The organism is Pseudomonas sp. GD03875 (assembly GCF_029840585.1).
In the GTDB taxonomy this organism is placed as follows: Bacteria; Pseudomonadota; Gammaproteobacteria; order Pseudomonadales; family Pseudomonadaceae; genus Aquipseudomonas; species Aquipseudomonas paralcaligenes.
Window position 1 is genome coordinate 55,160 of sequence record NZ_JAOCCV010000011.1, and the last position, 98,231, is coordinate 153,390.

The window sequence follows — 98,231 nt, forward strand, 5'->3', positions numbered from 1 at the left end:
CAACGGCAGCCTGGGCGTGCTGGTCAAGGTCACGCCGAACTGACCACGCCCCGCGCGGCTGGCGCCCGCTAGCCGCCGTGGACGGTAACCCGGTTACGGCCGCCGTGCTTGGAGTGGTAGAGCGCGCGGTCGGCCCATTCGATCAGCTGCTGGTGATCCTGGCTGGCCTGCCCCAGGTCGGCCACACCCAGGCTGATGGTGAAGCGGATTTCCTGGCCGTCGGCGTCCACCACCAGCGCCTCCACCAGTTGCCGCAGGCGCTCGGCGAACAGCCTGGCGCCGACCTTGTCGACGTCGGGCAGCAGCACCACGAACTCCTCGCCGCCGTAGCGCCCGGCGATGTCGGTCTCGCGGATCGCCTCGCGCACCACCTCGGCGACGAACTGGATGACCTTGTCGCCGGCCGGGTGGCCGTAGGTGTCGTTGATCCGCTTGAAGTGGTCGATGTCGAAGATCACCAGCGCCGCCATGCTGCCGTAGCGACGATGGCGCGAGTACTCCCGGCGCAGCTCCTCTTCCCAGTGGCCGCGGTTGTTCAGGCCGGTCAACCGGTCGGTGCGCGCCAGGTGCTTGAGCTGCTGGTTGGCCGACTGCAGCTGGTGCTTGTTCACCGCCACGTCGGTGACGTCGTAGATGATCAGGCAGACATGCTCGATGCGGCTGTTGGTGGCCTGCAGCGGCAGGATGGTGGTGTTCTGGTACATGAAGTCTTCCTGCCCGGTGATCGGCTGGTAGTTCTTGAACCGCACCAGATAGGGCCGCTGCTCCCAGATGGTGAACGCCGGCGTGCCCAGGGTGGCAACGCTGTCCACCTTGTGGCGGAACCACTCCTGCTCCACCTCCGGGAACAGGTCGAAGAAGGACTTCTGCAGCACCTCTTCCGGCGGACGGCCGGAGCGGTTCTCCATGAAGCCGTTCCATACCTCGATACGGAACTGGCGGTCCAGCACCACCACGCCGACATCGATGCTCTGCACGATGGTCAGCAGCCAGTGGAATTCGTTGAGATCGACGGTCTCGGCCATGGATCAACCCATCATGTAGGCGAGTTTCTTGGTCAGCAGCGGCACCGAGTCCTCGGTGAACAACAGCATCAGATCGAAGTGGATATCGTGGCCTTCGATGCTGTAGCTGAACTCCACCGCCAGCGTCTTGCGCCAGCGCTGCTGGTTGAGGCGGATCAGTTCGTCGATCGGCGCGTGCTGGCCGAGAATCTGCGGGTGGCCCTGGGAGAAACGGATGTTGATCTGCTCGGCGATGCCGCTGAGGCAGGCACCGATCAGCACGCTGCCCATGTCCAGCAGCATCTCCATGGACGACGCCTCGACGGCCTCGCGGTGTAGCAGGCGGGCCATGTGCTCCACTTCCGAGTCGTGGAAGATCAACAGCGCCTCGCCGGCGATGCCCCCGCCGATATAACCCTGGCAGACGGCGGTCAGGCGCTCGTCGCTCTGGGCATCGGCCAGGGCCATGTGCAGCTCGCCGACCTCGAGGATGTTGACGTTGGGCAGCGGCAATTGCACGAACACCCCCAGCACCCGCGCCAGCAACGCGGCGGCACGCCCCATGGCGACGTTGATCACCTCGCGGAAGGCATCGCGGAAATTGACCTCGGGCTCGCTCGCCGCCGGCGCGGGCGCCGACGTCGGCTCAGCCGTCGCGACCTCGTCGAACAGCCCCAGGCGCTGCAGGGTCTCGCGCACCAGCGCGGGGTCGGCCGGCTTCTTCAGGAAGGCCAGCGCACCCAGCTCGGTCACCCGCCGTATCGCTTCTTCCTGCACATCGCCCGACACCACGATGACCCGGCACTCCAGCCCCTCGTCCCGCAAGGCGGTGAGCACGCCGTAGCCATCCAGCACCGGCATGGTCAGGTCGAGCAGGAGCAGATCGATGCCTCCCTGGCGAATCCGCTCCATGGCCTCCTGGCCATGGGCAGCCTGACAGACATCCACCGGCCACTCGGGCGGCAGCGCTCGCAGCAGCTGCTTGCGCGCCATGGCGGAGTCGTCGCAGACCAGCAGTGAAAGGGTTGTCATCGGCACTAGCCTCGAAGCACGCGGGCCCGAACGACGGGCAGGCAGGCAAACTCCATAAGGAAGCACTTTTCATCGGCAAAAGCCATATCAATATGCCACCATCCAGCTCGGGAATCGCCATTTGCGACAACGAGCACGCTTGCGACCCCAATCATGTCGGAAAAGCTCCCCGGCATCCTGCACCTGGCGCGTTACATCACCAATAAAAAAGGCGCCCTGGGGCGCCTTTTCATAAATAGCCGAGCAATCAGTAGTACGCATTCTCGCGATTGCTGTGGTCGGTCACGTCGCGCACGCCCTTGAGTTCGGGGATGCGCTCCATCAGCGTCTTCTCGATGCCCTCCTTCAGCGTGTAGTCGGCCTGGCCGCAACCCTGACAGCCGCCGCCGAAACGCAGCACGGCGATGCCTTCCTCGACCACGTCGACCAGGCTCACCTGGCCGCCGTGGCTGGCCAGGCCCGGGTTGATCTCGGTCTGCAGGTAGTAGTTGATCCGCTCGGTGACCGGGCTGTCCTCGTTGACCATCGGCACCTTGGCATTCGGCGCCTTGATGGTCAGCTGGCCGCCCATGCGGTCGGTGGCGTAGTCGACCACGGCGTCTTCCAGGAAGGGCTCGCTGACGGCGTCGATCCAGGCAGTGAACTCCTTCAGCGCCAGGGCGGTGTCTTCCGGTTTCTGCTCGCCCGGCTTGCAGTAGGCGATGCAGGTTTCCGCGTAGGGCGTGCCGGGCTGGGTGATGAAGACGCGGATGCCGATGCCGGTGGTGCTCTGCTTCGTCAGCAGATCGGCCAGGTAATCGTGGGCGGCGTCGGTAATGGTGATGGCGCTCATGGCAACTCCTCGCAAAACGTCGGGCCAGTGTACGCCATCGGCCCTCGGGGATAAAGTCCTAGTATTTTAGTAGGAATAATTCCCAGCATCAGGAAAACCTCCCCCGGTCGATGGTTTCGCCATCCGTCCGGCACGCCACAGTCGCTCGGCAAGGCTGGTAAAGTAGCGCGCTTTTTTGCCCACCCACCGACGAATCGGAGTTCCGGATGTATCGTTTCGCACGCGGCCTGACGCTGGCCGCCACCCTGCTGGCCGGCAGTCAGGCACTGGCCGCCGACCTGCTGCAATGGCAGGACAACAGCCTGACCTACCTCAACGGCATCGACTTCAGGATCGATCCGCCCAGGCAACAGACCGTGACCTTCGAGCACGCCAGCGGCTGGAGCTTCGGCGACCTGTTCATCTTCGTGGACGGCATCAAGTACAACACCGAGGCCACCAACGGCGCCGGCGACGGCCATACCTTCTATGGCGAGATCAGCCCGCGCCTGTCGTTCGGCAAGATCAGCGGCGCCGATCTCTCCTTCGGTCCGATCAAGGATGTGCTGCTGGCCGCCACCTACGAGTTCGGCGAGGACGACGTCGACGCCTACCTGCTCGGCCCGGCCATCGACCTGGACATTCCCGGCTTCGACTTCTTCCAACTCAACACCTACTACCGCGAACCCGATGGCAAGCGCGACGGCAGCGGCGTGTGGCAGATCACCCCGGCCTGGAGCTACACCATCCCGGTCGGCAACTCCGACCTGGTGATCGACGGCTTCATGGACTGGGTCGTGGACAACGACGACAGCTACCACGCCAACCTGCACTTCAACCCGCAGGTCAAGTACGACCTGGCCAAGGCCATGGGCTGGGGCAAGCGCTTCTACGTCGGCGTCGAGTACGACTACTGGAGCGACAAGTACGGTATCGACGACGACAGCTACCTGGGCGACGAGATCCTCGGCGGCACCGACCAGAGCGCGATCAGCCTGCTGCTGAAGGGACATTTCTGATGACGCTCCGGGGCGGTGCCCGCCGCCCCGCGATCTCCCCTCGCCTTGCCCTGGATCAGTTCCCGCCATCCGCCCAGCGGCTAACCTGAAGCAAATAACGGGGAGGACGCGCACATGGACCAATACCACATCATGCTGGCGCTGCTGATCGTCGGCTTCCTGCTGCTGGGATTCGGCTTCAACTACCGCGAACACGAATGGGGCGTGCGCCTGATGAGCGCCGGCATCGTGGTGACCCTCGCCCCGATCGCCTTCCGCCTTTACCTGGCGCTGCAGGTGCCGGGCTGAACCGCCTTCCGGCGCGTCGGGATTGTCGGAAGCCATGCGCTGAAAGATAATGTTTCTCACTTAAAGTGAGAGCATCCGCATGACGTCCTCCCCCTGCGCCGCGCCCGCGCTCCGCCAGCAGGTGCTGCACCGCCTGTTCGGCGACCACCATGGCTGGCTGCTCGGCCGCCTGCAGGCACGCCTGGGCTGCCGCCACGACGCGGCGGACATGGCGGCGGAGACCTTCGTCCAGATCGTCGCCCTGCCTGACCCACAGGCCATCCGCGAACCGCGCGCGCTGCTCACCACCATCGCCAAACGGCTGATCTACGCCAGCTGGCGCCGCCGCGACCTGGAGCGCGCCTACCTCGAGGCCCTGGCCCTGCAACCGGAAGCGCTGGAGCCGTCGCCGGAGGAACGTGCACTGGCGATGGAGACCCTGCTGGCCGTCGACGCCCTGCTCGACGGCCTGTCGCCCAGGGCCCGCGCCGCCTTCTTCTACAGCCAGCTGGACGGCATGAAGTACGCCGACATCGCCGCCCTGCTCGGCGTCTCCACCATCCGTGTGCGCCAGTACGTGGCCAAGGGCCTGAAGCTCTGCTGCCAGGAGCTGCTGACGTCATGAGCCGGGCCATCGAACAGGCCATCGAATGGACCGCCTGCCTGCGCTCCGGCCAGGTCGAGGCGCACGAGCGGCGCGCCTTCGACGCCTGGCTGGCGGCCGACCCGAGCCACGCCCAGGCCTGGGCCGCCGTGCAGCACCACCTCGGCATCGCCCTCGGCCCGCTGGCCGATGGCAACCCGGCGGTCCGCCGCGCCCTGCAGGTTTCCGGCAGCCGCCGCGCCCTCCTGCGCGGCGCCCTGGCCCTGGCCGGCATCGGCATCGGCGCTCATCTGCTCGGCCGACCCGGCATGCCGCTGGAACTGGGCGCCGACCTGCGCAGCGGCACCGGCGAACGCCTGAACAGCGTCCTGGCCGATGGCAGCCAGCTGCAACTGGACGCCTGCAGCGCCGTCGACCTGGCTTTCGACGCCACGGCGCGCAACCTCACCCTGCGCAGCGGCAAGCTGATCGTCGGCGTCCACCCGGATGCCCGTCCGTTCCGCGTGCATACTCCGTGCGGCAGCGTCAGCGCCATGAGCGGCCGCTTCATGGTCGCCCTGCACGACGACCGGGTGCATGCCTGGGCACTCGACACCAGCGCACGAATCGAGACCCGCGACGGCACGCGCCTGACCCTCCAGGGCGGCCAGGGCGCGCGCTTCGACGCCACGCGGATCGAGCCGCTGCCCGCCAGCCGCAGCGGCGAAAGCAGCTGGTCCGGCGGCTGGCTGAGCGTCGACGACTGGAGCCTGGCCGAGGTGATCGACGCGCTGCGCCCCTATCGCCACGGCGTGCTGCGGGTGACCCCGGAAGCCGCCGGCCTGCGGGTCTCCGGCCTGTTCCCGCTGGACGACAGCGACCGCGCCCTGGCGGCGCTGGAGCAGGCCATGCCGCTGCGCATCGACCACTACCTGGGCTGGTGGACCCGCATCGAACTGCGCAGCTGAACCCCGCGAAAAAAATTTCTCGGCCCCTATATCGCTTTCGCGCGCTCGTCGCACATAGGTCCTGACAACCGCTCGACGAAGCGGACCGACACGACCCATGGAGCCCACATGTCCCATCGCCCCGCGTTCCCCCTCGCCCCGCTGTGCCTGGCACTGCTGTTCGGCCTGCCGGCCGCCGCCCAGGCCGCCTCGCCCGCCGACCTCAGCCTGACCGTCCAGGACTTCGACCTGCCGGCGGCGCCCCTGGCGCGAACCCTCGACAGCATCGCCCGCCAGAGCGGCCGCCCGATCGTCTATTCCCCGGCGCTGACCAGCGGTCTGGAGGCCCCAGCGATACGCGGCCGGATGAGCGCCGAGCAGGCCCTGCGCGAAGCCCTGCGAGGCAGCGGCCTGGCCCTGCGTGTGACCGGCGACGGCACCCTGACCCTGGAGGCGCTCTCCGGCGAGGCCATGACCCTGGGCGAAGTGCATATCAGCGGCACCACCCGGGAATCCGCCTTCGGCCCGGTCGACGGCTACGTGGCCACCCGTAGCGCCAGCGGCAGCAAGACCGACAGCGCGCTGATCGAGATCCCGCAGACCATCAACGTGGTGACCCGCGACCAGGTCCAGGCCCAGGGTGCGCAGAACATCGTCGAGGCGGTGCGCTACACCCCCGGCGTGGTCGCCTCGTTCGGCGACAGCGACAGCCGCAACGACGTCCTGCAGAGCCGCGGCTACTACCTGCGCTACAACCTCAACGGCTCGCGCCTGCCCTACGGCGCCTACAGCGCGGCGATGCTGCGCATCGAACCCTACGGCCTGGAGCGGATCGAGACGATCAAGGGCCCGGCCTCGGTGCTCTACGGCCAGAGCACGCCGGGCGGGCTCGCCAACCTGGTGAGCAAGCAGCCGACCTTCGAACCGCTGCGCGAGGTGCAGCTGCAGACCGGCAGCAACGACCGCGCCCAGGGCGGCCTGGACCTGAGTGGCCCGCTGGACGAGGGCGGCACCCTCGCCTACCGCCTCACCGGCCTGATCCGGGACACCGGCGGCGACGTCGACTACGGCTACGACAAGCGCACCTTCGTCGCCCCCGCCCTGACCTGGCAGCCGAACGAGGACACCCGGCTGACCTTCCTCAGCCATTACCAGGAGGACGACACCCTCTCCGACTATGTACCGTTGCCGGCCGGCGCCAGCCTGCACTCCGGGCCGAACGGCCGGTTGCCGCGCGACCGCTACCTGGGCGAGCCGCGCTTCGACGGCTACGAGCGCATCCAGTCCTCCCTCGGCTACCTGTTCGAACACCGCATCGACGACGTCTGGTCCCTGCGCCAGACCCTGCAGTCCAACCACGTCGAGGTCGACACCTTCGCCAGCCCGGGCTACCTGCTGAGCGCGGACGGCCGCCAGCTGAGCCGGGTCGCCACCCATGGCGAAGGCGAGGCGCGCAGCCTGACGGTCGACACCACCGTCCAGGCCGACTTCGCCACCGGCCGCGTCGGCCACACGGTGCTGATCGGCCTCGACTACCTGGACCTGACCGACGCCTACCGCTTCGCCTCGGCACCCTACTCGACGCCGCTGGATGTCTACGCGCCACGCTACGGCCAGGCGGTGCCCACCCTGATACCGCGCATCGACTACGACCAGCACCGCGAGCAGACCGGCCTCTACCTGCAGGACCAGATCCGCCTGGAGCGCTGGGTGCTCACCCTTGGCGCCCGCCAGGACTGGGTCTCCACCCGCACAGAGACCGGCCTGGCCGCACGCACCCAGGCCAGCCAGCGCGAGGACAAGCCGACCGGCCGCATCGGCCTCGCCTACCTGTTCGACAATGGCCTGGCGCCCTACGCCAGCTACTCCACCTCGTTCGAGCCGCTCGACGGCACCGACTTCTCCGGCCAGCCGTTCAAGCCGATGACCGGCGAGCAGTACGAGGTGGGCCTGAAGTACCAGCCGCCGGGCGGCGAGAGCTTCGTCACCCTTTCGGCCTTCCAGCTGACCCAGGAGAACGTCACCACCCCCGACCCGGACCCGAGCCACGTCGGCTTCAGCGTGCAGACCGGCGAGAGCCGCGTACGCGGCCTGGAGCTGGAGGCCAAGGCCAGCCTGCAGCGGCGCCTGGACCTACTGGCCTCCTACGCCTACATGGATTCCGAGGTGACCCGCGCCAACGCCGCGGCAGGCGGCAGCAGCCTCGAAGGCAACGAGATACCCCAGGTGCCGGCGCACCAGGCGTCCCTGTGGCTCGACTACCGCCTGGACGAGGGTCCGCTGCGGGGCGCCGGGGCCGGCTTCGGCGCGCGCTACATGAGCAAGGTCTACGGCGATGCCGCCAATACCCTGGAGATGCCCGGCCGCACCCTGTTCGACGCCACCCTGCACTACGACCTCGGCCAGGCCGCCAGCGAACTGGACGGCGCCGAGCTGCGCCTGAGCGCCAACAACCTGCTGGACAAGCGCTACGTGGGCTTCTGCCAGAACGCCCTGCAGTGCTACTACGGCCAGGGCCGTACCCTGCTGGCCACGCTCAGCTACCGCTGGTGAGGGGTCGCGCCGGCGCCCGGGGGGCGCCGGCTGCTGGAGGCGCTGGTGAGTGGGCGCTATTTCCAGCGCTCGGCGGCCGCCTGGTCGCTGGCGCGCCCTTCCACCCAGCGCTCGCCCTCCGGCGTGTCTTCCTTCTTCCAGAACGGCGCGCGGGTCTTCAGGTAATCCATGATGAAGGCACAGGCGTCGAACGCCGCCTGGCGATGGGCACTGGCGGTACCGACGAAGACGATGGGCTCGCCCGGCTCCAGCCGGCCGACCCGGTGCAGCACCTCCACCCGCAGCAGCGGCCAGCGCCCCTCGGCCTCGGTGACGATGCCGGCCAGGGCCTTCTCGGTCATGCCCGGGTAGTGTTCGAGGAACATGCCGCGCACGTCCTGGCCGTCGTTGTAGTCGCGCACGTGGCCGACGAAGGTGACCACCGCGCCGATGCCCAGATTGGCGGCGTGCAATGCATTGAGCTCGACGCCCGGATCGAAGGGCTCGACCTGTACCCGGACGCCCACCCTAGCCTCCCGTGACCGTGGGGAAGAAGGCCACCTCGTCGCCATCGGCCAGCTCTGTATCCAGGCTGCACAGCTCCTGGTTGCGCGCGCACATCAGGTTCTGCTCGCCCAGCACCTGCCACACGCCGCCGCGGCTAAGCAGGTGCTCGCGCAGCTGTGCCAGGCTGCCCAGAGCGGCACGCTGCAACTGCTCACCGTCGATGCCCAGCACCTCCCGGTAGCGGGCGAAGTACTGCACGCGGATCATGTCAGGGTCCCCACCTCATGGTAGTCTCGCGGATAGTCGCCGCTCTTGCCACCGGACTTCTCCAGCAGGCGCACGGCCTCGATGACGATGCCGCGGTCCACCGCCTTGCACATGTCGTAGAGGGTCAGCGCGGCGATGCTGGCGGCGGTCAGCGCTTCCATCTCCACCCCGGTCTGCCCGGCCAGTTTGCAGCGCGCCTGGATGCGCACGCAGTCGAGGCCCTCGGCCTCCAGCTCGACCTTGATGCTGGTCAGCAGCAGCGGGTGGCACAGGGGGATCAGCTCATGGGTCCGCTTCGCCGCCTGGATGCCGGCGATGCGCGCCACAGCAAACACGTCGCCCTTGGGATGGCTGCCGTCGGCGATCATCGCCAGGGTGGCAGGCAGCATGCGTACGCGGGCCTCGGCCAGCGCCTCGCGGGCGGTCACCGCCTTGTCGGTGACGTCCACCATGTTGGCGCGGCCTTGGGAGTCGAGATGGGTCAGCATGGAGAAGTCCTGCGTCATGGCGAAGGACTCCAGTGTCCAGCCGCGAGCCGCAAGCTGCAAGTCGCCCCTTGCCGCTCGCGGCTTGCCTGCGGCTACATGTTGGCTTCGGCGTACTCGGCCAGCACCGAGCGCGGCACTCCCTGCAGCGTCACGTGCACGCCATGGGGGAAGTTCTTGAAGCGCTCGGTAAGGTAGGTCAGGCCAGAGCTGGTGGCCGACAGGTAGGGCGTGTCGATCTGCGCCAGGTTGCCCAGGCAGATCACCTTCGAACCGCTGCCGGCGCGGGTGATGATGGTCTTCATCTGGTGCGGGGTGAGGTTCTGGCACTCGTCGATCAGGATCAGGCTCTGCTGGAAGCTGCGCCCGCGGATGTAGTTGAGCGATTTGAACTGCAGCGGCACCTTCTGCAGGATGTAGTCGACGCTGCCATGGGTGCTCTCGTCGTCCATGTGCAGCGCTTCCAGGTTGTCGGTAATGGCGCCCAGCCAGGGCTCCATCTTCTCCGCCTCGGTGCCGGGCAGGAAGCCGATGTCCTCGTCCAGCCCCTGCACGCTGCGGGTGGCGATGATGCGCCGGTAGCGCTTGCTGACCATGGTCTGCTCGATGGCCGCGGCCAGCGCCAGGATGGTCTTGCCGGAACCGGCCGCGCCGGACAGGTTGACCAGGTGGATGTCCGGGTCGAGCAGCGCGTACAGCGCCAGCGCCTGGTACAGGTCACGTGGGCGCAGCCCCCAGGCCTCCTGGTGCAGCAGCGGCTCCTGGTGCAGATCGAGGATGGTCAGGCTGCGGCCGTCGATGCCCTTGACCCAGCCGACGAAGCCCTGCTCGTCGACGATGAACTCGTTGATATGCACCGCCGGCAGGTTGTCGGTGAGCTGCACCTCGTGCCAGGTGCGGCCATGCCCCTGGCGCGTCTCGACCTTGCTCACGCGGTCCCAGAAGGAGCCGGAGAGGTTGTGGTAGCCGCGCGACAGCAGGTTGACGTCGTCCACCAGCTGGTCGGTGTGGTAGTCCTCGGCGGAGATGCCGCAGGCGCGCGCCTTCAGGCGCATGTTGATGTCCTTGGTCACCAGCACCACGGGCGAGCCGCTGCGCCGGCTCTGCAGCTCCACCAGCTGATTGATGATCTTGTTGTCGTTGAGGTGCTCGGGCAGCCAGGTGATCGGCTCCGCGCGCTTGCTCATGAGAATCGACAGGGTGCCCTTGGGCTCGTTCTTGCCACGGCGGATCGGCACGCCCTGCTCCACTTCCTCGGGGCTGGCCTCACCCAGGGTCTGGTCGATCAGGCGAATGGCCTGGCGGCATTCGGCGGCGACCGTGTGCTTGCCGGTCTTGAGCTTGTCCAGCTCCTCCAGCACGGTCATGGGGATGGCGACGTGGTGTTCCTGGAAATTCAGCAGCGCGTTGGGATCGTGGATCAGGACGTTGGTGTCGAGGACGTAGAGGGTGGGCTGGGTGGAGCGGGTGCGTCCGTGATCATCCATACTCGGTCACCTTATCGAGGGGCCTGGACGGCGAAGCCTCTACAGCGCTGCGCCGCGGAGGACCGCCCACCTCCCGAACGGAACGGGATGACTCAGCAAAGGTGATGGCCGAGGCCCGCCACCTGTGCTGCAGGGTTCGGCGGTCTGCTTTTTTAATACCCCAATCCGGATTACAGAAAAAAGAACTTTTTCTTCATCGAAACGCTTTTTTAACTGCTCGACGAATAGCGCTTGGCGCAAGGCGGACCCGCCGTTACAGTCGGAAGTCCTGCCTCACCCGCCACCGCTTCGCTTCCTCCCCGTAACGCACCGCCAGCCCTGGCCGCCGCTGTTCTCCGCGCCGTCGTCGCCCGTGCTACCTCACACATCTTGCAAAAACGCCCTTGCCGGCCGGCGCCAGCGAGCCGGTAAAGTGTCGCGGATAACCATAACGACACATCCCGCCTGCACCGTGCGCCGCAAACCGATGATGAGGAAATCGACATGACCCCACGCTATACCCCGGCCCAGATCACCCTGCACTGGCTCAGCGCCGTACTGGTGCTGCTGATCATCGCGCTGCCCTACGGCAGCCCCCTGTTCGAGCCGCTGCTCGGCGGCGGTGCCGGCGTGTTCACCCTGCACAAGTCCCTCGGCCTGCTGGTGCTGGTGCTCACCGTGCTGCGCCTGGCGGTGCGCGCCCGCTCCGGCGCGCCGGAGCTGCTGGCCAGCGAGCCGCCGCTGCAACGCTTCGCCGCCAAGGCCGGCCACGCCGTGCTCTACCTCCTGCTGCTGCTCATGCCGCTGACCGGCCTGCTGTTCGGCAAGCGCCCGGTGAATCTGTTCTGGCTGGTGGAGATCGGCCCGCTGCCGCTGTCCGACGCGGTACGCGGCGCGGCCAAGACCTTCCACGTCACCGCCCAGTATCTGCTGTTCCTGCTGATCCTCGGCCACGCCGGCATGGCGCTGTGGCACCACCATGTGCGCCGCGACGGCGTGCTGCGCGCCATGCTGCCGGCCCGCGACTAAGAACCTGTTTACGATCCTTCCGAACCTGGCCTGCCGCTCGGTTTTTCTCCGAAGCGTGGGGCTACAAAGCCCGTCATAGCGGCGTAGGCCGGTATCCAGTTGCCCGCACCGAATCGCCTGTCGGTTTTCTGGACCCCGGCCTGCGCCGGGGTGACGGATTGGCAAATAAGGTTTCAGTAAAAAGCGTGCTGCTCAAAAGATCGTAAACAGGTTCCAGGTTCTGTACGAAAAGTCGTCGAGCGAAGGTCAGGCAAGGGCTAGGCGCCCCCACAAAAACAGGCGAAGAACGGACTGGGCTCGCACGCGAGTTTACGTGCTGTAAATGAGCATTCTGAGACGCCGCGTCCCGGCCTGTTTTTAACGCAGCATCACCGAGCGCAGGCACTTTTCGTACAGAACCTAAGAACCGATAGGCAAATCCCTCGGCACCGATAGCTGGAGCCGGGGGAGCCATCCGCCTAGAATCGCCCCACGCTTTCCGGAGACGATTCGATGTTGCTGGTGATTTCCCCCGCCAAGACCCTGGACTACGACACCCCGCCCGCCACCGCGCGCTTCACCCAGCCGCAGTTCCTCGACCACGCCCAGGAGCTGATCGGCCAGTTGCGCGAGATGAGCCCCGCGCAGATCGGCGAACTGATGCACCTGTCCGACAAGCTGGCCGCGCTCAACGTGGCGCGCTACGGCAGCTGGCACCCGGACTTCACCCCGGACAACGCCAAGCAGGCGCTGCTGGCCTTCAAGGGCGACGTCTACACCGGCCTGAACGCCGAGGACTTCAGCGAGGCCGACTTCGACTTCGCCCAGGCGCATCTGCGCATGCTCTCCGGCCTGTACGGCGTGCTGCGCCCGCTGGACCTGATGCAGCCGTACCGCCTGGAGATGGGCACCAAGCTGGCCAACGCCCGCGGCAACAACCTCTACGACTTCTGGGGCGAGCGCATCAGCGGCTGGCTCGACGAGGCGCTGGCCGAACAGGGCGACGACGTGCTGCTCAACCTGGCCTCCAACGAGTACTTCAGCGCGGTCAAGCGCAAGGCGCTGAAGGCGCGGGTCATCGACACCGAGTTCAAGGACCTGAAGAACGGCCAGTACAAGATCATCAGCTTCTACGCCAAGAAGGCCCGTGGCCTGATGGCCCGCTACGTGATCAAGGAGCGCATCCGCGATCCCGAGCGGCTCAAGGATTTCGACTACCAAGGCTACCGCTACAGCGCCGAGCAGTCCGGGCCGGACAGCCTGGTGTTCCTGCGCGACCATCCGCAGGACTGACCACCGCGCAACTTGGCCTGCCGGGACAATCGCCAAGGCGTCCGGCGCGTGTAGGATGCGGGCAGCCCATCGAGCGGCGCACAAGGAGAACCCATGAGTCGTCCAGTCGTTCTGATCACCGGTTGTTCCAGCGGCATCGGCCGCGCCCTGGCGGATGCCTTCAAGGCCGCCGGCCACGAGGTCTGGGCCTGCGCCCGCAAACCCCAGGACCTGGCCGCCCTGGAAGCCGCCGGCTTCGTGGCGGTGGAACTGGACGTCAACGATGCCGAGGCCGTGCAGCGCGCCGCCGACCGCCTGCAGGCGGAAGCGGGTCGCCTCGACATCCTGGTCAACAACGCCGGCTACGGCGCCATGGGGCCGCTGCTCGACGGCGGCGCCAAGGGCATGCGCCAGCAGTTCGAGACCAACGTGTTCAGCCTGGTGGAACTGACCCGCGCCTGCTTCCCGCTGCTACGTGCCAGCCGCGGCCTGGTGGTCAACATCGGCAGCATCTCCAGCGTGCTGATCACGCCGTTCGCCGGCGCCTACTGCGCGTCCAAGGCCGCCGTCCACGCGTTTTCCGGCGCCCTGCGCCTGGAGCTGGCGCCGTTCGGCATCCAGGTGATGGAAGTCCAGCCCGGGGCCATCCAGTCCAGCTTCGGCGCCAACGCCAGCCACAGCGCCGAACAGCTGGTCAACGAGCAGTCCCCCTGGTGGCCGGTGCGCGAAGGCATCCTCGCCCGCGCCAACGCCTCCCAGGACAAGCCGACCCCGGCCAGCGAGTTCGCCGCCATCCTGCTGCACGCGGTGCGCAAGCCGCAGCGCCCCGCCCTGCTGCGCATCGGCAACGGTAGCCGCAGCCTGCCGCTGATGGTGCGCCTGCTGCCGCGCCGGCTGCTCGACCGCGTGCTGAGCAAGCGTTTCGGCCTCGATGTCCAGCTCTGAGCAACGCCGCTTCCCGCTCTACCAGTACGTGCTGGGCGCCGTGGCGGCGGCGTTCCTGCTCAACGTGCTGCTGCGCGCGGGCCTGAAGATCGGCGGCCTGCCCGCGACCGTGCTGGCCGCCGTGCTGGTGGCCTTCGCCCTGCGTTGGTGCTTCGTCCGCCTGGAGCGGCACCGGCCGGACATCCGCGAGCGCTGGGCCCTGGTCGCGCTGTACGCGGCCGTGCTCGGCCTGATCTACCTGGTCATCTTCGGCCTGATGTGGCTGAAGGACGAGCCGGGCAACATGGGCCAGCTGCTGTTCTTCTTCCACTACCTCTGCTATCCGGCGGCCCTGGCGCTGATCCTGCACCTGGGGCGGCGGGCCGGCTGAGCCCATGCGCCTGCTCGACCCGCGCCACGCGCCCGATGCCACGCTGCCCTGCGAGCTGCGCGATCATCCCGAATGGCACCAGGGCCGCGAGCGCTACTGCCTCTGGTCGATCCCGGTGGAGTGCCCGCGGGTCCTGGCCCGGCTCGACACCGCGCGGGTGCTGCTCGGCGACTGGCTGCATCCGCCGGACCTGCGCCAGGCCCATATCACCCTGTTCGTGTGCGGCTTTCCCTGCGCCGAGCCAGGGCATGACGACGACATCGCGACGACGCGGCTCGACGACCAGCGCGGCGCCCTCGAAGCGCTGCGGATGGCACCCTTCGAGCTGAGCATCGGCGGCCTGGACAGCTTCGCCAGCGCGGCCTTCCTGGCGGTCGGGGAAGACGCGAGGCTGGATCATCTTCGCCAGGCATTGGGGCGACTCGCGACCGAGGTGCGCCAGGCGCCCTACGTGCCGCACCTGACCGTCGGTCTGTACCGCGTGGCCGCCAGCACGGCCGAATGGCGCCACCGCGCCGCGGCCCTGGGCGGCTGCCCGCCACTCGCCCTGCCGGTGCGCGAACTGCAGCTGGTCAGCTACGCCGCCGCCGAACCCCAGGGCCCGCTGCGCATCGAGGCGCGGGTCGCGCTAGCATAGGCACGCCCCCGCCAGGACGACTCCCCCATGCTGCACACCCTCGCCGTCGGCAACTACCGCTCCATCAACAACCTGGTGATGCCGCTCGGCCGGCTCAACCTGATCACCGGCGCCAACGGCAGCGGCAAGTCCAACCTGTACAAGGCCCTGCGCCTGCTGGCCGAGACGGCGCAGGGTGGCGTGGTCAACGCCCTGGCCCGGGAAGGCGGACTGGACTCGACCCTGTGGGCCGGCCCGGAGAAGATCAGCCGGCGCATGCGCAGCGGCGAGATACCCATCCAGGGCGGCCCCCGGCGCGAATCGGTGCGCTTGCGCCTGGGCTTCGCCGGCGAGGACTTCGGCTACGCCGTCAGCTTCGGCCTGCCCGAATCCAGGTCGGGCGAAGACCGATTCACCCCCAGCGCCTTCGCTCTGGACCCCGAGATCAAGCGCGAGTGCATCTGGGCCGGCCCCTGCTACCGCCCCGCCTCCCTGCTGGTGGACCGCGAAGGCGCCATGGTGCGCCAGCGCGAGGGCCGCGGCTGGCAGGTGCTGGCCCAGCACCTGCCGAACTACGACAGCCTGTTCGACCAGATCGGCAACGACCCGGGCTGCCCCGAGGTCTTCCAGCTGCGCGAGCACATCCGCCGCTGGCGCTTCTACGACCACTTCCGCACCGACGCCGGGGCGCCGGCGCGCCAGCCGCAACTGGGCACCCGCACGCTGGTGCTGCACCACGACGGCCGGGACCTGGCGGCGGCCCTGCAGACCATCCGCGAGATCGGCGACCGGGAGGCCCTGGACCACGCGGTGCAGGACGCCTTCCCGGGGTCGGACCTGCGTGTCGACTTCCAGACCGGCGGCCACTTCACCCTGGCCTTCCATCAGGAAGGACTGCTGCGCCCGCTGTCCGCCGCCGAGCTGTCCGACGGCACCCTGCGCTACCTGCTGCTGATAGCCGCCCTGCTCACGCCCAGGCCGCCGTCGCTGATGGTGCTCAACGAACCCGAGACCAGCCTGCACCCGGACCTGCTGCCGGCGCTGGGCCGGCTGATCATCGAGGCCTCACGACACACCCAGGTATGGGTGGTGTCCCACGCCAGTCGGCTGATCGCTGCGCTGGAACAGCACCCGAGTGCAACGCCATCGTCCTCGACAAGGACCTGGGCCAGACCGTCATCCAGGGCCAGGGCATGCTCGACGAGCCGCCGTGGCACTGGCCGGACTGATCCGTTGCGCGCAGCGATTTCCCCGGGACCGCCAGGTGCGCGCGGCGCACCCTACGTGCTCGTTTGTGCAGCCTGCGCCACCGGCCTGGGCTGACGGAACACCAGCACGTTGCCGACCATCACCAGGCCGAGTCCGAGCAGCGCGGGCAGGGTCCACTGGTAGCCTTCGACGAACACCGAGATGTTCAGCGCCACCACCGGGAACAGCACGGTGCAGTAGGCCGCACGCTCCGGCCCCATGCGCCCGACCAGGGTCAGGTAGGCGGTGAAGCCGATCACCGAGCCGGGAATCGCCAGGTACAGCAGCGAGCCGATGTAGCGGGTATTCACCTCGAAGGCGAAGGGCACACCGCTCGCCAGGCAGTAGCCGAGCAGCAGCAGCGCGCCATACAGCATGCCCCAGGCGTTGGTGGTCAGCGGCCGGAACCCGGCCTGCTGCTGCAGGCTGGACAGCATGTTGCCCGCGGAGAAACACAGGGTGCCGAGCAGGGCCAGGCCCAGCCCGATCAGGGTCTCGCGGCTCGCCTCGTGGCCGGCGAGTTCCGGCCAGAACAGCAGGCCCAGGCCGAGCAGCCCCAGCGCGCCGCCGACCAGCACGTTGGCGGCGATGCGCCGGCCCATGAAGACGCGGGCGTTGAGCGCGTTCCACAGGGTGGCGGTGGAGAAGATCACCGCCACCAAGCCGCTCGGAATCCACTGGCTGGCGGTGTAGAAGCACATGAAGTTGAGGCAGAACAGGCACAGGCCCTGGGCCAGGCACAGCAGCTGGCCGCGCCGGTCCAGCCGCTGCAGGCGGCGGCTAAGCAGGAGGATGGCGAACAGCACGATGGCCGCCAGGGCGAACCGGTAGGCGATGGACAGCGGGATGGCCACCTCGCCCAGTTGCAGCTTGAGGGCGATCCAGGTGGTGCCCCAGATCAGGACGGTGAGCAGGTACAGCGACAGGTTCATGGCAGGCTCCTTGATCCGCACAGTCTCGCGTCCGGCCGCAGGATCGCGCTTGCACGAAATTGCGCTTATCCGTCACCCGCCGCTGGCGCCGGTGCCCCGGCGGAGTAGGATGACAGGCATCCCCCACCGCCCGATGTCCGCGCCATGGCCGTCCTCGAACAGAACCTGGTCTTCCAGTCGCTCAGCAGCTCGCCCAACGCGCGCCTGCTGCGTGGCGCGGAACTGGGCGACGACCTGGCGGCGGCGCAGTGGACCAACCATCACGACGCCCGCGACTACCAGGGACCGAGCCACCACACCCTGTCCTGCTACCTGGCCGGGGGCACCGGCACCTTCCGCCGCGAGCGCCCCGGCGACAAGGGCTCGCCGGACAAGCTGTGCGTGCTGCCGGCCGGCCACGAGTCGTCCTGGGTGATCAACGGCGACATCCAGCTCGCCCACCTCTACGTCAGCCCGCAGCGCTTCGCCGCCAGCGCCGTCGCCCTGCTGGACCGCGAGCCGCGCGAGCTGCAGCTGAACGAGATCACCTTCCTCGACGACCCACGCCTGGCCGGCCAGTTTCACCAACTGGTGGGCCTGGACTGGAACGAGCCGGGCGAGCGCCTGCTGGCCGGCACGCTGGCCCACGAGATGATCAGCCACGTGCTGCTGACCCAGGTCGGGCGGCGCCAGGGCCTGCGCCTGAAGGGTGGTCTGGCACCGCACCTGCGCAGGCGCCTGGCGGACTACATCGAACAGCACCTGGGCGAGTCGCTGGGCCTGGAGGAACTGGCCCGGATGGCGTCCCTCTCGGAATATCACTTCGCCCGCATGTTCCGTCACAGCTTCGGCCTGCCGCCCCACCGCTACGTGCTGCAGCGCCGCCTGCTGCGGGCGCGGGAGCTGCTGCACCACGGCGACCTGCCCCTGGGCGAGATCGCCCTGGCCTGCGGCTTCGCCAGCGCCAGCCACTTCAGCAACCGCTTCCGCCAGGCCTTCGGCGCCGCGCCCGGCCTGCTGCGCAGCCAGCGCTGACGACCGCTCACCCGCGAAACGCCCTCTCCCCGCCCGATGGCCATTCCTCGGCCACGCGATTGCCGCGCCCGCTCGCCGTCGATATGATGAGAAGAATTATTATTTAATATGCTCTCGTATTCGGGCAGTCGGGGGAAACGCGGGTGTCGACCGGGGAAGCCGCCTCGCAGCAGTCGCTGCACAGTCTCTACAGCGATCATCACGGCTGGCTCAATGGCTGGCTGGGCCGTCGCCTGCATTGCCCACAGAATGCCGCCGACCTGGCCCAGGACACCTTCCTGCGCGTCCTCGCCGGGCGCGAGCTGCCCAGCCTGCGCGAACCACGGGCCTTCCTCACCACCGTCGCCAAGCGCGTGCTGGCCAACCACTTCCGCCGCCAGGACATCGAGCGCGCCTACCTCGAAAGCCTCGCCGCCGTGCCCGAGGAAACCGCTCCCTCGGCCGAAACGCGGGCAATCATCCTGGAGACCCTGCTCGAACTGGATCGCCTGCTCGATGGCCTGCCGCCACTGGCGCGCCGGACCTTCCTGCTGGTCCAACTGGACGGCCTGACCTACCCCGAAGTGGCCGAGCAGCTCGGCATCTCCCTCTCCAGCGTCAAGCGCTACATGGCCAGGGCCGCGCTGCAGTGCTATTTCGCACCGGAGGCCTGAGCGGATGAAACAGGCCCCCATCGACCCGGCCGTCGCCGAGCAGGCCGTGCAATGGCTGGTGGAGCTGCAGGCCGGCGCCAGCGAGCGGCGCCGCCAGGCGTGGCGCGACTGGCGCGCGGCCGCCGGCGAGCACGAACGGGCCTGGCAGCGCATCGAACAGCTCAACGACCGCCTCAGCGCGCTGCCGCCACGGCTCGGCCGCCAGGCGCTGGAGGCGCAGCCCTCGCCCCAGCGGCGCACCGCCCTGAAGGCCCTGCTGGTGCTGAGCGCGGTCGGCGCCACCGGCTGGGGCCTGCAGCGCCAGCCCTGGCAACCCTACCTGGCCGACCGCAGGACCGCCGTGGGCGAGCGCCTGGACCTGGCGCTGGACGACGGTTCGCAACTGCTCATCAACACCGACAGCGCGGTGAACATCCGCTTCGACGCCCGGCAGCGGCTGATCGAACTGCGGCGCGGCGAGATCCTCGTGCACAATCGCGCCGACCTGCCGCCCCTGCGCATCGCCACGCCCCAGGGGCTGGTGCTCGCCGAGCGCGGCAGCCTGGGCGTGCGCCTGGACGGCTCCAGCTGCGCGCTCAGCCTGTACGAAGGCAATGCGCTGGTGCGCCCGCTGGACGGCACCAGCCAGCGCCTCGGCGGCGGCCAGCGCCTGCGCTTCGACAGCCACGCCAGCACCGTGCCGGACGGTCTCGACCCCAACGCCAGCGCCTGGACCCGCGGCATGCTGGTCGCCAGCGGCATGCGCCTGGCCGACTTCCTCGCCGAGCTGAACCGCTACCGCCATGGCCGCCTGGGCTGCGACCCGGCCATCGCCGACCTGCGCCTGTCGGGCAGCTACCCGCTGGACGACAGCGAGCGAATCCTCGACCTGCTGCCCGCCGCCCTGCCGGTGCGCGTGCACCGCTTCACCCGCTACTGGGTCAGCGTGCAGCCGCGCGCCTGAGCCGCGCGAAACTTTTTTCCGCCGACCTGAACCTTTTTCCGCCGCTCGCGTGACAAGGGCTAGAACCTCCTCCACTTCACCTTGCACGAGAAGTCCATGCGTCCACTCCGTCTCGCCCCGTTCGCCCGCGCGCCGCTCGGCCGCGCCCTGCAGCCCCTGATCCTCGGCCTGGGCCTCGCCGCCGGCCTGGCGCCGGCCCTGCCCGCCGTAGCCGCCAGCCAGCAGGAAAGCCGCCAGTCGTTCCAGATTCCCGCCGGCGACCTGGAAAGCGCGCTCAACCAGTTCGGCGAACAGGCCGGCGTGCTGCTTTCGTTCAGCACCGACCTGACCTCCGGCCGCACCACCCGCGGCCTGAACGGCGAATACGGCGTCGCCGACGGCCTCGCCGCGCTGCTGGAAGGCAGCGGCCTGCGCGCCGTTTCCGGCGGCAGCGGCTACACCCTGCAACTGGCCGGCGTGGGCCTGGAGATAGACCGCCAGGTGGTGATCGGCTCGCGCGCGCCGACCAGCATCAGCGAGCTGCCCGGCACCGTGTGGGTCATCGGCAGCGCCCAGCTGCAGGAGCAGACCAAGGCCGGCGTGCCGCTCAAGGAAGCCCTGGGCCAGTTGATCCCCGGCCTCGACATCGGCCCGCAGGGGCGCACCAACTACGGCCAGAACCTGCGCGGACGCAGCGCCCTGGTGATGATCGACGGCGTGTCGCTGAACAGCTCCCGCGGCATCAGCCGCCAGTTCGACTCCATCGACCCGTTCAACATCGAGCGCATCGAAGTGCTCTCCGGCGCCAGCGCGGTATATGGCGGCGGCGCCACCGGCGGCATCATCAACATCGTCACCAAGAAGGGCGAATCCGGCCCGGCCCATTTCTCCAGCGAGGTGGGCGTGCGCAGCGGCCTGCGCCAGAGCGACGACGTGGACTGGCGCGTGGCGCAGTCGATCGGCGGCGGCAGCGAGACCGTCAACGGCCGCCTGGCCGTGGCCTACCAACGCAACGGCGCGGCCTACGACGGCAACGGCGACCAGGTGCTGCTGGACATCACCCAAACCGACCTGCAGTACAACCGCTCCGTCGACATCATGGGCAGCCTGGATATCCTGCTGCCCAACCAGCACAGCCTGAGCCTGGGCATGCAGTGGTACGACTCCGGCTACGACGGCGACAAGGGCCTGTTCCTCGGCGACAACTTCCAGGCCCTGACCGGCGCCAGCGATTTCGACATCCGCGACGGCGCCAGCTACGACCTCGAACCGCGCACCGAGCGCCAGCAGTACAACGCCACCTACCACATCCCCGAGGTGCTCGGTCACGACGTCTACCTGCAGGGCTACTACCGCAGCGAGAAGATGGCCTTCCAGCCCTTCCCCTCCGTGCGCTTCACCGGCACCGGCGCGGTCAACCCGCTGCAGTCCTACTACTCCGCCTCGCAACAGGACACCGACTACTACGGCCTCAAGGCCGTGCTGGTGAAGGAGTGGGAGCGGGTCAGCCTGAACTACGGCGTCGACCTGGAGTGGGAGAACTTCGACTCCAGCCAGAGCATGTTCGACCTGGGCCAGGCGGCCTCCAGCGGCGGCCTGGTCGCCGACCGCTACGCCCGCGTCGGCCGCTACCCGGGCATCGACACCGACAGCCAGTCCGCCTTCGCCCAGCTCAGCTGGAAGATCACCGACGACCTGACCCTGTCCGGCGGCTGGCGCCGCCAGGAGATCACCACCGACGTCGGCGACTTCGTCGCCGCGACCCAGCAGATCTCCATCAGCAAGGGCATCGGCAGCAGCGCCGACGCGATCCCCGGCGGCGAGAAGGAATACGACGTCGACCTCTACAACCTCGGCCTGGTCTACAAGCTGAACAAGGCGCAGCAGGTGTGGGCCAACTACTCCGAGGGCTTCGAGCTGCCCGACCCGGCCAAGTACTACGGCCAGGGCAGCTACACCCTGGTCGGCAGCCACTGGCGCCTGAACCAGGGCGTCAACGTCGAGGACTCGGCCCTGGACGGGATCAAGACCAAGCAGGTCGAGTTCGGCTGGCGCCACTATGCGGACGGCCTGGACGCCCAGTTGGCCGCCTTCTACGCCTGGTCGGACAAGAGCATCACCTACAACCGCACCAGCCTGCTGGTCGAGCAGCTGGACGACAAGAAGCGCAACTACGGACTGGAAGGCCAGTTCAGCTACTGGTTGGGCGAGCAGTGGCAGGTCGGCGCCAGCGCCCTGGCCATCCGTTCGCAGCAGAAGAGCGACGAGCGCTGGGTGAAGCAGGACGTCACCGCCGGCAGCCCCTCCAAGGCCACCGCCTTCGTCGGCTGGCAGGACGGCGTCACCAGCCTGCGCCTGCAGGCCGTGCGCACCTTCAACCTGAGCGACGAGAACGACCAGAAGATCGACGGCTACGCCACCTTCGACGTGCTGGGCAGCCACGCCCTGCCGGTGGGCACCCTGAACTTCGGCATCCAGAACCTGCTGGACAAGGACTACACCTCGGTCTGGGGCCAGCGCGCCCAGGTGTTCTACGGCGCCCTCGCGCCGGTGGAGATGTTCGACTACAAGGGCCGTGGCCGCACCTACAGCCTGAGCTATACCCTCGACTTCTGATCGGGGGGAGGTACGAAAAAGCCGGCGCATGCGCCGGCTTTTTCATGGCTACGTGTCCTGCTCTTGTGGGAGCGGCCTTGGCCGCGAAATTCGCGGATAAATCCGCTCCCACAAGGTGTGCAACAACTAACGGGGACATAGCCTTTTTTATGGGCGACTTCCTGAAGCGCCATCGCGTAGGGTGCGCCATGCGCACCGGGGTCCTGTGCGGGCCTTCCGGTGCGCGCGGCGCACCCTACGTGAACATCAAGTCCATTCGCGAGCAAAGCTCGCTCCTACAGGGGTGAGGCACGGACAGGGCGTAGCTCGTCGATCAGAACATCAGACCCACGCCGCCGGCCAGCGGCAGGCCGAGCGCCAGCGGCAGCAGCCAGCGCTCGCGCCAGGCCAGCAGGGCCGCCACCAGCAGGCCTGCGAGCATCACCAGGCACAGCCAGAGCACGGCGCCGATGTCGCCGCCACGCGCGTTCCAGCACAGCGCCAGGGCGAGCCCCAGGCCGAGTGCGGCGAACGCGCGCAGGCCGCGCTGGCGGGCCGGGCCGGGGGCGCCGCCCAGCAGCGCCTTGTGGTGACGGGACATGGCCAGGCACAGGGCGGCCATGGCCAGGTAACTCAGGGCGAAGGCGAGCAGCAACATCAGGCAGCCTCCTCGACCAGGGCGCGGCGAGCGCGAGGCGCCGGGGCCGCCTGCGGCCGGGAGAAGCGCCAGGCGTACAGGGCGCTGAGCAGCCCCGCCACGATCAGGAACAGGTCGACGCCGGCCAGGCCCCAGTCGCCGAGGGCGAGGGTCGACAGCAGGTGGCCATGCTCGGTGGTCAGCCCGTTGAGCAGCGGCAGCCCCAGGGCCAGCACGGCGCCCAGCGCCAGTTGCAGGCTGAGCAGGCGGCGCGGCTGGCTGTGCTGCAGCAGCGCCCAGACGGCCAGCAGCAGCCAGGCGCCGACGAACACCCAGGCCTCGGCCGAGGCGCGCTCGGCCAGCTCCGCGGGGATCAGGCGGTTGCCCCACAACAGCGCCAGGCTGGCCAGCGGCAGGCCGCCGAACACCGCGCCGTTGAGCGCGCGCACCACGCCGATCCCGGCACCGCCACGGGCCTCGCGCTTGGTCACCCAGACCCGCACCCCGCCGATCAGCATGGCGCAGCCCGCCAGCCCCAGCAGCAGGTACAGGCCGCGCACCAGGCTACCGCCGAACTGCACCATGTGCAGGCCGGCCAGCCAGGTATAGGTCGCGTAGCCGGCGGGCGGCCGCTGTTCGTGCAGCAGCTCGCCGCTGGCGGCGTCGTAGGTCAGCCCGGACAGCGGACGGCCGATCCGCGACTCGCGGCTCAGCTCGCTGATCTCCACCACGGCCGAGGCGTCGCCCGGGTGGTGCACGCTGATCCAGCCCGCCTCGCCGCCGCCCCAGTGCTGGCGCGAGCGCTCGACCAGGGCGTCGAGGGACATCGGTGGCGGCGCCGGCTGGTGCGCTTCCTCCCGGTGGTAGGCGCCGGTCACCTCGGTGAAGAAGTGCTCGATGTCGCCCTTGTAGGCCACCAGCAGGCCGGCCGGCATGAAGTTGGAGACGAAGATCAGCACCCCGGTGTAGGCCAGCACCAGATGGAACGGAAAGCCCACCACGCCGAACAGGTTGTGGGCGTCCAGCCAGGCGCGCTGGCCGTTGGCCTTCGGGCGCAGGGTGAAGAAGTCCTTGAAGATGCGGCGGTGGATGATCACCCCCGACACCAGTGCGACCAGCATGAACATCCCGGCCAGGCCGACGATGTACACCCCGGGCATGCCCGCGTGCAGGGTGTAGTGCAGGCGGAAGAAGAAGTCGCCGCCGACGGTTTCCGGCAGCGGCTCGCCACCGCCGGGGGCGAAGGTCAGGTTGCCGCGCTGGTCCGAGCCGTCGACTTCCCAGCCCAGGCGCCAGTAGGGCTCGCGCTCGCTCGGGCCGTGCATCCAGAAGGCGTGCAGCTCGTCCTTGACGTTGCGTTGCAGCCAGTCGCGCACCTGGTCGGGGCTCATGGTCGCCGCCGCTTCCTGGTGCAGGGCGGGACGCATCCAGCGATCCAGCTCCTTGTCGAAGCAGGCGATGGTGCCGGTCAGGATGATCACGTAGAGCAGCCAGCTGGGCAGCAGCCCGCCCCAGGTGTGCAGGCCGGCCATGGATTGACGTAGGCTCATGGGCGCACCCTCAGTTCGCCGGGCAGGAACGCCGCCAGGCACAGCACGATGGCCAGCCCGGCCAGCCACAGCCAGGCGCGGGTCGCGCTGCGCACGGCAAACGTGTAGATCGCGGCGGCCGTCCACACGGCGAAGCTGAGCATGCCGGCAAAGGCCACGCGGTCCGGCCGCGCCAGCGGCAGGTAGACGGAGAAGAAGGCGGCGAAGCCATAGGCCAGCGCGTAGCCGCCGATCAGGGCGGCGAGGATGCGCGAGGCGATGCTCCAGCGCGAAAGGGAGGGTGATCTGCTCACGTTGGACTCGACTGCTGAGCGCCTGTCGGCCCCGGAATGCGGCCGCTCAGAACAGGATGCGTATAGTAATGAGAAATGCTTGCACGGCAAATCGCACCCGTCGCCAGGCCAGAGGCCGGGGCCGCGAGCCCCGGCCCTTCGCGTCACCAGCCGTAGCTGGCGCTCGCGGTCACGGTGCGCCCGTAGCCGTAGGAACAGCCCACCTCGGAGCACGAGGCGTCGTATTCCTTGTCCAGCAGGTTGCTGGCGTTGAGCGCCAGGCGCACGCCGCTCAGGCTGTAGTGCACGCTGGCGTCGAGCAGGGTGTAGGCCTGCGACTCGACGCTGGCGATGGGTTCGAGCGCCGGGTTCAGGGCGCGCGCGGCGTTGACCCCGGTGTAGCGGCTGGCGCCGGTGTAGCGCACGCCCAGGCCGCCGCCCAGCCCCTTCAGCACGCCGCTGGGCTGGGTGTAGTCGAGCCAGGCGCCGGCCGATTCCTTCGGCGTGTACGGCAGGCGGATGTCCTTCTCCCAGGCGTTGGGCGTCGAGGTGATGAAGGCGTCGGTGTAGCTGTAGAACATCCGCAGGTCGAGGCCCTCGGCCAGGCTGGCCAGCGCCTCCAGTTCGACGCCGCGGGCGTTCACCTCGCCCACCTGGCGCCGCACGGCGGGGGCGGACTGGTTGCGGTTGTCGCTGAGCACGTAGTCTTCCTTGGTCAGGTCGAACAGCGCCAGGCTGACGAAGCTGCGCGCGCCTTCCGGCTGGAACTTCACGCCGATCTCGTACTGCCGGCCCTGCTCCGGGTCGAACGGCTTGCCGGTCAGGCCGTCGGTCCCGCTGACCGGGTTGAACGACTCGCTGTAGCTGGCATAGGGCGCCAGGCCGTTGTCGAACACGTAGACCACGCCCAGGCGGCCGGTGAAGGCTTCGTCGCTGGCCCTGGAGCCGGCCTTGATGCGGTCGTCGATAGCGCTCTTCGACCAGTCGTAGCGGCCGCCCAGCAGCACGCGCCAGTGGTCGTCCAGGGCGATCTGGTCCTGCAGGTACACGCCGGTCTGCCGCGTCACCACCTGACGGTCGCCGGTGCGGGTCAGCGCCGGGACCGGCTTGCCGTAGACCGGCTCGAGGATGTCCAGCGTCGGCGCGCCGCCGTTGAAGGTCAGCTCGTCGGAGTCGGTGCGGCGCCAGTCCAGGCCCATCAGCAGCGTGTGCTCGATGGCGCCGGTAGCGAATACCGCCTGGGCCTGGTTGTCCATGACCCAGCCGCTCATGTCCTCGTCCCAGGCCGAGCTGCTGCGGAACAGGGTGCGCCCGTCGAACGGGTTGATGGCGAAGGTACCGATGTTGCTGTAGGCCAGGTCCGAGGCGTCGTAGCGCAGGTTCTGGCGCAGGGTCCAGACCTCGTTCAGGCGGTGGGTCAGCTCGTAGCCCAGCGAGTAGTAGGTCCGCTCGAAGCGGTTGAAACCCGGCTCGCCCTCGAAGAAGTCCCGGTCGGTGTCGTACGGCAGGTTCAGGCTGTCGCGCAGGTAGGGCGACAGGTGGAAGCTGAAGCCGAACCGACCCTTGTCCTTCTGGTACAGGCCGAGCAGGGTCAGGTCGGTGGCGTCGCCGATGTTCCAGGTCAGGCTGGGCGCGATCATCTGCCGCTGCATGCCGGTCTTGTCGACCTGCGCGTTGCTGTCGTTGCCGAGCAGCGCCACCCGGTAGCGCAGGTCGTTCTGCGCATCGAGCGCCCCGGAGAAATCGCCCGCCAGCTCGCCCAGCTGGTCGGAGCCGGCCCGCAGGCGCACTTCGTTGTGCGCGGTCTCGCCGGGGCGCTTGCTCACCAGGTTGACCAGCCCGCCGGGCTCCGCCTGGCCGAAGATCACCGAGGCGGGGCCGCGCAGCACCTCGACCCGCTCCAGAGCCCAGGCGTCCGGGCGCGGCAGGCCGTAGAGGCTGCTCGACTGCTTCATGCCGTCGCGGAAGATCTGGTTCTTCGAGTCGAAGCCGCGGATGCTGACCCAGTCATAGCGGGTGTCGTAGCCATAGGGCACCGCCACGCTCGGCGTGTAGCGCAGCGCCTCTTCCACGGTGGTCACGGCGCGCGCATCCATCTCCGCCCGGCTCACCACCGAGATCGACTGCGGCGTCTCCAGGATCGAGGTATCGGCCTTGGTCGCGCTGCCGGAACGGGTGGCGACATAGCCGCGGACCGGCCCCCTGGCGTACTCGCCGTAGCGCCCACTGATGGTCTGGCTCTGCAGTTCCAGGCTGCCGTCCCGGGCCTGGGGCGCCGGTTCCAGGCGATAGCCGCCCGCGCCGCTATCGACCGCCCGCAGGCCCGTGCCGGCCAGCAGCACACCGAACCCCTGGTCGACCTCGTAGTGACCACTCAGCCCCTGGCTCTGCCGGCCGGCGGTCAGCGCCGGGTCGAAGCTGAGCAGCACGCCGGCCTGGCGGGCGAAGGTGTTGAGCGCCTCGTCGAGCGCGCCGGCGGCGATGCTGTAGCGGTGCCCGTCGGCCAGCGCCGGCAGGCTCAACGGCACCGCCAGCAGCGGCAGGCTCAGGCCGAACAGGGCGGCCCGCACGGCGGCGGTCAGGGAACGGGGGGTACGGCAGGACATGGCGGCTCCTCGGATGGCAATGAACGACTGCAAAGGAGGCCGAGCGATGAAGAAAAACCTACAAGGAAATTCGAGAATTATTTTCAGGCCGCCATCAGGCTGACCCAGTAGCGGGTGCGATAGACCACCCGCACCGGCAACGTCTGCCCGATGGCCGTCAGCGCCCGGTCCGTGTCGTCCAGCGGGAACACCCCGGAAATTCGCAGCCCGACCACCGCCGGATCGCAGCGCAGCACGCCGGGGCGCTGGCGCTCCAGTTCGGCGACAACGGCGTCCAGGCGCATTTCCCGCGCCACCAGCACACCGTCGATCCAGCGGCTGCGATCCTCGTCCGCGCGCTCGCCGGCCTGCACCGCCGAGGGGTCGAAGCGCGCCTGGGTGCCCGCCTGCAGCACCCGCGCCACGCCCTGCCGTGGGGTCACCTCCACCGCGCCGGCGTACACCGCCACCTGGCAGCTGGTGCCCTGGTCATGGACCCGGAAGCGCGTGCCCAGCGCCCGCAGGGTGCCTTGCCGGGTGTCCACCAGGAACGGCCGCTGGCGCTCGTCCGCCGCGGTCTCCAGCAGAATCTCGCCCTGATACAGGCGGATCAGCCGGTGCGCGGGGCCATAGTCGATATCCACTGCGCTGCCGGCATTGAGGTGCAGACGGCCGCCGTCGGGCAGCAGCAGCGAGCGGCGCTCCCCGGTGCCGGTACGCAGGTTGGCGAACAGCGGCTGCACCACCTCGCCGCGCACCGCCAGCGCGCCGGCGCCGCCCACCGCGATCAACAGGCCCAGCGCCTTGAGTGCGCGCCGGCGCAGCGGATCGTGGCCGGGCTCGTCCAGCGCCGCATGGCCCAGGACCGCCGGCAGCCTGGCGAAGCGCTCGCCCAGGCCATCCAGGCGCTGCCAGGCCAGCTCATGGTCGGCGTGCCGGCTGCGCCAGTCGAGGCAGGCGCTGATCTCCTCGTCGGCGCAGGTGCCGGAGGCCAGGCGCACGCGCCAGGCGATGGCCTGCTCGACCACCGCGGCGTCCAGCCGGCTCATGGGTAGAGCGCCTGGTAGCAGTGGGCGAAGGCCTTGCCCATGTACTGCTGGATCGAGCTGACCGACAGGCCCAGGCGCTCGGCGATCTGCGGGTAGGTCAGGCCGTCGAGCTGCGACAGCAGGAAGGTCTCGCGGACTCGCGGCTTGAGCCCGTCCAGCAGGCGGTCGACCTCCACCAGGGTCTCCAGCACCAGGGCCCGCGCCTCGGCCGAGGGCACCTCGGGCTCCGGCATGCCGGCCAGGGAATCCAGGTAGATGCGCTCCAGCCGGGCGCGGCGGTAGTGGTCGACCACCAGGCCACGGGCGATGGTGGCGAGGAACGCCCGGGGCTCACGCGGCTCAACCAGCTCACGCTGCCCGAGCAGGCGGACGAAGGTGTCCTGGGCCAGGTCGGCGGCGTTCTGCGGGCAATCCAGGCGCAGGCGCAGCCAACCGAGCAGCCAGCTGTGGTGGCCGTGGTAGAGCGTCGCGACCAGATGGGGAGAAGGGGAATCGCTCGACACGGATAGCGACCTGATGAGAACGACGGAAAATCTCAAATGCGAATATATTGCAGATGGAAAAGCCTGTCACTCCAAAAGCGGTCGGTCGCTTGCGTCGGCTCACCCCTCTTCCGGGTCCCGGACGGCGCGGGCGGGCACCTGCACCGACGGGAAGCGCGACGAGGCGAAGCGCACCACCAGGATCGCCATCGCCAGCAGCAGGATCGCGCCGGAAACGTACACCACGCCCAGGCCCGGCCCGTTGTGGTGCGACACGTCGGAGATCAGCAGGCGGGTCAGCGCGGTGATCGCCACGTAGATCAGGAAGCGCACCGGCATGTGATTGGTCTTGAAGTAGATGCCGACCATGGCACCCAGCTCCAGGTAGATGAACAGCAGGAGGATGTCGTCGACCGTGACATGCCCCTTGTCCAGCATGCCGAGGAAGGTCACCACCGACGCCCAGGCGGTGATGCCGCCGATGCCGAACAGCGCCATGTAGTGGAAGGCCTCCACCAGCAGGTTGCCGAACGACTGGGCCAGGGCATGCATACCGCCCCGTAGGGCATCGACTCGCTTGAAATCCACCATCTCACTCCTTCGACAGAACAGGCCCATGCTGGACCACTCGCATGACAACGGCTATGCAGGATGAAGGCCAGCCGGCATGGCGGCAATCCTTCCTTGGGAGCGGTGCCGCTTGCGTCGGCATGGGCCGATGGAATACTGTATATCCATACATATCAATCACATGATACGGGAATGAGGTGATGAATGGCCGTCGAAGTGGTGTACCGCAGCAGTCGCGATCCGGAGCGCCTGTTCATGGATAAGGCCGAAGCCGATCGTTACGACAAGATGCTGGAGCTGGCCGAGGCTCTGTCCGAAGCCCTGCACAAGGCGGTGCCCTCGCTCAGCGAGGAACAGGTGGAGGAGCTGGGCATCTTCATGGCGAAGAACCGCGACACCTTCGCCAAGGCCTTCAAGAACCAGCCGGACGCCCTCGCCGAACTGGACGCCGCCACCGACGACGACGCCTGACGCGCCGTTCGTTCAAGCCGCCCACCGGGCGGCGACCGATGCTGGGCGCTCCTTCCCCTGCCGGAGAGCGCCATGCGTCCCCTGCTTCACATCCTCTATGCCCCGCTGTTCTGTTTCGGCCTGATCGGCCTGGCCACCTGGCTGGTCGGCTATCGCCAGCTGTCGCCGCTGTGGCTGCTGCCCCTGCTGCTCGCCGCCATCCTCGTTTCCCAAGTCGCCGAACGCCTGCTGCCCTACCAGCGCAGCTGGAACGAACCCCATGGCGACGGCCCGGGCGACCTGCTGCACGCGCTGGTGAACGAGTCGCTGAACCTGGCCAGCCTCGCCGCCGTTCCACTGCTCGCCGGGTGGCTGCCATCGCCAGCGCTGTGGCCGACGCACTGGCCGCTGTGGCTGCAGCTGCCCCTGGCCATCGCCTGCGCCGACCTCGGCATCACCCTGATGCACTGGCTCAGCCACCGCAACGCCCTGCTCTGGCGCCTGCACGCGGTGCACCACAGCGCGCCGCGCCTGTACGGCTTCAACGGGTTGATGAAGCATCCGCTGCACCAGCTGCTGGAGGCCGGCGCCGGCGTGCTGCCGCTGATCCTGCTCGGCCTGCCGCTCGACGTCGCCGCCCTGCTGGCCTTCGCCATCGCCGTGCAGCTGTTGCTGCAGCACAGCAACGTCGACATGCGCATCGGCCCGCTGCGCCACCTGTTCGCCTGGGCGCCGCTGCACCGCTTCCACCACATCCGCTACGGCCGTGCCGGCGACGTCAACTTCGCGCTGTTCTTCAGCGTCTGGGATCGCCTGCTGGGCACCGCCTTCCACCGCGCGGGCTATCGGCTGAGCGACGCCGACCTGGGCATCGGCGACCGCCCGGACTACCCGCGCGGCTACCTGGCGCAACTGGTCGAGCCCTTCCGCCGCCCCGTATCCAGCGCCTCGGTCCCGGAGACGCCGGAGGCGCTGCGCTCAATCCAGCAGCCGTAGCCGCAGGTGGCGCAGGCTGCGGTCGGCGCGGATGCCGAACAGCTCGCGCACGGTGCGCGACAGGTGCGCCGAGTCGGCGAAGCCGGCGGCGTGGGCCGCCTCGGTGAGCGTGGCGCCGCGCAGCGCCAGGACCAGCGCCAGGCGCAGGCGGCGCCAGCGCACCAGGCGCCGCACGGACAGGCCGACCTGATCGGCGAACAGCCGCTCCAGCTGGCTGAGCGACAGGCACACGCGCTGCGCCAGGTCGCGGGCGCTGACCCGCTCGACCAGCTGCTCGTCCACCGCGTCCAGGGCCTGGCGCACGCGCGCATCCAGCGGCGCGCGCGGCAGCTGGCGAACGCGCTCGGCCAGGGCCACCATCTCGGCGGGCGCGGTTTCGGCCAGCACCTGCAACTGCTCGACGGAAAAGGCCAGCGGCTCGGCATACAGGGCCAGCAGCGGCTGGCCGGCCAGCTCGAAGGCATGGGCGCGCTGCGAAGGCACCAGCAGCGCGTGCCCGCTGCACGCTCGCCCCTCGACGGACAGCTGCAGCGGCTCGCCGGTCGCCAGCAGCAACTGGTGCGCATAGTGGGCGTGGGGTCGGGCGCTGCCGCTGACCCCGGCCAGCAGGCAATGATCGCGGCCGAGCCAGAGCGCGCCCTGCCAGTGTTCTTCGTGCATGCGGAGCCTCGTCGGGGTTGCACGGGCCACCCTACGGAATCCCCCGCGCCCGCGCCAGGGATGGAGATTGACCGATCGGCCAGGACGGGAGTAGTGTCGCCCCATCCCTAGACGGATGTTCTCCATGAAACCAGTCGCGCACATTCCTTCCGGCCTCGTCGTTCCCCACGACGAGCATCCGTGCGCGCCACCACCTGTCGCTCCGCGGGCCGGCACTCCGCCGCCACCCCGCGCCTGACCGTCCGCCCGCGCGGCCGGTCACCCGACTTCCACGGTTCCGTCCTCTCTGCGCCCGCGTCGGCGACGGAGCCTGTTGCCCTTTCCGACAGGTGATTCTTCATGCGTTTCGACAAGACCTTCTGGGGCGCCTGCGCCTCCACCACGCTGTTCGTCCTGCTCTGGGGTAGCGGCGCGATCTTCGCCCGCCTGGGCCTGGACCACGCCTCGGCCTTCGCCTTCCTGACCCTGCGCTTCGTCCTCGCCCTCGGCGTCCTGCTGCTGGTCGGCGCGCTCGCCCGCATCTGGCTGCCGGCGCGCGGCCAGCGCCTGCGTACGGCCGGCACTGGCCTGCTGATGATCGGCGGCTATTCCATCTGCTACCTGCTGGCTCTGGACCAGGGCATCACCCCCGGCGTGCTGGCCACCGTGCTCGGCGTACAGCCGATCCTCACCCTGATGCTGCTGGAGCGGCGCTTCGCCGCCCTGCGCCTGGCCGGCCTGGCGCTGGCCCTGCTCGGCCTGGTGCTGGTGGTGTGGCAGAGCATCGGCCTGGCGCGCTTCTCCGTCGCCGGCACCGGCTACGCCCTGGGCGCGCTGCTGTGCATGACCCTCGGCGCCATCGCCCAGAAGGGCCTGAGCCAGTCGCCGCTGCAGGCGCTGCCGCTGCAGTACGGGGTCAGCCTGCTGGCCTGCGCCCTGCTGCTGCCCTTCCAGCGCTTCGAGGTGGACTGGTCGCTCGACTTCCTGGTCCCGCTGCTGTGGCTGGGCATCGTCATCTCGGTGGTGGCCCAGCTGCTGCTGTACCGGCTGATCCGCGCCGGCAACCTGGTCAACGTCACCAGCCTGTTCTACCTGGTGCCGGGGGTGACGGCGGCGATGGACTACCTGTTCCTCGGCAACGCCATGAGCGGCCTGAGCCTGGCCGGCATGGGCGCCATCCTGCTCGGCCTGGTGCTGGTGTTCCGGCGCTAGCCACACGGGGCCCGGATGGCCTCCGGGCTATGGCTCCGGTGCCTCCAGCGCCTGCACCAGGGCCTTGAGGAAGCGCGCCGCCTCGCCGCCGGTGGCGGCGCGGTGGTCGAAGGTCAGCGACAGCGGCAGCACCGGATGCACCGCCGGTTTGCCCTCCCAGGCCACCACCTCGTCGCGGATGCCGCCGGCGCCGATGATCGCCACCTGCGGCGGCACCACCACCGGGTTGGCGTAGCGGCCGAACAGGGTGCCGAAGTTGGACAGGGTGAGGGTCGCGCCCATCATCTCCTGCGGCGGGATGGAGCGCGCCTTCACGTCCGCGCGCAGGCGCGCCATGCCTTCCTTGAGGTCGTCCGCGCCGCGCTCGCCGACGTTGCGCAGCACCGGCACGAACAGGCCGTCCGGCGTGTCCACGGCGATGCCCAGGTCGAGCCTGTCGTGACGGCGGATGGACGGGCCGCGGCCGTCGAACCAGCTGTTCAGCACCGGCTCCACCGTGCAGGCGTGGGCGATGGCCTTGGCCAGACGGATCAGCGGGTCGCGGGCCTCCGTCCAGCGGTGCAGGTCGGCGTCGCCGTAGATGGTCACCGGCACCACCTCGGCGTGCGACCTGGCCATGTTGATCGCCATGCTCCGGCGTACCCCGCGCAGGCGCTCACCGCCGAAGCGGTCGCGCTCGCCCTGGGCCGCCGTCTCCACGTCGGCGGCGGTGATCAGGCCATCGGCGCCGGAACCGGCGAGCCCGGCCAGGTCCACGCCCAGCCTGCGCGCCAGCTGGCGCACCGCCGGCGTGGCGCGCGGCGCCAGGTGCTCGCGAGTGGACGGCGCGGCGCCGACGAAGAAGCTGTCCTCCTGCGCCCCACCGTGGCCGCCCTCCAGGCGACCGACCACCGTACCGGCGTCATCCTCGCCCTCGTAGGCCAGCAACGGTTCGCCGACATGAAGGATGTCGCCCTCGCCGCCGAAGGTCTTGCTCACCACGCCGTCGTAGGGCGCGGGAATGTCGACGATGGCCTTGGCCGTCTCCACCGAGACCAGCAGCTGGTCGGTCTTCACCGTGTCGCCGGCCTTGACGTGCCACTCGACGATCTCGGCTTCCTGCAACCCCTCGCCCAGGTCGGGCAGCTTGAAGTATTTCATCGTGCCTCCTCAATTCTCCCCTCTCCCCCTGGGAGAGGGGCCGGGGGGTGAGGGTTTTTCAGGCCACTCGGAGCCACCTATTGCCCCCTCACCCCAACCCTCTCCCGGAGGGAGAGCGAGTCGGTGTGTGCCCCTCGCAGTCACCTACGCGTAGTTCAGCGTGGCCTCGCAGGCGGCGAGGATGTCCTCGACGCCGGGCATGTACAGCTGCTCCAGGCGGTACAGCGGCGGCGGGATGTCCGGCGCGGTCACCCGCTGGATCGGCGCCTGCAGGTCGAGCAGCGCGCGCTCGTAGAGGCTGGCGGCGATCTCCGCGCCGACGCCGCAGGACTTCGGCGCCTCGTGGACGATCACGCAGCGCCCGGTCTTGCGCACCGAGGCCTCCAGGGTGTCGAGGTCCAGCGGCTTGACGCAGGCCACGTCGATCACCTCGGCGGACACCCCCTGCTCCGCCAGGCGCTCGGCCGCCTGCAGCGTCTCGTGCACGCTGGCGCCCCAGCTGATGAGGGTGATGTCGCCGCCCTCGCGCAGGGTGAAGCAGCAGTCCAGGGGCAGGCGCCTGCCGTCGTCCGCCAGTGGCTGCGGGTTCATCCGGTACAGCCGGGTGGGTTCGAGGAACACCACCGGGTCGGGATCGTCGATGGCCGCCAGCAGCAGGCCGTAGGCCCGCGCCGGCGACGAGGGGATCACCACGCGCAGGCCGGGAACGTGGGCGAACAGCGCCTCGGTGCTCTCGCTGTGGTGCTCGGGCGCGCGGATGCCGGCGCCCATCGGGCTGCGCAGCACCATCGGGCAGCCCAGGCGCCCGCGGGTGCGGGTGCGCATCCGCGCGGCGTGGGCCAGCAGGTGCTCCATGGCGGCGAAGACGAAGCCGAGGAACTGGATCTCCATCACCGGCTTCAGCCCCTGCGAAGCCATGCCCACCGACAGCCCGGCGATCATGGTCTCGGCCAACGGTGTGTCGATCACCCGCTTGAAGCCGAAGGCCTCGCGCAGGCCGAGGGTGGCGCGGAACACGCCGCCGTTGACGCCCACGTCCTCGCCGAGCACCACCACGTCGCCGTCCTCGCGCATCGCCCGGTGCAGGGCCAGGTTGACCGCCTCCAGCAGGGCGTACTTCTTCGTCTCATTCATGGCCCTGCCCTCCCGCGCGACGGGCCGCGCGCTCCAGCAGCATCTCGCGCTGCTCCGCCAGGGCCGTCGGCCAGCGGGCATAGACATGGTCGATGATCGATTCCACGGGCTGCTGGCCGGCGCTCTCGAAAGCCTCCACCGAGCGCTGCACCCGGGCCTGGCATTCGCCGATCAGGGCCTGTTCGCGCTGCTCGTCCCAGTGACCCTGGCCGGCCAGGTAGGCTTGCAGGCGCTTGATCGGTTCCTCGTCCCAGGCCTTCTTCACTTCCTCCGCGCTGCGGTAGCGGGTGGCGTCGTCGGCGGTGGTGTGGTCGCCCAGGCGGTAGCTGATGCACTCGATCAGCACCGGCCCCTTGCCCTGGCGGGTGCGCTCCAGAGCGGCGGCCACGCGATCGTAGACGGCCAGCACGTCGTTGCCGTCCACCTGCTCGCCGGGGAAGCCGGCGCCCAGCGCCTTCTGCGCCAGGCTCGGCGCGCCGCTCTGGATGCGCCGGGGCGTGGAGATGGCCCACTGGTTGTTGTTGATCACGAAGAGCACCGGCAGCTGCCAGGTGCCGGCGACGTTGAGCGCCTCGAGAAAGTCGCCCTTGCTGGTGGCGCCATCGCCGCAGGTGGTCACCGCCACCCGGTGCTCGCCGCGTATGCGGAACGCGGTGGCCACGCCGCAAGCGTGCAGCGCCTGGGTGGCGATGGGCACGCAGAGCGGGAAGTCCTGCGCCGCGGCCGGGTCGGCATAGGCGCTACCGCGCTCGTCGCCGCCCCAGTACAGGAGGATTTCCTCCATCCGCACGCCACGCATCAGTTGCACGGCGGTGTCGCGGTAATAGGGCACCAGCACGTCATCGGCCCGCATCAGGCTGCCGATGGCGACGCCGATGGCCTCCTGGCCGAGGGTCGGCGCGTAGGTGCCGATGCGCCCGGTGCGCTGCAGAGCCACGGCCTTTTGGTCGAACAGCCGGGTCAGCACCATCTGCCGGTACAGGCGCGTGAGCAGGTCAGGATCGCCGGCCCAGGCGGGCAGTTCGGCGCAGGGGCGGCCGTCGGCCGCCAGGTAGCGGGTGAAAGGCAGGTCCAGCTTGGTCATCGCATGCCTCCTCATGGGTGTGCAGGCGTCACCCGCCACTCGTGGCGGCGGATGGTCTTCGACCGGGCCTCCGGGTAGGAGGCTCAGCCGCCGTACAGCAGGCGCTCGGCCAGCGCGTCGGCGACCCGCGCCGGGGAGCGCTTGTCGGCCTGGGCGTGGGCGTAGATCTCGGTCAGGCGCCGGCCGATCTTCGTCAGGTGCGCAGTGATGGCCGGCAGCTCTTCCCCACGATGCTTGAGCGCGACATAGATCAGGCCGCCGGAATTGATCACGTAGTCGGGCGCGTAGAGGATGCCGCGCGCTTCGAGCACATCGGCGATCTCGTCCTCGGCCAGCTGGTTGTTGGCCGCGCCAGCCACCGCGGCGCAGTGCAGCTCGCGCACCGTCCGTGCGTTCAGCACGCCGCCCAGACCACAGGGGGCGAAGATGTCGCAGGGCGTGGAGAACAGCTCCTCGCTGCTCACCGGCCGGGCGCCGAACTGCTCCACCGCCAGCTGCACGCGGCCGGGGTCGAGGTCGCTGACGAACAGCAGCGCGCCGGCGGCGGCCAGCTGCTCGGCCAGGGCATAGCCGACATGGCCGAGCCCCTGCACCGCGATGCGCAGCCCCTGCAGGTCGTCGCTGCCGAGACGGGCCAGCGCGGTGGCGCGGATGCCGGCGTACACGCCCATGGCCGTGTGTGGCGAGGGGTCGCCTGCCTCGGTGGTGCTGGTGACATGGCGGGTCTGCTGGGCGACGCAGTCCATGTCGGCGCTGGAGGTGCCGCTGTCCACAGCGGTGATGTAGCGCCCGCCCAGCGACTCGATTACCCGGCCGAAGGCCTCGAACAGCATGCCGCGGTTGTCGACATGGGGCGGCCGGATGATCACCGCCTTGCCGCCGCCCTGCTCCAGCCCGGCCAGGGCGGCCTTGTAGCTCATGCCCCGGGCCAGGAGCACGGCATCGCGGACCGCGCTATCGTCGTCGGGATAGGCCAGGTAGCGGCAGCCACCCAGGGCCGCGCCCAGGCGGGTGCTGTGGATGGCGATGATGACCCGCAGGCCGGTGGCAGGATCATGGGCAATATGCAGCGCTTCGAGCCTGGCGCTTTCCATCATGGCGAACATGGCGGACTTCCTCGCTGGCTTTACGGGCCAGTATAGGCCGGCCACCGAGGGAAGCTGGGCCGGCCGGTTATAAGCCGGCGCGAGGAGATAACGCGATTGAAGCAGGAGGCGACGCGCGCGCCTCAGATCCTGTTCAAAGGCTCGCGAGCTGGAAAAACAAGGCGAAAGTGGCTGAGGAAGCGGCGTTTACCAGAGGTAAATGAGCACCCCGAGGTCACTTTCAACGCCGTGTTTCCGACACGCAACAGACTCTCAGGAGACCGCCCGGCCCTGCACCTTCCACCAGTGGCAGAACTCGTCCAGCGCGGTCCATACCGAGACCTGGGGATCGTAGTCCAGGTACTGCCGGGCGCGACCGATGTCGAGGGTGAAGTCGCGCGCCATCAGCGCCACGCCGAGGCGCAGCAGCGCCGGCTCCGGTCGCCCCGGCAGCAGCTTGCAGACCGTCTCGTTGACCGTCGCCGCGGCATAGGCCAGGCCGAACGGCATGTGCCGGGTCACCGGCGGCAGGTCGAAGCGGCGCAGCACAAAGTTGACCACGTCCCAGGGCGGCACCGGCGTCCCGTTGCTGATGTTGTACACCTTGCCCAGCGCCGGCCCGGCCGCCAGCAGGCTGCTGAACAGGGCATCGTTGAGGTTCTGCATGCTGGTGAAGTCGACCTTGTTCAGGCCGTTGCCGATGACCAGCAGGCGGCCCTTGCGGTGCATCTCGATCAGGCGCGGGAAGATGCTGGTGTCGCCGGCGCCGGTGACCATGCGCGGGCGCAGGGCGATCACCTCCAGGCCGAACTCCTGGGCCTCCATCACCTTCTGCTCGGCCAGGTACTTGGTGGCGCCGTAGTGGTCGACGAACTTCTTCGGCACCTGTTCTTCCCGCAGCCCCACATGGGCCTTGCCGTCGAAGTAGACCGAGGGCGAGGACAGGTGCACCAGGCGCCTCACCTTCTGCCCCAGGCAGCCCTCGATGACGTTCTGGGTCAGCACCACGTTGCCCTGGTGGAAGTGCTCGCGGGTGCCCCAGGCGCCGACCGCGCCGGCGCAGTGCACCACCATCTCCACGTCGCGGCAGAGCTTGTGCGCCAGGTCCGGGTCAGCCAGGTCACCCTGGACGAACTCGGCGCCGCGCTTGGTCAGGTGCGCCACCGCCTCCGGCCGGCGCCCGTTGACCCGCACGCCGAGGCCCTGCTCCAACGCGAAACGGGCGAACCGCCCACCGATGAACCCGCTCGCCCCCGTCACCAGAATCTTCATCTGCACGCACCTTGTTTTTAGTTATGCCACCGACTCTAGCAGCCGCTGCCCGCCCCCGGGGTTGCCCTGGCGGCCAGAACAGCGACCTTGCAGACCTAGACCAGCCAGGCCCCGACGCCACGTTCGAGATGAGCGGTGATCCGGCTGAGCAGCTCGCCGCCGTTGCGCCAGTGGTGCCAGAACAACGGCACGTCCAGCGGGCGCTCCGGCAGCAGTTCGACCAGCTCGCCACTGGCCAGCTGCTGGCGCACCTGCAACTCCGGCACCATGCCCCAGCCGAGCCCCGCGCAGGTCAGGCGCACGAAACCCTCTGACGAGGGGCAGAGATGGTGGGCGAAGCCGCCACTCACGCCCAGCCCGGCGAGGAAGCGGTGCTGCAGGCGGTCGTCGGCGCCGAACACGATGGAAGGGACCCGCGCCAGGGCCTCGCCGGTGATGCCGTCGGCAAAGTGGCGGGCGAGGAATGCCGGGCTGGCCAGCGCGCGGTAGCGCATCGCCCCCAGCGGCAGCGCCCGGGCGCCGGCCACCGGCCGCTCGGCGCCGCACACGCAGCCCGCCACTTCGCCGGCGCGCATGCGCTTGAGGCCGACGTCCTGGTCGTCCACCACGTGATCCAGCAGCAGGCGCTGCCCGGCGACGAAATCGCCCATCAGCGGCGCCCACCAGGTCGCCAGGCTGTCGGCGTTGAGCGCGATGCGCAGGCGCTCCGGCGTGCCGCCTTCGTCCAGCGCCGGCACCTGGCCCTGCAGGTCGCGCTCCAGCAGGCGCACCTGTTGCACATGGTTGAGCAGGCGCCGGCCGATCTCGGTCGGCCCCGGCGGCGTGGCCCGCAGCAGCACCGGCTGGCCGACCCGCGCCTCGAGCAGCTTGATCCGCTGCGACACGGCGGATTGCGAGAGGCCCAGCAACTGGGCCGCGCGCTCGAAGCCGCCCTGCTCCACCACGGCGGCCAGGGCCGCCAGCAGCTTGTAGTCAAACATAAGAATCCCTAATGAGAGATCAGCATGATTTGTTTTTCTTATACAGGCGAGCGCACCAGACTGACCAGCATCGCAACCGCAACAAGGACTCCGCCATGACCGGCGAAACCAACCTCGGCACCCTCCTCTCCAGCCTCTCGCCACGCCTCAACCCCGGCCGCTTCGTGTTCTGCAGCGTGGCGCAACCGAGTACGGTGCAGGTAGCCGCCGCCATCGGCAGCTTCCGCGAGACCGAAGGCACCACCCTGATTCTCGCCCGCGAGGAAGCCGAACGCCTGGGCCTGGCCTACGACTACCTGGCCGCCTGGATCACTCTGGAAGTGCATTCCTCGCTCGCCGCCGTCGGCCTCACCGCCGCTTTCGCCAAGGTCCTGGCCGGCGAAGGCATCAGCTGCAACGTGATCGCCGGCTACCATCACGATCACCTGTTCGTTGCCGAGGCCGACGCCGAGCGGGCGCTGGCGGCGCTGCAGCAACTGGCCGCGGAGCAACACTGACATGTGGCAAAGCTATCTCAACGGCATGCTGGTGGCCGCCGGCCTGATCGTCGCCATCGGTGCGCAGAACGCCTTCGTCCTGGCCCAGAGCCTGCGCCGCGAGCACCACCTGCCGGTGGCCGCGCTGTGCGTGCTGTGCGACGCCGTGCTGGTCGCCGCCGGGGTGTTCGGCCTGGCCGCCGTGCTGGCGAAGAACCCGACGCTGCTCGCCGTGGCGCGCTGGGGCGGCGCCGCCTTCCTGCTCTGGCTCGGCATCCAGGCGCTGCGCCGCGCGTTCAACCCGCAGGCGCTGCAGCAGCGGGACAGCGGCCCGCGCTCGCGACGCGCCGTGCTCCTGGCGGCGCTGGCCGTCACCCTGCTCAATCCCCACGTGTACCTGGACACCGTGCTGCTGATCGGCTCCCTCGGCGCCCAGCAACCGGTGCCCGGCGCCTACGCCCTGGGCGCGGCCAGCGCCTCGCTGATCTGGTTCTTCACCCTGGCCCTGGGCGCCGCCTGGCTCGCCCCCTGGCTGGCGCGCCCGGCGACCTGGCGCCTACTCGACCTGATGGTGGCGGCCATGATGTTCGCCGTGGCCTGGCAACTGGTGTTCCACGCACCGACGACATGACCGCGAGGGCGGCGCGGCGCTATGCTGCGGCGCTCGACCCTGACCGCCGGGAGCGGCCCGTGGACACGACCGTATTCGCCGTGGTGATCGCAGCCGCGGCGCTGCACGCGGGCTGGAACGCCCTGCTCAAGATCGGACTGGACCGTTACCTCACCGCCTCGCTGATCCAGATCGGCGCCGGCTGCATCGCCCTGCCGGCGCTGCCGTTCTTCGGCGTGCCGGTGGCCGGCGCCTGGCCCTGGATCGCCCTCTCCGCGCTGCTGCACATCGGCTACAACATCTACCTCACGCGTGCCTACCAGCATGGCGACCTGTCCCAGGTCTACCCCATCGCTCGCGGCAGCTCGCCGCTGCTGGTCGCCCTGCTGGCACTGCTGGCCGGCGATGCGCTGCTGCCGGGGCAATGGGCGGCCCTGCTGGTGCTGGTCGCCGGCATCTGGTTGATGGCCTGGCACGGAGGCCACCCCGGCGCCCGGCTCAACGCCAGTCTGTTGTTGAATGCCCTGGCCACGGCGGCCTGCATCGCCGGCTACACCCTGTCCGATGCCCTCGGCGCGCGCACCAACTGCGACGCCATCGCCTATGCGCTGTGGCTGTTCGTGGTCAACGGCCTGGTGGCGACCCTGGTCATCGCCCTGCGCCGTGGGCCGCGCATCTTCCTGCAGCTCGGGCCACACTGGCGCGGCGGCCTGGCCGGCGGCGGCATGTCCATGCTGGCCTACACCCTGGTGATCTGGGCCACCACCCAGGCGCCCGTGGCGATGGTCTCGGCGCTGCGCGAGACCAGCGTGCTGTTCGCCCTGCTGATCGGCTGGCTGTTCCTCAAGGAGTCCATGCCGCCGCTGCGACTGGTCGCCTGCGGCGTGATCGCGCTCGGCGTGGTGCTGCTGAAACTGGCCTAGCCCGTTCGCCAACAGTGCGAGTGACGGCCCCGCCGAAACCTCATCGACCTGCACTTAACGCCCCGCGCCCGGTCCCAACAGAAGGCCGGCGAAGCCCGTCGCCATCGGCTTTCCCACACAGTTGCTGCGTGGATATGGCCTGGGGCGGGTGCTATGATCCCGGCCTCGCGGCACATTAAAGAGTACAAACTCGTCGCCGCCCGTATTAAGGCCGCCCCGTGAACGGCCACGTGCGCATCGCACATATCCGACCGCTGATGAAGGAGATGACCATGGCTTTCGAATTGCCGCCGCTGCCGTATGAGAAGAACGCCCTCGAGCCGCACCTGTCCGCCGAGACCCTGGAATACCACCACGACAAGCACCACAACACCTACGTCGTGAACCTGAACAACCTGGTTCCGGGCACCGAGTTCGAAGGCAAGAGCCTGGAAGAGATCATCAAGACCTCCTCGGGCGGCGTGTTCAACAACGCCGCGCAGGTGTGGAACCACACCTTCTACTGGAACTGCCTGAGCCCGAACGGCGGTGGTCAACCGACCGGCGCCCTGGCCGACGCCATCAACGCCGCCTTCGGTTCCTTCGACAAGTTCAAGGAAGAGTTCAGCAAGGTCTCCATCGGCACCTTCGGCTCCGGCTGGGGCTGGCTGGTGAAGAAGGCCGACGGCTCCCTGGCCCTGGCCAGCACCATCGGCGCGGGCAACCCGCTGACCAACGGCGACACCCCACTGCTGACCTGCGACGTATGGGAGCACGCCTACTACATCGACTACCGCAACCTGCGTCCGAAGTACGTCGAGGCGTTCTGGAACCTGGTGAACTGGGACTTCGTGGCGAAGAACTTCGCCGCCTGAGTCATCGTCACCGTTCGCGAAGGAGCCCGGCCACCCAGCCGGGCTTTTTCGTTTTTGCACGCCGCGCGCCACCACCACGGGCCTGTCGGCCCCGCCCTGCCCCACGCCGTCGCGGCCACATAACGTTAAACCCCAAAAAATATGGGTTTATGACGTAATGGCCCTTTGACGGCTCCCACTCATTTGCCAATACTCACAACGGTCACAAGCCTCCGGCGGCGAACAAGGAATACGCATTTGAAGCTGGAACTGAAAAAAAGCCTGTCGCTGAAACTGCTGCGTGTGGTCCTGCTATCGGCGCTGGTGGTCGGCGTCGTGCTGAGTCTCGGGCAGATCGTCTTCGACATCCACAAGACCCGCCAGGCAGTGGCCAGCGATGCCCAGCGCATCCTCGGCATGTTCCGCGATCCGTCCACCCAGGCCGTGTACAGCCTCGACCGCGAGATGGGCATGCAGGTCATCGAAGGCCTGTTCCAGCACGAGGCGGTGCGCTACGCCGCCATCGGCCATCCGAACGAACCGATGCTCGCCGAACGCTCGCGCGAGCTAACCCCCTCCTCCATCCGCTGGATCACCGACCCCATCCTCGGCCAGGAGCAGACCTTCACCACCCAGCTGGTCGGCAGGAGTCCCTACGCCGAGTACTACGGCGACCTGACCATCACCCTGGACACCGCCTCGTACGGCGAGAACTTCATCACCACCTCGGTGATCATCTTCGTCTCCGGCGTGCTGCGCGCCCTGGCCATGGCCCTGGTGCTGTACATGGTCTACCACTGGCTGCTGACCAAGCCGCTGTCGAAGATCATCGAGCACCTCACCAACATCAACCCGGACCGCCCCAGCGAGCACAAGCTGCCGATGCTGCGCGGCAACGAGAAGAACGAGCTGGGGCTGTGGATCAGCACCGCCAACCAGCTGCTGGAATCCATCGAGCGCAACACCCACCTGCGTCGCGAGGCCGAGAACAGCCTGCTGCGCATGTCGCAGTACGACTTCCTCACTGGCCTGCCCAACCGCCAGCAGCTGCAACAGCAACTCGACCAGATCCTCGACGACGCCGGCCGCCTGCAGCGCCGCGTCGCGGTGCTGTGCGTCGGCCTCGACGACTTCAAGGGCATCAACGAGCAGTTCAGCTATCAGACCGGCGACCAGTTGCTGCTGGCGCTGTCCGACCGCCTGCGCAGCCACAGCGGCCGCCTCGGCGCCCTGGCCCGCCTCGGCGGCGACCAGTTCGCCCTGGTCCAGGCCGATATCGAGCAGCCCTACGAGGCGGCGGAACTGGCGCAGAGCATCCTCGACAGCCTGGAGACGCCCTTCGCCCTGGAACAGCAGGAAGTGCGCCTGCGCGCCACCATCGGCATCACCCTGTTCCCGGAAGACGGCGACAGCACCGAGAAGCTGCTGCAGAAAGCCGAACAGACCATGACCCTGGCCAAGAGCCGCTCGCGCAACCGCTACCAGTTCTACATCGCCAGCGTCGACAGCGAGATGCGCCGCCGCCGCGAGCTGGAAAAGGAACTGCGCGAGGCGCTCAACCGCAACGAGATGCACCTGGTGTTCCAGCCCCAGGTCGACTACCGCAACCACCGGGTGGTGGGCGTGGAGGCGCTGATCCGCTGGCAGCACCCGCAGCACGGCTTCGTACCGCCGGACCTGTTCATCCCGCTGGCGGAACAGAACGGCACCATCATCGCCATCGGCGAATGGGTGCTGGACCAGGCCTGCAGCCAGCTGCGCGAGTGGCACGACCAGGGCTTCAGCGACCTGCGCATGGCGGTCAACCTGTCCACCGTGCAGCTGCACCACGCCGAACTGCCGCGCATGGTCAGCAACCTGCTGCAGGTCTACCGCCTGCCGCCACGCAGCCTGGAACTGGAGGTCACCGAGACCGGCCTGATGGAAGACATCAGTACCGCCGCGCAGAACCTGCTCAGCCTGCGCCGCGCCGGCGCGCTGATCGCCATCGACGACTTCGGTACCGGCTACTCCTCGCTGAGCTACCTGAAGAGCCTGCCGCTGGACAAGATCAAGATCGACAAGAGCTTCGTGCAGGACCTGCTCGACGACGAGGACGACGCCACCATCGTCCGCGCCATCATCCAGCTGGGCAAGAGCCTGGGCATGCAGGTGATCGCCGAGGGCGTGGAGACCGCCGAACAGGAGGCCTACATCATTGCCCAGGGCTGCAACGAGGGTCAGGGCTATCTCTACAGCAAGCCGCTGCCGTCCCGCGAACTCACCCTCTACCTCAAGCAGGCCCGCCGCCTGAGCAACGCCGGCAATCCCGCCACGCTCTGAGGCGTGGGCCGGGATGCAGGGGCACACGGCTGCCCCCTCCAGCCGCAACGTGATTCAGGCTCGGTAAGCCGCGACAATCTGCTCTCCTTACGAACGCTAATTCCTCTTATTCGACTTCCCTTAGCCTGCTAAGATTGCCCGCCTGACCGTTGTCCAGGTTCCACCGATGCCCTCCCCGCTGCGCCTCTGCCTCCTGTCCCTCAGCCTCGCCCTGGCGGCCTGCGAGCGCACGCCGGCACCGGCCGAGCCCGGCGAGGCGCTGTCCGGTGGCGCCACCACGGTGCGCCAGAGCGACCAGAACGCCTTCTCCATGCCCTCCGCGAACCTCGTGCCCTCGCGCCGCCTGGACTTCTCGGTGGGCAACAGTTTCTTCCGCAACCCCTGGGTGATCCCACCCGCCGCCACCACGGCCCGCGACGGCCTGGGCCCGCTGTTCAACACCAACGCCTGCCAGAACTGCCACATCAAGGACGGCCGCGGCCACCCGCCCGAGCCGCACGCCACCAACGCCGTGTCGATGCTGGTGCGCCTGTCCATCGCCGACGACGGCTCGCCCGCCCACGCCGAGCTGCGCCGGCGCCTGGGCGTGGTGCCCGAGCCGGTCTACGGCGGCCAGTTGCAGGACATGAGCGTCCCCGGCGTCGAGCCCGAGGGCAAGGTGCGGATCGAGTACGACAGCCAGTCGGTCACGCTCGCCGACGGCACCCTCGTCGAACTGCACAAGCCGCGCCTGCTGATCACCAACCTCGGCTACGGCGAGATGCACCCGGAGGTCCAGTTCTCCGCCCGGGTGGCGCCACCGATGATCGGCCTGGGCCTGCTGGAGGCGATCCCCGAGGCGGCCATCCTGGCCAACGCGGACCCGGACGACCGCGACGGCGACGGCATCCGCGGCGTGCCCAACCGGGTCTGGGACGAGGCGCTGGGCAAGACCGTGGTCGGCCGCTTCGGCTGGAAGGCGGGCCAGCCCAACCTCAACCAGCAGAACGTGCACGCCTTCTCCGGCGACATGGGCCTGACCACCAGCCTGCTGCCCCACGACGACTGCACCGAGGCCCAGGCAACCTGCCGCGCCATGCCGAACGGCGGCGAGCCGGAGGTCAGCGACAACATCCTGCGCACCGTGCTGTTCTACGCGCGCAACCTGGCGGTACCCGCCCGGCGTGGCGTCGACGACCTGGAAGTGCGGCGCGGCAAGCAGCTGTTCCACGATGCCGGCTGCCAGAAATGCCACGTTCCCAGCTACGTCACCGCGGCCGACGCCGCCGAACCCGAGCTGGCCAACCAGACCATCCGCCCCTATACCGATATGCTGCTGCACGACATGGGAGAGGGCCTGGCCGACGACCGCCCCGAGTTCGAGGCCAGCGGCCGCCAGTGGCGCACCCCGCCGCTGTGGGGCATCGGCCTGACCGAAACGGTCAACGGCCACACCCGTTTCCTCCACGACGGTCGCGCTCGCAATCTGCTGGAGGCCATCCTCTGGCACGGCGGCGAGGCGGAAAACGCCCGGCAGGCCGTCATCGACTTCGATGCCAGCGAGCGCGGCGCGCTGCTGGCCTTCCTCAACTCCCTCTAAGGAGCCCGGCATGACCCGTTCGCCCTTCGCCATCGCCCTGCTTGCCCTGGGTCTTTCCGCCTGCGGCCCGCAAGACCCGCAACAGAGCACCAGTGCGGCCCTGGCCGACGGCGTGCTGCTGCCCGCCTACGGCGCCTGGCAGCAGTCCAGCCAGAAACTGGCCGAGAGCGCCAAGGCATTCTGCGCCGGCGACCAGGACCTGGGCGCCGCCCAGCAGGCCTTCCTCACCGACGTCGCCAGCTGGGCCGCGCTGCAGCCGCTGAACGTTGGTCCGCTCGCCGAGGGCAACCGCGCCTGGCAGGTGCAGTTCTGGCCGGACAAGAAGAACCTGGTGCAGCGCCAGGTCGAGGCGCTGCTGAAAAGCAAGCCGCAGCTGACCCAGGCCGACGTGGAAAAGGCCAGCGTGGTGGTGCAGGGGCTGACAGCCTACGAGTACGTGCTGTTCGATGCCGCCATCGACCTCTCCAACCCAGAGCAGAAGACCCGCTACTGCCCGCTGCTGACCGCCATCGGCGAGCACCAGCAGCAACTCTCCGGCACCGTGCTGGAGCAGTGGCAGGCCAAGGACGGCATGGCCGCCCAGCTCAAGGCGTTCCCCAACGCCCGCTACGCCGACGCGCCCGAGGCCATGGCGGAACTGATGCGCGCCCAGATCAACGCCATCGACACCCTGAAAAAGAAGCTCGGCGCCGCCCTGGGCCGCCAGGCCAAGAGCCTGCCCCAGCCCTACCAGGCCGAGTTCTGGCGCAGCAACGCCAGCCTCTCCAGCCTCGCCGCCACCCTGGCCAGCGCCGAGCGCATGTGGCTGGGCGCGGACAAGGACGGCGTGCGCCAGCTGCTGGGCGACGAGCACAAGGAACTGGTCGAGCGCATCGACCAGCAGTACGCCGCCACCCGCCAGCAGCTGGCCAACCTGCAGCGCCCGCTGGGCGAACTGCTCGCCGACCAGGCCGGCCTCGCCGAGCTGAACGCCTTCTACGACAACCTCAACGTGCTGCACCGCCTGCAGGGCGGCGAAGTGGCCAAGATCCTCGGCGTACAGCTGGGCTTCAACGCCAACGACGGTGACTGAATGAAACGCAGAGCCTTTCTCGGCCTCGGCGGCCTGGCCCTGGCCGCCGGCGCCTTCGGTGGCTGGAAGCTGATCGACAACGGCCAGCAGCCGCTGCTGCTGTCGGCCCGTGACGATGGCGACGGCAATCACTACGCCGTGGGTTACCGCCTGGACGGCAGCAAGGCCTTCGCCACCCGGGTGACCGAGCGCTGCCACGACGTGGTGCCCCACCCCAGCCTGCCGCTGGCAGTGTTCGTCGGCCGTCGGCCGAGCCGCGAGAGCTATCTGGTCGATACCCGCGACGGCCGCCTCCTGCAGACCCTGGACTCACCGGCCGAGCGCCACTTCTACGGCCACGGCGTGTTCCACAAGAGCGGCGAGTGGTTCTACAGCACTGAGAACGACACCCGCGAACCGGGCCGCGGCATGCTCGGGGTGTACCAGATGCAGGGCGAGCGCCTGCAGCGGGTCGCCGAGCGCTCCACCCACGGCCTCGGCCCGCACCAGCTGCTGTGGATGCCCGGCGGCGAGGAACTGGTGGTGGCCAACGGCGGCATCCGCACCGAGGCCGACAGCCGGGTGATGATGAATCTGGATGCCATGGAACCGAGCCTGGTGCTGATGCACCGCGACGGCACGCTGATCAGCAAGGAGACCCTGCCCCAGCAGATGAACAGCGTGCGCCACCTGGCCGTGGCCAGCGACGGCACCATCGTCTCCGGCCAGCAGTACGAGGGCGACCCGCAGGATGCCGTGCCGCTGCTCGCCATCAAGCGCCCGGGCCAGCCGTTCCAGCCCTTCCCCCTGGGCGAGGCCCAGCGCCTGGTGATGAACCAATACACCGCCAGCCTGGCCATCCACGACGAGCTGCGCCTGGTGGCGCTGACCGCGCCGCGCGGCAACCGCTTCTTCATCTGGCACCTGGACAGCACCGAGCTGCTGCTCGACGCGCCGCTGGCGGACTGCGCGGGCGTCGGCGCGGTGGCCGAGGGCTTCGTGGTCACCTCCGGGCAGAGTCGCTGCCGCGTGTACGATTGCCGTGGCGAACGGATCGCCGTCCGTCACCTGGACCTGCCGGCGGGCCTGTGGGACAACCACCTGCGCCTCGCCTGAACGGCTGACCGCCACGGCGGCCGGACGCGCCCCCGGCGCACCTCGCTCCATCCGCAAGGCCAGGCGACAAAATGGCTCAAGGCCTGCAGCGCGCGGCCGACCTATACTGCACATCGCGTTCGCACCCGCGCCAGACGGCGCGGTGTCGCCGGCCTGCAACGGCCGGGTGATAGGGATATCCACAGTTCCGACGCCCATCCGGGCGCCCGGGCACACCACTCCCCAGAGGCATATCCCGATGTTCCTGCAAAAATCATTGCGCGCGCAGATCCTCGCCCTGCTCGGCGGCAGCCTGGCGCTGATCCTGGTCACCGCCCTGGCCTGCTTCAGCTTCCTTTCCAGCGGCATGCAATCCTACCGGGGCCTGCTCGACGGACCGCTGCAGGCCGCCCGCCTGATCGACGCGGCCAACGTCGAATTCAAGATCCAGGTGCAGGAATGGAAGAACGTCCTGCTGCGCGGCCAGGACAGCGGCAACCTTTCCCGCTACTGGGGCCAGTTCGAGGCCCAGGAGCGCAAGGTGCAGGACATCCTCGGCCAGCTCTCGACCCTGGCCGCCGACGACCGCAACCTGAAAGGCCAGGTGGACCGCCTGCGCAGCGAACACCAGACCCTCGGCGCCAACTACCGCAAGGGTCGCGATGCCTTCGTCGCCGCCAACGGCGATGCCACGGTCGGCGACGAGGCCGTCAAGGGCATCGACCGCGCCACCAGCGAGCAGATGACCGCCCTGGTCGACCAGCTGCGCGAGCAGAGCATCGAACAGGCCGGGCAGATCAACGCCAGCGCCGACCGCACCATCCTGCTCGGCACCCTGGTCATGCTCGGCGCCAGCATCGTCATCGCCTTGTTCAGCCTGTGGCTGGTCAACCGCCACCTGATCATCCCGATCCGCCACCTGATCAGCCACGTCGACGAACTCAGCCAGGGCCGCTTCGGCCAGCGGGTGGAAGTGGCGCGCAAGGACGAGCTGGGCCTGCTGGCCAGGGCCGCGAACACCCTGCGCGACTTCCTCGCCAGCACCACCGAGAGCCTGCGCCTGAGCAGCGGCAACCTGAACACCGCCAGCGGCGAGCTGAACGGCATCGCCGCGCGCATGACCGAGGGCGTCAACGAGCAGTTCGAGCGCACCGACCAGGTCGCCACCGCCATGCACGAGATGTCCGCCACAGCCCAGGAAGTGGCGCGCCACGCCGCCGAGGCGGCCCACGCGGCCAATGACGCCGACGACTCCGCGCGCCAGGGCGGGCAGGTGATGACGTCCACCATCCAGACCATCACCGGCATGCGCGGCGAGATCGCCAACACCGCCGAGGTGATCCGCCAGCTGGAAAGCGACAGCGGCCGCATCGGCAAGGTGCTGGAAGTGATCCGCGGCATCGCCGAGCAGACCAACCTGCTGGCGCTCAACGCTGCCATCGAGGCGGCCCGCGCCGGCGAGCAGGGCCGCGGCTTCGCCGTGGTCGCCGACGAGGTACGCACACTGGCCCAGCGCACCGCCGAGTCGACCGCCGAGATCCACCAGATCATCGACACGGTGCAGTCCGGCGCGCTCAACGCGGTACGCGCCATCGAGAGCGGTCGCAGCCGCAGCGAGGAAGGCCTGGCCCAGGTCACCGAGGCCGGCGCGATGCTGGAACGCATCACCGGCGCGGTGGAAGCGATCCGCGACATGAACCGGCAGATCGCCACCGCCGCCGAGGAGCAGACCTCGGTGGCCGAGGACATCTCGCGCAACCTCACCGAGATCACCGCCATCGCCAGTGCCAACCAGGACAACGTCGAGCGCACCCGGGCCGCCGGGCAGAACCTGCACGACCTCTCCGACGAGCTGAACCAGGTGACCCGCCGCCTGGGCGCCTGACCCCTCGGAATAGGTACAGGGACGTACCGGTTTCACGCCCATCCGTGCGGTTTGCGCGACAGTGCGTTGCGCCATGATGCCAGGGCAATGATTTGCAATTCCCGGCTTTTGACTTGGTGGACAAGTCGCACTAAGGTGCCTGCTTCGCCTATTCCCAGGCCCCTCTCTGCCTTGCCAAGGAAACGGAATATGTTGCTCCGCCGCATGCTCATCATGCTGGGCGTGGTACTCGTCGTGGTGCTCGCCCTCGCCGCCTACAAAGGCTTCTCCATCTACCAGCAGATTCAGATGTTCACGGCGCCGCAGCCGGCCATCAGCGTGTCCGCCGCCCTCTCCGAGGAAAAGGCCTGGCAGAGCCGTCTGCCCGCCATCGGCACGCTCAAGGCGTTCCAGGGCGTCGACCTGACCGTGGAAGTCAGCGGCACCGTGCGCGACATGCTGTTCCGTTCCGGCGAGAAGGTCAGCCAGGGCCAGCCGCTGATCCAGATGGACAGCGCCGTGGAGCAGGCCAGCCTGGCCACCTCCGAGGCCGAGCTGAAGCTGGCGCGGGTAGAGTTCGAGCGCGGGCAGAACCTGGTCAAGCGCCAGGCCATCTCCAAGAGCGAGTTCGACCGCCTGGCCTCCGAGCTGCAGAAGGCCGACGCCAGCGTCGCCCAGCTCAAGGCCATGCTGGCCAAGAAGCGCATCAACGCGCCCTTCGCCGGCACCATCGGCATCCGCCAGGTGGACGTGGGCGACTTCCTGTCGTCCGGCACCGTCATCGCCACCCTGCAGGACCTGAGCACCCTGTTCGTCGACTTCTACCTGCCGGAACAGGCCGTGCCGCAACTGGCCATCGGCCAGCGCGTGCGCATCAGCGTGGCGGCCTACCCCGGCGAAGTGTTCGAGGGCGAGATCGGCGCCATCAACCCCAAGGTCGAGGAAAGCACCCGCAACCTGCAGGTCCGCGCCATGCTGCCGAACCCGGACAACAAGCTGCTGCCGGGCATGTTCGCCAACCTCGAGGTGCTGCTGCCGGGTGAGAAGACCCAGGTGGTGGTGCCGGAAACCGCCATCACCTACACCCTCTACGGCAACTCGGTGTACGTGATCGACGAGAAGAAGGACGACAAGGGCGCCGTGGTGAAGGACGACAAGGGCCAGGCCCAGCTGGTGGTCGAACGCCGCTTCGTCGAGACCGGCGAACGCCGCGACGGCATCGTGCTGATCCTCAAGGGCCTCGAGGCAGGCGAGCAGGTGGTCACCGCCGGCCAGCTCAAGCTGGACAACGGCGCCCATGTGGTCATCGCCGATGATTCGTCCCTGACCAAGCACAAACAAGCCAGCGCCGGGCAGTAAGGCCCGACGCCAAGGAATCCGCTATGGCTTTCACAGATCCGTTCATCCGGCGCCCGGTGCTCGCCACCGTGGTCAGCCTGCTGATCATCCTGCTGGGCTTCCAGGCCTTCAGCAAACTGGTGATCCGCCAGTACCCGCAGATGGAAAACGCCCTGATCACGGTGACCACCGCCTACCCGGGCGCCAACGCCGAGACCATCCAGGGCTACATCACCCAGCCGCTGCAGCAGAGCCTGGCCAGCGCCGAAGGCATCGACTACATGACCTCGGCCAGCCAGCAGAACGTGTCGGTCATCTCGATCTACGCGCGCATCGGCGCCGACACCGACCGGCTGTTCACCGAACTGCTGGCCAAGGCCAACGAGGTGAAGAACCAGCTGCCGCAGGACGCCGAGGACCCGGTGCTGTCCAAGGAGGCGGCCGACGCCTCGGCGCTGATGTATGTCAGCTTCTACAGCGACGAGCTGTCCAACCCGCAGATCACCGACTACCTGTCGCGGGTGATCCAGCCCAAGCTGGCCACCCTGCCCGGCATGGCCGAGGCCGAGATCCTCGGCAACCAGGTGTTCGCCATGCGCCTGTGGCTGGACCCGGTGAAGATGGCCGCCTACGGCATCACCGCCGTGGACGTGACCAGCGCCGTGCAGCGCTACAACTTCCTGGCCGCGGCCGGCGAGGTGAAGGGCGAGTACGTGGTCACCAGCATCAACGCCACCACCGACCTCAAGTCGGCCGAGGCCTTCGCCGCCATCCCGGTGAAGACATCCGGCGACAGCCGGGTGCTGGTGCGCGACATCGCCCGGGTGGAGATGGGCGCGGAGAACTACGACTCGATCAGCTCCTTCGACGGCATCCCGTCCGTCTACATCGCCATCAAGGGCACGCCCAGCGCCAACCCGCTGGACGTGATCAAGCACGTGCGCGAGGCCCTGCCGGAGCTGGAGGCGCAGCTGCCGCCGAACCTCAAGGTGTCCATCGCCTACGACGCCACCGAATTCATCCGCGCCTCCATCGACGAGGTGGTGAAGACCCTGGTCGAGGCGGTGCTGATCGTCATCGTGGTGGTGTTCCTGTTCCTCGGCGCCTTCCGCTCGGTGCTGATCCCGGTGATCACCATCCCGCTGTCGATGATCGGCGTGCTGTTCTTCATGCAGCTGATGGGCTACTCGATCAACCTGCTGACGCTGCTGGCGATGGTCCTGGCCATCGGTCTGGTGGTGGACGACGCCATCGTCGTCGTGGAGAACATCCACCGCCACATCGAGGAGGGCAAGACACCGTTCGACGCCGCCATCGAGGGCGCCCGCGAGATCGCCGTGCCGGTGATCTCGATGACCATCACCCTGGCCGCGGTGTACGCCCCCATCGGCTTTCTCGAAGGCCTGACCGGCGCGCTGTTCAAGGAGTTCGCCCTGACCCTGGCGGGCGCGGTGGTGATCTCCGGCGTGGTCGCCCTGACCCTGTCGCCGATGATGTGCTCCAAGCTGCTGCGCCACGAGGAAAATCCCTCGGGCCTGGCGCACAAGCTGGACATGATCTTCGACAAGCTCAAGCACCGCTACCAGAAGGCCCTGCACGGCACCCTCAACACCCGCCCGGTGGTGATCGTGTTCGGCGTGATCGTCATGTGCCTGATCCCCATCTTTCTCAAGTTCACCCACAGCGAACTGGCGCCGGAAGAGGACCAGGGCATCGTGTTCCTGTTCTCCAACGCGCCGCAGCCGACCAACCTGGACTACATGAACGCCTACACCGACCAGTTCGTGAAGATCTTCAAGGAGTTCCCCGAGTACTACTCGTCCTTCCAGATCAACGGCTTCGACGGCGTGCAGTCCGGCATCGGCGGCTTCCTGCTGACGCCCTGGGGCGAGCGCGACCGCACCCAGATGGAACTGCTGCCGGAGGTCCAGGCCAAACTCAACGACATTCCCGGCCTGCAGATCTTCGGCTTCAACCTGCCGTCGCTGCCGGGCACCGGCGAGGGCCTGCCGTTCCAGTTCGTGATCAACACGCCGAACGACTACGAGTCGCTGCTGCAGGTGACCGAGCGGGTCAAGCAGCAGGCCATGGAGTCCGGCAAGTTCGCCTTCCTCAACGTCGACCTGGCGTTCGACAAGCCCGAGGTGGTGGTCGATATCGACCGCGCCAAGGCCGCGCAAATGGGCGTATCGATGCAGGACCTGGGCGCCACCCTGGCCATCCTGCTCGGCGAGGGCGAGATCAACCGCTTCACCATCGACGGTCGCAGCTACAAGGTGATCGCCCAGGTCGAGCGGCCCTACCGCGACAACCCGGGCTGGCTGAGCAACTACTACGTCAAGAGCGAGAGCGGCGAGATGGTGCCGCTGGGCACCCTGATCAAGGTCAGCGACCGCGCGCGGCCGACCAAGCTCAAGCAGTTCCAGCAGCTCAACGCGGCGATCATCGAAGGCGTGCCGATCGTCAGCATGGGCGAGGCGGTGGAGACCGTGGCGCAGATCGCCCAGAAGGAGGCGCCGCGCGGCTACACCTTCGACTACGCCGGCGCCTCGCGCCAGTACATCCAGGAAGGCAGTGCGCTGTACGTCACCTTCGCCCTGGCGATGGCGATCATCTTCCTGGTGCTGGCGGCGCAGTTCGAGAGCTTCCGCGATCCGCTGGTGATCCTGGTGACCGTGCCGCTGTCGATCTGCGGCGCGCTGATCCCGATCTTCCTCGGCTTCTCCAGCATGAACATCTACACCCAGGTGGGCCTGGTGACGCTGATCGGCCTGATCAGCAAGCACGGCATCCTGATCGTCGAGTTCGCCAACCAGCTGCGCCGCGACAAGGGCCTGTCGGTGCGCGACGCGATCGAGGAAGCCGCGTCGATCCGCCTGCGCCCGGTGCTGATGACCACCGCAGCGATGGTGTTCGGCATGGTGCCGCTGATCCTCGCCACCGGCGCGGGCGCGGTGAGCCGCTTCGACATCGGCCTGGTGATCGCCACCGGCATGTCCATCGGCACCCTGTTCACCCTGTTCGTGCTGCCCTGCGTGTACACCCTGCTGGCCAGCCCGGACAAGGCACCGGCGGCCGTACCGGCCCACTGAGCCGCCCTCCCCCGGCGACTCGAAAGGCTATGTGCCCGTTATTCTGCTCTTGTGGGAGCGGCCTAGGCCGCGAAATTCGCGGATAAATCCGCTCCCACAAGGCGTGCAACAACTAACGGGGACATAGCCACTCGAAAGCCGATGCCGGCGCAAACCGGCATCGGCTTTTTTCATGCGCCGCGCGCCCGCTGCCCAGGGTGTGAAAAAGCCGTCAATTGCTGCCGAATGGCGATGGCTCGGGGTATCTTTGCGCCACCTTTGCCGGCTGCCTGCCGAAGGAGCTTTCCATGCGCATCCTCCTGGTCGAGGACAACCGCGACATCCTGGCCAACATGGCCGACTACCTGCAGATCAAGGGCTACACAGTGGACTGCGCCCAGGACGGCCTGTCCGGGCTGCGCCTGGCCAGCAGCGAGCACTACGACCTGCTGGTGCTGGACATCATGCTGCCCGGCATCGACGGCTACACCCTCTGCCGGCGCCTGCGCGAAGAAGCGCGGCGCGATACGCCGGTGATCATGCTCACCGCCCGCGACCAGTTGAACGACCGGCTGCAGGGCTTCCAGGCGGGTGCCGACGACTACCTGATCAAGCCCTTCGCCCTCTCCGAGCTGGCCGCGCGCATCGAGGCGGTGCTGCGCCGCAGCCTGGGCGGCGGCAAGCGGCTGCTGCAGGTGGGCGACCTCAGCTACGACCTCGACACCCTGGAGATCACCCGTGCCGACAAGCACCTCAAGCTCAACCCGGTGGGCCTCAAGCTGCTCGCGCTGCTGATGCAGAAGAGCCCGCACGTGGTGCGCCGCGAGGTGCTGGAAGAGGCGCTCTGGGGCGACGACTGCCCGGACAGCGACAGCCTGCGCAGCCATGTGCACCAGTTGCGCCAGGTGATCGACAAACCCTTCCCCCAGGCGCTGCTGCAGACCGTGCACGGCGTCGGCTACCGACTCGCGGAACCGGGCAATGGAGTTTAGGCAGAGCCTTTCGCGGCGCATCGTCATCGCCTTCGTGCTGATGACGGCCCTGGTCGGCGGCACCTTCGCCTTCGGCATCGTCGAGACCGTCCACCAGGTCGAGGAGCGGCTGATCTCCCAGGAGCTGAGCGGCGACCTCGGGCGTTTCCTGAAGATGGAGAGCATCTCCGACTGGCGCCACGAGCCGGAACCGGGCCAGCTCTTCTATTTCAGCGGCGGCCAGGGCGACTTCGCCCTGCCACCGGACCTGCAGGGGCTGTCGCTGGGGTTCCACGAGGTATTCCGTGGCGACAAGGCATTCCATGGATTCGTACAGGTCGTCGACGGTCGCCGCTACGTGCTGCTGCAGGACCAGAGCGGCTTCGAGGACCGCGAGCAGCTGCTGTTCGCCGTGGTCCAGGTGGGCTTCCTGATCAGCCTCGCCCTGTCCGGCCTGCTCGGCTGGCTGCTGGCGCGCAAGGTCATCGAGCCGGTGGTCCGGCTGTCGCGCCAGGTGCGCGCGCCCGAACAGCTGCTGGACGAAGCCCCGCGGTTGGCGAAGGACTACGCCAGTGATGAGGTGGGCCAGCTCGCCGCCTCCTTCGATACCACGCTAGGGCTGCTGCGCCGCGCGCTGATGCGCGAGCGGCTGTTCACCAGCGACGTCAGCCATGAGCTGCGCACACCTCTCATGGTGCTGGCCAGCTCATGCGAACTGCTGCTGGAAAGCTCCTGCCTGGACAACCGCGGCAGGACCCAGGTGCAGCGCATCGCCAACGCCTGCGAAGAAATGCGCGGCCTGGTGCAGACCTTCCTGACCCTGGCCCGTGCGCGCCAGGAAGATGCCGGCGGCACGCTCCGGGGCACCCTGGGCGAGGTCGCCGACGACCTGGTCGCGCAATGGCGGCCGGCCATCGAGGCCAAGGGGCTGGCCTTCGACTACCAGCCGGAACGGACCGGCGACCAGCGCTACAACGCGCCGCTGCTGAAGTCGGTGCTGGGCAACCTGCTGCGCAACGCGCTGCACTACACCGAGCATGGGCGCATCAGCCTGCGCCTGGACGAGCAGGGCTTCGTGGTCGAGGACAGTGGCGTGGGCATTCCCGCCGCCGAACGCGAGGCGATGTTCCAGCCCTTCGTGCGCGGCGGCTCGGCCCGGGGCGAAGGGCTCGGCCTGGGGCTGTCGCTGGTGCAGAGGATCTGCGAGAACCAGGGCTGGAGCGTGGAGCTGTCGGACGCCGAGCCGAGGGGCTGCCGGTTCCAGGTCACCCTGATGGGCGGACACGCCGTCTGACGGAAAAAGTTCCGCCCCACACCTCGTTCTGTCATATTCGCCCGGCAGTGTGAATCGCTCCCATTTCCACCCTGAACGCGGCTCTACCGTTCGTCTGCCCGAACGGCGCACCAGTCCACCGTGTTCTAGCGTTTTCTGTGCAGGGCTTGGCAGTGCTTTCAAGGGGTTGCTTGAATGAAACTAGAAATCGCTCGAGGTATGTTCCTCGTAGGTGCCCTTGGCGTCACCGCCCTGGCCGCGGCGGCATGGCAGGAGCCTGGTCCACAGGTGCTGGACGCCATTAGCTGTGCCAAGCAGCAATGTCCGGCGGTTTCCACCCGCCACGGCAGCCTTGCCGCAGCCGACGTGAACGGCGACAACCTGCTGTTGCTGATGGTGGGTCTCTCCCACGCCCTGAAAGGCGAGCAGTAGCCCCGCTTGCCCTGTAGGGTGCGCCACGCGCACCGGCAAGCCTGCACACAGCCCCGGTGCGGCGCCCCCACACCGCATCGCTCCATGGGCACACATGGCCCACAGTCCCCGTTACGTGTTGGCGCAATCCTGCTTTTGTGGGAGCGGCTGGGCTACATTCCGATTGGTCGCGAAATTCGCGGATAAATCCTCTCCCACAAGGTGTGCAGCAACCAACGGGACATAGCCAAAAGAAAAGCCCCGCCTGGAACCAGGCGGGGCTTTTTCGTTTCAGCTCGGGGGAGCCAGGTCGGCTTACATCATGCCGCCCATGCCACCCATGCCGCCCATGTCAGGCATGGCCGGAGCAGCCTTGTCTTCCGGGATGTCGGCGACCATCGCCTCGGTGGTGATCATCAGACCGCCGATGGAGGCAGCAGCCTGCAGGGCGGAACGGGTGACCTTGGCCGGGTCCAGGATGCCCATCTCGATCATGTCGCCATAGGTGTCAGTGGCAGCGTTGAAGCCGTAGTTGCCGGAACCGCTCTTCACCTTGTCGACCACCACGCTCGGCTCGCCGCCGGCGTTGGCGACGATCTGGCGCAGCGGAGACTCGACGGCGCGACGCAGCAGGGCAATACCGACGTCCTGATCCTCGTTGTCGCCCTTCAGGCCGTCGATGGCTTGCAGGGCACGTACCAGGGCGACACCGCCGCCAGGCACCACGCCTTCTTCCACTGCGGCGCGGGTCGCGTGCAGGGCGTCTTCGACACGGGCCTTCTTCTCTTTCATCTCGACTTCGGTGGCAGCGCCGACCTTGATCACGGCAACACCGCCGGCCAGCTTGGCCAGGCGCTCTTGCAGCTTCTCCTTGTCGTAGTCGGAAGAGGTCTCTTCGACCTGCTTGCGGATCTGCGCAACACGAGCCTCGATGTCAGCCTGAGCGCCGGCACCGTCGATGATGGTGGTGTTTTCCTTGTTCAGCACGACGCGCTTGGCGTTACCCAGGTGCTCCAAGGTGGCGCCTTCCAGCGACAGGCCGACTTCCTCGGAAATCACGGTACCGCCGGTCAGGATGGCGATGTCCTGCAGCATGGCCTTGCGACGGTCGCCGAAGCCCGGAGCCTTGACGGCCGCGACCTTGACGATGCCACGCATGTTGTTGACCACCAGGGTGGCCAGGGCTTCGCCTTCCACGTCCTCGGCGACGATCAGCAGCGGACGACCGGACTTGGCGACGGCTTCCAGTACCGGCAGCAGTTCGCGGATGTTGGAGATCTTCTTGTCCACCAGCAGCAGCAGCGGGCCTTCCAGCTCGGCGACCATGGTGTCCGGCTTGTTGATGAAGTACGGGGACAGGTAGCCACGGTCGAACTGCATGCCTTCAACGACGGACAGTTCGTTTTCCAGGCCCGAGCCTTCTTCAACGGTGATCACGCCTTCCTTGCCGACCTTCTCCATGGCCTCGGCGATGATGTCGCCGATGGAGTTGTCGGAGTTGGCGGAGATGGTGCCTACCTGGGCGATGGCCTTGGTGTCGGCGCACGGCTTGGACAGCTCCTTCAGCTGGGCGACGATGGCCGCGGTGGCCTTGTCGATGCCGCGCTTGAGGTCCATCGGGTTCATGCCGGCGGCGACGGATTTCAGGCCTTCGTTGACGATGGCCTGGGCCAGAACGGTGGCGGTGGTGGTGCCGTCACCGGCGGCGTCGTTGGCCTTGGAGGCGACGTCCTTGACCAGCTGGGCGCCCATGTTCTCGAACTTGTCCTTCAGCTCGATCTCCTTGGCGACGGAGACGCCGTCCTTGGTGATCAGCGGAGCGCCGAAGCTGCGGTCCAGGACCACGTTGCGGCCTTTCGGGCCGAGGGTCGCTTTTACCGCGTCGGCCAGGACGTTGACGCCGACCAGCATCTTCTTGCGAGCGGAATCGCCGAATTTGACTTCTTTAGCAGCCATGGTGGTTGTTCCTCAATTCTTGGTTAAACGGAGATTCGCGGGGATCAGGCTTCGACGACGGCGAGGATTTCATGCTCGCCCATCACCAGCAGGTCTTCGCCGTCGACCTTGACGGTGTTGCTGCCGGAGTACGGGCCGAACACCACCTTGTCACCGACCTTGACGGCCAGCGGACGGACTTCGCCGTTGTCCAGAACCTTGCCGGTACCGACGGCGACGACTTCACCCTGATTCGGCTTCTCGGCGGCCGAACCCGGCAGCACGATGCCGCCAGCGGTCTTGGTCTCTTCTTCGCTACGACGGATGACGACGCGGTCATGCAGAGGACGAAGCTTCATTGTCGATCTCTCCTGAGTCAGTTGTTTTCACTGGCCGGCGACTGCGCCGGCGGGTTTAGGCAATGTCCGGCGGGGCCGGATTGCGGCACGCTCGGGGCGCACCGCGGAAAAGTGTTCCACCGAAGCGGTAGAAACCTTGCGGTGAACGCTAGATAGGGGCGCTCAAGGGTATTTCAAGGGCGGACGGTGAAAAATTTTATGGCCGCCGGGTGCGCAGTGCGCACCGAGGGGCCTCAATCGCGGCGCTGGTACTCGCCCTCGATCACGTGCGGATGGGTCTGGCCGGACTGCGCCTGGGGATCGTCGAAGAAGGCCCGTTGGCGCAGGGCCTGCTCCTGGGCACGGCGCTGCAGGCGGCCGATCATCAGGCGGCGGGTGAAGGGAATCAGGCAGAGCAGGCCGAACACGTCGCTGATGAAACCCGGCAGCAGCAGCAGGCCGCCACCTACGGCGATCAGCAGCCCCTCGAACATCTCCTGCTCGGGCATCTCGCCGCGCGCCAGCTTCTCGCGCGCACGCCAGGCGGTGGCGACACCGGCCACCCGCAGCAGGATGCTGCCGAGCACCGCCGTGCCGATGACCAGTAGCAGGGTGGGCAGCACGCCGATGGCGCTGCCGACCTTGATCAGCACGGCCAGCTCAATGATCGGGAACAGCAGGAACAGAAAGAGAAAAGCGCGCATCGCAGAGTCCTTGGCGGAAGAACGGCTTCCGATAGGGAAGAAGTATGGGGCCGCAGGCTGAATTCAACCTGAAACCGGCCCGACGGTCGGCCAGGTCTCGGCGCGAGCCAGCAATACCAGGGCCTGGCGCACGGCGCCCGGGTTGTTACAGGATGTTGGAAAGGCCAGCCAGTGAAGCGCCTTGCCGATGCGCAGGTGGAAACCCTCGTTGTCGATGCCGACCAGTCGCGCCGGCTCGTGGTCCGGCAGGCCGGCCAGCTGTACGTAGTGGGCGATGGCGCTGGCGTGGTCGTCGTTCATGTGTTCGACCATGCCGCGCTCGGCCTCGCCCGCGTGCGGGTTGGCCAGGCTCACATCCTGCAGCCAGTGGATGGCGCCGAAACCACCGATGAAACGCCAGCGCACCGGCTCCAGCACCCAGAAATCGAAGTCATGGGCGCTGTGATAGTCGCGCGACTCGGGAAAATAGCGATAGTAGCGCTCGGCGGCGACCTCGATGTCGGCCGGCGCTTGCAACTGCCGGGCCTCGGCCAGCAGGGTCAGGCGCCCGGCAGCCTGCACGTCCTCGGCGCCACGTTCGCCAACCAGCAGCGAACACTTGGCATCCTTCTGCAGGTTGTGGGTGTGCTGGGCGATGCGGCTGATCAGGATCAGCGGTCGACCCTGCCCATCCAGGCAATAGGGCACCACCGATCCGAAAGGGAAGCCCGGCATGCTCTTGGAATGGGTGGAAAGCACGCCCCGGTATTCCTTGAGCAGCAATTCTCGGGCATTCTTTTCCGCCGTCATGCTCAATTTATGACTCCTCGCTGAGAATTCGTCGAAAACAAAACGGACAGGCACCCGGAATAACCGTGGCGCCAGCGAGGCCATCTGCCAGACCTTCGAGGAGTAGTGTTATGGAACTCAAAGACAAAGTCATCATCATCACCGGCGGCTGCCAGGGCTTGGGTCGCGCCATGGGCGAGTACCTCGCCGCGCGCGGCGCCCGGCTGGCGCTGGTCGACCTGAACCAGGAGAAACTGGACGAAGCCGTGGCCGCCTGCAAGGCCGCCGGTGGCGACGCCCGCGCCTACCTGTGCAACGTGGCCAACGAGGAGCAGGTGACCCACATGGTCGCCCAGGTGGCCGAGGACTTCGGTGCCATCAACGGCCTGGTCAACAACGCCGGCATCCTGCGCGACGGCCTGACCATCAAGGTCAAGGACGGCGAGATGACCAAGATGAGCCTGGCCCAGTGGCAGTCGGTGATCGACGTCAACCTGACCGGCGTGTTCCTGTGCACCCGCGAAGTGGCGGCGAAGATGATCGAGCTGAAGAACCAGGGCGCGATCGTCAACATCTCCTCCATCTCCCGCGCCGGCAACATGGGCCAGGCCAACTACTCCGCGGCCAAGGCCGGCGTCGCCGCCGACACCGTGGTATGGGCCAAGGAACTGGCGCGCTATGGCATCCGCGTGGCCGGCGTCGCTCCGGGCTTCATCGAGACCGAGATGACCGGCGGCATGAAGCCGGAAGCCCTAGAGAAGATGACCTCCGGCATCCCGCTGCGCCGCATGGGCAAGCCGGCCGAGATCGCCCACTCGGTGGCCTACATCCTGGAGAACGACTACTACACCGGTCGCATCCTCGAGCTGGACGGCGGCCTGCGCCTGTAACCGCAGCGGAGCCCCGCCCCGGCGGGGCTCCAACTCTCTCCCCCTCCCCCGATTCTCCCCGCCCTACCCGGCTCGATATTGGCTGGGCGCCTTGCCCGTCCACTTGAGAAAGGCACGGCGGAAGTTGGACGGGTCGCTGAAGCCCAGCAACTGGGCGATCTCGAACAGCGGCAGGTGGGTGGTCTCCAGATACTGCAGGGCCAGCCGCTTGCGCACTTCGTCGAGCACCTGCTGGTAGCTGGTGCCGGCCGCCGCCAGGTGACGGCGCAGGCTGCGCCCGCTGGTGTGCAGCGCCTGGGCGGCGCTGTCCAGACTGGGAAAGTCGCCAGGGCGCGCCAGCAACAGGCGCCGCAAGCGGCTGAGCAATCCTTCCTGTACATCCAGGGTGGCCAGCAGGGCCTCGCACTGCTGTTCGCACATCTGCATGGTGGCCGGGTTGGCCAGGGCCATGGGCCGATCCAGGTAGTGGCGCGGCAGACGGAACCAGTGCCAGGGCTGGTCGAACTGAGGCTGCACGGCGAAGGCCTCCAGATAGCGTTCGGCATGCCCCGGCGCGGGAAAGGTGAAGCCGACCTCGATACCCATCGGCCGCTCGCCCAGGAGGAACTGGGCGATGGCATACAGGCTGCCGAACAGGCCCTCTGCGGCGAACCGGCCGAGCATGCCGAGCGGGATCGACTCGCTGGCACGCAGCTCCAGCCAGTCCGCGCTTTCCACCAGTTCCAGATCGAAGGTCAGGCCCAGCACCCGATAATACTTGAGCGCGAACTGCACGGCGCGGCCCAGGTTGGCGCTGGACAACAGGGCATAGCCGAGAATCCCGTGGGTCGACGCGTTCAGGCGCAGGCCGAGCAGCAGGCCCAGCGCCGGCTCGTCGCACAGCGACAGCGCGGCGCCGGCCAGTTGATGAAAGTCGGCGAGGGAGAGCCGGCCGGTCGGATTGTGCAGCAGCTCCGCACGCAGCCCGGCGGCGGACAGCAGGCGCTCGCGGGCGACGCCGAACTCGCCGGCGAGCTGTAGCAGCGCCTCGGCGTAGGTGATCGGCACGAGTTCCGAATGCAGGGTCAGGGGTTTGCTCATGTCCTGCTCGTCCGCCGCTGGCCGGATATGACCTGAAGAATGGCTGAAGATAACCTTGTTCCGGAAAAGCCGGCAAGCCCATAGTCGGGACATCGATAACAACAAGATGGGAGGCCGCATGCACTGCCCCACCCCGCACGACCTGCTGATCAAGCCGCGCCAGCCGGAATTCGCCTTTCCCTCGCCCTGGGTGCGTCACTGGCATGGCGGCGACGCGTTCAAGAGCCACTTCTTCGATGCCATGTCGCTGCTGTTCCCCGACGGCGAGCGCTTCTTCATCGACTCTGTGCGTGCCTACCGGGACCAGGTGACCGACCCGCACCAGCAGGCGCAGATCCGCGGCTTCATCGGCCAGGAAGCCCACCACAGTCGCGAGCACCAGCACTACAGCGACGCCCTGCGCGATGTCGGCTACGACCTGGACTATCTGGAGCGGCGCCTGAAGAGGCGCCTGGCCTTCGTGCGCAAGCACCTGCCGCCCAAGGTGCACCTGGCCGCCACCACCGCCGTGGAACACCTGACGGCGATCATGGCCGACGCGATCCTGCAGAACCCGGACTGGCTGGCCGGCGCCGATCCCGACATGGCCCGCCTGTGGCGCTGGCATGCGCTGGAAGAGAGCGAACACAAGGCGGTGGCCTTCGACCTCTACCAGCAGGTCTGCGGCAAGACCTGGCTGCGCCGCCGCGCCATGCTGCAGAGCACTTTCTTCTTCACCCTGGACACGTTCAAGGGCCTGGTGCACATGCTGCGCCGCGACGGCCTGTTGGCGAGCTGGCGGGTGTGGAAGGACGGCCTGGCCTGGCTGTGGGGCAGTCGCGGCATCCTCCGACCGCTGGTGCGCGCCTACCTCGACTTCTACCGGGCGGACTTCCACCCCTGGCAGCACGACAACCTGCAGCTGATCCTGGAGCGGCGCCGGGAGTTCGACCTGCCCGCCGAGGTCAGCTGATCAGCCCGAGCCCCTTGGCCCGGGCCACCGCCTGGGTCCGCCGCTCGACGCCGAGCTTGCTGTTGATGTGGCGGGCGTGGGTCTTGACCGTGTGCAGGGAGATGAACAGCCGCTCGCTGATCTCCTGGTTGGAACAGCCCAGGGCGATCAGCCGCAGCACCGCCAGCTCGCGGGTGCTCAGCGCCTCGGCCGTGCCGACCGGAACGGGCTCGGCCACCACCTCCTGCGGCAGGCAGCGCAGCAGCGCCTCGCCCAGCGGCGTGGCCGGCGCCGTCTGCAACTGGGCGCGCAGCCAGCCGGGCTGGTGCGCAAGCAGTTCCGAGAAGGGCAACAGCGCGCCGCCGGCGGCCGCCTCCAGGCCGGCCAGCAACTGCTGCTGGGCCTCGCGCTCGCGTCCCCCCACATAGAGCATCAGGCTCAGCTGGACCTGGGCGAAGACCCCCAGCAGCTGACCGCCGTGGGCCTGGGCCCGCTGCACCAGGGCTCGCAGGCGCCGCTCGGCCGCCTCCAGCTGGCCCAGGCGGCGCTCCAGTGCCGCACGATGCAGTTCGATATGCAGCGGCAGTTGCGGGTGGAACTCCGGCGCGGTGGCCGCCTGCTCGCCGTCATAGGTCTCGGCCAGGCGCACCAGCCAGGCATTGGCCAGGTCGACCTGGCCCTGGCCGAGCCACAGCTCGCACTTGGTCACGGTGATCATCGCCAGGTAGTACACCGGCGGCACGTCCCAGATATGCATCAGCCGCTCGGCCTCGGCGAGGTGGGCGAAGGCCTCGTTGAGCCGCCCCAGCCGCCCCTCCTGGCTGGCCAGGATGCAGTAGCCCACCAGCAGACTGATGTCGCGGCAGGCACGCGCCTCGGCGATGCCGACCAGCAGGCGTTCGCGCGCCTCGTCCGGGCGCAGGCGCAGGGCCAGCAGGAAGCCCTCGTACTGACTCAGGCGGGCACGTACCGCGTAGACCCGCTGGGCCGGCAGCCGGCGCAGGCGTTCCAGGCCGGCGCGCACTTCTTCCAGGGCACGGACGATCTCGCCGCGGGCCAGCAGCACGCGGCCACGGTCATAGCGGCAGAAGGCCTCGAACAGCGGATTGTCGTGCCGCTGGGCCAGTTCCAGGGCCTCGCGGTTGAGGCCACGGGCACGCCACAGGTCGCCACGCACCATCGCCAGGTTGGCCAGGGTGGACAGGCACAGCAGACGCGAGCCGTAGTGCTGCCCGGGCATGCCGGCCAGGGCCTGTCTGCAGTAGAGTTCGGCCCTCTGGCTGTCGCCGCGGCCACGGGCGATCACCCCGCTGACCGCCAGCCACTGGGCCAGCAGCGACTGCTGCTCGGCGGCGTCAGGCGCCGGCAGGAAGCGTTCGAGGTGGTTGGCCAGTTCCTCCGCCGCATCCAGCTGGCAGGCCAGGGCCAGCGCCCAGCTGTACAGCAGGATCAGCCGCGGCGTGCTGGTCAGCAGACTGTCCGGCAGGTCCATCTTCCAGCGCAGCAGCATGGCCACGTTCTGCTCGGCCAGCAGGTGCTCCTCGGAGAAGTTCTGCACCAGGCTGGCCGCCACATCCGGCTGGCCGGCACGCAGAGCCTGCTCGACCGCCTCGTCGAGCAGGCCCTGGCCGCTGAACCAGCGGCAGGCGCGCAGGTGCAGGCGTGCCTGCGGCTGCGACAGCTGGCCGGCCGGGCTGGCGCGCAGCAGGTCGGAAAACAGATGGTGGTAGCGGAACCAGCGGCCCTGCTCGTCCAGCGGCACGAGGAACACTTGGTGGGCCTGCAGGTGCTGGAGGATCGCGGCGCTGTCATGGCTGTCGCGCACCGCGTCGCACAGCTCGGCACAGAAGCGCTCGAGGCAGGCGGTGTCGTAGAGGAAGGCCTGCAGCTCGGGCGGCTGGCGCTCGATCACCTCCTCCAGCAGGTAGTCGCGGATCATGCCCTGCGCGCCATGCAGGTCGCGCTCGCCCTCGCCGGCGGTGAGCAGCCACAGACGCAGGCCGGCGACCCAGCCCTCGCTGCGCTGCAGCAGGTTGTCCAGTGCCACGCCGGGCAGCTCGGCGCCCTGTACCGAGAGCAATTCGCGGGTTTCGTCGCGGGTCAGGCGCAGGTCCTGTTCCTGCAGCTCGAGCATCTGCCGCGACAGGCGCAGGCGGGCCAGATGCCAGTCGGGACGCTGGCGGCTGGTGACCAGCACCAGCAGGCCGGTCGGCAGGTGGTTGAGGAAGAACTGCAGGCAACGGTCCAGCACCGCGCCCTGGGCCAGGTGGTAGTCGTCCAGCACCAGCAGCAGCGGATGCTCCGGGTCGAGGCGCTCGCCCAGCTCGTCGAGCAGGCCGTCCAGCCATTCCTCGAAGGCGAAGGGTTGGTGGCGCTGGCGCATCTTCAGCAGGCCCAGGGCCTCGTCGCCGATCCGCGGAAAATGCCGGCGCAGGCCCTCAAGCAGACGTTCGAGGAAGCGCCCCGGGTCGCCGTCGCGGCGATTGAGGCTGAGCCACAGGCTCTGCCAGTGGGCCGGCAGGCGCTCGCAGAACTCCACGGCCAGCGAACTCTTGCCGAAACCGGCCGGCGCGCAGACCAGCAGCAGGCGGCCGTCCATACCCTCTTCCAGCCGCTCGCACAGGCGCGGCCGGCGCACGTGGCCGGCAGGCAGGGGCGGACGGAAGAAGCGCCCCTCGCCGGCGGCAGCCGGGCTGCTGGCAAGTGCAGAGGTACGGGACAGGTCGGTCACGGAGCGGTCGGGATCCTGAGGCGAAAACTCCCGCAGCCTATCCCCTCGCGTTGCGCATTTGAAGCCCGGCCCGTCCGCCACAAACGAAAAAGCCGGCACGAGGCCGGCTTCTTCGGGTGGCGCGGAGCGATTAACGCACGCCGGCCTGACGCAGGGCTGCCGGGGTGAAGTCGGTGGTCGCGGCCTTGTAACCGAAGTCGTAGGCCTTCTTCTCCTCGTTCTTCATGCCCAGGGCCAGGTAGCGGCCGGAGATCACGTCGTAGAGGGTTTCCACGGTGTACCACGGCACCTTCTTGTCGTAGTAGTACTGGGAATGGGCCTCGGCGACGCGCCACAGGGAGCCACGACCATCGTAGTGGTCGATCACCACGGCTTGCCAGGTGTCCTCGTCGATGTACATGTCACGCTTGGCGTAGATGTGGCGCTCGCCGGCCTTCAGGGTGGCGGTCACGTGCCAGACGCGGTGCAGCTCGTAACGGGTCAGGTCCTGGTTGATGTGACCGGCCTTGATGATGTCGGCGTACTTCAGCTTCGGCGAGTCGAGGTCGTAGGAGTTGTACGGGATGTACAGTTCCTTCTTGCCGACCAGTTTCCAGTCGTAGCGATCCGGCGCACCGTTGTACATGTCCAGGTTGTCGGAGGTACGCAGACCGTCGGCGGCGGTACCCGGGCCGTCGTAGGACACCTGCGGGGCGCGGCGCACGCGGCGCTGACCGGCGTTGTACAGCCAGGCCAGACGCGGCTCCTTCACCTGGTTCAGGGTCTCGTGGACCAGCAGAACGTTACCGGCCAGACGCGCCGGGGCGGTCACGCGCTGCTTGAAGTAGAACAGGATGTTGCTCGGCTTGCTCGGATCGTAGTCGGTCAGGCTGGTGGGGAAGACGAACTCGTCCTGGAAGTAGACCAGGCTGTAGGAGCCGTTCGCCTGCGGCGTGGCCTGGGTCACCAGACGACGCACGCTGCCGCCGCGATAGCGGGTGATCTGGTTCCAGACCACTTCCAAGCCATTCTGCGGGATCGGGAACGGGTTGGCGGTCTTGAAGTTCTCCAGACCGTTGCCGCCCTCGACCAGCTTGGTGTTGGTGGCGTTGTGCTTGGTGTCATCCATCACGCTCTGCGGCACGCTGGCGGAGCGATGGGTGGGGTACACCGGCATGCGGTAGCTGTCCGGGTAGCGCTTGAACATGGCCAACTGACCGGGGGTCAGCTTGTCCTTGTACTGCTCGGCGTTCTGCGCGGTGATGGTGAACAGCGGCTTCTCGCTGGCGAAGGGATTGGACAGGAAGCCCTTCTCGTCCGCGGTGCCGGCGTTCTCCGGCAGGCCGCCGGTCCACTCGGGAATGGAACCGTCGGCGTTACCGGCCTTCTCGGCGCCCAGCGGGGTCAGGGTGGTGCCGAGCTTGGCGGCCTCGTCGGCGGAAACGGCAGCCATAACGCTGGTGGCCAGCAGGGACAGAGCCAGGGCCCCGGTTTGCAACAGATATTTTGTTGTTTTCATGTATGTATATCCCTAGTGAAACCTGACCTTAGAAGTTCACGCCGAGGCTGAGCGCAACGAAGTCACGGTCAATGCTGGTGTTGTACTCGCCACCGAAGTAATCGGTGTACGACAGGCTGGCGGAGTAGGTGTTCTGGTACTCGGCATCAATACCGATGCTGATGGCCTTGCTGCCTTCGTTGAAGGTCGGGCTGTAGCCGTCGACGTCGTGGGACCAAGACAGGTTCGGCTTGAGGTTGATGCCGGCGAACACGTCGTTGTAGTCGAGGATGACGCGAGCGCGGTAACCCCAGGAAGTGTTGGTGAAGTAGCCCTTGTTGTTGCACTCATCCGGATTGGCGGTGTTGGCCAGGCCGGTACAGATGCTGTTGGTAGGTACCTCTCCGAGGCCGAACTCGGGCGCGCGACCGAAGCGCAGTTCGTTCTTGCCGAGGTCGCTGACATGGGTATAGCCAACCTCGCCCACCAGGGTCAGGCGCTCGGCGCCCAGCACCTGGTCGATGAACTGGGTCACGGTCACCTGAGCCTGGGTCATCGGCTTGCGCACGTAGCCATGGATGGTCTGGCCGGAGCCCAGCGGAGCATGGCCGCTGAGGTAGATCGGGCTGTTGAACTCGATCAGGCCAGGGACTTGGCCAACCGCGGTCACACTCAGGTCCTGGGTGTTGATCTGCATCGGCATGTTCGGGCGATAGCTGAGTTCACCGGACACGGCGGTGGAGCCGACGTTGGTGGAGAAGCTCAGGCCGTACAGGCGGATGTCTTCCGGATACTCCAGGAAGTATTTGGCGCTGGTCTCGCCGGTCGCCGGATTCTCGACGTGGTAGAAGCCCGGCTGACCGGTGATGTAGGAGTTGATCGGGGTACGGCTGTGGTAGTTCATTGCGTAGAGGCCGAACTCGGTATCGTTCAGCTCCGGCGAGAACCAGCGCAGCGCCAGGCCCCACTGACCGCTGTCACGGGCGTCCACGTCGCCACGACGGCCCAAGTAGCGGTAGCCGGCGGCAGGATCCGGGTCCAAGTCGGTACCCAGTACGGAGAAGCGGGTATCGCAACCATCGGCCGCCACGTCGGCACTGGCGAAGAAGGTGCCGCAGTTGTCCAGTACGGTCTGGTCCCACTCCAGCTGGTAGAAGGCCTCTGCGGAAAGGTTGTCGGTCAGGCTCTGCGAGACATAGAACATGTTGACCGGGATCAGGCCTTCCTTGATCTCGGAGCCCGGACGGCGGAAAGCAGCCACGTCGACCGGGTTGACGGCGTTGATCGAGTTGAAGATGAAGGTGCTTTCACCCCAGCTCACCACCTGCTTGCCCAGGCGAACGGAGCCCGGCTGATCGGCGATGCTGTAGTTGTGGTAGATGAAGGCGTCGAGAATCTGCGCGCCCGAGGACTGGGCGGCTTCCTTGCGATTGTGGTCGTCGATGTCGTAGAGCAGGCGATGCTCGTCCTTCAGCTCGAAGTCGTACCAGTACTTGCCACGCACGAATACGCCGGTGTCGCCGTATTTGAGCTCGAGGTCATGGATACCCTTGAAGATCTTCGAGAAGGTCTCGCCCTTCTTGAAGTTCAGGCGACCGTCGTCGTTGGTGGAGGTGGAAGCGCCGCCGCCGTTGCGGGAACTGATCAGATCCGGATCGGCGCTACGTACCGACCAGCTGGCACCAACGGACAGAGAGGAATCGAGCTGCCCCTCGATCTCACCGATATTGAAGGTGACACCGAAAGCCGGGGCAGCGAGGGTTGAGGCAAGGCTGACTGCCAGAGGCAGTTTGGCCAGACGCCAGAACGGTTGGGTGATTGTCATCGACGCTACTCCATGTGTTTTTTGTTATGGATGCCGCGGACTATAGCTACCACCCCCCTAGGCTTGATCCCCCTAAAGTGTGATTTCCCGCCCCCGGCCTCTCTAGACCGGCCGGTCACGCGATGCGAGCCGGCCGGATTCTTCTCGCGACAGCAATTTACAAGCCAAGCGTTTGCTCGGACGGGTCGCCAAAAGCCCCTTGCCCCTCACTTTCAGGGCTCAGAGCGTAGACAGAAATGCACTGCCTGCCGCCTGCCATTGGGCGATGTCCAGGCGAATTCGTTTCTTGTCCAGCTTACCCACACTGGTTTTGGGAATATCGGTAACAACCGCGATCTGACTGGGTATGGCCCACTTGTTGATGCAGCCCTGCTCGACATAGGGTTTAAGGTGTTCCTTGAGCACCTTGGCATCCAGGCTCTGCCCCTCGCGCAGAACCAGCAGGGCAAAGGGTCGCTCTCCCCACTGCGGGTCGGGAATGCCGACCACCGCTACTTCGCGTAAGGCCGGATGGCGACTGATCAGGTCCTCCAGTTCCAGGGAAGACAGCCATTCGCCCCCGGTCTTGATCACGTCCTTGATGCGGTCGCGGATATCGATGTAGCCGAAGTCGTCCAGGGTGGCGACGTCGCCGGTGTGCAGCCAGCCGTGCTCCCACAGCTCGGCGCTCTTCTGCGGCTCGTTGAAGTAGCCCATGGCCAGCCAGGGCGCGCGCAGCACCAGCTCGCCCTGGGTCTCGCCGTCGGCTGGCAGCAGCTGGCCGTCCGGCCCCATCAACGCGGCCTCGACCAGCGGCACCGGCACGCCGGCCTTGATCCGGTAGGTGACGCGCTCGTCGTCGCTGCCGGCCTTGAGTTCCTCGTTGATGTGAGCACAGGAGATCAGCGGACAGGTTTCGGACATCCCATAGGCGGCCGTGAGCTGGATGCCGCGCGCCTTCGACGCCTCGTACAGGGCGCGGTTGAGCGCGCTGCCACCGATGATCACCTTGAGGCCGCCGAAATCGTAGCCCTGGGCCCCGGGCGCGTTGAGCATCATCTGTAGGATGGTCGGCACGCAGTGGGAGAAGGTCACCTTCTCCTCGCGGATCAGCCGGCACAGCATGTCCGGCTCGTAGCGGCCCGGGTAGACCTGCTTGACCCCCATCATGGTGGCCACGTAGGGGATGCCCCAGGCGTGCACGTGGAACATCGGAGTGATCGGCATGTAGACGTCGTCGGTGCCGAGCAGGCGCACGCTGTCCAGCCCGCCGAGCACGGCAGCCTCGGCCATGCTGTGCAGCACCAGTTGGCGATGGGTGAAGTACACGCCCTTGGGATTGCCGGTGGTACCGGTGGTGTAGAAGGTGGTGGCCACCGAATTCTCGTCGAAATCCTCGAAGTCGTAGCGGGTGCTCGCCGCGGCCAGCAGGCTCTCGTACTCGCCTACCAGATCGGGCAGCTCGGCGGTTTTTTCCGGGCCGTCGGTGAGCAGGAGGGTCTTCTCCACCGTGGTCAGCTGGGTCTCGATGCTCTTGTAAAGCGGCACGAACTCGCTGTTGACCAGCACGAAGCGGTCCTCGGCGTGGTTCATGGTGTAGAGAATCTGGTCGGCGGACAGGCGGATATTGATGGTGTGCAGCACCGCACCGATCATCGGGATGGCGAACATGCATTCCAGGTACCGGTGGCTGTCCCAGTCCATCACCGCCACGGTGTCACCGGCCTTCACGCCCGCCTCGCTCAGCACGTTGGCCAGGCGCGCCACGCGTTCGTTGAAGGTGGCGTAGCTGTAGCGCATCTGGTCGCGGTAGACGATCTCGCGGGTCTTCTCGTAACGGCTGCCGGAGAGCAGCAGGCGCTTGATCAGCAGCGGAGCCTGGTTGGCGTTTTCGGTTGGCGGGATGACGCGGGTCTTCAGCATGGCGGTAACCTGTTCTTGGATTTTCTTCGCCGCCAATCTAGAGCCGCTCTGGCCCGGACTTAATCAACCCAAAGAATGATTTTCGCGTGACCCTTTAGCCACTTTTGGTCACGCAGTAGAATCGGCTCATACCTGCCGTTCCGGCTTCACTCTCCAGAGGTAACACCGATGTCCGATATCGTCATCGTCAGCGGCGCCCGCACCCCCATGGGCGGCTTCCAGGGCAGCCTGTCCAGCGTTCCGGCCGTTGAGCTGGGCGCCGCCGCCATCCGCGAGGCCGTGGCCCGTGCCGGCATCGCGCCGGCCGATGTGCAGGAAGTGATCATGGGTTGCGTGCTGCCCGCCGGCCTCAAGCAGGGCCCGGCGCGGCAGGCCTCGCTGAATGCCGGCCTGCCGTCCGCCACCGGCTGCACCACCATCAACAAGCTCTGCGGCTCGGGCATGAAAGCCGTGATGCAGGCGTTCGATGCGCTCAAGGCCGGCAGCAACGAAGTGATGGTCGCCGGTGGCATGGAGAGCATGTCCAACGCGCCCTACATCATCGAGAAAGCCCGCACCGGCCTGCGCATGGGCCACGGCGAGATCAAGGACCACATGTTCTTCGACGGCCTGGAAGACGCCCGCACCGGCCGCCTGATGGGCTCCTTCGCCCAGGAAACCGCCGACAAGTACGGCATCACCCGCGAAGAGATGGACGCCTACGCCATCGAGTCGCTCAAGCGCGCCCAGGCCGCCATCCAGAGCGGCGAGCTGGCCAGCGAGATCGTTCCGGTCACCGTCACCAGCCGCAAGGGCGAGGTCGTGGTGAAGGATGACGAGCAGCCGCTGACCGCCAACCTGGACAAGATCCCCGGCCTCAAGCCGGCGTTCAAGAAGGACGGCACCATCACCGCCGCCAACGCCAGCTCGATCTCCGACGGCGCCAGCGCCCTGGTCCTGATGACGGCCGAGGAAGCCGCCAAACGCGGTCTCAAGCCGCTGGCCAGGATCGTCGCTCACGCCACCCAGAGCCAGGACCCGAGCGAGTTCACCCTCGCGCCGATCGGCGCCATGAGCAACCTGTTCAAGAAGACCGGCTGGAGCAAGGAAGATGTCGACCTGTACGAGATCAACGAGGCCTTCGCCATGGTCACCATGCTGGCCATGCGCGAACACGGCCTGGATCACGCCAAGGTCAACGTCTACGGCGGCGCCTGCGCCCAGGGCCACCCGGTCGGCTCCACCGGCTCGCGCCTGATCGTCACCCTGATCAACGCCCTGCGTAACAAGGGCGGCAAGCGTGGCGTGGCCTCGCTGTGCATCGGCGGCGGCGAAGCCACTGCGGTGGCCATTGAACTGCTGTAACGCAGCGGCTCTTTCCGGTCACCCACAGGGCGCGGTCATCACCGCGCCCTGTGCGTTTCAGGCCGGAACTCTGACGGGCGCCGGCTGGCCGGTGCGGGGAAACGCCAGCGCCGCGACGAAGGTCAACGCGGCGAACGCCGCCAGCACCGCGTACAGCCCGGCCAGCCCCTGGCGCGGCTCGACGAAGGCGATCAGCGGGATCGCCGCCGCGCTGGCGCCGAAGGACAGGAAGTAGCGCAGGGCGAACACCCGCGACTGCCACTGCGGCGCGACGAACTGGGCGACCATCGCATCGTTCACCGTGACCTGGCCGAACACCGCGAACATCAGTCCAGCCCCGGCGGCGACCAGGCCCCAGCCTTCGGCCTGGGTCAGCGCCAGCAACAACGGCGCCTGCACCAGGGTCAGCACCACGAACGGCGCCTTCAGGCTGAAACGGTCCAGCAGACGCCCCATGATCAGCTGCGCCACCGCGCCGAAGGCATAGGCCAGGCTGACGATCAGGCCGAGCCGCTGCGGCGATGCCGACCAGGCGTCCAGCCCTGCCTCGAACAGCTTCGGATAGGTCACCGTAGTGGCGTTGAACACCACGCCGCCGGTGGCCGTGACCACCGCCAGCACACCGAACACCAGCGGCATCGACAGGCGCCGGCCATCGCGACCGCGCTGCGCCGCCGGCTGAACCGGGACCGGCGCCTCGCGCCGCACCTGCCAGGCGAAGGCCAGGCCGATCGCCACGGCCACCGCCCCGGGCAGCAGGAAGGCCGCGCGCCAGCCGAACTGCGCCACCAGGAAACCGGTGACCAGCGCCGAGAAGGCCACGCCCAGGTTGCCCCACATGCCGTTGACGCCGATCTCGTGGCTGCGCCGCTCGGCGTGGGCCACCAGCATGGCAGTGCCGACCGGATGGTAGATCGCCGCGAACACGCCGATCAGCGTCAGCCCCACCACCAGCATCGGCACGCTGCTGGCCAGTCCGGTTAGGATCGCCGAGGCGCCCATACCGATGAAGAACAGCTGCAGCATGTGCCGGCGATCCCACTTGTCGCCCAGCCAGCCGGCCGGCAGCGAGCAGGCGCCGAAGGCGATGAAGCCGCCCAGCGACAGGCCGATCATCTCGGCGTAGCTCAGCCCGAAGCTGGCAGTCATGCCCAGCACCGCGGCGGGGTAGATCAGCATGAACATGTGGTCGAGCACATGGGCGGCGTTGACGTAGCGGATGATGGTGCGGGGCAGGCTCATGAGGGCATTTCCGTCTCGCTTGGTGGGAAGGAAATGCCATGCTAGGTTGGCGCTGAATCGCATACCTGACAGAGAAGTCATGCAATCGGACAAATGGCTGGACTTTCCCAGCCACAGCCAGCTCGCCGCCCTGCCCTTCGACTACCCCGACGGCCACTGGATCGAGCCGCACAGCCATCCCCAGGCCCAGTTCCTCCACGCGGTCGCCGGCATGATGCGGCTGGTCACCGCGCGCGGCGCCTGGATCATCCCGCCGGGACGGGCGGTGTGGATTCCGCCGGGCCTGCGCCACGAGATATTCGTCTCCGGCGAGCTGCGCATGCGCCCGCTGTTCATCCCGCCGCAGCGTTGCCCCGCAGGACTGGAGGACTGCTGCGTGCTGGTGGTCACGCCCCTGCTGCGCGAACTGATCCTGCGCGCCAGCGACGGACACCCGGAGGAGGACGTGCGCGAGCTGATCGAGCAACTGATCCTACGCGAACTGGCGGCGCTGGAACGCCTGCCGCTGCACCTGCCGATGCCGCGCGACCGCCGCCTGCAGGCGATTTGCCGGGCGCTGCTGCAGAGCCCGGAGCATCCCTACCGGCTCGAGGACTGGGCCCAGCAGGCGGGCGCCAGCTCACACACCCTAGCGCGTCTGTTCCGCCAGGAATTGCAGATGAGCTATCAGCAATGGCGCCAGCAGCTGAGCCTGACCGAGGCGCTGCCGCGCCTGCTGGCCGGCGCCAGCGTCCAGGAAGTCGCCCACGCCCTGGGCTACGGCAGCGGGCGGGCCTTCAGCGCCATGTTCCGCCGGCTGCTGGGGGAGAACCCGCGCGAGTACCTGAAGGCCCTGAACCGGCTTGCCGAACTGCGGACCTGAAGCCCCTCAACGCAGCTCGGTGAACGCCAGCTTGATACCCAGCCCCACCAGCACCGCGCCCATCAGCCGGTCGAACCAGTGGCCCATGCGGGCGAAGCCGGCGCGCACGCGGCGCTGGCTGAACAGCAGCGCCACCAGGCAGAACCACAGCGCGGTGGCGAAGGCCAGGTACACGCCGTAGCCGGCCTGCACCGCCAGCGGTGTGTGCGGGTTGATCACCACGGTGAACAGCGAGAGGAAGAACAGCGTGGCCTTGGGGTTGAGCCCGTTGGTGACGAAGCCGGTGACGAAGGCGCCCCGCGCCGAGCGCTGCTGGCCGTCGATGGCCACTTCCAGCTCGCCGGGCGCCGCCGGCCTGGCGCGCAACGCCTTGATGCCGATGTAGAACAGATAGGCCGCCGCCAGCCATTTCAACGCGTTGAACAGCACGATGGACTGGGACACGATCAGGCCGATGCCGAGCAGCGAATAGGCGACGTGGACAAAGATGCCGACACCCACGCCCAGCGCCGTCCAGGTACCGGCGCGGCGGCCGTGGGCCACGCTCTCGCGCACCACGATGGCGAAGTCCGGCCCCGGGCTGGCCACCGCCAGCAGGTGGATCAGGGCGACGGTGAGAAACTCCGTCCAGTACATGCGACCTCCGCAGGGTGGGAATCGGTGAGACAGGCTGGCAACCTTACGCCTGTCCTCCGCATCCAGACAGGTACAGCCGATGAACAACAGCGCACGTGCGGTCTTTCTCGACCATGCCTCCCTCGACCTCGGCGACCTCGACATGGCGCCGCTGCGCCGGGTCTTCGGCGAACTGGTGCTGCAACCGAGCTGCGAGGAGGCGGACGTGGCCGGCCTGCTGCGCGGCGCCCAGGTGGCGATCAGCAACAAGGTGAACCTGAGCGCCGAGACCCTGGCGGCCTGCCCGGACCTGAAGCTGATCCTGATCTCGGCGACGGGCACCAACAACGTGGACCTGGCGGCCGCCCGCGAGCGCGGCATCGTCGTCGCCAACTGCCAGGGCTACGGCACCGCCTCGGTGGCCCAGCACACCCTGATGCTGCTGCTCGCCCTGGCGACCCGCCTGCCTGACTACCAGGCGGCGATCCGCGATGGCGCCTGGCAGCGCGCCAGCCAGTTCTGCCTGCTGGACTTCCCCATCGTCGAACTGGAAGGCAAGACCCTCGGCCTGCTCGGCCACGGCGAGCTGGGCAGCGCGGTGGCGCGCCTGGCCGAAGCCTTCGGCATGCGCGTACTGCTCGGCGCCCTGCCCGGCCGGCCACCCCGTGCCGACCGGCTGCCACTGAGCGAGCTGCTGCCCCAGGCGGACGCCCTGACCCTGCACTGCCCGCTCAACGAACAGACCCGCGACCTGATCGGCGCCGCCGAACTGGCGCTGATGAAGCCCGGCGCCCTGCTGGTCAACACCGCCCGCGGTGGCCTAATCAACGAGCAGGCGCTGGCCGACGCGCTGCGCGCGGGCCACCTGGGCGGCGCCGCGTTCGACGTGCTCAGCGAGGAACCACCCCGCGACGGCAACCCGCTGCTGGCGCCGGACATCCCGCGCCTGATCCTCACCCCGCACAACGCCTGGGGCAGCCGCGAGGCACGCCAGCGTATCGTCGGGCAACTGGCGGAGAACGCCGAGGCCTTCTTCGCCGGCACGCCAAGGCAGGTGGTCAGCGGGTAAACTACGCGCCCTTTTTCTGCAGCGGAGCATGCCCATGGACCCACGAAGCGAAGTGCTGCTGCGCCAGGTGGAACTGTTCCAGGGCGACCTGCTGCTGGCCGGCCTACCGGGGGACGACCTGCTCGGCCAGTTGCCGCACGCCCACGGCTGGAGCTGGCACGCGGGCGAGCAAGGTGCCCTCGATGCCCGCTTCCCCGGGCGCAGCCTGTTCGGCACCCGCCCGCCCGAGCGGGCGTTCGACAGCGCGGTGCTGTTCCTGCCCAAGTCCCGCGAACTCGCCGACTACCTGCTGCAGGCCCTGGCCGCGCGCCTGGACGGCCGTGAGCTGTACCTAGTCGGCGAAAAACGGGGCGGCATCGAGCGCGCCGCCAAACAGCTCGCCGCCTATGGCAAGCCACGCAAACTCGACAGCGCGCGCCACTGCCAGCTCTGGCAGGTCACCGTCGAGCGGGCGCCGGCGGCCCCCGACCTGGGCGCTCTGGCCCAGCGTTTCGAACTGGCGTTGAGCGACGGGCCGCTGCAGGTACTGAGCCTTCCGGGTGTGTTCAGCCACGGCCGCCTGGATCGCGGCAGCGCACTATTGCTGGAGCATCTGGACGGCCTGCCCCAGGGCCATCTGCTGGACTTCGGCTGCGGCGCCGGAATACTCGGAGCCGTGCTCAAGCGGCGCAATCCCGCCAGTGCCGTCAGCCTGCTCGACGTGGACGCCTTCGCCGTCGAGAGCAGCCGCATTACCCTGGCGGCCAACGGCCTGGAGGCCGAGGTGATCGCCGGGGATGGCATCGATGCGGCGCCGACCGGGCTGTCGGCGATCGTCAGCAACCCGCCCTTCCACACCGGCGTGCATACCGACTACCAGGCCAGCGAGCACCTGCTGCGCCAGGCGGCCCGCCACCTGGCCTCGGGCGGCGAACTGCGGCTGGTGGCCAACAGCTTCCTCAAGTACCCACCGTTGATCGAGCAGCACCTGGGCCGCTGCCACACGTTGGACGAAGGCGAAGGCTTCCGCATCTATCGAGCACGGCGCACCTGAATCGTCGTTCATGAGCGGCCGGATCACCCGCGCATCCCCCATGTAGAGCCGCCTGCGCCCCTTTTTCGCTAGGCGTGCGCACTGCGGCTAATCTATCCTTTGTCCATTCCCACCTCGCCACAGTGACGTGCATGAGCCAGCCGCCGAAAGCCCCCTCCATTCTCGAGCTGTTTCCCGAAGAGACCCGCGAGGCTGCCGATCTGCTCAAGCAAGCGGTGCCGCACATGGTGCGCCACGACATCCCGCCGAATCCGGTGCACTACGCCCTCTGGTACAGCTACTGCAAGGGTTCGGAGCCCGACCTGAACCGCCGCCTGGACAAGATCATCAAGGACTTCTCCAGCTTCCCGCCGGAAACGGCCGTCAAGCTGTTCCGCGACTTCATCATCCGCGGCGAACTGGAAGAGGCCCGCGCCGGGCAGCGGCAGGTGATCGAACTGGTCGACGACATCGAAGACGACGTGAAACGCAACGTCAGTGGCGGCCAGCATTACCATGCCAGCCTCTCGCAGGGCCTGGCCGCGCTGCAGGAGCCGATCGTCGACGACCTGCCGAGCGTGCTCAACGAACTGCAGCTGAGCACTCAGCAGATGCAGGAGCAGCAGGAAAAATTCCTCTATCGCCTCAAATCGGCGCAGGCCGAGATCCAGAACCTGCGCAGCCAGCTGGAGCGCGCGCAGGCCGCGGCCACCCTGGACAGCCTGACCCACGTCTTCAACCGCCACGCCTTCACCCGTCTGCTGGAGCAGGCCCTGGCCGGCGACACCAAGGGGCTGGCGCTGGTCATGCTGGATATCGACCACTTCAAGCAGTTCAACGACCAGTACGGACACCCGCTGGGCGACCGCGTGCTGCAGCATGTCGGCCAGCTGCTTCGGGACCTGCTCCCGGCCCGGGGCGTGGCGGCGCGCTACGGCGGCGAGGAATTCTGCATCATCCTCAAGGACTGCTTCGATCTGGAAACCGCCGGCGAATTCGCCGAGCAGCTGCGCCAGAAGATCCGGGCGCTACGGGTCAAGGTGCGCAGTACCGACAAGGTACTGGACACCATCACCGCCTCCTTCGGCCTGGCGCTGGCCGAGACGGGCGACAACTTCGACAGCCTCGTCACCCGGGCGGATGACGCGCTCTACCAGGCCAAGCGCAACGGCCGCGACCAGATCCACCCGCCCACCCCGAAGGAAGCGCTAACCGCTTGATTTGAGCGCATATCCTCTTTGCGGTTAAATAGCCGCCGTGCCGCATCGCCGCGGCATAGGCGGAGCCCATCGCCCGATGTCCGCTCCGCTCCTCGATTAGCCATTTCGAACAAGCGAGTTTCTCTACCATGTTGAAGATCGTTCACCTGATCACAGGCGGCGGCGCTCTGCTGCTGTCCTTTACGCCAAGTCTTCGCAACGACGAGCTGTCCTACCTGCAACAACCGGATGCCCTCTACCTGGCCCTGTTCGGCCTGGCCAACCTGCTGCTCGCGCCGCTGCTGCCGGTTCGCCACGACGGCGTGCGCAACCAGCTGCAGGCCCTGGTATCGGCCCTGCTGGTGTTCGCCAGCGTGCTGCAGGCGCTGATCCTGCTGGCGCCGCTGGCCCAGATCGGCAACCAGCCGGCCGTTTCGCTCAGCCTCATCACCCTGCTGGCCGCCACCCTGCTGCACCTGGCCATCAACCTGGGTGGCAATCGTCCACGCAGCATCACCCCGGCCGTCCAGCGCGAACTCGACGAGAACCGCGAGACCGGCACCGTCAAGTGGTTCAACACCTCGAAGGGCTTCGGCTTCATCTCGCGTGACAGCGGCGAAGACATCTTCGTCCACTTCCGTGCCATTCGCGGCGAGGGCCACCGCATCCTGGTCGAGGGCCAGCGCGTGGAGTTTTCCGTGATGCAACGCGACAAGGGCCTGCAGGCCGAAGACGTGATCATCGCCCTGCCCGGCCACCGTTAATAAAGGAAGGATGCAAAAAAGCCCGCTCGACGCGGGCTTTTTCGTGGCCATGTCACCATTAGTCGTTGCACATCTTGTGGGAGCGGATTTATCCGCGAATTGCGCCACCAGCACGTAACGACATAGCTTTTTCGTTTCAGTAGTGAGGCGGCGGCGCCTCGTCCTCCGCGATGCCGAACTGCCCCTGGATTTCCTCCTGCCGCCGCGCGAGCGCCGCGACCTGCAGCCTCAGGCGCTCGATGACCTGCTGCTGCTCCACCACCACATCGTTCAGCGCCGCGATGGTGTCATCCTGAAACGCCTGGCGGCTCTCCAGCTCGATCACACGCTGTTCCAGATCCATGCTCAGCTCTCCACGAACCGGAAATCGTCGGTGACCACCCGCGTCAGCCGCTCGCGAACCGCCGCGGCTTCCTCGGCGCCGTATGGGCGGGCCGGATGCCTGCCCCAGACGGGTGCCGGCCAGGCCGGATCCTCCCGCCGCCGCACGACCACATGCATGTGCAGCTGGCTGACCACGTTGCCCAGGGTGGCGACGTTCATCTTGTCGGCCACGAAGGCATCCTTGAGCGCCTCGGCCAGGCGCGTGGTCTCCAGCCACAACTGCTGCTGGTCGGCCGCATCCAGCTGGAACAGCTCGCTGACGTCCTCGCGCCTGGGCACGAGGATGAACCAGGGGTAGTTGGCGTCGTTCATCAGCAGCAGGCGACACAGGGGAAAGTCGCCCAGGACCAGGCAATCCTGCTGCAGACGGGAATCCAGACTGAACATGCGTTTCTCCTCCAAGCCGAGACAATCGGCGCGCAGCATAGCGGGACAGGCCCGGCAATTCATCTCCATCCGGACGACGCCCGGGAAGCGGAACGACGCGCCAAAACAAGGCGCCGTCCGGACGGGTCCAGGCGGTTGTACCGGGGCATGACCGGGCACCGCCCCAAAAGTGGGCAAAACTACCCAGGCGACGCCCACAAACTGACCAACCGCACAGACAGGAAACGTTACCGGCCGCTACCGTCACCCTCGGAAGCCGACGTGCGGTAACAACGACCGCTCATGGCAAGTAAGGATAGCCGCCGGGCGACGATCGGACATGGCCTCGCGAAGCCTGTAACTACAAGGCCTGCGAGGCACGCAAACATGAAGTTGCGGCACAACGGTAAATGATTGCGAATCCTGTTCGTCACTTTGTGCATGGAAGTTGCTAAGAGTCTGGCACCCTCTGCTCGTGCGCACCCTGCAGTCGGGCTGCAGGCCCCTAAGCCGTTGGATTTGCAGCCTTTTCAGGGAGAAGGGAAGAAACGTCCGACACGGCTGGAATCTACAGAAATGCGACGTCGACAATGTAAATTTGCGACGCCGATGTAAATAAGCCGTAGGAAATCAATGATATCTGTCGCCAATTTAAGCCTCCGTGCTATAAGTTAGCGCCGACACAAAAAGAAAGAGTCGCCCAGAAAACAAACAATGGGCGGCACAAATCTTCTAAACCAAAGGAGCAATCACAATGCAAGTGATGAAGTGGAGCGCACTGGCTCTCGCCGTGACCGCCGGTACCACCCAACTGGCATTCGCCAGCGCTCAGTCCGAGTCCAAGGGCTTTGTGGAAGACAGCAGCCTGAACCTCCTGCTGCGCAACACCTACTGGAACCGTGACTACAACAAGGGCGTTTACGACCGTAGCACCTGGGCCCAGGGCTTTATCACCACCTTCGAATCCGGCTTCACCCAAGGCACCGTAGGTGTGGGCGTGGACGGCTTCGGTCTGCTGGGTCTGAAACTCGACGGCGGCCAGGGCGATATGTTCCCGGGCGAGCGCAAGGACTGGAACGACTCCGTCGGCCAGGTTGGCGCCGCGGTCAAGGCCCGCATCTCCAACACCGTGATCAAGTACGGCGACCAGATGCCGAGCATGCCGGTTCTGGCCTATGACGACTCCCGTCTGCTGCCGCAGAGCTTCACCGGTACCCTGATCACCAGCAGCGAGATCGAAGGTCTGGAGCTGAACGCCGGTCACTTCACCGCCGAGAGCCCGATGGCCTCCGGCGCCCGTGACGATGCCCGCCTGAAGAGCACCGACGTCATCGGCGGTAGCTACCAGTTCACCGACAACCTGAGCGCCTCGGTCTACTTCTCCGACGTCGAAGACGTCTACAAGAAGAAGTACGCCAACATCAACTGGACCATCCCGCTGGCCGAAGAGCAGGCTCTGAACTTCGACCTGAACTACTACAAGACCAAGTACGAAGACGACACCACCGCTGATGGCTTCTTCGGCAACGGTCTGACCGGCGACGACAACACCATCTGGAGTCTGGCCGGCAAGTACAGCGTCGGTTCGCACGCCTTCATCCTGGCCTACCAGCAGAACAGCGGCGACGTGGGCTATGCCTACGACATGGGCGACGGCGGCAGCGCGATCTGGGTAGCCAACTCCTACTACTCCGACTTCAACAACGCCGACGAGAAGTCCGTGCAGGCCAGCTATGAGCTGGACTTCACTGGCTACGGCGTACCGGGCCTGTTCTGGAAAACCGCTTACGTCTACGGCTACGACATCAAGGTGCCGGGCGACAGCGACGCCAAAGAGCGCGAGTTCTTCAACCAGGTCAAGTACACCATCCAGAGCGGCGCCGCCAAGGACCTGTCCTTCAAGGCTCGTAACTCGATCTATCGCACCGACAACCGCTTCGGTACCGACCTGAACGAGTGGCGCCTGTTCGTCGAGTACCCGCTGGAAATCCTGTAAGGATTCCCATCGAGCATCCTCGATGCGAACGAAGAAACCCGGCTCAGGCCGGGTTTCTTTTTTTGTGATGACACAACGAGCCGCTACGCTTGCCGTAGGGTGCACCATGCGCACCGGAATGATCTGCCTGCTTGCCGGTGCGCGCGGCACACCCTACGACGGCGGGCATCCGCGCCTCATACGCCAACTTTGCCTGCGGGAGGCGCGGGATTACGCCGGTAACGCGTAGGTGCCGGTGACATGCGCCACCAGATCGCCCTCCGCGCCCTGTGAATACAACTGCACCTCGCACACCGCCTGGCGCCGGCTCAGGCGCAGGATGCGCGCCTCGGCGATCAGGTCCACCGGGGCCGGCCGGGACAGGAAGTTGATGTTGAGATTGGCCGTCACCGCCATCTCCACCCGCCCCAGGCGACCCAGCACCACCGCATACATGGCGGCATCGGCCAGCGCCATGATGGTCGGGCCCGACAGCGTGCCACCCGGACGCACCAGTCGGGCATGAAACGGCACCCTTGCCACGGCCGTTTCCCCGTCCAGACGATCGACCCGCAGGTCGATGTCCTCCGCCATCGGCACGCCGGCGCGAATCAGCGCCTGCACCTGGCCAGCGGTCAGCTCCGCCATCGTCTACTCCCGGTCCGTCCTGTACGCCACATGGCTGGCACCGTACAATGCCGAGTCATTATTTGCCCTCGCAACCGACATAACGGCCAAACATGCGTACCAGTCAGTACCTGCTCTCGACCCTCAAGGAAACTCCCGCCGACGCCGTGGTGATCAGCCACCAGCTGATGCTGCGCGCCGGCATGACCCGCAAGCTGGCCTCCGGTCTGTACACCTGGCTGCCGCTGGGGCTGCGCGTGCTGCGCAAGGCCGAAGCCATCGTGCGCGAAGAGATGAACGCCGCCGGCGCCCTGGAGGTACTGATGCCCGCCATCCAGCCGGCCGAGCTGTGGCAGGAGTCCGGTCGCTGGGAGCAGTACGGCCCCGAGCTGCTGCGCATCAAGGACCGTCATGGTCGCGACTTCTGCGTCGGCCCGACCCACGAGGAAGTCATCACCGACCTGGCGCGCAACGAGCTGAACAGCTACAAGCAGCTGCCGATCAACCTGTACCAGGTCCAGACCAAGTTCCGCGACGAGATCCGTCCGCGCTTCGGTCTGATGCGCGGCCGCGAGTTCATCATGAAGGATGCCTACTCCTTCCACCTGGACCAGGCCTCGCTGCAGGAAACCTATGACCGCATGCACCAGGCCTACTGCAACGTGTTCAGCCGCCTGGGCCTGAAGTTCCGCCCGGTACAGGCCGACACCGGCTCCATCGGCGGCACCGGCTCCCACGAATTCCACGTGCTGGCCGAATCCGGCGAGGACGACATCGCCTTCAGCGACACCTCCGACTACGCCGCCAACATCGAGAAGGCCGAGGCCGTGCCGCGCGAGAAAGAGCGCGGCGCCGCCACCGAGGAACTGCGCCTGATCGACACGCCGGATGCCAAGACCATCGACGAACTGGTCGCCCAGTTCGGCCTGGCCATCGAAAAGACCATCAAGACCCTGGTGGTGCACGCCGCCGAGGAAGGCAAGCTGATCGCCCTGATCGTGCGCGGCGACCACGAGCTGAACGAGATCAAGGCCGCCAACCACGAACTGGTCGCCAGCCCGCTGGTGTTCGCCTCCGAGGCCGAGATCCGCGCCGCCATCGGTGCCGGCCCCGGTTCCCTCGGCCCGCTGAACCTGCCGATCCCCTGCATCATCGACCGCTCGGTGGCGCTGATGAGCGACTTCGGCGCCGGCGCCAACGTCGACGACAAGCACTACTTCGGCCTCAACTGGGAGCGCGACCTGCCGCTGCCGGCGGTGGCCGACCTGCGCAACGTGGTCGCCGGCGACCCCAGCCCGGACGGCAAGGGCACCCTGGTGATCAAGCGCGGCATCGAAGTCGGCCACATTTTCCAGCTCGGCACCAAGTACAGCGAGGCCCTGGGCTGCAAGGTGCTGGGCGAGAGCGGCAAGCCGGTGACCCTGACCATGGGCTGCTACGGCATCGGCGTGTCCCGCGTGGTGGCTGCGGCCATCGAGCAGAACTACGACGAGCGCGGCATCCTCTGGACCGACGCCCTGGCGCCCTTCCAGATCGCCATCGTGCCGATGAAGTACGAGAACGAGAGCGTGCGCGAGGCCACCGACAAGCTCTACGCCGAGCTGACCGCCGCCGGCTACGAAGTGCTGCTGGACGACCGCGACAAGAAGACCAGCCCCGGCGTGAAGTTCGCCGACATGGAACTGATCGGCATCCCGCACCGCATCGTGGTCAGCGAGCGCGGCCTGACCGAAGGCACCTTCGAGTACAAGAACCGCCGCGAGAGCGACAACCAGCAGGTGGCCGCCGCCGACCTGCCGGCGTTCCTCGCCGAGCGCATTCCCCGCTGAGTCCGACCAAGAAGCCCGCATGTTCCAGCGTCATACCCTTAGCCCCGGCGCCGCCCTGCTCGGCGCCCTCTTTCTGGTCGGCTGCGCCAACCACCTGCCGCAGCGCAGCGAGCACGAGGAACGCTTCGAGCGCCGCCTGCTCGACCACAGCCTGCAGATCGACACGGGCGAGCCGAGGGTGCTGGAACTGCCGCAGCGCCGGGTGCGCATCCACGAACAGAAGACCTTCGAGGTCACCGAGTTCGAGGTCACCCGCCGCTACGACCGCTACACCCCCTACCAGCCGTGGCGCGAGTTGTATGAAGTGCCGCTGGGGGCGGTGGCGATCGTCGCCGGCGTCGGCGCCAACGTGCTCAACGTGGTGATGCTCGGCCGCCTGCCGGACAGCGTCACCAAGGACTGGATCAGCTACGGTTTCGCCGGCGTCAACCCGGCGATGAACGTCGAGTCCAATGGCCGCGCCGAGCAGAACCTGGCGAAGATCGAGGAGGTCCAGCTCGACCGCCGCACCGAGTACTCCAGCCTGCCCTGGGCCGAGCGCCCGGTGCAGGTCAAGGCCGGCCGGGACACCCACGAACTGACCACCGACCGCCAGGGCGTGCTGCGCCTGAACCTGCTCGACGGCCCCTTCGCAGAGCACGACGCGAGCACCGTCGGCACCCTGGTGCTGAGCGTGGAAGACCCGCAGGACAGCGCCCGTGCCGACGCCACCCTGCTGGTCAGCCGGGACCTGCGCGGCAAGCTGCGCGAAGCCCACGCGCTGATCTACGACGACCTCGAGGACGACGAAGTCAGCCAGTGGGTGCACCGGGTCAAGCGCCTGTCGGACCTGGGCCTGGAGGAGGAAGCCAGCGAGCTGGAACAGAGCCTGATCGAGCTGACCCGCAACGACCCGGAACTGCAGCAGGAATTCCTCAAGGCCCTGATGAAGGACGCCGGCCGCCTGGCGGCCGACCCGGGCGAGGATTGATCAGCGGCGGATGACGAAGCCGGTGACGCCCTGCACCGGCTGCTGCTCCAGTTCCAGGGCATCGACCCGCGCACTCTCCGGCCCCTGGCCCAACCAGGCCTCCAGCTCGCGCACTGCGGGCTCTTCCCCTTCGAACAGCACCTCGACCCGGCCATCGGCGAGGTTGCGCACCCAGCCGTTCAGGTCGAGGCGCTCGGCCTCTTCCAGAGTGCGCTGGCGGAAGCTCACACCCTGCACCTTGCCGCCGACGAATCCATGCAGACAGATGGTCATGCGCCTCACTCCTTACTTTGCCAGTGATCGAGCCGGGCCCGCAGCCCGGCCGCCGTCTGTTCGCCGACCAGCCGCTCGCGCAGGCGGCCGTCGGCGCCGATGATGTAGGTGACCGGCAACACGTCGTTGCGCGGCAGTTCGAGGCGCTCGGCAGGGTCCTGCGCCAGCACGGTGAAACGGATATCGAAGGCCTCGGCGGCCTTGGCCAGGGCCTCGCCCTGCAACGTGTCGAAGTTCACCCCGAGGACCTGCGCGCCTTTGTCGCGCAACTCCTGCTCCAGCCGGTTCAGCTCGGGGATCTCGGTCCTGCAGGGCTTGCACCACTCCGCCCAGTAATTGATCACCAACCACTGGCCTTCCAGTTGTCCAGCCGTTACCTTTCGTCCATGCTGATCGACGCCCCAGTCATCGGCGCAGCCGGCCAGCAGAAGCCCGGCAACGACACCTATCACCATCTGGAGTGGCCTTCCCATGCATTCGCTCCTCGTGCACGCGGGATTGATATGACGCTGGATGCACTGCGCCTGGAAGTGCCGGACATTCTCGAAGAGCACGTCACCCGGCTCGGCGAACTCAATGCCGAACTCGCCGACGCGCGCCTGCAGCCCCGCGCAGAAGGCCTGCAGCAGGTCGTCGGACTGCTATTCCGGCTCAATCGCAGCGCCATGACCTTACTGGAAAGGCAGCGCGCCCTGCAAAGCTTCTGCGAGGAATACCGCCACTACTGCGCGGCCATGGGCGATGGCCCGCTGCCGTCCCAGGCCTTCCTGGGGCTGTGCGAGGAACTGGCCGCCGGCTTCAAGCGCCTGCTGCTGCAGATACTCCAGGGCCGCCAGCCCTCAAGGCCCCACCTCGCCTGGTGCCTGTACATGGCCCAGCACTTCCTCGCCCAGAGCCTGCTGCGCCACTACCAGCGCTACCAGGAGCCGCCCGCCTCGCTGTGGAGCGACAGCCACCTGCTGTACTGGATCGGCGAGCACCAGGACTGCCTGGACGAACACGTCGCCGCCCCCTTCCAGCCCACCCCAGCCGGATCGCTGCGCGGCCTCTACCAGCAGATGCTGATGCTCGCGCTGAGCAACCCCTTCCATCTCGCCGAAGGCGAATGCGCCCTGCTGTTCGGCGCACTCACGCCGCTGGCGCCCCTCGTCCGGCTGATGCCCTGGGACGAGGACGAGGAAAGCGACGGGCCGCTGATCGACCTGAGCCAGGCCCAGCCCTGCCTGCCCTATGACACCCGGATTGACGGCTCGACCGAGCATCTGCGCCGCCTGGAGCTGGGTGCGCTGCTGGTCGCCGTGGACGAGCCGGCGCCGCTGCAGAGCCCGCGCGAGCGCGAGCTGCTGGAGCGGGTTAGGCAGAACTGGCTCGGCCGCCAGCAGCGCCGGCACCCGCGTGCCGACTTCAGCGCCGACTGCAGCCTGGTGATCGGCCTGCAAGCCATCCATGCCCAGTTGCTGGAGAAACGCCCGGCCAGTTGCGCCGCGCAGATGCTCGACGCCAGCGCCGGGGGTGCGCGCGTCGTCTGCCAGGCCGACCTGGCGGCGCAGCTGCCGGTCGGCCAGTTGGCGCTGGTGCTGCCCCGCAGCGGCACCCCGACCCTGGCGCTGGTGCGCTGGCGCCACATCAATCAGGAAGGCCTGCACCTGGGCCTGCGCTACCTCAAGGGGCTGCCGCGCGCCGTCTGGCTGAGACGGGCACCCAGCGCCCAGACCCACCCAGGCGTGCTGCAGAGCACCCCGGAACCGGGCTCCGGCTGGCACCACGGCCTGTGGCTGCCCTGCGGGCAGTTCGTCGAGGGCGAGAACGTCTGGCTGCAGTTGGCCAACGCCAACAACCAGGCCGTGCTGCCCCTGCCAGCGGCCAACCTCGACACGCCCATCGTGGTCCGCCACCCCCTGCGCCTGGCTTGAACATTCAGCCAGGTTCTGCGACGGAAGTCTCAGCCGGCGAAGCCTCAGTGCACAGTTTCGTCACCGGCCGTTTCCTATAATCGCCCCCATTCCTATACCAACGAGTTCTGCCGGAGCCCCCGATGACCCAAGCCAACGACAAGCTGATCGGCCCAGTCCCTGCCAGCATCGTCAACAGCGCGCGCCTGAGCGTGACGCCCTACGAGGGCCGGGTCGGCGAATTCAACGTGGCCGTCTGGCTGCACCTGCCGGGCCTGGCCAACCTGCCGGTATCGCTCATGGTGCGCTACCGCGACGGCAATCAGGTGCGCGAGGTGGCGGTGGACCATGGCAAGGTCAACGGCCACAGCAAGGTGATGCTCTCCGGCGTCGCCCGCCTGCCGATGAAGGTCAGGATCGAGGACATGCAGGTGCGCCTGCGCTCGGCGGTGCCGGCGCAGACGCTGATCGTCGAGGAACTGTTCGTGCAAGCCGTGGAGATGCTGGACAGCGCCTCCCGCCAGGCGATGGCCTGACTCTCCCGGCCATTGCCTGCCCCGCTTCGGCGGGGTTTTGTTTTTCAGGGTTCAGAAAACGCCGAAGCGCACCACCGAATCGGGCTTCGTCGGCTCGGCCTCTTCGGCCGCCTGGCGGGCCAGCGCCGCCAGCGATTCTGGCCAGCGGGCGAAGCGCAGGCCGGTGATGCGATTGAGCCGCTCCAGCGCCTCGTCGGAATCCCGGGACTGCAACGGCACCACCTTGTTCTTGCTACTGCTCATTCGCCCGACATCCCCGAACCCTGCGCTCGCTAGCAGTCTGCCAGCATTCGGGCGGGTATTTGCCAGAAGCGTGCCAGCCCGGTTGGACTACCACTGCCGTGCTTCAAAGGCCGGGCGACAGCCTGTGGCGCGCTGTACCTCGCCCTAAACTGACCTTTTTCGTCACTCCGTCACGAACCGGCCCGCAGCCAATGGGCCAGGCTGGCGCCGAACAGTGCCGCCTGATCCTCGTGCTGCTTCTCCAGCGCGGCGCGCAGGCCGGGGTACCACGCCTCGTCCAGCTTTTCCGGCAACTGGTTGGGCCGTGGCGCCGGCCAGGGGCTGTGGCTGAGCAGGCGATGCAGGCTGTAGTTCTCGAGATCGCGGCACAGCACCCAGCCGCCACCGCTGGCGCGGCAGATCAGATGCTCCCGTTCGAGGAAATCCAGCACCTCCTGCCACTCGTCCTGCGGCAGCAGCCAGCCCGCCCTCTGCACGTCGAGATGGCGGACCGGTCGGCCCCGCTGCTGGCGGTCGTGGAACACCCGCAGCACGCCGATCGCCACCAGCAGGCGCGGCAGTGCCTGGCGCCGCCAGTGGCGCGACGACGACAGGTTGCACACCAGTTCCGCGCCGAGCAGCACGATCAGCCAGGACAGGTATACCCACAGCAGGAACAGCGGCACCGTGGCGAAGGCGCCGTAGATCAGCTGGTAGCCGGGGAAGAAGCTGACGAACAGGCCGAACAGCTTCTTGGCAATCTCCACCAGCACCGAGGTGAACAGCCCGCCGATGAGGGCATGGCGCAGCGGCACCCGGGCATTGGGTACCGCCGAGTAGATCAGGGTGAAGGCCGCGGTGCTGAACAGCAGCGGGGCAAAGCGCAGCAGCGTGCGCGCGCCGATCAGCGCATCCGGTCCGGTCAGCAGGGACAGCGAGGCGATGTAGGTGGTCACGGCGAAACCGGCGCCCAGCAGCAGCGGCCCGAGGCTGAGGATCGCCCAGTACAGCAGGAAGCTGGAGATGCCGCGCCGCGGCTGGCGCACCCGCCAGATCGCGTTGAAGGTCTTCTCGATGGTCACCAGCATGAAGAAGGCGGTCACCGCCAGCAGCGCCACGCCGGCCCAGGTCAGGTGCCGCGCCTGGGTGGTGAATTCGCGCAGGTACTGCTGCACCGTCTCGCCGGACGACGGCACGAAGTTGTGGAAGATGAAGCTCTGGATCTGCTCGCCGGTGTCCTGGAAGGCCGGCACGGCGGAGAGCATGGCGAAGGTGACGGTCATCACCGGCACCACCGCGAACAGCGTGGTGTAGGTCAGCGCGGCGGCATTGTTGATAGCCCGGTCGGCGAGGAACCGCTGGAACAGAAAGCGCCAGAACTCCACCACATCATCCAGCCGTTGCCGCATGCCCCACTCCTTAGAGCCTGTTTAGGACCTCGCGAGCTAGAGCCAGGCTAGGCAAAAACCGGCGAGGAAGCGGAGTTTACAAGTAGTAAATGAGCATTCCGAGCCTGTTTTTAACGACGCATGGCCGACGCGCAGCAGATCGTAAAAAGGCTCTTAGTCTGTTTTCGTACCCGACGCGGCTAGAATAGCGCCCTCATTCGCCAATGGGCACCGCCATGACCAACCTGACCCTCTACCACAACCCGCGCTGTTCCAAGTCCCGCGGCGCGCTGGAGCTGCTCGAAGCCCGCGGCCTGGCGCCGAACGTGGTGCGCTACCTGGAAACTCCGCTCAGCGCCGCCGAACTGCGCGCGCTGCTGGCCAAGCTGGGCATCGGTGCGAGAGCGCTGCTGCGCACCGGCGAGGACGAATACAAGGCGCTCGGCCTGGCCGACGCCGGCCTGAGCGACGAACAGCTGATCGCCGCCATGGTCGAGCATCCCAAGCTGATCGAGCGTCCCATCCTGGTGGCTGGCGACCGCGCCGTGATCGGCCGTCCGCCCGAGAAGGTCCTGGAGCTGCTGGCATGAGCCCATCCTACATCCTGGTGCTCTACTACAGCCGCCACGGCGCTACCGCCGAGATGGCCAGGCAGATCGCGCGCGGCGTCGAACTGGGCGGCCTGGAGGCGCGCCTGCGCACGGTGCCAGCGGTCTCCACCGAATGCGAGGCCGTGGCCCCTGACATCCCGGTGGAAGGTGCTCCGTACGTCAGCCAGGACGACCTGCGCCACTGCGCCGGCCTCGCCCTCGGCAGCCCGACCCGCTTCGGCAACATGGCCGCGCCGCTGAAGTATTTCCTGGACGGCACCAGCAGCCTGTGGCTGACCGGCGAACTGGTCGGCAAGCCCGCCGGCGTATTCACCTCCACCTCCAGCCTGCACGGCGGCCAGGAAAGCACCCTGCTGTCGATGATGCTGCCGCTGCTGCACCACGGCATGCTGCTCTGCGGCCTGCCCTACAGCGAGGGCGCGCTGCTCGACACCCGTGGTGGCGGCACGCCCTACGGCCCCAGCCACCACGCCGGCGCCGATGGCAAGCGCAACCTGGACGAACACGAAATCGCTCTGTGCCGGGCCCTCGGCCAGCGCCTGGCGCAGACCGCCGCGAAACTGGAGACCGCCCGTGGCTAGAACGCCCAAGCCCCTGCCCAGCCTGGAATGGCTGGCCCCGCGCCTGAAACTCAGCCGCACCCTGAGCCTGTTCAGCTTCGCCGCCCTGCTGCTCCTGCTGCTGGTGTGGAACCTCGCTTTCGCCGACCTGCACGGCGCGCGCACCTGGGTGGTGCTGTGCATCCAGCTGGTCCCGTTGCTGCTGCTCGCCCCCGGCCTGCTGCTGGGCAACGCCCGCGCCCACGCCTGGGCCTGCTTCGTGGTGAACATCTACTTCATCCAGGGCGTGCTGGCCGCCATCGACCCAGCCCGTGCCCTGTTCGGCGCCCTGGAAACGGTGATCAGCCTGGGCCTGTTCTGCAGCGCGCTGCTCTACGTGCGCTGGAAGTTCCAGCACGACCGCAGGCTGGCAGGCGAAAGCTGACCGACTTCATACGTCTCGCCGGTAGGGTGCGCCGTGCGTACCGAAATACCGGGCACCTATCCACTCGGTGCGCACAGCGCACCCTACGGTGGAGCGACTACCAGCCCTGGGTTTCCTTGAGGAAGGGAATGGTCAGCTTGCGCTGGGCCTGCAGCGAGGCCTGGTCGAGGCGTTCGAGCAGCTCGAACAGCGCGCTCATGCTGCGCTCGCCCCGGGTGAGGATGAAGCGGCCGACCTCGTCGGTCAGGTGCAGGCCACGGCGCGAGGCGCGCAGCTGCAGGGCGCGCAGCTTGTCCTCGTCGGACAGCGCGTGGAGCTGGAACACCAGCGCCAGGGTCAGCCGCGACTGCAGATCGGGCAATGCCACGGGCAGTTCGCGGGGCGACGCGGTGGCCGCCAGCAGCAGGCGGCGACCCGAGTCACGCAGGCGGTTGAACAGATGGAACAGCGCCTCTTCCCAGTCCGCACGACCGGCCACGGCATCGAGATCGTCCAGGCAGACCAGCTCGGCCTGGTCCAGGCCGTCCAGCAACTCGGGGCCGTAGTCCGCCACCTCGGCCAGCGGCAAGTAGACGGCCTGCTCGCCGCGCTGCTCGAAACGCAGGCAGGCGGCCTGCAGCAGATGGCTGCGCCCCACGCCTTCGCCGCCCCAGAGGTAGATCAGGCTCTCCGTCCAGCCCGCATCGGCCTCGCACAACCGCTCGACATAGCCCAGGGCCGCCGCGTTGGCGCCGGGGTAGTAGTTGGCGAAGGTGGCATCGTCACGCAGACGCACGCCAAGGGGCAGCTGGACAGGTTTCATGCGCAGGACGGCAGGGAAGGTTCTTCGTGAAGGGCGGCAAGTTTATAGCCTTCCTCGTGCCAAGTCATTGATGGGTAAAGTTGTCTCCGGCTGGAGAGCGAGCCCGTGCACGGCCTATGATCCGGCATTGTCCAGTGATCGGACCTGTCCCTATCAAGGATCTGAAATGACTCGCGCCACCATGCTTCTTCTGCTGCTCGCCCTTCCCTTCGCCACGAATGCCCAAGAATACAAGCCGATAGAGGCCCAGTACCGGCTCTATTCAGGCTCGATCGGCGATCCGATGCCGGCCGGTCAGGACGATGCCAAGTTGTCGCTGGCGATAACGGGCGAGGCGGCCGAGGAGATCTTCCAGCGGATCGGCCCCGATCGGGAGGATCAGTGCGGTGCAGAGGACGGGAGCCGCTTCCGCGCCAGGGGCGATGGCTCGGTCGTCTGCCAGTACAGCCTGCAGAACGGCTACCTCTGCTACCTCGGGATAGACCTGCTGCAGGGCAAGCCGGTCAACGCCAGCGTCTGCTAGGTTCGCCGCCAGAACTCAACGCCGATCCACCCGCCTCAGCTGTTCCTGCTCGTAGCGTGGATAGAGGTGGCTGACGCTACGGATCAGTTCGTAGCGGCTCAGGCTGATGCCGGCGAAGCGCTCGGGGATCGGCGCCCGGATCACTTCGTTCATGTCCTCGCCGCGGCTGGCCGCGTCGCGCAGCAGGCCGTCGAGCCAGCCCAGGTAGTCGCGCATCTGGGCGAAAGGTGCGGGGTCGGTGGCGAGCGGACCATGGCCGGGGACGAGCAGTTTCCACGGCAGTTCCTGCAGGGTCTCCAGGTCGGCCAGCCACACGTCCAGCCCCGGGCTGTTCGGCGTGGTCAGCGCGCGCTGGTAGAACACCAGGTCGCCGGCGAACAGCACGCCGGTGGTCTCGTCGAGGATCGCCAGGTCGGCGCCGGTGTGTCCGCTCAGCGCGAGCAGACGCAGGCGATGGCCGCCGATATCGCGCACGCCTGCTTCGAGCGTTTCGCTCGGCAGCACCACTTCGGTGCCGCGCATCCAGTCGCCGACCAGGCGATACATGTTCTCCGCCATGGCATCGCCCTGCTCGCGCAGCAGTTCGGTGGTGCCGGCCAGGGCGGCGATGGGCACATCGGCGAAGGCCTGGTTGCCGAGCACGTGGTCCGGGTGATGGTGGGTCAGCAGCACTCGCGCCACCGGCTTGTCGGTGACGCTGGCGATGGCGGCACGCATGGCCTCGCCGTAGCGCCGGGAGGGGCCGCTGTCGATGACCAGCACGCCTTCGTCGGTGACGATGAAGGCGGTGTTGACGATGTTGCCGCCATTGCCTTCGGCGAAGTTCTCCGTGCTGCCTTCCAGCAGCCAGGTGTCGGCGGCGATCTGCCGGGGCAGCAGGCGATAGTCGTAGGCCGCCTGCGCGGCGCCGGCGCAGAGCAGCGCGAGCAGCAGCAACAGGCCACGCATGCCTAGCCCTCCACCCCGGCGGCGCGCTCGCGCACTTCACTGATCTGCACCAGAGGCTCGGCATCGGTGAAGTTGGGCAGGTCGCCCATGATCCTCGCCGCGTGGGGCGCGAAGCTCTGCTGGAAGGCCTCCAGGCTGGCGAAGAACAGATGGCCCACCGCCACGAACGGCGCGGGGCTGCCGGGCGCGGCGCCGGAGACGCCCTGGTCCACGGCGATGCCCAGGCAGGCCTCGCCCAGGCATTCGCGCACCAGCGCCATGTGCGCGCCGCCGTAGTAGCCCAGGTCGAAACGCACGCCGGGGCGGTTGGGGTAGAGCACGCTGACTCTGATCATGAAAGTTCTCCACAGGAATGGGACGGGCTCAGAGTTCGGCCTCGAACTCGTTGCCATTGTTGTCGCGCAGTAGCAGCTCGGCCTTGCCGCCGCCGCGCAGTTCGAAGCCCAGGGTCGGGTTCTCGCTCACTGCCGGGAACAGTTCGAGCAGGGCCAGGCGCTGGCCTTCGGGATCGCGCAGCTCGGCGCTCTCCAGATAGAACTCGGGGATGCCGCCGACCAGGCCGTTGTCCATCGGGTGCGATACGGAGAGGCGCAGGCGGTCGAAATCGCCCTGTGGGTAGCGGCCGCCGAGGACCTGCCCCAGGCGCTGCTCCCAGCCGGGCTGCGCGCGCACCACGCTGGGCGCCGTGCAGCCACCGCCGGCGGCCTCGACGTGGGTCGAGCCGACGTGCCAGACGCCATCCTCGGTCTGCACCGCCGCGCGGATCAGGGTGGCCTGTTCGACGCGGATGCGCACCGCGAGGAACGGCAGCAGGCGCTCCGACTCCGTGTGCAGGGTGAAGATATGGGGAATCGGGTTCAGCTCGGCCCAGGCGAGCATGCGCTGCACCGGGCGCTCCAGGGCGCGTGCGTCGATCTCGATCGGCACCTGGCGCGAGTCCTCGGCGAAGGGCGGCGCCTGCACCCTCACGCGCTCGTCGAAGCGCACCGGAGCGGCGCCGAGCAGGCGCTGGCGGTGGAATTCCCACATCGGCGAATGCAGCGGGTCGACCTCCTCAGCCGCCAGCGCGTGCAGGCCGACCAGCAGCAGGGACAGCAGGCACAGCACGCGGGACATGGCACGTTCTCCTCGGCAGCCGGTGGCGGCGCGAACCCCGCGCCGCCGTCCACGGCCTACTGTTCGACGTGGACGCTTTCCAGGTAGGAGCGGATCGCCCACAGCGCTTCCTGGCTGAGGAAGTTGGCCATCTTCGGCATGTACACACGACCGTCGCGCACGGCGCCGTTGATCACCCGCTCCTTGAACCACTCGTCGCCGGTGATGCCCAGTTCGAGGTAACGCAGGTCGGGGGCGATGCCGCCGGACTTGGCTTCCAGGCCGTGGCAGGCCGCGCAGTTCTGGTTGTAGGCCGAGGAGCCGATCTCGATCGCCTTGGGGTTCTCGCGATAGGGGTTCTCGTCGAGCCATTCCTTGCCCAGTGGTTCCAGTCCGTCGGTGTTGACGTTCTGCGGCACCACGTCACCGTGGGCCATGGCGAATGCGCAAGCGCCGAGGCCGATGCAGAAAAGCAGGCCACGGAGCAGGTTGTTGTTGTTCATGACGACCATCCTCATCGAGATGCTGGGCAAGGCGAGCGCTTGTGGTCAGCGCGTTGACCGCATCTTAGAAAGGCCGTCGGCAGCGCCAGTATGCTGCTTTGGTGGCCGCCATCTACGCCCTTGGTAGTAACCCTCCGGTACGCCAGGCGGCAGCCGTTCGCAGCAGTGCGAAGTCATGGCCGGTTCGGGAATTTTTCCCGTGATCGGCGGGACTTTTTCCGTATCGCCCGTTCCGGGCCGCTCCCACTATCGATCGCACCGGGTCGCCGGGTCAGCCACACCTCCGGAAGGCCCCGTGTTCATCAACCAATGGGAACCGCAAACATGACAAGAACAACTCCCCCCAGCACTGCCACCCCGCTGGCGCGCACCGTGCAGAGCCTGATCCTGGGCTTCGCGCTGGTCTCGTCCGGCAGCGTCTTCGCCAAGTCGGTGAGCTGGGACGACATCGCCAACGACCACACCACCACCGGCGACGTGCTGCAGTACGGCCTCGGCACCAATGCCCAGCGCTGGAGCCCGCTGGCCCAGGTCAACGACCAGAACGTGTTCAAGCTGACCCCGGCCTGGTCCTTCTCCTTCGGCGACGAGAAGCAGCGCGGCCAGGAGTCCCAGGCCATCGTCAACGACGGCGTGATCTACGTGACCGGTTCCTATTCCCGCGTGTTCGCCCTCGACGCCAAGACCGGCAAGCGCCTGTGGACCTACAACCACCGCCTGCCGGACGACATCCGCCCGTGCTGCGACGTGGTCAACCGCGGCGCCGCCATCTACGGCGACAAGATCTACTTCGGCACCCTCGACGCCTCCGTCGTGGCGCTGAACAAGGACACCGGCAAGGTCGTCTGGAAGAAGAAGTTCGCCGACCACTCGGCCGGCTACACCATGACCGGCGCGCCGACCATCGTGAAGGACGGCAAGAGCGGCAAGGTCCTGCTGATCCACGGCAGCTCCGGCGACGAGTTCGGCGTGGTAGGCCGCCTGTTCGCCCGCGACCCGGACACCGGCGAAGAGGTGTGGATGCGTCCGTTCGTGGAAGGCCACATGGGCCGCCTGAACGGCAAGGACAGCACCCCGACCGGCGACGTGAAGGCCCCTTCCTGGCCGGACGATCCCAACTCGCCGACCGGCAAGAAGGAAGCCTGGAGCCAGGGCGGCGGCGCCCCGTGGCAGAGCGCCAGCTTCGACGCCGAGACCAACACCATCATCGTCGGCGCCGGCAACCCGGCCCCGTGGAACGGCTGGGCGCGCACCTCCGACGGCGGCAACCCCCACGACTACGACAGCCTGTACACCTCCGGCCAGGTCGGCGTCGACCCGACCACCGGCGAAGTGAAGTGGTTCTACCAGCACACCCCGAACGACGCCTGGGACTTCTCCGGCAACAACGAGCTGGTGCTGTTCGACTACAAGGGCAAGGACGGCAAGACCGTCAAGGCCACCGCCCACGCCGACCGCAACGGCTTCTTCTACGTGGTCGACCGCAGCAACGGCAAGCTGCAGAACGCCTTCCCCTTCGTCGACAAGATCACCTGGGCCAGCCACATCGACCTGAAGACCGGTCGCCCGGTGGAGAACGAGGGCCAGCGTCCGCCGAAGCCGGAGCCGGGCCAATCGAAAGGCAAGGCAGTGGAAGTCTCCCCGCCGTTCCTCGGCGGCAAGAACTGGAACCCGATGGCCTACAGCCAGGACACCGGCCTGTTCTACGTCCCCGCCAACCACTGGAAGGAGGACTACTGGGCCGAGGAGGCACACTACAAGAAGGGCTCCGCCTACCTGGGCATGGGCTTCCGCATCAAGCGCCTGTATGACGACCACGTCGGCATCCTGCGCGCGATGAACCCGACCACCGGCAAGGTCGTCTGGGAACACAAGGAGCGCCTGCCGCTTTGGGCCGGCGTGCTGGCGACCAAGGGCAACCTGGTGTTCACCGGCACCGGCGACGGCTACTTCAAGGCCTTCGACGCCAAGAACGGCAAGGAGCTGTGGAAGTTCCAGGTCGGCACCGGCATCGTCTCCCCGCCCATCACCTGGGAACAGGACGGCGAGCAGTACATCGGTGTGACCGCCGGTTACGGCGGCGCGGTACCGCTGTGGGGCGGCGACATGGCCGACCTGACCAAGCCGGTCGCCCAGGGCGGTTCCTTCTGGGTGTTCAAGCTGCCG

95 protein-coding genes and 2 pseudogenes (1 of these 97 cut by a window edge) are annotated in these 98,231 nt (G+C 67.7%); 52 read left to right on the forward strand and 45 right to left on the reverse strand.

The window, feature by feature from the left end; all coding sequences use genetic code 11:
* Positions 1-43, forward strand: partial view of a CsiV family protein gene (locus N5D30_RS12155; RefSeq protein ID WP_279909185.1) — the end only. 482 nt of this gene lie to the left of the window's left edge; the window shows 43 of its 525 coding nt (coding positions 483-525); its start codon lies off the left edge, out of view; the stop codon is at positions 41-43.
* A 25-nt stretch (positions 44-68) separates the two neighbouring features.
* On the opposite strand, the gene N5D30_RS12160 is transcribed toward N5D30_RS12155, so the two are convergent.
* The 3 genes from N5D30_RS12160 to nfuA form a co-directional block, all read right to left on the reverse strand.
* Positions 69-1,025 (reverse strand): diguanylate cyclase, encoded by a 957-nt coding sequence (locus N5D30_RS12160; RefSeq protein WP_279904309.1) that lies wholly within the window; start codon positions 1,023-1,025, stop codon positions 69-71.
* Between the two features lie 3 nt (positions 1,026-1,028).
* Entirely contained in the window at positions 1,029-2,036 is a 1,008-nt protein-coding gene (locus N5D30_RS12165) for a response regulator (protein ID WP_279909186.1), read from the reverse strand.
* 247 nt (positions 2,037-2,283) lie between these two features.
* Entirely contained in the window at positions 2,284-2,868 is a 585-nt protein-coding gene (gene nfuA, locus N5D30_RS12170) for a Fe-S biogenesis protein NfuA (RefSeq protein ID WP_279909187.1), read from the reverse strand.
* Positions 2,869-3,074: 206 nt separating this feature from the next.
* Here nfuA and N5D30_RS12175 point away from each other — a divergent pair, with 206 nt between their 5' ends.
* The 5 genes from N5D30_RS12175 to N5D30_RS12195 all read left to right on the forward strand — a co-directional run bounded on the left by N5D30_RS12175 (position 3,075) and on the right by N5D30_RS12195 (position 8,216).
* On the forward strand, positions 3,075-3,866 hold the full coding sequence (locus tag N5D30_RS12175; protein WP_279909188.1) for an outer membrane protein OmpK: 792 nt from the start codon (positions 3,075-3,077) through the stop codon (positions 3,864-3,866).
* 114 nt (positions 3,867-3,980) lie between these two features.
* The gene (locus tag N5D30_RS12180; protein WP_220814772.1) at positions 3,981-4,154 is read left to right on the forward strand and encodes a hypothetical protein; all 174 of its coding nucleotides are present in this window, start codon (positions 3,981-3,983) and stop codon (positions 4,152-4,154) included.
* 79 nt (positions 4,155-4,233) lie between these two features.
* Complete coding sequence (locus N5D30_RS12185; RefSeq protein WP_220814771.1) at positions 4,234-4,758, forward strand: sigma-70 family RNA polymerase sigma factor; 525 nt, start codon at positions 4,234-4,236, stop codon at positions 4,756-4,758.
* Positions 4,755-5,684 (forward strand): FecR domain-containing protein, encoded by a 930-nt coding sequence (locus tag N5D30_RS12190; protein ID WP_279909189.1) that lies wholly within the window; start codon positions 4,755-4,757, stop codon positions 5,682-5,684. Before N5D30_RS12185 ends, N5D30_RS12190 begins: the two co-directional genes overlap by 4 nt.
* 108 nt (positions 5,685-5,792) lie before the next feature.
* Positions 5,793-8,216 (forward strand): TonB-dependent siderophore receptor, encoded by a 2,424-nt coding sequence (locus tag N5D30_RS12195; RefSeq protein ID WP_279909190.1) that lies wholly within the window; start codon positions 5,793-5,795, stop codon positions 8,214-8,216.
* Positions 8,217-8,272: 56 nt separating this feature from the next.
* On the opposite strand, the gene moaE is transcribed toward N5D30_RS12195, so the two are convergent.
* The 4 genes from moaE to N5D30_RS12215 form a co-directional block, all read right to left on the reverse strand.
* Entirely contained in the window at positions 8,273-8,722 is a 450-nt protein-coding gene (moaE, locus tag N5D30_RS12200) for a molybdopterin synthase catalytic subunit MoaE (protein WP_279909191.1), read from the reverse strand.
* Position 8,723: 1 nt separating this feature from the next.
* The gene (locus N5D30_RS12205) at positions 8,724-8,969 is read right to left on the reverse strand and encodes a MoaD/ThiS family protein (protein WP_279909192.1); all 246 of its coding nucleotides are present in this window, start codon (positions 8,967-8,969) and stop codon (positions 8,724-8,726) included.
* Positions 8,966-9,457 carry a cyclic pyranopterin monophosphate synthase MoaC gene (moaC, locus tag N5D30_RS12210; RefSeq protein WP_279909267.1) on the reverse strand — a complete coding sequence of 164 codons (492 nt, stop codon included), beginning with the start codon at positions 9,455-9,457 and terminating at the stop codon, positions 8,966-8,968. The genes N5D30_RS12205 and moaC overlap by 4 nt, the downstream gene beginning before the upstream one ends.
* A gap of 92 nt (positions 9,458-9,549) precedes the next feature.
* Positions 9,550-10,941, reverse strand: a complete 1,392-nt coding sequence (locus N5D30_RS12215) for a PhoH family protein (RefSeq protein WP_220814765.1) — start codon at positions 10,939-10,941, stop codon at positions 9,550-9,552.
* Between the two features lie 483 nt (positions 10,942-11,424).
* Between N5D30_RS12215 and N5D30_RS12220 the strand changes: the two genes are divergently transcribed.
* The 6 genes and pseudogenes from N5D30_RS12220 to N5D30_RS12245 all read left to right on the forward strand — a co-directional run bounded on the left by N5D30_RS12220 (position 11,425) and on the right by N5D30_RS12245 (position 16,360).
* Complete coding sequence (locus N5D30_RS12220; RefSeq protein WP_279909193.1) at positions 11,425-11,949, forward strand: cytochrome b/b6 domain-containing protein; 525 nt, start codon at positions 11,425-11,427, stop codon at positions 11,947-11,949.
* Positions 11,950-12,441: 492 nt separating this feature from the next.
* Positions 12,442-13,221 carry a peroxide stress protein YaaA gene (yaaA, locus tag N5D30_RS12225; RefSeq protein WP_279909194.1) on the forward strand — a complete coding sequence of 260 codons (780 nt, stop codon included), beginning with the start codon at positions 12,442-12,444 and terminating at the stop codon, positions 13,219-13,221.
* Positions 13,222-13,314: 93 nt separating this feature from the next.
* Entirely contained in the window at positions 13,315-14,145 is an 831-nt protein-coding gene (locus N5D30_RS12230; RefSeq protein ID WP_279909196.1) for an SDR family oxidoreductase, read from the forward strand.
* Positions 14,132-14,515 carry a hypothetical protein gene (locus tag N5D30_RS12235; protein WP_220814761.1) on the forward strand — a complete coding sequence of 128 codons (384 nt, stop codon included), beginning with the start codon at positions 14,132-14,134 and terminating at the stop codon, positions 14,513-14,515. Before N5D30_RS12230 ends, N5D30_RS12235 begins: the two co-directional genes overlap by 14 nt.
* A gap of 4 nt (positions 14,516-14,519) precedes the next feature.
* Positions 14,520-15,152, forward strand: coding sequence for a 2'-5' RNA ligase family protein (locus tag N5D30_RS12240; protein WP_279909197.1), 633 nt, complete (start codon positions 14,520-14,522; stop codon positions 15,150-15,152).
* Positions 15,153-15,179: 27 nt separating this feature from the next.
* Positions 15,180-16,360 (forward strand): annotated as a pseudogene (locus tag N5D30_RS12245) (AAA family ATPase).
* Between the two features lie 51 nt (positions 16,361-16,411).
* On the opposite strand, the gene N5D30_RS12250 reads toward N5D30_RS12245, so the two are convergent.
* Positions 16,412-17,311, reverse strand: a complete 900-nt coding sequence (locus N5D30_RS12250) for a DMT family transporter (RefSeq protein ID WP_279909198.1) — start codon at positions 17,309-17,311, stop codon at positions 16,412-16,414.
* A 144-nt stretch (positions 17,312-17,455) separates the two neighbouring features.
* On the opposite strand from N5D30_RS12250, the gene N5D30_RS12255 reads away from it, so the two are divergent.
* The 4 genes from N5D30_RS12255 to N5D30_RS12270 all read left to right on the forward strand — a co-directional run bounded on the left by N5D30_RS12255 (position 17,456) and on the right by N5D30_RS12270 (position 22,516).
* Entirely contained in the window at positions 17,456-18,325 is an 870-nt protein-coding gene (locus N5D30_RS12255; RefSeq protein ID WP_279909199.1) for an AraC family transcriptional regulator, read from the forward strand.
* 143 nt (positions 18,326-18,468) lie between these two features.
* Positions 18,469-18,978 (forward strand): sigma-70 family RNA polymerase sigma factor, encoded by a 510-nt coding sequence (locus N5D30_RS12260; protein ID WP_279909200.1) that lies wholly within the window; start codon positions 18,469-18,471, stop codon positions 18,976-18,978.
* 4 nt (positions 18,979-18,982) lie between these two features.
* Entirely contained in the window at positions 18,983-19,921 is a 939-nt protein-coding gene (locus tag N5D30_RS12265) for a FecR family protein (RefSeq protein ID WP_279909201.1), read from the forward strand.
* A gap of 96 nt (positions 19,922-20,017) precedes the next feature.
* Entirely contained in the window at positions 20,018-22,516 is a 2,499-nt protein-coding gene (locus tag N5D30_RS12270; RefSeq protein WP_279909202.1) for a TonB-dependent receptor, read from the forward strand.
* 313 nt (positions 22,517-22,829) lie between these two features.
* Here N5D30_RS12270 and N5D30_RS12275 read toward each other — a convergent pair whose 3' ends face one another.
* The 7 genes from N5D30_RS12275 to N5D30_RS12305 all read right to left on the reverse strand — a co-directional run bounded on the left by N5D30_RS12275 (position 22,830) and on the right by N5D30_RS12305 (position 29,622).
* Positions 22,830-23,153, reverse strand: coding sequence for a DUF3325 domain-containing protein (locus N5D30_RS12275; RefSeq protein ID WP_279909204.1), 324 nt, complete (start codon positions 23,151-23,153; stop codon positions 22,830-22,832).
* Positions 23,153-24,682 (reverse strand): PepSY-associated TM helix domain-containing protein, encoded by a 1,530-nt coding sequence (locus tag N5D30_RS12280; RefSeq protein ID WP_279909205.1) that lies wholly within the window; start codon positions 24,680-24,682, stop codon positions 23,153-23,155. Before N5D30_RS12280 ends, N5D30_RS12275 begins: the two co-directional genes overlap by 1 nt.
* Positions 24,679-24,975: a DUF3649 domain-containing protein gene (locus N5D30_RS12285; protein WP_279909207.1), complete on the reverse strand. Its 297-nt coding sequence runs from the start codon at positions 24,973-24,975 to the stop codon at positions 24,679-24,681. Before N5D30_RS12285 ends, N5D30_RS12280 begins: the two co-directional genes overlap by 4 nt.
* A gap of 143 nt (positions 24,976-25,118) precedes the next feature.
* Positions 25,119-27,560, reverse strand: coding sequence for a TonB-dependent siderophore receptor (locus N5D30_RS12290; RefSeq protein WP_279909208.1), 2,442 nt, complete (start codon positions 27,558-27,560; stop codon positions 25,119-25,121).
* A gap of 83 nt (positions 27,561-27,643) precedes the next feature.
* Positions 27,644-28,588: a FecR domain-containing protein gene (locus N5D30_RS12295; RefSeq protein WP_279909209.1), complete on the reverse strand. Its 945-nt coding sequence runs from the start codon at positions 28,586-28,588 to the stop codon at positions 27,644-27,646.
* Positions 28,585-29,091 (reverse strand): sigma-70 family RNA polymerase sigma factor, encoded by a 507-nt coding sequence (locus N5D30_RS12300; protein ID WP_279909210.1) that lies wholly within the window; start codon positions 29,089-29,091, stop codon positions 28,585-28,587. Before N5D30_RS12300 ends, N5D30_RS12295 begins: the two co-directional genes overlap by 4 nt.
* Before the next feature lie 99 nt (positions 29,092-29,190).
* Entirely contained in the window at positions 29,191-29,622 is a 432-nt protein-coding gene (locus N5D30_RS12305; RefSeq protein ID WP_279909268.1) for a phosphate-starvation-inducible PsiE family protein, read from the reverse strand.
* A 222-nt stretch (positions 29,623-29,844) separates the two neighbouring features.
* Here N5D30_RS12305 and N5D30_RS12310 point away from each other — a divergent pair, with 222 nt between their 5' ends.
* Positions 29,845-30,111 (forward strand): YebG family protein, encoded by a 267-nt coding sequence (locus N5D30_RS12310; RefSeq protein WP_220814743.1) that lies wholly within the window; start codon positions 29,845-29,847, stop codon positions 30,109-30,111.
* A 72-nt stretch (positions 30,112-30,183) separates the two neighbouring features.
* A complete protein-coding gene (locus N5D30_RS12315) occupies positions 30,184-31,086 on the forward strand; it encodes a sterol desaturase family protein (protein ID WP_279909211.1) in 903 nt (300 codons plus the stop codon).
* Here N5D30_RS12315 and N5D30_RS12320 read toward each other — a convergent pair.
* Positions 31,069-31,746: an AraC family transcriptional regulator gene (locus N5D30_RS12320; RefSeq protein WP_279909212.1), complete on the reverse strand. Its 678-nt coding sequence runs from the start codon at positions 31,744-31,746 to the stop codon at positions 31,069-31,071. The genes N5D30_RS12315 and N5D30_RS12320 overlap by 18 nt on opposite strands.
* 339 nt (positions 31,747-32,085) lie before the next feature.
* Between N5D30_RS12320 and N5D30_RS12325 the strand changes: the two genes are divergently transcribed.
* Positions 32,086-32,937, forward strand: coding sequence for a DMT family transporter (locus N5D30_RS12325; protein ID WP_279909213.1), 852 nt, complete (start codon positions 32,086-32,088; stop codon positions 32,935-32,937).
* 27 nt (positions 32,938-32,964) lie between these two features.
* Here N5D30_RS12325 and N5D30_RS12330 read toward each other — a convergent pair whose 3' ends face one another.
* The 6 genes from N5D30_RS12330 to N5D30_RS12355 all read right to left on the reverse strand — a co-directional run bounded on the left by N5D30_RS12330 (position 32,965) and on the right by N5D30_RS12355 (position 39,638).
* On the reverse strand, positions 32,965-34,077 hold the full coding sequence (locus N5D30_RS12330) for a dihydrolipoamide acetyltransferase family protein (RefSeq protein ID WP_220814739.1): 1,113 nt from the start codon (positions 34,075-34,077) through the stop codon (positions 32,965-32,967).
* Between the two features lie 144 nt (positions 34,078-34,221).
* The gene (locus N5D30_RS12335; RefSeq protein WP_279909214.1) at positions 34,222-35,211 is read right to left on the reverse strand and encodes an alpha-ketoacid dehydrogenase subunit beta; all 990 of its coding nucleotides are present in this window, start codon (positions 35,209-35,211) and stop codon (positions 34,222-34,224) included.
* Positions 35,204-36,295 (reverse strand): pyruvate dehydrogenase (acetyl-transferring) E1 component subunit alpha, encoded by a 1,092-nt coding sequence (gene pdhA, locus N5D30_RS12340; RefSeq protein WP_279909215.1) that lies wholly within the window; start codon positions 36,293-36,295, stop codon positions 35,204-35,206. Before pdhA ends, N5D30_RS12335 begins: the two co-directional genes overlap by 8 nt.
* 83 nt (positions 36,296-36,378) lie before the next feature.
* A complete protein-coding gene (locus tag N5D30_RS12345) occupies positions 36,379-37,401 on the reverse strand; it encodes a Glu/Leu/Phe/Val dehydrogenase dimerization domain-containing protein (RefSeq protein WP_279909217.1) in 1,023 nt (340 codons plus the stop codon).
* A gap of 252 nt (positions 37,402-37,653) precedes the next feature.
* Complete coding sequence (locus tag N5D30_RS12350; RefSeq protein ID WP_279909219.1) at positions 37,654-38,652, reverse strand: NAD-dependent epimerase/dehydratase family protein; 999 nt, start codon at positions 38,650-38,652, stop codon at positions 37,654-37,656.
* 95 nt (positions 38,653-38,747) lie between these two features.
* The gene (locus N5D30_RS12355) at positions 38,748-39,638 is read right to left on the reverse strand and encodes a LysR family transcriptional regulator ArgP (RefSeq protein WP_279909269.1); all 891 of its coding nucleotides are present in this window, start codon (positions 39,636-39,638) and stop codon (positions 38,748-38,750) included.
* Positions 39,639-39,727: 89 nt separating this feature from the next.
* Between N5D30_RS12355 and N5D30_RS12360 the strand changes: the two genes are divergently transcribed.
* From N5D30_RS12360 to N5D30_RS12425, 14 genes are all read left to right on the forward strand, one after another.
* Positions 39,728-40,129, forward strand: a complete 402-nt coding sequence (locus N5D30_RS12360; protein ID WP_279909221.1) for an ACT domain-containing protein — start codon at positions 39,728-39,730, stop codon at positions 40,127-40,129.
* Position 40,130: 1 nt separating this feature from the next.
* On the forward strand, positions 40,131-40,739 hold the full coding sequence (locus N5D30_RS12365) for a LysE/ArgO family amino acid transporter (RefSeq protein WP_279909223.1): 609 nt from the start codon (positions 40,131-40,133) through the stop codon (positions 40,737-40,739).
* Positions 40,740-40,798: 59 nt separating this feature from the next.
* The gene (locus tag N5D30_RS12370) at positions 40,799-41,641 is read left to right on the forward strand and encodes an EamA family transporter (RefSeq protein ID WP_279909225.1); all 843 of its coding nucleotides are present in this window, start codon (positions 40,799-40,801) and stop codon (positions 41,639-41,641) included.
* 272 nt (positions 41,642-41,913) lie between these two features.
* Entirely contained in the window at positions 41,914-42,495 is a 582-nt protein-coding gene (gene sodB / locus N5D30_RS12375; protein ID WP_279905430.1) for a superoxide dismutase [Fe], read from the forward strand.
* Positions 42,496-42,732: 237 nt separating this feature from the next.
* Complete coding sequence (locus N5D30_RS12380) at positions 42,733-44,796, forward strand: GGDEF domain-containing phosphodiesterase (protein ID WP_220812887.1); 2,064 nt, start codon at positions 42,733-42,735, stop codon at positions 44,794-44,796.
* 166 nt (positions 44,797-44,962) lie between these two features.
* Positions 44,963-46,375: a di-heme oxidoredictase family protein gene (locus N5D30_RS12385; protein WP_279909226.1), complete on the forward strand. Its 1,413-nt coding sequence runs from the start codon at positions 44,963-44,965 to the stop codon at positions 46,373-46,375.
* 10 nt (positions 46,376-46,385) lie between these two features.
* Positions 46,386-47,447, forward strand: a complete 1,062-nt coding sequence (locus tag N5D30_RS12390; RefSeq protein WP_220812889.1) for an imelysin family protein — start codon at positions 46,386-46,388, stop codon at positions 47,445-47,447.
* Complete coding sequence (locus N5D30_RS12395) at positions 47,448-48,542, forward strand: DUF1513 domain-containing protein (protein ID WP_279909227.1); 1,095 nt, start codon at positions 47,448-47,450, stop codon at positions 48,540-48,542.
* A gap of 238 nt (positions 48,543-48,780) precedes the next feature.
* Positions 48,781-50,406: a methyl-accepting chemotaxis protein gene (locus N5D30_RS12400; protein ID WP_279909228.1), complete on the forward strand. Its 1,626-nt coding sequence runs from the start codon at positions 48,781-48,783 to the stop codon at positions 50,404-50,406.
* A gap of 189 nt (positions 50,407-50,595) precedes the next feature.
* The gene (locus N5D30_RS12405; protein ID WP_279909230.1) at positions 50,596-51,744 is read left to right on the forward strand and encodes an efflux RND transporter periplasmic adaptor subunit; all 1,149 of its coding nucleotides are present in this window, start codon (positions 50,596-50,598) and stop codon (positions 51,742-51,744) included.
* 23 nt (positions 51,745-51,767) lie between these two features.
* Complete coding sequence (locus N5D30_RS12410) at positions 51,768-54,815, forward strand: multidrug efflux RND transporter permease subunit (protein ID WP_279909232.1); 3,048 nt, start codon at positions 51,768-51,770, stop codon at positions 54,813-54,815.
* Between the two features lie 287 nt (positions 54,816-55,102).
* Positions 55,103-55,786 (forward strand): response regulator transcription factor, encoded by a 684-nt coding sequence (locus tag N5D30_RS12415; protein WP_279905424.1) that lies wholly within the window; start codon positions 55,103-55,105, stop codon positions 55,784-55,786.
* Complete coding sequence (locus N5D30_RS12420) at positions 55,776-57,059, forward strand: HAMP domain-containing sensor histidine kinase (RefSeq protein WP_279909233.1); 1,284 nt, start codon at positions 55,776-55,778, stop codon at positions 57,057-57,059. The genes N5D30_RS12415 and N5D30_RS12420 overlap by 11 nt, the downstream gene beginning before the upstream one ends.
* A 174-nt stretch (positions 57,060-57,233) precedes the next feature.
* A complete protein-coding gene (locus tag N5D30_RS12425) occupies positions 57,234-57,470 on the forward strand; it encodes a hypothetical protein (protein ID WP_220812896.1) in 237 nt (78 codons plus the stop codon).
* A gap of 294 nt (positions 57,471-57,764) precedes the next feature.
* Here the strand turns inward: N5D30_RS12425 and groL are convergent, their stop codons facing one another.
* The 4 genes from groL to N5D30_RS12445 form a co-directional block, all read right to left on the reverse strand.
* Positions 57,765-59,405 (reverse strand): chaperonin GroEL, encoded by a 1,641-nt coding sequence (gene groL / locus N5D30_RS12430; RefSeq protein ID WP_220812897.1) that lies wholly within the window; start codon positions 59,403-59,405, stop codon positions 57,765-57,767.
* Positions 59,406-59,449: 44 nt separating this feature from the next.
* Positions 59,450-59,743: a co-chaperone GroES gene (locus N5D30_RS12435; RefSeq protein WP_220812898.1), complete on the reverse strand. Its 294-nt coding sequence runs from the start codon at positions 59,741-59,743 to the stop codon at positions 59,450-59,452.
* Positions 59,744-59,976: 233 nt separating this feature from the next.
* Entirely contained in the window at positions 59,977-60,426 is a 450-nt protein-coding gene (locus tag N5D30_RS12440; RefSeq protein ID WP_220812899.1) for an FxsA family protein, read from the reverse strand.
* A gap of 63 nt (positions 60,427-60,489) precedes the next feature.
* Entirely contained in the window at positions 60,490-61,221 is a 732-nt protein-coding gene (locus tag N5D30_RS12445) for a HugZ family protein (protein WP_279909234.1), read from the reverse strand.
* A gap of 104 nt (positions 61,222-61,325) precedes the next feature.
* On the opposite strand from N5D30_RS12445, the gene N5D30_RS12450 reads away from it, so the two are divergent.
* Positions 61,326-62,084 (forward strand): SDR family oxidoreductase, encoded by a 759-nt coding sequence (locus N5D30_RS12450; RefSeq protein ID WP_279905420.1) that lies wholly within the window; start codon positions 61,326-61,328, stop codon positions 62,082-62,084.
* 63 nt (positions 62,085-62,147) lie between these two features.
* Here the strand turns inward: N5D30_RS12450 and N5D30_RS12455 are convergent, their stop codons facing one another.
* Entirely contained in the window at positions 62,148-63,164 is a 1,017-nt protein-coding gene (locus N5D30_RS12455; RefSeq protein WP_279909235.1) for an AraC family transcriptional regulator, read from the reverse strand.
* A 118-nt stretch (positions 63,165-63,282) separates the two neighbouring features.
* Between N5D30_RS12455 and N5D30_RS12460 the strand changes: the two genes are divergently transcribed.
* On the forward strand, positions 63,283-64,116 hold the full coding sequence (locus N5D30_RS12460) for a metal-dependent hydrolase (RefSeq protein ID WP_279909237.1): 834 nt from the start codon (positions 63,283-63,285) through the stop codon (positions 64,114-64,116).
* On the opposite strand, the gene N5D30_RS12465 is transcribed toward N5D30_RS12460, so the two are convergent.
* The 4 genes from N5D30_RS12465 to N5D30_RS12480 form a co-directional block, all read right to left on the reverse strand.
* Positions 64,109-66,826: a LuxR C-terminal-related transcriptional regulator gene (locus tag N5D30_RS12465; protein WP_279909238.1), complete on the reverse strand. Its 2,718-nt coding sequence runs from the start codon at positions 66,824-66,826 to the stop codon at positions 64,109-64,111. The genes N5D30_RS12460 and N5D30_RS12465 overlap by 8 nt on opposite strands.
* 130 nt (positions 66,827-66,956) lie before the next feature.
* On the reverse strand, positions 66,957-68,324 hold the full coding sequence (locus N5D30_RS12470) for a DUF1329 domain-containing protein (protein ID WP_279909239.1): 1,368 nt from the start codon (positions 68,322-68,324) through the stop codon (positions 66,957-66,959).
* A 28-nt stretch (positions 68,325-68,352) separates the two neighbouring features.
* Complete coding sequence (locus N5D30_RS12475) at positions 68,353-70,128, reverse strand: DUF1302 domain-containing protein (RefSeq protein WP_279909240.1); 1,776 nt, start codon at positions 70,126-70,128, stop codon at positions 68,353-68,355.
* 219 nt (positions 70,129-70,347) lie between these two features.
* Positions 70,348-72,030, reverse strand: coding sequence for a fatty acid--CoA ligase (locus N5D30_RS12480; protein WP_279909241.1), 1,683 nt, complete (start codon positions 72,028-72,030; stop codon positions 70,348-70,350).
* Positions 72,031-72,198: 168 nt separating this feature from the next.
* On the opposite strand from N5D30_RS12480, the gene N5D30_RS12485 reads away from it, so the two are divergent.
* Complete coding sequence (locus N5D30_RS12485) at positions 72,199-73,374, forward strand: acetyl-CoA C-acyltransferase (RefSeq protein WP_279909242.1); 1,176 nt, start codon at positions 72,199-72,201, stop codon at positions 73,372-73,374.
* 57 nt (positions 73,375-73,431) lie between these two features.
* On the opposite strand, the gene N5D30_RS12490 is transcribed toward N5D30_RS12485, so the two are convergent.
* Entirely contained in the window at positions 73,432-74,616 is a 1,185-nt protein-coding gene (locus tag N5D30_RS12490; RefSeq protein WP_279909243.1) for an MFS transporter, read from the reverse strand.
* A gap of 79 nt (positions 74,617-74,695) precedes the next feature.
* On the opposite strand from N5D30_RS12490, the gene N5D30_RS12495 reads away from it, so the two are divergent.
* Positions 74,696-75,478 carry a helix-turn-helix transcriptional regulator gene (locus N5D30_RS12495; protein ID WP_279909244.1) on the forward strand — a complete coding sequence of 261 codons (783 nt, stop codon included), beginning with the start codon at positions 74,696-74,698 and terminating at the stop codon, positions 75,476-75,478.
* Between the two features lie 6 nt (positions 75,479-75,484).
* On the opposite strand, the gene N5D30_RS12500 is transcribed toward N5D30_RS12495, so the two are convergent.
* The gene (locus N5D30_RS12500; RefSeq protein ID WP_279909245.1) at positions 75,485-76,114 is read right to left on the reverse strand and encodes a LysE family transporter; all 630 of its coding nucleotides are present in this window, start codon (positions 76,112-76,114) and stop codon (positions 75,485-75,487) included.
* 79 nt (positions 76,115-76,193) lie between these two features.
* Here N5D30_RS12500 and N5D30_RS12505 point away from each other — a divergent pair, with 79 nt between their 5' ends.
* The 5 genes and pseudogenes from N5D30_RS12505 (at position 76,194) to N5D30_RS12525 (ending at position 80,137) form a co-directional block, all read left to right on the forward strand.
* Positions 76,194-77,162 carry a 2-hydroxyacid dehydrogenase gene (locus N5D30_RS12505; protein WP_279909246.1) on the forward strand — a complete coding sequence of 323 codons (969 nt, stop codon included), beginning with the start codon at positions 76,194-76,196 and terminating at the stop codon, positions 77,160-77,162.
* Between the two features lie 34 nt (positions 77,163-77,196).
* Positions 77,197-78,195 carry a class I SAM-dependent methyltransferase gene (locus tag N5D30_RS12510; RefSeq protein ID WP_279909247.1) on the forward strand — a complete coding sequence of 333 codons (999 nt, stop codon included), beginning with the start codon at positions 77,197-77,199 and terminating at the stop codon, positions 78,193-78,195.
* Between the two features lie 131 nt (positions 78,196-78,326).
* A complete protein-coding gene (locus tag N5D30_RS12515) occupies positions 78,327-79,394 on the forward strand; it encodes a GGDEF domain-containing protein (protein WP_279909248.1) in 1,068 nt (355 codons plus the stop codon).
* Positions 79,395-79,522: 128 nt separating this feature from the next.
* Positions 79,523-79,846, forward strand: a pseudogene (locus N5D30_RS12520) (cold shock domain-containing protein membrane protein); the annotation flags it as partial.
* A gap of 39 nt (positions 79,847-79,885) precedes the next feature.
* Positions 79,886-80,137, forward strand: a complete 252-nt coding sequence (locus N5D30_RS12525; protein ID WP_262880352.1) for a cold-shock protein — start codon at positions 79,886-79,888, stop codon at positions 80,135-80,137.
* Positions 80,138-80,273: 136 nt separating this feature from the next.
* Here N5D30_RS12525 and N5D30_RS12530 read toward each other — a convergent pair whose 3' ends face one another.
* Together N5D30_RS12530 and N5D30_RS12535 are read right to left on the reverse strand one after the other, a co-directional pair.
* Complete coding sequence (locus N5D30_RS12530) at positions 80,274-80,480, reverse strand: SlyX family protein (protein WP_279909250.1); 207 nt, start codon at positions 80,478-80,480, stop codon at positions 80,274-80,276.
* Between the two features lie 2 nt (positions 80,481-80,482).
* Entirely contained in the window at positions 80,483-80,908 is a 426-nt protein-coding gene (locus N5D30_RS12535) for an HIT domain-containing protein (RefSeq protein WP_279909251.1), read from the reverse strand.
* A 733-nt stretch (positions 80,909-81,641) separates the two neighbouring features.
* Here N5D30_RS12535 and N5D30_RS12540 point away from each other — a divergent pair.
* Positions 81,642-82,883: an OprD family outer membrane porin gene (locus tag N5D30_RS12540; protein WP_220812918.1), complete on the forward strand. Its 1,242-nt coding sequence runs from the start codon at positions 81,642-81,644 to the stop codon at positions 82,881-82,883.
* 210 nt (positions 82,884-83,093) lie between these two features.
* On the opposite strand, the gene N5D30_RS12545 is transcribed toward N5D30_RS12540, so the two are convergent.
* Entirely contained in the window at positions 83,094-83,501 is a 408-nt protein-coding gene (locus N5D30_RS12545; protein ID WP_220813141.1) for a PaaI family thioesterase, read from the reverse strand.
* 101 nt (positions 83,502-83,602) lie between these two features.
* Here N5D30_RS12545 and N5D30_RS12550 point away from each other — a divergent pair, with 101 nt between their 5' ends.
* The gene (locus N5D30_RS12550) at positions 83,603-85,318 is read left to right on the forward strand and encodes a proline--tRNA ligase (RefSeq protein WP_279909252.1); all 1,716 of its coding nucleotides are present in this window, start codon (positions 83,603-83,605) and stop codon (positions 85,316-85,318) included.
* 19 nt (positions 85,319-85,337) lie between these two features.
* Positions 85,338-86,288, forward strand: a complete 951-nt coding sequence (locus tag N5D30_RS12555; protein WP_279909253.1) for a hypothetical protein — start codon at positions 85,338-85,340, stop codon at positions 86,286-86,288.
* Here the strand turns inward: N5D30_RS12555 and N5D30_RS12560 are convergent, their stop codons facing one another.
* Complete coding sequence (locus N5D30_RS12560; RefSeq protein ID WP_279909254.1) at positions 86,289-86,561, reverse strand: acylphosphatase; 273 nt, start codon at positions 86,559-86,561, stop codon at positions 86,289-86,291.
* A gap of 5 nt (positions 86,562-86,566) precedes the next feature.
* Positions 86,567-87,034 (reverse strand): TlpA disulfide reductase family protein, encoded by a 468-nt coding sequence (locus N5D30_RS12565; RefSeq protein WP_279909255.1) that lies wholly within the window; start codon positions 87,032-87,034, stop codon positions 86,567-86,569.
* A gap of 30 nt (positions 87,035-87,064) precedes the next feature.
* On the opposite strand from N5D30_RS12565, the gene N5D30_RS12570 reads away from it, so the two are divergent.
* Positions 87,065-88,474, forward strand: coding sequence for a PilZ domain-containing protein (locus tag N5D30_RS12570; RefSeq protein ID WP_279909256.1), 1,410 nt, complete (start codon positions 87,065-87,067; stop codon positions 88,472-88,474).
* 122 nt (positions 88,475-88,596) lie between these two features.
* Complete coding sequence (locus tag N5D30_RS12575) at positions 88,597-88,989, forward strand: hypothetical protein (RefSeq protein WP_220812924.1); 393 nt, start codon at positions 88,597-88,599, stop codon at positions 88,987-88,989.
* Between the two features lie 51 nt (positions 88,990-89,040).
* Here N5D30_RS12575 and N5D30_RS12580 read toward each other — a convergent pair whose 3' ends face one another.
* Both N5D30_RS12580 and N5D30_RS12585 read right to left on the reverse strand, forming a co-directional pair.
* The gene (locus N5D30_RS12580; protein ID WP_279905404.1) at positions 89,041-89,232 is read right to left on the reverse strand and encodes a hypothetical protein; all 192 of its coding nucleotides are present in this window, start codon (positions 89,230-89,232) and stop codon (positions 89,041-89,043) included.
* 170 nt (positions 89,233-89,402) lie between these two features.
* Complete coding sequence (locus N5D30_RS12585; RefSeq protein WP_279905403.1) at positions 89,403-90,620, reverse strand: YihY family inner membrane protein; 1,218 nt, start codon at positions 90,618-90,620, stop codon at positions 89,403-89,405.
* Positions 90,621-90,835: 215 nt separating this feature from the next.
* Between N5D30_RS12585 and arsC the strand changes: the two genes are divergently transcribed.
* Genes arsC through N5D30_RS12600 form a run of 3 tightly spaced genes read left to right on the forward strand, consistent with a single transcriptional unit; the run spans position 90,836 to position 92,194 of the window.
* The gene (gene arsC / locus N5D30_RS12590) at positions 90,836-91,189 is read left to right on the forward strand and encodes an arsenate reductase (glutaredoxin) (RefSeq protein WP_279909257.1); all 354 of its coding nucleotides are present in this window, start codon (positions 90,836-90,838) and stop codon (positions 91,187-91,189) included.
* Entirely contained in the window at positions 91,186-91,791 is a 606-nt protein-coding gene (gene wrbA, locus N5D30_RS12595) for an NAD(P)H:quinone oxidoreductase (RefSeq protein WP_279909258.1), read from the forward strand. The genes arsC and wrbA overlap by 4 nt, the downstream gene beginning before the upstream one ends.
* The gene (locus tag N5D30_RS12600) at positions 91,784-92,194 is read left to right on the forward strand and encodes a DUF2069 domain-containing protein (RefSeq protein WP_220812929.1); all 411 of its coding nucleotides are present in this window, start codon (positions 91,784-91,786) and stop codon (positions 92,192-92,194) included. Before wrbA ends, N5D30_RS12600 begins: the two co-directional genes overlap by 8 nt.
* A 97-nt stretch (positions 92,195-92,291) precedes the next feature.
* Here the strand turns inward: N5D30_RS12600 and hda are convergent, their stop codons facing one another.
* Positions 92,292-92,996 carry a DnaA regulatory inactivator Hda gene (gene hda, locus N5D30_RS12605; RefSeq protein WP_279909259.1) on the reverse strand — a complete coding sequence of 235 codons (705 nt, stop codon included), beginning with the start codon at positions 92,994-92,996 and terminating at the stop codon, positions 92,292-92,294.
* Positions 92,997-93,162: 166 nt separating this feature from the next.
* Here hda and N5D30_RS12610 point away from each other — a divergent pair, with 166 nt between their 5' ends.
* Complete coding sequence (locus N5D30_RS12610; RefSeq protein WP_279909260.1) at positions 93,163-93,519, forward strand: hypothetical protein; 357 nt, start codon at positions 93,163-93,165, stop codon at positions 93,517-93,519.
* 15 nt (positions 93,520-93,534) lie between these two features.
* On the opposite strand, the gene N5D30_RS12615 is transcribed toward N5D30_RS12610, so the two are convergent.
* From N5D30_RS12615 to pedF, 4 genes are read right to left on the reverse strand one after another with little or no spacing between them, the layout of a single operon-like run.
* A complete protein-coding gene (locus tag N5D30_RS12615; RefSeq protein ID WP_279909261.1) occupies positions 93,535-94,467 on the reverse strand; it encodes a quinoprotein relay system zinc metallohydrolase 1 in 933 nt (310 codons plus the stop codon).
* Positions 94,468-94,469: 2 nt separating this feature from the next.
* A complete protein-coding gene (locus tag N5D30_RS12620) occupies positions 94,470-94,802 on the reverse strand; it encodes an EthD family reductase (RefSeq protein ID WP_220812934.1) in 333 nt (110 codons plus the stop codon).
* A gap of 28 nt (positions 94,803-94,830) precedes the next feature.
* Positions 94,831-95,583 (reverse strand): quinoprotein dehydrogenase-associated SoxYZ-like carrier, encoded by a 753-nt coding sequence (locus N5D30_RS12625; protein WP_279909262.1) that lies wholly within the window; start codon positions 95,581-95,583, stop codon positions 94,831-94,833.
* A 56-nt stretch (positions 95,584-95,639) separates the two neighbouring features.
* On the reverse strand, positions 95,640-96,065 hold the full coding sequence (pedF, locus tag N5D30_RS12630; RefSeq protein WP_279906178.1) for a cytochrome c-550 PedF: 426 nt from the start codon (positions 96,063-96,065) through the stop codon (positions 95,640-95,642).
* Between the two features lie 324 nt (positions 96,066-96,389).
* On the opposite strand from pedF, the gene exaA reads away from it, so the two are divergent.
* Positions 96,390-98,231 (forward strand): quinoprotein ethanol dehydrogenase (gene exaA / locus N5D30_RS12635; protein ID WP_279909263.1); only part of this gene is annotated, 1,842 nt, incomplete at its 3' end.

Coding starts and splice junctions, on each gene's coding strand:
- N5D30_RS12160 (WP_279904309.1), bottom strand. CDS start 1,025: ATGGCCGAGACCGTCGATCTCAACGAATTCCACTGGCTGCTGACCATC.
- N5D30_RS12165 (WP_279909186.1), bottom strand. CDS start 2,036: ATGACAACCCTTTCACTGCTGGTCTGCGACGACTCCGCCATGGCGCGC.
- nfuA (WP_279909187.1), bottom strand. CDS start 2,868: ATGAGCGCCATCACCATTACCGACGCCGCCCACGATTACCTGGCCGAT.
- N5D30_RS12175 (WP_279909188.1), top strand. CDS start 3,075: ATGTATCGTTTCGCACGCGGCCTGACGCTGGCCGCCACCCTGCTGGCC.
- N5D30_RS12180 (WP_220814772.1), top strand. CDS start 3,981: ATGGACCAATACCACATCATGCTGGCGCTGCTGATCGTCGGCTTCCTG.
- N5D30_RS12185 (WP_220814771.1), top strand. CDS start 4,234: ATGACGTCCTCCCCCTGCGCCGCGCCCGCGCTCCGCCAGCAGGTGCTG.
- N5D30_RS12190 (WP_279909189.1), top strand. CDS start 4,755: ATGAGCCGGGCCATCGAACAGGCCATCGAATGGACCGCCTGCCTGCGC.
- N5D30_RS12195 (WP_279909190.1), top strand. CDS start 5,793: ATGTCCCATCGCCCCGCGTTCCCCCTCGCCCCGCTGTGCCTGGCACTG.
- N5D30_RS12205 (WP_279909192.1), bottom strand. CDS start 8,969: ATGATCCGCGTGCAGTACTTCGCCCGCTACCGGGAGGTGCTGGGCATC.
- moaC (WP_279909267.1), bottom strand. CDS start 9,457: ATGCTGACCCATCTCGACTCCCAAGGCCGCGCCAACATGGTGGACGTC.
- N5D30_RS12215 (WP_220814765.1), bottom strand. CDS start 10,941: ATGGATGATCACGGACGCACCCGCTCCACCCAGCCCACCCTCTACGTC.
- N5D30_RS12220 (WP_279909193.1), top strand. CDS start 11,425: ATGACCCCACGCTATACCCCGGCCCAGATCACCCTGCACTGGCTCAGC.
- yaaA (WP_279909194.1), top strand. CDS start 12,442: ATGTTGCTGGTGATTTCCCCCGCCAAGACCCTGGACTACGACACCCCG.
- N5D30_RS12230 (WP_279909196.1), top strand. CDS start 13,315: ATGAGTCGTCCAGTCGTTCTGATCACCGGTTGTTCCAGCGGCATCGGC.
- N5D30_RS12235 (WP_220814761.1), top strand. CDS start 14,132: ATGTCCAGCTCTGAGCAACGCCGCTTCCCGCTCTACCAGTACGTGCTG.
- N5D30_RS12240 (WP_279909197.1), top strand. CDS start 14,520: ATGCGCCTGCTCGACCCGCGCCACGCGCCCGATGCCACGCTGCCCTGC.
- N5D30_RS12250 (WP_279909198.1), bottom strand. CDS start 17,311: ATGAACCTGTCGCTGTACCTGCTCACCGTCCTGATCTGGGGCACCACC.
- N5D30_RS12255 (WP_279909199.1), top strand. CDS start 17,456: ATGGCCGTCCTCGAACAGAACCTGGTCTTCCAGTCGCTCAGCAGCTCG.
- N5D30_RS12265 (WP_279909201.1), top strand. CDS start 18,983: ATGAAACAGGCCCCCATCGACCCGGCCGTCGCCGAGCAGGCCGTGCAA.
- N5D30_RS12270 (WP_279909202.1), top strand. CDS start 20,018: ATGCGTCCACTCCGTCTCGCCCCGTTCGCCCGCGCGCCGCTCGGCCGC.
- N5D30_RS12275 (WP_279909204.1), bottom strand. CDS start 23,153: ATGTTGCTGCTCGCCTTCGCCCTGAGTTACCTGGCCATGGCCGCCCTG.
- N5D30_RS12280 (WP_279909205.1), bottom strand. CDS start 24,682: ATGAGCCTACGTCAATCCATGGCCGGCCTGCACACCTGGGGCGGGCTG.
- N5D30_RS12290 (WP_279909208.1), bottom strand. CDS start 27,560: ATGTCCTGCCGTACCCCCCGTTCCCTGACCGCCGCCGTGCGGGCCGCC.
- N5D30_RS12295 (WP_279909209.1), bottom strand. CDS start 28,588: ATGAGCCGGCTGGACGCCGCGGTGGTCGAGCAGGCCATCGCCTGGCGC.
- N5D30_RS12305 (WP_279909268.1), bottom strand. CDS start 29,622: ATGCATGCCCTGGCCCAGTCGTTCGGCAACCTGCTGGTGGAGGCCTTC.
- N5D30_RS12310 (WP_220814743.1), top strand. CDS start 29,845: ATGGCCGTCGAAGTGGTGTACCGCAGCAGTCGCGATCCGGAGCGCCTG.
- N5D30_RS12315 (WP_279909211.1), top strand. CDS start 30,184: ATGCGTCCCCTGCTTCACATCCTCTATGCCCCGCTGTTCTGTTTCGGC.
- N5D30_RS12320 (WP_279909212.1), bottom strand. CDS start 31,746: ATGCACGAAGAACACTGGCAGGGCGCGCTCTGGCTCGGCCGCGATCAT.
- N5D30_RS12325 (WP_279909213.1), top strand. CDS start 32,086: ATGCGTTTCGACAAGACCTTCTGGGGCGCCTGCGCCTCCACCACGCTG.
- N5D30_RS12330 (WP_220814739.1), bottom strand. CDS start 34,077: ATGAAATACTTCAAGCTGCCCGACCTGGGCGAGGGGTTGCAGGAAGCC.
- N5D30_RS12335 (WP_279909214.1), bottom strand. CDS start 35,211: ATGAATGAGACGAAGAAGTACGCCCTGCTGGAGGCGGTCAACCTGGCC.
- pdhA (WP_279909215.1), bottom strand. CDS start 36,295: ATGACCAAGCTGGACCTGCCTTTCACCCGCTACCTGGCGGCCGACGGC.
- N5D30_RS12345 (WP_279909217.1), bottom strand. CDS start 37,401: ATGTTCGCCATGATGGAAAGCGCCAGGCTCGAAGCGCTGCATATTGCC.
- N5D30_RS12350 (WP_279909219.1), bottom strand. CDS start 38,652: ATGAAGATTCTGGTGACGGGGGCGAGCGGGTTCATCGGTGGGCGGTTC.
- N5D30_RS12360 (WP_279909221.1), top strand. CDS start 39,728: ATGACCGGCGAAACCAACCTCGGCACCCTCCTCTCCAGCCTCTCGCCA.
- N5D30_RS12365 (WP_279909223.1), top strand. CDS start 40,131: ATGTGGCAAAGCTATCTCAACGGCATGCTGGTGGCCGCCGGCCTGATC.
- sodB (WP_279905430.1), top strand. CDS start 41,914: ATGGCTTTCGAATTGCCGCCGCTGCCGTATGAGAAGAACGCCCTCGAG.
- N5D30_RS12385 (WP_279909226.1), top strand. CDS start 44,963: ATGCCCTCCCCGCTGCGCCTCTGCCTCCTGTCCCTCAGCCTCGCCCTG.
- N5D30_RS12390 (WP_220812889.1), top strand. CDS start 46,386: ATGACCCGTTCGCCCTTCGCCATCGCCCTGCTTGCCCTGGGTCTTTCC.
- N5D30_RS12395 (WP_279909227.1), top strand. CDS start 47,448: ATGAAACGCAGAGCCTTTCTCGGCCTCGGCGGCCTGGCCCTGGCCGCC.
- N5D30_RS12400 (WP_279909228.1), top strand. CDS start 48,781: ATGTTCCTGCAAAAATCATTGCGCGCGCAGATCCTCGCCCTGCTCGGC.
- N5D30_RS12405 (WP_279909230.1), top strand. CDS start 50,596: ATGTTGCTCCGCCGCATGCTCATCATGCTGGGCGTGGTACTCGTCGTG.
- N5D30_RS12410 (WP_279909232.1), top strand. CDS start 51,768: ATGGCTTTCACAGATCCGTTCATCCGGCGCCCGGTGCTCGCCACCGTG.
- N5D30_RS12415 (WP_279905424.1), top strand. CDS start 55,103: ATGCGCATCCTCCTGGTCGAGGACAACCGCGACATCCTGGCCAACATG.
- N5D30_RS12420 (WP_279909233.1), top strand. CDS start 55,776: ATGGAGTTTAGGCAGAGCCTTTCGCGGCGCATCGTCATCGCCTTCGTG.
- N5D30_RS12425 (WP_220812896.1), top strand. CDS start 57,234: ATGAAACTAGAAATCGCTCGAGGTATGTTCCTCGTAGGTGCCCTTGGC.
- groL (WP_220812897.1), bottom strand. CDS start 59,405: ATGGCTGCTAAAGAAGTCAAATTCGGCGATTCCGCTCGCAAGAAGATG.
- N5D30_RS12435 (WP_220812898.1), bottom strand. CDS start 59,743: ATGAAGCTTCGTCCTCTGCATGACCGCGTCGTCATCCGTCGTAGCGAA.
- N5D30_RS12440 (WP_220812899.1), bottom strand. CDS start 60,426: ATGCGCGCTTTTCTCTTTCTGTTCCTGCTGTTCCCGATCATTGAGCTG.
- N5D30_RS12450 (WP_279905420.1), top strand. CDS start 61,326: ATGGAACTCAAAGACAAAGTCATCATCATCACCGGCGGCTGCCAGGGC.
- N5D30_RS12455 (WP_279909235.1), bottom strand. CDS start 63,164: ATGAGCAAACCCCTGACCCTGCATTCGGAACTCGTGCCGATCACCTAC.
- N5D30_RS12460 (WP_279909237.1), top strand. CDS start 63,283: ATGCACTGCCCCACCCCGCACGACCTGCTGATCAAGCCGCGCCAGCCG.
- N5D30_RS12470 (WP_279909239.1), bottom strand. CDS start 68,324: ATGAAAACAACAAAATATCTGTTGCAAACCGGGGCCCTGGCTCTGTCC.
- N5D30_RS12475 (WP_279909240.1), bottom strand. CDS start 70,128: ATGACAATCACCCAACCGTTCTGGCGTCTGGCCAAACTGCCTCTGGCA.
- N5D30_RS12480 (WP_279909241.1), bottom strand. CDS start 72,030: ATGCTGAAGACCCGCGTCATCCCGCCAACCGAAAACGCCAACCAGGCT.
- N5D30_RS12485 (WP_279909242.1), top strand. CDS start 72,199: ATGTCCGATATCGTCATCGTCAGCGGCGCCCGCACCCCCATGGGCGGC.
- N5D30_RS12490 (WP_279909243.1), bottom strand. CDS start 74,616: ATGAGCCTGCCCCGCACCATCATCCGCTACGTCAACGCCGCCCATGTG.
- N5D30_RS12495 (WP_279909244.1), top strand. CDS start 74,696: ATGCAATCGGACAAATGGCTGGACTTTCCCAGCCACAGCCAGCTCGCC.
- N5D30_RS12500 (WP_279909245.1), bottom strand. CDS start 76,114: ATGTACTGGACGGAGTTTCTCACCGTCGCCCTGATCCACCTGCTGGCG.
- N5D30_RS12505 (WP_279909246.1), top strand. CDS start 76,194: ATGAACAACAGCGCACGTGCGGTCTTTCTCGACCATGCCTCCCTCGAC.
- N5D30_RS12510 (WP_279909247.1), top strand. CDS start 77,197: ATGGACCCACGAAGCGAAGTGCTGCTGCGCCAGGTGGAACTGTTCCAG.
- N5D30_RS12515 (WP_279909248.1), top strand. CDS start 78,327: ATGAGCCAGCCGCCGAAAGCCCCCTCCATTCTCGAGCTGTTTCCCGAA.
- N5D30_RS12530 (WP_279909250.1), bottom strand. CDS start 80,480: ATGGATCTGGAACAGCGTGTGATCGAGCTGGAGAGCCGCCAGGCGTTT.
- N5D30_RS12535 (WP_279909251.1), bottom strand. CDS start 80,908: ATGTTCAGTCTGGATTCCCGTCTGCAGCAGGATTGCCTGGTCCTGGGC.
- N5D30_RS12540 (WP_220812918.1), top strand. CDS start 81,642: ATGCAAGTGATGAAGTGGAGCGCACTGGCTCTCGCCGTGACCGCCGGT.
- N5D30_RS12550 (WP_279909252.1), top strand. CDS start 83,603: ATGCGTACCAGTCAGTACCTGCTCTCGACCCTCAAGGAAACTCCCGCC.
- N5D30_RS12555 (WP_279909253.1), top strand. CDS start 85,338: ATGTTCCAGCGTCATACCCTTAGCCCCGGCGCCGCCCTGCTCGGCGCC.
- N5D30_RS12560 (WP_279909254.1), bottom strand. CDS start 86,561: ATGACCATCTGTCTGCATGGATTCGTCGGCGGCAAGGTGCAGGGTGTG.
- N5D30_RS12565 (WP_279909255.1), bottom strand. CDS start 87,034: ATGGGAAGGCCACTCCAGATGGTGATAGGTGTCGTTGCCGGGCTTCTG.
- N5D30_RS12570 (WP_279909256.1), top strand. CDS start 87,065: ATGACGCTGGATGCACTGCGCCTGGAAGTGCCGGACATTCTCGAAGAG.
- N5D30_RS12575 (WP_220812924.1), top strand. CDS start 88,597: ATGACCCAAGCCAACGACAAGCTGATCGGCCCAGTCCCTGCCAGCATC.
- N5D30_RS12580 (WP_279905404.1), bottom strand. CDS start 89,232: ATGAGCAGTAGCAAGAACAAGGTGGTGCCGTTGCAGTCCCGGGATTCC.
- N5D30_RS12585 (WP_279905403.1), bottom strand. CDS start 90,620: ATGCGGCAACGGCTGGATGATGTGGTGGAGTTCTGGCGCTTTCTGTTC.
- arsC (WP_279909257.1), top strand. CDS start 90,836: ATGACCAACCTGACCCTCTACCACAACCCGCGCTGTTCCAAGTCCCGC.
- wrbA (WP_279909258.1), top strand. CDS start 91,186: ATGAGCCCATCCTACATCCTGGTGCTCTACTACAGCCGCCACGGCGCT.
- hda (WP_279909259.1), bottom strand. CDS start 92,996: ATGAAACCTGTCCAGCTGCCCCTTGGCGTGCGTCTGCGTGACGATGCC.
- N5D30_RS12610 (WP_279909260.1), top strand. CDS start 93,163: ATGACTCGCGCCACCATGCTTCTTCTGCTGCTCGCCCTTCCCTTCGCC.
- N5D30_RS12615 (WP_279909261.1), bottom strand. CDS start 94,467: ATGCGTGGCCTGTTGCTGCTGCTCGCGCTGCTCTGCGCCGGCGCCGCG.
- N5D30_RS12620 (WP_220812934.1), bottom strand. CDS start 94,802: ATGATCAGAGTCAGCGTGCTCTACCCCAACCGCCCCGGCGTGCGTTTC.
- N5D30_RS12625 (WP_279909262.1), bottom strand. CDS start 95,583: ATGTCCCGCGTGCTGTGCCTGCTGTCCCTGCTGCTGGTCGGCCTGCAC.
- pedF (WP_279906178.1), bottom strand. CDS start 96,065: ATGAACAACAACAACCTGCTCCGTGGCCTGCTTTTCTGCATCGGCCTC.